The sequence below is a fragment of the Thalassobaculum sp. genome, assembly GCF_040219615.1.
Classification (GTDB): domain Bacteria; phylum Pseudomonadota; class Alphaproteobacteria; order Thalassobaculales; family Thalassobaculaceae; genus Thalassobaculum_A.
The window spans coordinates 1-113,361 of sequence record NZ_JAVJSE010000040.1; the positions used below are offsets into that span (position 1 = coordinate 1).

Here is a 113,361-nt window from a genome sequence, read left to right on the forward strand (position 1 = left end):
GGCCAGGAACTCCTGCGCGACCTGCCGCTTGAAATCGACGCTGTGGGATCGGTGTCTTGCCATGGCTTCCATCCTCCGAAAGCCCGGCACACACGGTCAATTCATTCCGCTCAAACAGTCCGGCCCGAGGGGCCCACTCCACGACGCGGACAAGTTTGCCCCCACTATTCTGTCTTGGCGCGAACTCTGCCAGCCTGTCTCCCGCTACGTTAGCAATGCCACGAAAACCAGTCTTTTGCAACTATTTAATGTTTTAGCGCTTTCTCGGCTATTTTTGGTTGTTAGATCGAGCCCGACATACCATCCGGAGCCTCCAGCTTGAGCGCCAGCGCATGGACGCTGTCGCGCAATTCCTCCGCCAGGACGGCATGCACCATGCGGTGGCGCTCGACCCGGGACTTGCCGGCGAACGCCGCCGAGACCATCTCGACGTTGAAATGGGTCTCGCCGCCGGGCCGAGCGCCGGCATGGCCGGCGTGGCGGTGAGAGTCGTCGACCACCTCCAGTCGAACCGGCGCGAAAGCCGCGGTCAGCTTGGCGGCAAGCGTGTCTTTCATGCTCATGCTCTGGACTTTCTGTGACGTGCGTTTAGGGTCCCTCGGGATGGGGGTCGGCCGACCCGGCACGGCCCCTTCCCCCGTCGTTCGGCGTTTAAATGGTCGCTCCCATGGCTAAGGCCAATCCGGAACGTCTGATGTCAGACCGCTTGGATCCGCGGAACTCGCTTCGAGTCTGCGATCACCCGGGTTGTACCGAATCGGGGGAGCATCGGGCTCCGCGGTCGCGTCACCGGCTGGGCGACTATTTCTGGTTCTGCTTGGAACATGTGCGGGAATATAACAGGTCGTGGAATTACTACGCCGGCATGTCGGATGCCGAGGTCGAGGAGGATCTGCGGCGCTCGACCACGTGGGAACGGCCGACCTGGCGGTTCGGCGCGACCGATGGCAACAAGCGAGGCCAGGCTTTCCGCCGGGTTCGCGACCCGTTCGGGGTCTTTGAGGACGAGGAGGAGGACGAGCGCCGCGCCGGTCCCGCCCGGCCGAGTTCGCAATCTCCCGAGGGCCAGGCCTTCGCGGTGATGGGCCTCGACCCGCCCCTGACCCTCGACCGACTGAAACGCCGGTACAAGGAACTGGTCAAAAAACACCACCCGGACGCCAACGGCGGCGACCGGGGCGCGGAGGAACGGTTGAAAAGTATCAACGAGGCCTATACGACTTTGCGTCGGTTCCTTGGCTGAGCCGTTCCGACGCGCCGGCCTCCTTCCCTACAGGATATTCGTCCATGGCGAACGACACCGTCATCGAGCGTAAGCCCGCCCACCGTCTCGACAAGCCGGACACCACCGTGTCGGCGCGGGAGGCTTTCGGTCTCGACATCGATATGCAGGTTCCGGCGTTCTCGGAGTCGAGCGAGTATGTTCCGAACCGGGACGACGCCTACCTGTTCGACCACGACACCACGCTGGCGATCCTGGCGGGCTTCGCGCGCAACCGGCGGGTCATGATCCAGGGCTATCACGGCACCGGCAAGTCGACCCACATCGAGCAGGTGGCGGCGCGGCTGAACTGGCCGTGCATCCGGGTCAACCTGGACAGCCACATCAGCCGTATCGACCTGATCGGCAAGGACGCCATCGTGATCCGCGACGGCAAGCAGGTGACCGAGTTCCGCGAGGGCATCCTGCCGTGGGCTCTGCAGAACCCGGTGGCGCTGGTGTTCGACGAGTACGACGCCGGCCGCGCCGACGTGATGTTCGTGATCCAGCGGGTGCTCGAGGTCGACGGCAAGCTGACGCTGCTGGACACCAACAAGGTGATCCACCCGCACCCGTCGTTCCGGCTGTTCTCGACCGCGAACACGGTCGGTCTCGGCGACACCACCGGCCTCTATCACGGTACCCAGCAGATCAACCAGGGTCAGATGGACCGCTGGAACGTGGTCACCACGCTGAACTACCTGCCGCACGACGCCGAGGTCGACATCGTGCTGGCCAAGTGCCCGACCTACCAGGGCGCCGAGAAGCGCGAGATGGTGTCCAAGATGGTCACCTGCGCCGACCTGACGCGCGCCGGCTTCATGGCCGGCGACATCTCCACGGTCATGTCGCCGCGGACGGTGATCACCTGGGCCGAGAACGCCGACATCTTCGGCGGCGACCTGAAGCTGGCGTTCCGCCTGACCTTCCTGAACAAGTGCGACGAGGTCGAGCGGTCGATCGTGGCCGAGTACTACCAGCGCTGCTTCGGCGACGAGATCCTCGCCAAGGCCGGGGCACGGGCGGCCGAGTAGCAAGCGACGCGAGACCGCACTGCCATGCGCAGCAACAGCAGCAACAAGGCGCCGGACGACACCGCGTTCGAGGACTTCAAGCGCGCCACCGCCGCCTGCATGCGGGCGATCTCCGGCGAGGCCGAGGTCGAGGTGACCTATGGTGCCGAGCAGTCCGGCATGGCCGGCAACCGCGTCCGTCTGCCGGCCCCGCCGAAGGACATGGACCCGGCGGACCTGGCGCGCCTGCGCGGCGCGTCCGACGCCCTGGCGCTGCGCCTGAAGCACCACGACGAGGCGGTGCATTCGCGCCGGCTGCCGCAAAGCCAGGCGGCGCGCGAGATCTTCGACGCGGTCGAGCAGGCCCGGATCGAGGCGATCGGCGCCCGTGCCATGGCCGGTGTCGCCGGCAACCTCGATGCGGTGACCGACGACACCTATCGGCGCAAGGGCCTGGAGCGTGCCGAGAAGGACGACGTCTCGCTGGTCGACGTCATGCGGCTGATCACCCGCGAGGCGCTGACCGGCACCCCGCCGCCGGAATGCGCCCGCCGGGTCGTCGACCTGTGGCGGCCGTGGATCCAGAGCAAGGTCGGCCACGACCTGCAGGATCTCGAGCGCACCCTGGACGACCAGGACGCCTTCGCCAAGGCCTCGCGCCAGATGATCGCCGACCTCGACCTGGAGATCGGCGAGGAGGGCATGGCCGAGGACGATGCCAGCGACGCCGAGGGCGAGGACGAGGGCGGCGACGTCGACGAGACCAGCGAGGGCGGTACCCGCGGCACCTCCGAGGACGGCGCCGATACCGAGACCATCCCGTCCGACATGCAGGCCGGCGACGAGAGCGCCGACGGCGAGGACGCCGAGGAGATGGACCTGGAGCCGGGCTCCGGCGACGAGGAGCCGGCCAACCCCGGCTCGCCGATGCACCCGAACATGGACGGCCGCAACTGGCAGGACGCCGCCTACCGGGCGTTCACCACCGAGTTCGACGAGGTGGTCGAGGCCGACACCCTGTGCGACCCGGACGAGCTGAACCGGCTGCGCACCCTGCTCGACCAGCAGCTGTCGCACCTGCAGGGGGTGATCGGGCGGCTGGCCAACCGGCTGCAGCGTCGCCTGATGGCCCAGCAGAACCGGTCCTGGGAGTTCGACCTGGAGGAAGGCGTCCTGGATGCCGGCCGGCTGTCGCGGGTGGTGACGGCGCCGCTGTTCCCGCTGTCCTACAAGGTCGAGAAGGACACCGAGTTCCGCGATACAGTGGTGACCCTGCTGATCGACAATTCCGGCTCGATGCGCGGCCGGCCGATCACCATCGCGGCGATCTGCGCCGACATCCTGGCCCGCACCCTCGAGCGCTGCGGCGTGAAGGTCGAGATCCTCGGCTTCACCACCCGCGCCTGGAAGGGCGGCTCGGCGCGCGAGCGCTGGATCTCGTCGGGCAAGCCGGCCAACCCCGGCCGCCTGAACGACCTGCGCCACATCATCTACAAGCCGGCCGACGCGCCGTGGCGGCGGGCCCGCAAGTCGCTCGGCCTGATGCTGCGCGAGGGCATCCTGAAGGAGAACATCGACGGCGAGGCGCTGCACTGGGCGCACCAGCGGTTGCTGGCCCGCACCGAGGAGCGGCGCATCCTGATGGTGATCTCCGACGGCGCCCCGGTCGACGACTCGACCCTGTCGGTCAACCCCGGCAACTACCTCGAGAAGCACCTGCGCGACGTCATCAAGTACATCGAGACCCGTTCCCCCGTGGAACTGGTGGCGGTCGGCATCGGCCACGACGTCACCCGCTACTACCGCCGCGCCGTCACCATCGTCGACGCCGAGCAGCTCGGCGGCACCATGATGGAGCAGCTGGCGGCGCTGTTCGACGAGAAGGACAACGCCGCGGCGGCGCGCGGCGGCCGCGGTGCCGGCGGCCGGAGCATGCGCGCCCGCGCCTGATCCGGTCTCCTGTCGCGCTTCCGACTGTCACGCAGTCCGGCTAGGCTGTCGCTCCCACCCCCAGGGAGCGACCCATGATCCGTGTTCTCAGGACCGCGCTGCTGGCGGTCGCAACCGTCCTGTGGCTGGCCGGCCCGCTGGCCGCCGCACCGGCGACCCTGGTGATCCTGCACGTCAACGACTGGGACCGGATCGAGGGCGTCGACGGCGCCGGCGGGGCCGCCCGCATCGCCGCCGCCATCAAGGCCGAGAAGGCCCGCGCCGCCGCCACCGGCGCCACGGTGATCGTGACCTTCGGCGGCGACATGATCTCGCCCTCGTTGCTGTCCGGCATCGACAAGGGCGCCAACATGATCGACATGGCGAACGCGGTCGGCATCGACTACGCGGTGCTGGGCAACCACGAGTTCGACTTCGGCCCCGCGGTACTGCAGGCCCGCGTCGCGGAGTCCGGCTTCCGATGGTTGGCCGGCAACGTCGCGCTGAAGGGCCAGCCGAACTTCCCGGGCGTCGCCGACGCCACCATCGTCGAGGCCGGCGGCTACAAGATCGGCCTGCTCGGCCTGACCACCCCGGAGACCCCGCTGGTGTCCAGCCCGGGCCCGGACGTGACCTTCGAGGCCTATGCCGAGGCCGGGCCGCGGCTCGCCAAGGCCCTGCGCGAGCAGGGCGCCGACATCGTGATCGCGTTGAGCCACAACGACTATGCCGAGGACCTGGCCCTGATGCGGGCCGCCCCGGGGATCGACGCCGTGCTCGGCGGCCACGACCACTTGGCGTTCACCCACTACGACGGCCGGCACGCCGTGCTGAAGGCCGGCTCGCAGGGCATTTTCGTCGGCCGCCTGGTCCTCACCATCGACCGGGTCGAGGAGCGCGGCGGGCCGAAGGTGGTCTGGACGCCGGACTTCGCGCAGATCCACACCGCCGCCATCGCCCCGGACCCCGAGGTGCAGGCCAAGGTCGACGGCTATCTCGCACGGCTCGACGCCGATCTGGGCCAGCCGGTCGGCACCACCGCGACCGAGCTCGACTCGCGCCGCGCCACGGTGCGCGGCGGCGAAGCCGCGATCGGCAACCTGTTCACCGACGCCATGCGGGCGGCGACCGGTGTCGACGTCGCCATCATCAACGGTGGCGGCATCCGCGGCGACACCACCTACCCGGCCGGCAGCCCCCTGACCGGCAAGACCATCCTGACCGAGCTGCCGTTCGGCAACCGGACCCTGACGCTGCGGGTGACCGGCGCCGACCTGCTGGCGGCGCTCGAGAACGGTGTCGGCAAGGTCGAGGAAACCGCCGGGCGGTTCCCGCAGGTCTCCGGCATCGGCTTCGCCTACGACGCCCGGAAGCCGGCCGGATCCCGGGTCTCGGACGTCTCGGTGAACGGCCGGCCGCTCGACCCGGCCGCCGGATACACGGTGGCGACCAACGACTTCATGGCCCGGGGCGGCGACGGCTACGCCGCGCTGGCCGCCGGCACGGCGCTGGTCGACGGCAACGCGGCGAAGCTGCTTGCCAGCCAGATCATCGACCACATCGCGCGGCTCGGCACCGTGGCGCCGAAGGTCGAGGGTCGCATCCGGCGACTCGACTGATCGGCTGTTCCCGCCGCCGCCTGCTGCGCTAAGCTCCCGGTCCCACCTAGAAGACCACCCGACCAATCCAGGAGGACCCGTCCATGCTGTTCGACGTGCGCAAGTACACCTGCCGGCCAGGCACCATCGTGAAGCACCTCGAGCTGTACGAGCGGCTCGGCAAGGAGGCCCAGGCCCGCAACCTCGGCCAGCCCGTGCTGTACGCCAAGTGCGAGACCGGCGATCCGAACGCCTACATCCACATCTGGGCCTACGACAACGCCGGCGACCGCGAGAAGAAGCGGGCCGCCATGCAGGCCGACCCGGATTGGAAGACCTACATCGCCGAGAGCGCCAAGCTCGGCGCGTTGGAGAAGCAGGAGAACTGGCTCTACAACGACGTCAGCTTCTATCCGTTCAAGCGCTGACGAGGCGCTCCGGCCTGACCGGCCGCCGGCGGGGGCCGCCGCCCTCGCCGGCGCCGCCGGCAGCCGCATACCACGAACTTGGTCTGGCGATACGGCGCGGCAACGGCGCCGAACACCCGCTCCGGGAAGGACACGCGATGGCGACTGCGACGACCAACAGGAAGAGAGTTCTGGTGACCGAGACCTTCGCCGCCAGCGGCATGGTGCTGCTGCAGGGACGGAGCGACATCGAGGTCCTGACCTTCCCGAACGGCATCGGCCAGGCCGACTTCAATACCCTGCTCAGGGCGCACGCACCGGTGCACGCCGTGGCGCTCGGCCCGACCCGGTTCGGCGAGGACGAGCTCGAGTCCTCCGGCGACATGCGCGTGGTCACGCGCATCGGCGTCGGCTTCGACGCCATCGACCTGCCGGCGCTGAGCAGGCGCAACGTTCCGCTGATGACCGTGGGCACGGCCAACTCGCCGTCGGTGGCGGAAGCCGCACTGTTCATGATGATGGCACTCGCCAAGCGCGGCGCCGAGCTCGACGCCCTGGTGAAGGAGGGTCGCTGGGCCGAGCGGCTCGGCGGGATTCCCTTCGACCTGCTCGGCAAGACCCTGGTCGTGATCGGGTTCGGCCGGATCGGGTCGCGGCTGGTCAAGCGCTGCGTGGCGATGGAGATGAACGTCCAGGTCTACGATCCGTACACGGCCGCCGCGGGCATCGCCGAGGCCGGGGCGGAGGCGGTGGACGACCTCGACGCGGCGCTGGCCGGCGCCGACTTCGTCAGCATCCACTGCCCGAAGTCGCCCGAGACGGTTGGGCTGTTCGACGCCGCGCGCCTGGCGCGGCTGAAGCCGACGGCCTATCTGGTCAACACCGCGCGTGGCGGCATCGTCGACGAGCCGGCCCTGCATGCCGCGCTCACCGGCGGCAGGCTCGCCGGGGCGGGCCTCGACGTGTTCGCCCAGGAGCCGCCGCAGCCGGACAACCCGCTGTTCAGGCTGGCGAACGTCATCACCGCGCCGCACCTGGCCGGCGTCACCCGCGAGGCGCTCGACCGCATGGGCCTGCAGACCGCGAAGAACATCCTCAGCGCGTTCGACGGCGCCATCATCTCCGAGAACGTGATCAACAAGGACGTGCTCGGGTAGAGCCGACCGCGACCGCCCTACGCCCGCTCCCCGCCGTACCGCAGGTAGCGGGTCGGCGGGGCGCCGAGGGTACGGCGGAACATGGCGATGAAGGCGCTCGGGCTGTCGTAGCCGAGGTCGAGGGCGACCGCGGTCACCGGCTCGCCGGCCGCCAGCCGCTCGAGCGCGGCCAGCAGGCGCCGGCGCTGGCGCCAGCGCCCGAAGGTCAGGCCGGTCTCGTTGCGGAACAGCCGCGCCAGGGTGCGGTCGCTGGCGCCGACCGACCGGCCCCAGGCCTCCAGGTCGCGATTGTCCGAGGGTGCGCCGATCAGTGCCTCGGCCACCGCGGCCGCCCGTCGGTCGCGCGGCAGCGGCAGGTCGAGCGGCGCCGCCGGCAGGTCGGCGAGCTCGTCGGCCAGCACCGCGACCACCCGCGACTCCGGCCCGGGCTCGGGGTAGTCCTCCGGCAACCGCACCACCCGGGCGATCAGCTCACGGACCAGGGCCGGCACCCGCACGACCCGGCAACGCGGCCCGACCGGGACCCCGGAATCGGCGCGCAGATACAGCGTCCGCATGGCGACGGCCCCGGCCGCCCGGACCTCGTGCACCACCCCCGCCGGCACCCACACGGCATAACCCGGCGGCACCACCCAGGCGCCGTCGTCCGTCCGGACCGTCATTACCCCCTTCTCGCCATGCACCAGCTGGGCACGGTCGTGGGCATGCCGGCCGGTACTGTGGCCGGCGGCATAGTCGACGGCATAGCCGACGATCGCCTTGGGCCAGCGCTGGCGGGCCTCGACGGCCGGATCACGGCTGCGCAGGGTCTGTCCGGTTTTCAACACAGGTTGGCGTTATATCGAAGGACGGAAACTCTCAGTTGGACCATCATCTCTCCGTCGCGAGGGAGGAGTCCATGCGTCTCGACACACGCTTCCTGTTCCTGAACGCCGGCCACGCCGTCGACCACCTGATGATGCTGGTGTTTCCGACCGCCGCCGTGTTCATGGCCGCCGAGATGGGATCGAGCTACGGCGAACTGCTGGTGCTCTCGACCGCCGGCTTCATCGCCTTCGGTGCCTGCTCGCTGCCGGCCGGCTGGCTGGCCGACCGCTGGAGCCGGGAGGGCATGATCGCGCTGTTCTTCGTCGGCATCGGCGCCGCCGGCGTGGTGACCGGCTTCGCCGACGGCCGGATGCAGATCGCCGCCGGCCTGCTGGCGATCGGGGTGTTCGCGGCGATCTACCATCCGGTCGGGATCGCCATGGTCAGCCAGGGCGGCGGCGCGGTCGGCCGCCGGCTCGGCGTCAACGGGGTCTGGGGCAACATGGGCGTGGCCGCCGCCCCGCTGCTGGCCGCCTTCCTGTGCAACGCCTACGGCTGGCGGACCGCCTTCGTGGTGCCGGGCCTGCTCAGCATGGCGATCGGCGGCTTCTGGGTCCTGCACTGCCGCAGCGTCGCCGGGCGCGCCGCCACCGAGGCCGGCACGGCGGCCCGCAAGGCGAAGGCCCTGCCGAGCGACCAGTGGAAGCGGATCCTGGCGATCGTGTTCTTCGCGACCGCGGTCGGCGGCTTCATCTTCAACGCCACCACCATCGCCCTGCCGAAGATCTTCGACGAACGGGTCATGGCGCTGACCGAAGGTGCCTCGCGCGCCGGCGGCCTGATCGCCCTGGTCTTCGCGGCCGCCGCCTTCACCCAGGTGGCGGTCGGCCACCTGATCGACCGCTATTCGATCCGCCTGGTCTTCCTGCTGCTCACCCTGGGCGACGTCCTGGTGTTCCTGGTGGCCGCCGAGGCGACCGGCTCGGTCATGCTCGGCGTGTCGCTGGCCATGATGATGCTGGTGTTCGGCCAGATCCCGATCACCGACACCCTGGTGGCCCGGAACACCCCGGAACACTGGCGGGCGCGCGCCTACTCGGTGAAATACGTGCTGTCCTTCGCGGTCGCCTCGACCGTGGTCCCGGCGATCTCGCGCCTGCACGACGTGTCGGCCGGCGACGGTTTCGCCACCCTGTTCCTGATCTGCGCCGCCTGCGCCGGTGCCATCGCCGTGGCCGTCGCATTCCTGCCGGCGCCGCGCCGGGCGGCCGCAGTCGCTGCCGGCGAGTGACCGTCGGGCCGCCGTTTACGCCGCGTTAACCGACCGGCAATAGCATCGTCATCGGTGAGGGACCTTCCGATGAGGGTGGAGGCGGCATGGTCTTGCCGGATCCGAGGGACGAGGACGCGCGGCTGGCAGCCCTTTGGGCGCTGCAGGTGCTCGACACGCCGCCCGAGCAGGCCTTCGATCAGCTGACCCGCCTCACCGCCCGCACCTGCGGGGTGCCGATGGCGGCGATCGGCCTGGTCGACACCGACCGGGTCTGGTTCAAGTCGACGCTCGGGCTGGACGACATGCGCGAGCTCCCGCGCGAGGGTTCGCTGTGCGCGGTCTCGCTGTCCGGCGACGACATCACCGAGGTCGAGGACGTCTGGACCGACGCGCGGTTCACCGACAATCCGCTGGTCACCGGCCCGCCTCACATCCGGTTCTATGCCGGGGCGCCGCTGCGGCTGCGCAGCGGCCACCGGGTCGGGTCGCTGTGCGTGGTCAGCGACCGGCCGCAGCGCCTCGACGACGACCAGCGCGCCTCGCTGAAGGATCTCGCGCAGATCGCCACCCGTTTCCTGGAGTCGCGGCAGACCATGGTGGACGCGGTCGCCGACCTGGCCCGCGCCAAGATGGAAGCCGAGATGGCCGACCGCGCGAAGAGCGAGTTCCTGGCCCATATGAGCCATGAGCTGCGCACCCCGCTGAACGCGGTCATCGGCTTCGCCGACATGCTCCGCCTGCAGCTGTACGGGCCGATGCCGGACCGCTACCTCGACTCCGTCGACACCATCGCCACCAGCGGCCGGCACCTGCTGGACCTGATCAACGACCTGCTGGACCTCGCCCGGATCGAGGCCGGCGCCGTCGAACTGCAATCCGACTGGGTCGACCTGGCGGCGGTCGCCCACGCGACCGGACGCATGCTGGAGCCGCTGGCCGGCGCCCGCGGGGTGAGCCTGCGCATCGACGGCCGCAACGGACCGCGCGCCCGCGCCGACCGGCGCGCCATCCAGCAGGTGCTGATCAACATCGTCGGCAACGCCATCAAGTTCGGCGCCGAGAACGGCGAGGTGATCGTCGAGTTCCGCGAGGGCGATCCGGTCGAGATCCGCGTCCGGGACACCGGCCCCGGCATGTCCTCCACACAGATCGAGCGCGCCATGCAGCCTTACGGGCGCTGCCAGGTCGAACCCAGCCAGACCGCCCCGTCGATCGGCGGCACCGGGCTCGGCCTGCCGATCGCCCGCCGGCTGGTCGAGCTGCACGGCGGCACCCTGGTCATCGACAGCGCGCCCGGGGCCGGCACCTCGGTGGTCATCACGCTGCCGAAGGTGCGGATCCTGACGAGCGCGGCGTAGCCGCTACAGCACCTTCCCCGGATTCATGACATTGCCCGGGTCGATCGCCGCCTTGACCGCCCGCATCAAGGTCAGCCGCGAGGGTGCCGCGTAGCGCACCAGGTCGTCGCGCTTCTGGGCGCCGATGCCGTGCTCGGCCGAGAAGCTGCCGCCCATCGAGGCGATCAGGTCGTTCAGCCGGTGCACGAGATCGTGGCTGCGCTGCTTCCAGGCGTCCGGGTCCATGGCGAGCGGCCGCAGGATCAGGTAGTGGATGTTGCCGTCGCCCATGTGGCCGAAGGTATTCAGCCGAAGGTCGGGCTCCTCGGCCCGCAGCATCGCCTCGGCCCGCGCCAGGAAGTCGGCGACCGCGCTGACCGGCACCGAGACGTCGCAGGACACGCCGCCGCCCTCGCGCCGGCCGGCCTCGGCCTGCTCCTCGCGGATCCGCCAGAGCGCGGCCCGCTGCGCCTCGCTCTCGGCGACGACGCCGTCGGTCACCCGGCCCTGCTCCATGGCCTCGGCCAGGATCGCCTCCAGCTTCGCCCGCAGGTCGTCGATCGGCGAGGCGGTCGCCAGCTCGACCAGCACGTACCAGGGCGACGCCGCCGCCAGCGGGTCGGCGATGCCCTCGATGTGGCGGATCGCCAGGTCCAGGCACATCCGCGGCATCAGCTCGTAGGCCAGCACGGTGTCGCCCGACAGTTCGCGGGCCCGCCCCAGCAGCGCCTGCGCCGCCGCCGGGTCCGGCACCGCCAGCAGCGCGGTCTCGCGGCCGCGCGGCGCCGGCATCAGCCGCAGCGCCGCCGCGGTGACGATGCCGAGCGTGCCTTCGGCCCCGATGAACAGGTGCTTGAGGTCGTAGCCGGTGTTGTTCTTGCGCAGGGTGTTCAGGCCGTCGAACACGGTGCCGTCCGGCAGCACCACCTCCAGCCCCAGCACCTGCTCGCGGGCGTTGCCGTAGCGGATGGTCTGGTTGCCGCCGGCGTTGGTCGACAGGGTGCCGCCGATCGTCGAGCTGCCCTCGGACGCCAGCGACAGCGGGAACAGCCGGTCGGCGGCGGTCGCTGCCTCCTGCACCGCCTTGACCACGCAGCCGGCCTCGGCGACCAGCGCGAAATTGGCCGGGTCGAGCGAGCGGATCCGTGTCATGCGATCGAGCGACACCACCACCGCCGGCCGCGGCTCGGTCGGGATCGAGCCCAGCACCAGCCCGGTGTTGCCGCCCTGCGGGACGATCGCCAGGCCGGCGCCGGCGCAGATCCGCACCACCACGGCGACCTCCTCGGTGGTGGCCGGGCGGGCGACCAGCAAGGCCTCCCCGACGTCGCGGCCGCGCCAGTCGGTGCGGTACTTGAGGGTGTCGGCCGGGTCCTCCAGCCAGCCCTTGGGTCCGAGCGCCTGCTTGATGCGCGCCACGGCCTCGGCGGCCGCCGCCGGCGGGGTCTGCTGGTTCAAGGGCTTCCTCCGGTGGATGGTCTTGTCGACGTCGGTTGCCGGGAGTGTGGCGCGGCACGCCGGGTTGCGGCAAGTCGGGAACAGGTGGATGACGCGCCGCCCGAACCCTGCTTTGATCGACCGGTCATACCAGATATCACCCCGGAGGCTTCCGTGACCGACCTGAAAAACGCCGCCCTCGACCGGCTGCGGGACGGCCAGCTCGCGCTCGGCATCGGGCTGCGCCAGGCGCGCACCGTCGACATCGCCAAGGCCATGCGCACCGCCGGATTCGACTGGCTGTTCATCGACATGGAGCACAACTCCATGGACCTGGACACCGCCGTGCAGATCAGCGTCGCCGCCCAGGACGCCGGCATCACCCCGGTCGTGCGGGTCCCCGGCTACGAGTCGTTCCACGCCACCCGCGCCCTCGACGGCGGCGCCCAAGGCGTCGTGGTGCCGCATGTCGACGACGCCGCGACCGCCGCCCGCATGGTCAGCCAGTGCCGCTATCCGCCGGTCGGTCATCGCTCGGTCACCGGTGCGCTGCCGCAGCTCGACTTCAGGCCGACGCCGCTGGCCGAGGCGACCGAGACCATCAACCGCGAGACCCTGCTGGTGATCATGCTGGAGTCGCCGCAGGCGATCGCCCGCGCCGACGAGATCGCCGCGGTGCCCGGGGTCGACGCCCTGCTGATCGGTACCAGCGATCTCAGCATGGAGATGGGCATCCCGGGCCAGGTCGGGCACCCGGACATCGCCAAGGCCTACGAGACGGTGGTCGAGGCCTGCCGCAAGCACGGCAAGCACCCGGGCATGGGCGGGGTCTATGACCCGCCGCTGATGCAGCGCTATATCGAGATCGGCGCCCGGCTGATCCTCGGTGGCAACGACCTCCCGCTGTTGATGCAGGCCGCGACCGAGCGCACCAAGACGCTGCGCGCGATGCTTTAGCCGAAACGGGGCGCCCGTCGCATCGTGGATCCCGGAGCCGCCCCGGATCGAATCCGGGGCTCTCCGGGACGACGGAGGGAGGGATGGCCGGCGTACCGGACGAGCGAACTGTTCCTCCCAAACATCGTCATTCCGGAGGGGGCGCGCGAGCGCCCGGCTCCGGAAACCACCCGCCGCTCCGAAACCCATGCACACCAGACGCAAGAAGACATCCCGGAGGAAGCCATGCCCGTTCCCGCCATGCCGAACAGCGGCATCTACCCGATCGCCCCGACGCCGTTCACCGAGGCCGGCGCCCTCGACCTGGACGGCCAGAAGCGGGTGCTCGACTGCATGATCGACCAGGGCGTCGACGGCATCTGTATCCTGGCCAACTACTCCGAGCAGTTCCTGCTGTCGGACGCCGAGCGCGACACCCTGCTTGACCTGTGCCTCAGCCACGTCGCCGGCCGGGTGCCGGTGATCGTCACCACCAGCCACTTCTCGACCCGCCTCGCCGCCGAGCGGTCGCAGCGCGCCGCCACCGCCGGGGCGTCCATGCTGATGCTGATGCCGCCCTATCACGGCACAGCGCTGAAGGCCGACGAGGCCGGGATCCTCGAGCATTTCGCGGCGGTCGCCGAAGCCTCCGGCCTGCCGATCATGGTGCAGGACGCACCGCTGTCCGGCGTCACCCTGTCGGTGCCGTTCCTGGTCCGGCTCGGCGCGGCGGTGCCGCAGGTCACCCATTTCAAGGTCGAGACGGCGGGTGCCGCGGCCAAGCTGCGGTCCCTGATCGCCGCCGGCGGCGCCGCCATCCAGGGGCCGTTCGACGGCGAGGAGTCGATCACCCTGATGGCCGACCTGGACGCCGGCGCCACCGGCACCATGTGCAGCGCGCTGCTGCCCGACCTGATCAAGCCGGTGGTGACCGAGCATCTGGCCGGCCGGCGGGCCGAGGCGGCGCGGCTGTATGCCGGCATCCTGCCGCTGATCAACTACGAGAACCGGCAGTGCGGCCTCAGGGCCTGCAAGACCGCGATGATGGAGGGCGGGGTGATCCGCAGCGACGCCGTGCGCCACCCGCTGGAGCCGCTGCACCCGGCGACCCGGGCCGGCCTGCTGGAACTGGCGCGCGAGGCCGACGTGCTGGCGCTGAAGTGGGGGAAATAGGCATGCGGGCCGGTGCCGCCGCCATCCGCATTGCATCGACGGGCGGCGATGCGATGAGTCCAGTGGCCTGCCGCCAACACCTTGACCGCCATGCCGTCGCTGTTGCACCTGCATCCGATGGACCACGGCACACCGTTCACTGACGAGTCTTCGAATGCGGCGGCATAGCTCGTTGCGACCCCCACCAGGCGTGCGCGCCGAATCGGGCGGCCGGGCATGACGCTGCTGCCTTCAGCTCTTCGCAAGCGGGCGCTGGACAAGGATCTCAAGAAGATCGTCGCGCTCGAGGCGATCGGCCATCAGGGCGGACTGCGTCTCGTGCCGCTCGGCCTCAGCCTGGTGTTCCTGGCCCTGGTGTTCGTGATGACCGCCGGGCAGACCGGGGTCGACCAGGGTGCCTGGCTGATCGTCGCGGCCGCGGTCATCGGCGGCTACATGGCGCTCAACATCGGCGCCAACGACGTCGCCAACAACATGGCCCCGGCGGTCGGCGCGCGGGCGTTGAGCATGGGCGGCGCACTGCTGGTCGCGGCGGTCTGCGAGGCGGCCGGTGCCCTGATCGCGGGCGCCGACGTGGTCTCGACCGTCAGCAAGGGCATCATCGACCCGGCCGCGGTGGGCGATCGCGGCGTGTTCGTCGCGCTGATGATGGCCGCCCTGCTGGGGGCGGCGCTGTGGCTCAACCTCGCGACCTGGCTCGAGGCACCGGTCTCGACGACGCATTCGATCGTCGGCGGGGTGCTGGGTGCCGGACTCGCGGCTGCCGGGTTCGGCGCGGCCAACTGGCCGGTGATGGGGGCGATCGCGGCCAGCTGGGTGGTCTCCCCGATGCTCGGCGGCCTCGCCGCGGCCGCCATGCTGGCCCTGCTGGATCGCCTGATCATCCAGGCCGACGACAGGGTCGCCGCCGCCAGGCGCTGGGTGCCGGTGGTGGTGGCGGTGACCGCCGCCGCGTTCTCGGCCTATCTGGTCCAGAAGGGGCTGTCCAAGGTCTGGCGGCCGCCGCTCTGGATGCTGGCGCTGCTGGCCGCCGGCGTGTTCGCGGTGGCGCTCGTGGCGGTCGGCCGGCTGGTCGCCCGCCAGGCGCCGGCGCTGGACAACAGCAAGAAGGCGATCGGGACCCTGTTCACGGCGCCGCTGATCGTGGCCGCCGCGCTGCTGTCGTTCGCGCATGGCGCCAACGACGTGGCCAACGCCATCGGCCCGCTGGCGGCGATCGCCGCAGCGGTCCAGGGCGCCGCCGGCGCCAAGGTCGTGGTACCCGGCTGGATCATGCTGATCGGTGCGGCCGGCATCTCCCTCGGCCTCGCCCTGTTCGGGCCGCGGCTGATCCGCATGGTCGGCGAGAAGATCACCAAGCTGAACCCGGTCCGGGCATTCTGCGTCGCCCTGTCGGCCGCCGTGACCGTGCTGGCGGCGTCGGCTCTCGGCCTGCCGGTCAGCTCGACGCATATCGCGGTCGGTGCCGTCTTCGGCGTCGGTCTGGCCCGCGAAAGGCACGCCCGGCGCGGCGGTCACATCCGCCGGCAGGCGCGGCTCAACGAGGCGGCGCGCGCCACCGCCATTGAGGACGAGGTGCCGCCGCGGGCGACGGCGGACGGTTGGCTGCCCGGCATGGAACCCGACCCGGCACAGGATCCACTGACGATCCGCAAGGCCGCAAAGCGCCGGCTGGTCCGGCGGCGCCATCTGCTGACCATCGCCGCCGCCTGGCTGGTTACGGTCCCGCTGTCGGCCGTGATCAGCGCCATGCTGTTCCTGGCGATGGTCCGGCTGGTCCCGGGCCTCGAGGGCTGACCCCGGGCGCTACCGGAACGATGGCGCAGAACCGGTGGCGCCGGCGATCAGGTATCGTATCCTGCCGTTCCGCCTCCGAAGGTTCCCGCCATGTCCGAGACCGCCCCGTATCCGCGCGACATGATCGGCTATGGCGGCAAGCCGCCGCATGCAGCCTGGCCGGGCGGTGCCCGGATCGCCGTCAACTTCGTGCTGAACGTCGAGGAGGGCTCGGAGACCTCGGTGCTGCATGGCGACGGCCGCAACGAGAGCGGACTGTCCGAGGTGGTCGGCGGCCGGCATCCGCCGGGCGAGCGAGACCTCGGCCTGGAGTCGCTGTACGAATACGGCTCGCGCGCCGGGGTCTGGCGGGTCCTCGACCTGTTCCGCAGCCGCGGCCTTCCGTTCACGGTCTACGCCTGTGCCCAGGCTCTGGAACGCAACCCGGTGTCTACCCGGGCGCTGGCCGACTACGGCTGCGACTTCGCCGGGCATGGCTGGCGCTGGATCAATCACTACGAGCTGTCGGAGGCCGAGGAACGCGAGCACATCGCCCGGGCGGTCGCCGGCATCGAGCGGCTGACCGGTGCCGCACCCGCCGGCTGGTACTGCCGCTACGCCCCCAGCCCGCACACCCGCCGCCTGCTGATGGAGCATGGCGGCTTCCTGTACGACAGCGACGCCTACAACGACGACCTGCCGTACTGGGTGGACGTCGACGGCCGCCCGCGGCTGGTGGTGCCCTATGCCCTCGACACCAACGACGTGAAGTTCGGCGCGCCCTCGGCCTACGGGTCCGGCGAGGACTTCCTGCGGCACCTGCTCGATAGCTTCGACCAGCTCTACGAGGAAGGTGCGGATACCCCGAAGATGCTGTCGGTAGGCCTGCACCAGCGGCTGGTCGGCCGGCCCGGCAGGGCCCGCGCGCTGGCCCGCTTCCTGGACCACGTGAAGGCGCACGACCGGGCCTGGGTGTGTCGCCGGGTCGAGATCGCGCGCCACTGGCACGCCGCGCACCCGCCCGCCTGACGCCACGCCCCAGCCAGAGAGCCCGATGCCGGAGAGCCCCATGCCACAGAGCCCCATGAAGGACTTCCTGCTCGCCGACATGGACCCCGTCGACGCCTACAAGGTGTTCCGAAGCGTCGTCACCCCGCGCCCGGTCGCGCTGGTCACCACCCTGGCCCCGGACGGCACGGTCAACGCCGCGCCGTTCTCGTTCTTCAACGCCATCGCCTTCGACCCCTGCATGGTGGTGCTCGGCGTCGACGCGCGCCCGGACCGGCGGCCCAAGGACACATCCGCGAACATCCGCGAGTTGCCGGAGTTCGTGGTCAACATCGTCGACTTCGCGCTCGCCGAGCGGATGAACCTGTGCGCCCTGCCGCTGGAACCCGGCGAGTCCGAGATCGACGTCGCCGGCCTCGAGACCGCCCCGTCGGTCACCGTCCGGCCGCCGCGCATCGTGCAGGCCCCGGCGGCGCTGGAGTGCAGGCGGCACACCACCCTGCAGGTCGGGAACCGGCGCGAGATCATCGTCGGCGAGGTGCTGCGGATCGTGGTTCGCCCGGATCTGGTGGACGACGCGCGGCTGCGGATCGACCAGGCCGGCCTCGACACCGTCGGCCGGCTCGGCGGCGACACCTACACCACCACCCGGGACCGTTTCGAGATGCCGGTACCGAAGCCCTAGGCTGGCGGCCGGCCACCCGCGGGGATAGGCTGGCGGTGCCGGATTCCGCTGTCTGCTCCGCCCCACCCTGAGCCAGGTCCCTATGCCCGAACGCGGTCCGCGCCACCCGCCCCCACCAGAGCCCGCGGACCCGTCGACGCCGCCGCCCGAGCCCGACAACGGCAAGACGCGGCGGTTCCGCTCGCTCGGCCGGCGCCCGCCGGGGTTCCAGTGGGCGACCCTGGCCGTGCTGTCGGTCCTGGCGGTGGTCGGCCTTGAACTGCTGCACCTGCCGGCGGCCCTGCTGCTCGGGCCGATGGCGGCGGCGATCCTGCTGGCCTCGGCCGAGGGCTCGGTGCGGGTGCCGGCGATCCCGTTCTACATCGCCCAGGGCATCGTCGGCTGCATGATCGCCCGCGGCATCCCGGTGACGGTCCTGACCGAGATCGCCCGCGACTGGCCGCTGTTCCTGGCCGGCGTCGCCTGGACGGTGGTGGTGGCGGCGGCGCTCGGCTGGCTGCTCACGCGCTGGCGGATACTGCCCGGCACCACCGCGGTCTGGGGCTTCTCGCCGGGTGCCGCGTCCAGCATGACGCTGATCTCGGAAGCCTACGGGGCCGACGTCCGGCTGGTGGCGTTCATGCAGTACCTCCGGGTGGTCTGCGTCGTGGTGGTCGCCTCGCTGGTCGCGCGGATCTGGGTCGGCCCGGTCGGCGACGCCCCGGCGATCGACTGGTTCCCCGACACCGACTGGGCCTGGTTCGCGGCCACCATGGCGGTCGCGGCCGCCGGCATCGCCATCGCGCTGCGCTTCCGGGTGCCGGCCGGACCGCTGCTGCTGCCGCTGACCATCGGCGTGGTGCTGCAGGACCTCGGCTGGCTGACCATCGAGCTGCCGCCCTGGCTGCTGGCGGTCAGCTACGCCCTGGTCGGCTGGGCCATCGGCCTGCGCTTCACCCGGCCGATCCTGGCGCACGCCGCCCGCGCCCTGCCGCGGGTGCTGCTGTCGATCTTCGCCCTGATCGCGTTGTGCGGCGCCTTCGCGGCGGTGCTGGTGGTGTTCGCCGGGGTCGACCCGCTGACCGCCTATCTGGCGACCAGCCCGGGGGGCATGGACTCGGCGGCGATCATCGCCGCGTCGTCGCGCAACGTCGACCTGCCCTTCGTCATGGCCATGCAGACCGCCCGGGTGATCGTGGTGATCCTGACCGGCCCCAGCCTGGCCCGCTTCATCGCAAGCAGGACCGGGGTCGCCGGGGGCACCCCGACTTGACCGCCATCCCGCAGCCCGCCATCCCGCAGCCCGCCCGCCAAGAATCCCCCGACGGGCTGGACCTGCCGCGCCGTCGCTGGGCCTGGGCCACGATCATCGTCGGCATCGCGCTGGCGGTGCTGGACAGCTCCATGACCAACGTGGCGCTGCCGACCATCGCCGGCCACTTCGCCGCCAGCCCGGCGGTCTCGATCTGGATCGTCAACGGCTACCAGCTGGCGATCGTCGCGACCCTGCTGCCGTTCGCCTCGCTCGGCGAGATCTACGGCTACCGCCGGGTCTATCTCGCCGGGGTGTCGCTGTTCGCGGTGGCGGCCCTCGGCTGTGCGCTGGCCGGTTCGCTCGCCGAGCTGACGGCCGCCCGGATCGTCCAGGGCCTCGGTGCCGGCGGCCTGATGAGCGTCAATGCCGCGCTGCTGCGCTATATCGTGCCGAAGGACCGGTTCGGTGCGGCGATCGGCGTGAACGCCCTGGTGGTGGCCGCCGCCGCGACCGTCGGGCCGACGCTCGGCGGCTTCGTCCTGGCGGTCGCCGACTGGCCGTGGCTTTACGCGATGCACCTGCCGGTCGGCGCCGCGGTGGTGGCGATGGGCTGGTTCAGCCTGCCGGACAGCGACCGCGCCGGTCGCCGGTTCGACCTCCGCAGCGCCGTGCTCAGCGCCGCCGCCATCGGGCTGGTGGTGACCACGCTCGACAGCATCGGCCACGGCCTGGGCTGGTCGCTGGTGGCGGTCCAGGCGGTCGGCTGCGGCATATGCTGGGTGCTGCTGGTCCGGCGCGAGCTGCGGGTGCCCGAGCCGCTGCTGCCGCTCGACCTGCTGGCCAAGCCGATCTTCAGCCTGTCGATCGCCACCGCGATGGCGTCGTTCGTGGCCCAGGTCCTGGCCTTCGTGTCGCTGCCCTTCACCTTCCAGCGCATCCACGGCTTCCCGCCGCTGGAGGTCGGGCTGCTGATGATGCCCTGGCCGCTGGCGATCGCGGTGGTGGCGCCGTTCGCCGGGCGGCTGTCGGACCGCTGGTCGCCGGCGATCATCGTCGGTGCCGGCCTGGCGATGCTGGCCGCCGGGCTGGCGGCGCTGGCCCTGCTGCCGGACGACCCGGGACAGTACGACATCGCCTGGCGGATGGCGCTGTGCGGGGCCGGCTTCGGGCTGTTCCAGGCGCCCAACAACCGCACCCTGATCACCGCCGCCCCGCGGGCCCGCAGCGGCGCCGCCAGCGGCATGCTGGGCACCGCCCGGCTCAGCGGCCAGGCGGTCGGCGCCGCCCTGGTCGCGCTGCTGCTGGGGCGCCTCGGCATCGAGGGCGCCACCTGGGCGCTGGTGCTGGGTGCGGGCTTCGCGGCACTGGCGGCGACCGTCAGCCTGATGCGGCTGAAGCATTTCCGGCCGGCCGCCGGGGCGGATACGGGAGCCGGGGCGGACGGGTGACGGCGAGCTCGCCCCCGCCCTGTTCCGACTTCGTACCTGGAGCCGGGTACGGTGACTCCCACCGCCACGGACGGGCGGCCCCGAGGCTCTGCACGCCGCGGCACACAACCGCCCCAACAGTCGCCTGTCGGCCGAACATCCTATTCCAGCTCGGCGAGCTCGCGGGGACTTTCTCCTGACTCATACTTTAGATTGAGATCTTCAGGAATGGCGTCGGAACACCGAACGCCCGCACGACTCTTGTTCATGACGAACTCAATGAATTCATGAACATTATCAACAACATCATTCGATCTTTCAAAATTTTCCGACAAATAACAACCAGTACATTTCAATATTTTACCGTATCATATGGTTAATGTTCATTAAGAATAACAAACCGTGAATCTGAATTAATGTATTTTTACTATATTCATACGGGTACTTACGTAAAGACATTCTAATCTGTGAACTGTATTTGAAAACAAGAAATGAATCTCAGATTCATAATGACAACTATAGATTCGAAAACCGATGGCGCTCCATCCGATCCAGTGGCCCGAGGCCACGGTGACTTTCTCGATCAACCAGAACGTCGACTACGCGGCCGACGACATCCGCCAGGCCATCGGGCTCTGGGAGTCGGTTGCAGACGTGACGTTCAAGGAGCTGGCACCGGGAGCCAGCGCGTCGCTGGTGGTCGTCAGGCTCGACGAGCTGAAGTCCGCATTCGGCTACAGCGCAGACTATGCCGGGCTGAGCGTCGTCATAACCGACACCACGCCCGCCGGATCAGTGGGCCGGATTGCCTATGTCGGGCTGGATAGCAGCACCATTCCCTCTTTCGACGCCGTGCGGGTCGCGGCTCACGAGATCGGGCACGCCTTCGGCTTCGAGGACGATCCGTCCGCTGATCCCCTGGAGACCCTATACTCCTATGTCGGCTCCACGGCGCCGCGACTGGGCAGCCGCGACATCGAGCAGGTGCAGGGTCGCTTCGGTCCCTCGAGCCGCGACGACGAGATCCTGCACGGCGAAGGATCCGGTCGGGTTCTCGGCGGCGGCGGAAACGACACGATCCACGGCGAGGGTGGCGACGATCTGATCTACGGCAACCTGGGCAGCGACCGGCTCACGGCCGGCAGCGGCGACGATATCGCGTATGGCGGCCAGGGCGAGGATAGGCTATGGGGCGGGCTCGGTGACGACCGGCTGTATGGCAACCTCGGCGACGACACCGTTTTCGGTGGGCAGGGAAACGACACGATCTTCGGCGGCCAGGGCGACGACCTATTGGTCGGGGACGACGGCGACGACCAGCTCGTCGGCAATCTGGGAAGCGACACGCTCAGCGGCGGCGGTGGCGCCGACCTGTTCGTGGTCGGCGAGGGCGACCTGGTTCTGGACTTCAACCCGGACGAGGGCGACCGTCTCGCCGGGAGCCCGCACGGCGTGACCCTTCTCGGCGTTCCGCCCGAGGAAGCCGCCAACTGGTTCCTGTGAGGGGGAGGCCCGGCTCCGGTCGCCGGAACGAGCCGCCGGCAAGGCCGGCCGGCATCACCCGCCCGACGGCCCTACGCGAACTTGCCGTGACACTGCTTGAACTTCTTGCCGCTGCCGCACGGGCAGGGCGCGTTGCGCTGGACCTTGCCCCAGGTCGCCGGGTCGTTCGGGTCGACGTCGACGACCGGCCGGCGGGTCGCCACCGCCACCCCGTCGGTTCCGGTGGCGGCCAGCCCGCCCTCGTCCTCGCGCTCGACCGCCCGGTCGGAGGCCAGCGCCGGGTCCATGCGGGTCTCGTGCATCTCGGCCTGGGCACGCTCGGCGGCCATGCGGGCTTCCAGCTCTTCCGGCGCCTGGGTCCGGATCTCCAGGTGCGACAGCACGCTGGTCACCACCTGCCGCAGGTTCGCCAGCATCGCCTCGAACAGCGAGAACGCCTCGCGCTTGTATTCGTTCAGCGGATCCTTCTGGGCGTAGGCCCGCAGGTTGATGCCCTGGCGCAGGTGGTCGAGCGACAGCAGGTGGTCCTTCCACTGCTGGTCGAGCAGCTGCAGCAGCAGGCTGCGCTCGGCCATGCGCATCAGCTCGCGGCCGTAGTTCGCGACCTTCTCGGCCATCTTGCGGTTCGAGGCGTCGCGGATCCGCTCGAGGATCTCGCGGTCGGCGATGCCCTCCTCCTTGGCCCAGTCCCTGACCGGCAGGTCCAGGGCCAGCAGGCGCAGGCACTCCTCGTGCAGGGTGTCGAGGTTCCACTGCTCGGCATAGGCGCCCTGCGGGATGCAGCGCGCCACCATGTCCTCGATGACCTCGTGGCGCATGTCGCCGATCATCTCGTGCACGTCGGGCGCCCGCATGATCTCGCGGCGCTGCTCGTAGACGACCTTGCGCTGGTCGTTCATGACGTCGTCGAACTTCAGCAGCTGCTTGCGGATCTCGAAGTTGCGCGCCTCGACCTTCTGCTGCGCCTTCTCCAGGGCCTTGTTGATCCACGGGTGGACGATCGCCTCGCCCTCCTTGAGGCCGAGCTTCTGCAGCATGCCGTCCATGCGCTCGGACCCGAAGATCCGCATCAGGTCGTCTTCCAGCGACAGGAAGAACTTGGAGGCGCCCGGGTCGCCCTGCCGGCCCGAGCGGCCGCGCAGCTGGTTGTCGATACGCCGGCTCTCGTGCCGCTCGGTCGCGATCACGTAGAGGCCGCCGGCGGCCAGCGCCTTGGCCCGGCCTTCCTCGACCTCGGCCCGGTAGGCCTCGCGGATCTCGGCGACCTTCGCCTCGTCGGCGACGTCGGCCAGCGCCGCCGCGAGCCGCATGTCCAGGTTGCCGCCGAGCTGGATGTCGGTGCCGCGGCCGGCCATGTTTGTGGCGATCGTCACGGCGCCCGGCACGCCGGCCTGGGCGATGATGCCGGCTTCCTGCTCGTGGAAGCGGGCGTTCAGGACCTGGTGCGGGATGCCCTTCTGCTTCAGCAGGGCCGAGACCGTCTCGGACTTCTCGATCGAGACCGTGCCGACCAGCACCGGCTGGCCGCGGCCGCGGCATTCCTCGATGAGCGACGCCAGGGCCTCGTACTTCTCGCCGGCGCTGCGGTAGACCTCGTCGTCCTCGTCCTTGCGGCGGACCTGGACGTTGGTCGGGATCTCGACGACCTCGAGGCCATAGATCTCCGCGAACTCCGAGGCCTCGGTCATCGCCGTGCCGGTCATGCCGGCCAGCTTCGGATACAGGCGGAAGTAGTTCTGGAAGGTGATCGAGGCGAGGGTCTGGTTCTCGTTCTGGACGGTCACGCCTTCCTTGGCCTCGAGCGCCTGGTGCAGGCCCTCGGAATAGCGCCGGCCCTCCATGGCGCGCCCGGTGAACTCGTCGATGATGACGACCTTGTCGTCCTTGACGATGTAGTCGGTGTCGCGGCTGAACAGCTTGTGGGCGCGCAGGGCCTGGTTGGCGTGGTGCACCAGGGTGACGTTCTGGATGTCGTAGAGCCCGCCCTCCTTCAGGATATCGGCCTCGCCGAGCAGCCGCTCGATCTCCACCGCGCCTTCGTCGGTCATGGTGACCGTGCGCTGCTTCTCGTCCTTCTCGAAGTGCTCGGGCTTGAGCAGCGGGATCAGCCGGTCGACCTGCCGGTACAGCGCCGAGCTGTCGTCGGCCGGCCCGGAGATGATCAGCGGCGTGCGCGCCTCGTCGATCAGGATCGAGTCGACCTCGTCGACGATCGCGAAATTGAAGTCGCGCTGGACCATGTCCTCCAGGCGGAACTTCATGTTGTCGCGCAGATAATCGAACCCGAACTCGTTGTTGGTGCCGTATGTGACGTCGCAGGCATAGGCCGCGCGCCGCTCCTCGTCGGTCAGGCCGTGCACGATGCAGCCGACGCTGAGGCCCAGGAAGCGGTAGATCTGCCCCATCCACTCGCTGTCGCGGCTGGCCAGGTAGTCGTTCACGGTGACGACGTGCACGCCCTTGCCGGTCAGCGCGTTCAGGTAGACCGGGAGGGTGGCCACCAGGGTCTTGCCTTCACCGGTCTTCATCTCGGCGATCCGGCCCTGGTGCAGCACGATGCCGCCGACCAGCTGGACGTCGAAATGGCGCTGGCCGAGGGTGCGCTTGGCGGCCTCGCGGATCACCGCGAACGCCTCCGGAAGCAGGTCGTCCAGGGCCTCGCCGGCCTCGATGCGCCGCTTGAACGCCCCGGTCTTGGCCTTCAGATCGTCGTCGGAGAGTGCGGAGATCTCCGGCTCGAACGCATTGACCGCCGCAACCGGCTTCTGCAAGCCCTTGAGAATACGGTCGTTCTGCGACCCGAACAGGGCCTTGGCGATGGCGCCGAGCATGGAGATCCCCGAATTGTACGCGCCGGCCGGCGGCCGTCGAGACCCCGACATTTAGGGGGCGGCCGGGGTCCTGTCAACGCGACCGGCACCCGGCGAAAGCCCGCGGAACGCGTTGGTTTGTTGCGTTTTCACGGCGCAGGCATCATGCTGTCTGCGGGGACGTAACGACCATTCGGCAGAAAGCCTCGTCATGGTCGATGAAATTGTGGGGCCTCCGCCGATCGCCGCAGCAGGCGTGCGGGCGCAGGACCAGACACAGCTGTACATCCGCATGCGCGGCAGTGACCGCGGGCGATGGCGGAGCTATGCCGCCGGCGACGACGACATCGATGCCGACGACCGCCGTCGCGGAGGCGGGACCGGCAACCCGTTTGCCGGGGACGGGGACGCGCGCCCGGACGGCCGGAGCGCAGCGGCCATCCGCGCCGCGCGGGCCTATGGCGGCGTGGCCAAGGCGATCCGCAAGGAAGCCGAGGTGGTGGTTTCGCGGTCGGCGGCGATCCTGACCGGCGACCTGGACAGCGTGCTGCGGCGCGCCGGTCAGGCGATCAGGCAGATGGCCGAGACCCTGCTGGGCATCGATCCGAAACGCACCGCCGGTCTGGTCGAGGGCTTCCACGGGGCGGCGCTGGAATGGGTGCGCGACGCCGTGCCCCGCTACCGGTCCTACGCGCCGAACCACGAGCGCCTGCCGATCGGCCTGTCGTTCGAACAGGTCCGCATGGAGCTGAGCGCCGACAACGGCCGGCTGTCGGTCGACGTCGGCGGCGTCGAGTTCCGCCGCAGCTTCGACTTCCGCGCCTCCGGCGTGGTGTTCGACATCCGGGCGTCGGGCACGGTGCGCGAGCCGTCGCCGGGCTTCTACGTCGACACCGGCGAAACCGGCGCCGCCACCGCCCACGACATCGTCGAGACCGTCCGGACCGAACTTCCGTCCTTCGGAATCACCGAGGACACCGAGGGCGTGTGCGTGCTGATCCGCGCCGAGGCCAGCGACTTCGTCACCGGCAGGGCGTCGACCTGGGTGGTCGACATGGACGTGCACGTGCCGTTCGATCCGAGCTGGTCCGGCGGCGGATCCGGCTGAACGCACGGATCCGTCCCGCCGGTCCCCGCCGTGTCACGCGGCGTTGCCCAGGCTGCTGGCCTCGGCGGCGGCGCGCTGCATGTTGGATGACATGTCGTTGGCCACCGCGCTCTGCTCCTCGACCGCCGAGGCGGTCGAGGTGACGTACTCCATCACCTGCTGCATGGCGGCGCGGATCGAGTCCAGCGAGCCCGCGACCTCGCCGGAGATCGAGCGCATGCCGTCGATCTCCCTCGAGATCTGCTCGGTCGCCGACTTCGCCTGACCGGCCAGGTTCTTCACCTCGTTGGCCACCACCGCGAAGCCCTTGCCGGCCTCGCCGGCCCGCGCGGACTCGATGGTGGCGTTCAATGCCAGCAGGTTGATCTGGCCGGTGATGTTGTTGATGACGTCCAGAATCCCGCCCATCGCCTGCGCCGCCGAGGTCAGCTGCTGGGTCGCCCGGTCCGCCGCCATCACCATCTCGAAGGTGTCCGAGGTGCGGCCCTTCGACATCGCCATGCTGCCGGCGATCTCGCGGACCGAGGCGTTCAGCTGCTCGGAGCCGGCGGCGACCGTCTCCATCAGCTGGCCGATGTGCTCGGCCCGCTTCCGCGCCAGTACCTGGTCGGTCACGTCGGAAGCGAACTTCACGACCTTCGACGGCTTGCCGTCGAGGCCCAGGATCGGGTTGTAGGATGCTTGGATCCACACCTCGCGCCCGCCCTTGCCGAGCCGCTTGAACTCGCCCGACTGGTACTCGCCCCGCCCCAGCTTCGCCCAGAACTCCCTGTACCCGGCACCCTCGCGCTCGGCCGGCTCCACGAACATCCGGTGGTGCTTGCCGCGGATCTCCTCAAGCGCGTAGCCCATCGCGCCCAGGAAGTTGCCGTTCGCGTTCAGGATCGTGCCGTCGAGGGCGAACTCGATCACCGCCTGCGACTTGCCGATCGCCGCGATCTGGCCCTCGTGGTCGGCGTTGCGCAGCTTCTGCTCGGTCACGTCGGTGGCGAACTTCACCACCTTGAACGGCTTGCCGTCGGCCCCCAGGATCGGGTTGTAGGACGCCTGGATCCACACCTAGCGCCCGCCCTTGCCGAGCCGCCTGAACTCGCCCGACCGGTACTCGCCCCGCCCCAGCCTCGCCCAGAACTCCGTATACCCGGCACTCTCGCGCTCGCCCGGCTCCACGAACATCCGGTGGTGCTTGCCGCGGATCTCCTCAAGCGCGTAGCCCATCGCGCCCAGGAAGTTCCCGTTCGCGTTCAGGATCGTGCCGTCGAGGGTGAACTCGATCACCGCCTGCGACTTGCCGATCGCCGCCACCTGGCCGGCATAGTCGGCGTCGCGATACACCTGCTCGGTGATGTCGGTCGCGACCTTCACCACCTTCCGCGTCTTGCCGTTGCGGTCCAGGATCGGGTTGTAGGACGCCTGGATCCAGACCTCGCGGCCACCCTTGGCGAGCCGCCGGAACACCGCGGCCTGGAACTCGCCGCGCCGCAGCCGGTCCCAGAACCCCCGGTACTCGGCGCTGTCGCGCTCCGCCGGGTCCACGAACATCCCGTGGTGCCGCCCCCGCACCTCCGCCAGGCTGTAGCCCATCACCGTCAGGAAGTTCTCGTTCGCGTCGACGATCACACCGTCCGGACCGAACTCAATCATCGCCTGCGAACGGCCGATCGCATCAACCTTGGCCTTCAATTCCAGCGAGTCACGCATGCCATTCAACTTGAACACCTTACCCCTCCTGAGGAATTCGAACAGTTGGGATACGCTGCGACTGCATGAATGGATGCCATTTTCCGAAAACAGGCCCCAGATACACAAACTACATTCAATTTTACTTGTTTCTTAACTTCACATCTTCAGACTCTGTTTACCAACGCAGGCGGCCAGCGGGTGCGCTTGTTCGACTTTCGGCGATCTGGTACGCCTGCGCACCCCGGCCGTTCGTGGCGGCGCGCACCCTGCCGCGACGATCCGGGCCGAACCCGGGTCGTCAGCACGAAAGGACCCCCGATGCCGTCTCTGCGCTCCGCGGCCGTCGCCGCCACCGTCCTGTTGTCGACCGCGGCCGCCGGAAGTCTCGCGGTCGCCCAAACCACCAGCGCCCCGGCCACCAGCGCCCCGGCCGCCGCTGCCGAGAGCGACCCGTCGAAGATCGTGGTCGCGACCGTCGGGAACGGCACGGTGACCCTCGCCGACCTGATCGCCATGCGCGAAGCGCTGCCGGCGCAGTACCGGCAGATGCCGCTGCAGGCGCTCTACCCGCACCTGCTGGAGCGGGCGATCGACGGTTATCTGATCGCCCGGGCGGCTCGGGCCACCGACCTGGCCGAGCGCACCGACGTCAAGCAGCGCATCAAGCGCGCCGAGGACGAGGTTCTCTCGCAGGTCTATCTCTCCGAGACCATCGCCGAGAAGGTCACCGAGGACGCGCTGCGCGAGCGCTACGCGAAGGCCGCCGCCGCCGACAGCGGCCAGGAGGAGGCGCATGCCCGCCACATCCTGGTCGACACCGAGGAACAGGCGAAGCAGGTGATCGCCGACCTCGACAAGGGCGCCGACTTCGCGGCGCTCGCCAAGGAGCGCTCGACCGATCCGGGCGGTTCCGAAGGCGGCGACCTCGGCTGGTTCAGCGCCGAGCAGATGGTGCCCGAGTTCTCGACCGCCGCCTTCGCCATGGAGCCCGGCAGCTACAGCAAGCAGCCGGTCAAGAGCCAGTTCGGCTGGCACGTCATCCTGCTCGAGGAGAAGCGCAAGGCCCCGGCACCGACGTTCGAGGAAATGCAGAGCCAACTCGCCTCGGAGATGACCCGCGAGTTGATCACGGCCCGGCTGGCGGAGCTTCGCAAGGACGCCGTCGTCCAGCGCTTCGGCCCGGACGGCTCGCCGATGCCGGCCCCGCAGTAGCCCGCCCGCCACAACCGGGCCCGCAGGGTCGGGCCCGGTCGGCGGCCGACATTCGTCCCGGCCGGGCGACGGCCCGGGCCCTGCACCATCACCAGGAGGTCCGACCGTGGCCCCGCTTCCCGTCTCGCCGCTCGCTCCCGCCAGTCTCCCTGAGCTACCGCCGGTGGCCGGCTGCCGCTTCGCGGCGGTCGAGGCCGGCGTGCGCTACAAGGGACGCCGCGACGTGCTGCTGGCCGAGTTCGCCCCCGGCACCACTGTCGCCGGCGTGCTGACCCGCAACCAGATGCCGGGCGCGCCGATCGACTGGTGCCGGGCGGTGCTGCCGGCCGGCCGCGCCCGCGGCCTGGTGGTCAACGCCGGCAACGCCAACGTGTTCACCGGCGCCAAGGGCCGGACGGCCTGCTCCGAGACCGCGGCCGCAGCGGCCGGACTGCTCGGCTGCACCCCGGCCGAGATCATGCTGGCGTCGACCGGCGTCATCGGCGAGCCGCTGCCCTACGAGCGCATCGTGGCCGCCCTGCCGGGCGCGCAGAAGGCCCTGTCGCCCGACACCTGGGCGGATGCCGCGCGCGCCATCATGACCACCGACACCTTCCCGAAGGCCGCCAGCCGGACCGCCAACATCCGCGGCGTGCCGGTACGCATCAACGGCATCGCCAAGGGCTCGGGCATGATCGCGCCGGACATGGCCACCATGCTGTCCTTCGTCGCGACCGACGCGCAGATCCCGGCCGATGTCCTGCAGGCGCTGCTGACCCGGACGACGGCACGCACCTTCAACGCCATCACCGTCGACAGCGACACCTCCACCAGCGACACGCTGATGCTGTTCGCCACCGGGCAGGTCCCGCACGCCGCGATCACCGGAGCGGGCGAGCCGGCGCTGCGCGACTTCCGCAGCAAGCTCGAGGATCTGCTGAAGGACCTGGCGCTGCAGGTGGTCCGGGACGGCGAGGGCGCCCAGAAGCTGATCGAGATCAGCGTGACCGGCGCCGCCTCCGAGCGCGCCGCCCGCCGGATCGCCCTCGCCATCGCCGACTCGCCGCTGGTCAAGACCGCGATCGCCGGCGAGGACGCCAACTGGGGCCGCATCGTGATGGCGGTCGGCAAGTCCGGCCAGAAGGCCGACCGCGACCGGCTGGCGATCGACATCGGCGGGGTGGCGGTGGCGCGCGACGGCGCCCGGGTCGAGGGCTACGACGAGGCGCCGGTCGCCGCGCACATGAAGGGCCGCGAGATCGTGGTCGCGGTCGACGTCGGGATCGGCAGCGGCCGGTCGACGGTGTGGACCTGCGACCTGACGCACGGCTACATCGACATCAACGCCGACTACCGAAGCTGATCCGATGACCGGGCTCGACGGCTGCATGGCCGCCGGCGGATCTACCGCCGGCCTGCCGGCGGTCCCGACCGTGCTGGTGGTGGCGGTCGCCCTGATCGACGTCGACGGCCGGGTGCTGATCGCCCGCAGGCCCGAAGGCAAGTCGATGGCCGGGCTGTGGGAATTCCCGGGCGGCAAGGTCGATCCCGGCGAGACCCCGGAGGCGGCGCTGATCCGGGAACTGCAGGAGGAGCTCGGCATCGACACCGCCGAGTCCTGCCTGGCCCCCCTCACCTTCGCGTCGCACCGCTACGACGGCTTCCACCTGCTGATGCCGCTGTATGCCTGCCGGCGATGGAACGGCACGGTCACGGCGAAGGAGCACCAGGAACTCGCCTGGGTGCGGCCGGTCCGGCTGGGCGACTACCCCATGCCGCCGGCCGACGCCCCGCTGGTGGCGATGATCCACGACATCCTGGGATAACCCCGCCGGCCCGCGGGACCGACCGGCTCACCCCGGCAGGCGCCCCAGGGCCCGGAGCCGCGGCGGTTCCTCGACCCGCTCCAGGGCATCGCCGCACCATTCGGCCGCAGTGTCGGCGATCCGCCGGCGGGCCGACCGGCGGGCGGCCGCGGGCGACGGCCCCAGGACCTGCCTGCGCCACAGGTCGTCGTCCAGCCCCAGGCCACCGGCGATGTTGACGATGCGGAACAACGTATCGCTCGACATGACAGTTCTCCTCACATGTCTTTCGGACCGAATGATCCGTTTCATGTGGCGGATGTCGCAGTTGAACGGCTCGTTCTCAAACGATAGATTCTCACCCGATCTGTTAGATGAACTTACATTCATGCGAACCCTGCCGCCCCTGACAGCTTTGCGCGCCTTCGAGGCGACCGCCCGCCTGGGCAGCGTGACCCGGGCCGCCGACGAGCTGTCGGTCACCCATGCCGCGGTCAGCCACCAGCTGCGGGCGCTGGAGGACTGGATCGGCGGCCCGCTGTTCCGCCGCGAGCACCGCCGGATCGTGCCGAACGAGGCCGGCGCCAGCCTGCTGCCGGTGGTCACGGACGCCTTCGACCGGGTGGCGGCGCGGGCCGCCGACATCCGCTCCCAGGGCGGGCGCCGGATCCTGACGATCTCGTCGGCGCCGTCGGTCGCCTATCGCTGGATCGTGCCGCGACTCGCCGCGTTCAGCGCCCGGCATCCGGAGATCGACGTCCGGCTCGAGCATTCGACCCGTCTGGTCGACCTCGCGCGCGAGGGCGTCGACGTGGCGATCCGCTACGGCATCGGCGGCTGGCCGGGGCTGGCCGCGCACCGGCTGATGCCAGGGCACGGCAAGCCGATAGCGTCGCCGGCGCTGCTGGAGCGGCACGGCCTGTCGGCCGCCGACCTGCCGCTGGTGCCGGAACGGATCGCCGCGCTGCCGCTGCAGCACGAGGAGTCGCGCGACATCTGGCGGCGCTGGTTCGCGGAAGCCGGCGTGGTCGGGGCCGACGTGTCGAGCGGCGCCGTGTTCCACGAGGCGGGCGTGCTGATCGACGTGGCGATGGCGGCCCAGGGCGTGGTGCTCGGCCGGGTCGCGCTGGCCCAGGCCCTGATCGAGCAGGGCCTGCTACTGGTCCTCAACGACCGGCCGATCGGCGCCGAGGCCAGCTACTGGCTCTGCTATCCCGAGGCGCGGCGCTCGGATCCCGGAGTCCAGGCATTCCGCAGCTTCGTTTTCATGGAAGCGGGGATTAACGATAACATGTAATCTCGCATGAGTTGCGGTCAACCAAGTCATCGCGTAACTTGCGGTCATACAGCCGTGGCCGGCTCCCGGCCCTCGCGGAGCCACCCGGCACCAGGGAGGAAGCCATGACCCGCCCCGACCGGCTCGACGACCGCCCCGACGACGAGACCCCGCGCTTCGACCGCCGCGGCTTCCTGGCCGCCGCCGCGGCCATCGCCGCCGGCACGGCGATGGCGCCCGAGGCCTTCGCCCGCAATTTCGGCCCGGGCGCCGAGCCTGTGCGCTACCCGGACCCGGACATCATCGCGCTGGACAAGCGATTCACGGCCAAGCTGGGCAACACCCCGATCCAGCGCCTGCACACCGGGACGCTGTGGGCCGAGGGACCGGCCTGGAACGGGGTCGGCCGCTATCTGATCTGGAGCGACATCCCGAGCAACGAGCAGCTACGCTGGATCGAGGAGGACGGCCATGTCAGCCGCGGTTTCCGCGCACCGTCCGGCAACAGCAACGGCAACACCTTCGACTACCGCGGTCGGCAGATCGCCTGCGAGCACCTGAACCGACGGGTGGTGCGCTACGAGTACGACGGCTCGGTCACCGTGCTGGCCGACAAGAACGATACCGACCAGGGCTTCAACGCCCCGAACGACGCGATCGTGCATCCCGACGACGGCTCGATCTGGTTCACCGACCCGGGCTACGGCCAGCTGATGAACTACGAGGGCTTCCGGGCCGGCACCGGCTCGGTGCAGCCGTTCATCAAGGAGGCGGTGTACCGGATCGACGCCAACAGCGGCAAGGTCACCAAGGTGACCGACGAGCCGTTCAAGCCGAACGGCCTGTGCTTCAGCCACGACTACAAGACCCTGTACGTGGCGGATACCGGCGTCTCGCACTACCCGGAGGCGGCCAGCCGGATCTGGGCGTTCGACCTGGACGCCAAGAACGGCACGCTGTCCAAGGGCCGCGAGTTCGCCGGCATGACCTGGGAGGGCAAGACCGGCTTCGCCGACGGCATTCGCTGCGACGAGGACGGCAATGTGTGGTCCTCGGCCGGCTGGGTCGGCGACGGCTATGACGGGGTCCATGTGTTCGCCCCGGACGGCACACGGATCGCCCAGATCCGCCTGCCGGAGATCTGCTCGAACGTCTGCTTCGGCGGCAGCAAGCGCAACCGGCTGTTCATGACCGCCAGCCAGAGCCTGTACGCGGTCTACGTCGAGACCCGCGGCGCGCACATCACCTGAGGCGCCTCACCCGAACCGGCGGCGGGTCGCCACCGCCGCCGGCCGCGCGTAGCAGCGCGCCAGCCAGTCCCGGACCGACGGAAACCGTGCCAGGTCGAGCGTAGCGGCGCGCGAGGGCGACAGCACGCCGGCGACGTTCAGGTCGGCGACCGTAAACCGCTCGCCCACCAGCCACTCCGCTCCGGTCAGGGCGCGATCGAGAACCGACAGGCCCGCCTCCGCCCGCGCCCGCGCGAACGCCCCGAGCGTCGCATGCAGCGGCGCCATCGCCCGGTCGCGTTGTACCCAGGGCTCGATATGCCCCTGTGCCCACAGGCTCCAGCGCCAGGCCTCCGCCTCGGCACGCGGTTCCGCCGGATACAGGGTTCCGGTCGCGTGCTTCCTGGTGAGATACAGAATGATCGCCATCGACTCCGCCAGCACGAAGCCGTCGTCGTCGATGACCGGGATCGCGCCGGCCGGATTGAGCCGGAGGAACTCGGGCGTCTTCAGCGCCGGATCATCCGCGGCCAGCGGCATATGGTCGTGGTCGAGCCCGAGTTCCGCCGCCGCCCAGAGCACCCTCATGGTCCGCGATCGGGGCGATCCATAGATGGTGAGCGTCACGCCCGGCCCTCCGTCGACCGTTCGAGCATCGCCGCCCAGCGCCCGGGCGGCAGGCCGTAGGCCCGGCGGAACTGCCGGGTCATGTGGCTCTGGTCGGCGAAGCCGCTCGCGGCGGCGACGTCGGCCAGCGCGGCCCCGGCCTCGATCAAGGCGCGCGCCCGGTCGAGCCGGCGCAGCACCAGGTAGCGGTGCGGGCTGGTGCCGAGGCAGGCCCGGAACTGCCGGGCGATCTCGTAGCGCGACAGCCCGGTCGCCGCCTCCAGCGCGGCCGAGCCGACGCCGGTCTCGACCCCGGCGTCCAGCAGCTCGCGGGCGCGCTCGACCGCCCGCCGGTCGGCACGCCGGCATATCCGGCCGCCGACGGGGTCTACCGCCGCCAGCGCGTCGGCCAGGCCCTGGACCACCTGGTCGCGCCGCAGTTCGTCGAACGGGCCGTCGAGATCCGCCAGGGCCGGGACGATGGCGGCGGCCAGCCGCGGGTCGTCGGATACCGCCGCGCCGGCGAACGGCAGCGGGCGCCGCGGATCGGCCAGGGCGTCGCGAATCAGCCGCGGCTCGACATACAGGATCCGGTAGCGGAAGCCGTCGTCGGTGCCGGCCCGGCCGTCGTGCAGCTCGTCCGGATGCAGCACGAACACCTGGCCCGGCACGCTGCGGGTCGCCGCTCCGCGGTAGCGGAAGGCCTGCACCCCGCGCATCGTGAAGCCGACCGCATAGGTGTCGTGGCGGTGCGGGTCGAAGCCGTGGCCGCCGAAGAACGCCTCGATGCGCTCCAGCCCGGGCAGCGACGGCGCCGCGCGGATCCAGTCACCCGCCGCATCGACGCACGATCGTTCAAGACCCGACGTGGCATCCCGGTCCATAGAAGAGGCCATGTGCCATTCTAGCGCCAGGGAGGGCGGCGGACATGCAGGAACTGCTCGGCTTCGTGGCCGCCGGCTTCGCGCTGGCCGGCAGCCCCGGCCCGAACACCCTCAGCCTGGCCGCCACCGGCGCCGCCTTCGGGGCGCGCCGCGGGATCGCCTACATGGCCGGGCTGAACATCGGCATGCTGGTGGTCATGGCGATCACCGCCAGCGGCGTGATCGGGATCCTGCTGGCGGTGCCGGGGACGAAGCCGGCGGTCACCGCCGCGGCCGCCGCCTATTTCGTGTATCTCGCCTGGCGGATCGCCACCGCGCCGGCGCTCGGCGAGCAGGCCGGCGACCGCCGCCAGCCGTCGTTCCTGGCCGGCGTAGTGCTGTCGCTGGTCAATCCCAAGGCCTATGCGGCGATGGCGGCACTGTTCTCCGGCTTCGTGCTGGTGTCCGGGCGGATCGAGCTCGACGTCGCGGCCAAGATCGCGGTGCTCGCGGTCGTCATCACGGCCGTCAATCTCGCCTGGCTCGCCACCGGCGCCGCCCTCACCCGGTTGTTCCGCGACCCGTCCGCCAACCGCGCGATCAACCTGGGCTTCGCGGCCCTGCTGCTGGCCTCGGTCGGGTTCGCCCTGGCGTTCTAGCCGCCGCCTCCCGGGGCAGCGGCAAGGCGGCGGGCCAGGCGGTCGGTCAGGGTCGTCGCGATCACCTCAGGCGTCTCCGCCGGCATCGGCGAGACCGAGCAGACATTGATCTCGCACAGGACGAAGGTGTCCCGCCCGTCCGCGTCGGCCGGGCCGAACAGGAAGTCCGCGTCCCACAGCAGCGGCAGGTCGTCCTCACTCAGCCGCAGAAGGCGCAGCAGCTCCGGCGTCCACACGTCCTCGATCTGCCGGCGCAGCCCCTGGAACCGCGGGTCGGCAGCCCCCGAATAGGTACGAGGCGGCGTCGGCTCTGCGTCGGGATCGAGCAGAGCCCGGACCTTCTGCCAGCCGAAGCCCGCCAGGCGCCGACCCGACATGTAGCAGCGGATCATGCCGTCGGAGAGACGGCGCTGGAACGCCTGGTCGACGAACCCGCCGACGCGGTCGATCTCCAGGCACCGCTCGGCCAGGAAGTCGTCCAGCGCGCATTCGCGGGCCCGGCTCCGGTCGGTCGCAGCGACGACACGAACGCACCCGCCGCCCAGCGATTCAACACGCCACACACCGAGGCCGCTCTGGCCCCGGTTCTGCTTCAGGACGCGCGGTCCGCCGGCCAGCCGCGCCGGCAGTTCCCGCCGCAGCGTCTCGGCGGTCGGATAGAACCACGCGTCGCCGCTCCAGCCGATCTCGCGGGTGGCCGCCAGCACGGCCTTGACCCCCATCCGGTCGATCACGTCCGGGTGGGCGCTGACCAGGACGCCCTTTGCCGCGACGCGGCGCAAGAGGGCGTCGAGGCCGGCCCGGAAGCGCCCCTCGTGCTCGGGGTTCACCCAGACCAGCGCGGCGGCGCAGTCCCCGAGCAAACGCTCGGATTCGGCCTCCCGCGCCTCGTCATAGCAGCAGAGCACGGGCTCGAGGCCGCGTGCCGCGAGCGCCTCCGCGACCGCCCGGAACCGGCTGGACCCGAAGTCCGGCGTCGTGTCGCGGGAAACAACGGCAATCCTCGTCATGACCATCCTCCGCCTCGGTGGCGCACGCGGCGGGCAACGACGCGCACGACCCGTCCCGGCGAACCGGAACCAGGGCAGCGCTTGGACGACGATCGTCTGGATGACCGGGCGTCTGGATGACCGGGCGTCTGCCGAAGGCCCGGAACTACGACGCTAGGGTACGGCCTCGGCGGCCGCAAGCCATTGAGCGCTCTGGGCACGGGTTCCGGCGCACGGTCCGGCGCGGCGCTGCCGATGCAACGGAACTCAGCGGGCGACCGCCGGTTGTCCGCGCGAGCCCGGGACCGGGCGCCACCACGAATCGAGGCTGCCGATGGACATCCTGCGCATCATCCTCGCGATTCTCCTGCCGCCGCTCGGCGTGCTGCTGCAGGTCGGGCTCGGCCTGCATTTCTGGCTGAACATCCTGCTGACGCTGCTCGGCTACATCCCCGGCATCGTGCACGCCGTCTGGATCATCGCCCGGCGGTAGCCGTGACGGCGCCCGACACCCGCCTGCGCGACATCGAGGCGCTGGCCCGCCTGCTGGACGACCGGTTCCGGGTCCCGGGCACCTCGATCCGCTTCGGCCTCGACGGCCTGATCGGCCTGGTGCCGGGCCTCGGCGACGTCGCGACCACCCTGGTGTCGCTCTACGTCGTCGCTCGCGCCCGTGACCTGGGCGCGCCGGGCGGAGTGCTCGCGATGATGCTGGGCAACGTCCTGCTGGACACCGCGGTCGGGGCGATCCCGGTCCTGGGCGATGCGTTCGACATCGCCTTCAAGGCCAATCGCCGGAATCTCGGCCTGCTGAAGCGGACGCTGGAGCGACGGGCCACCGGGCCGCACACCACCGGTGCGGCCCGGGGCCGCGGTTGATCCGAAGCCCCGAACGCAGACTTCCACAAGGAGGACACTCATGGACCGACGCACCAAGGAGCAGAAGGGCGAACGCCAGGCCCAGCTCGAGGACAAGCCGTTCTTCGGAGCCGACGAGAAGCCGGCGCCGCCGGGAAGCAGCGGCGGCAACCTGGCGCGCGACGTCGGGTCGCGCGACACCCTCAAGCGCAGCCGGGAACGCCCGGGCGGCACCACCCGGGTCCGCAAGAGCGACGAGCCCCGCTCCCGCTGATCGGGCGAACCGACCAGCTGCGAGCCGGCGCCCGCGTCAGCCCGGGGTCTCGCCGGTCCCGACCTCGTGGCCGCCCAGCGCGCCGGCGAGGCTGTTCCGGGCCGAGCCCGGCCGCAGCGGCTTCGGCTGGTCGGCGGACGGCGCCCAGGCCGTCAGGAACAGCACCTGGAAGCGCGCCGGCACGCGGCCGTCCGGGCCGGCGAAGCGGGCGGCGTAGATCTCGGCGGCGCGGGCGAACAGGGCGCGCGGAGCCGGCCGCCGGCTGCGCTCCAGGACCGCGTTGCTCTCGCCCATGCCGCGCAGGTCGCGCATCAGGTGGAAGGCGGTGGCATAGGTGACCGGGATGGTGTCGGCGTCGGCGACCGGCAGGGCGAAGCCGGCGCGCTGCAGCAGGCCGGCGGCGTCGCGCAGGTCGGCGAACGGCGAGACCCGCGGGCTGACGCCGCCGGTCACCTCGTTCTCCGCCTCGAACAGGGCATCGCGCAGCTCCACCAGGGTCTCGCCGCCCAGCATCGCCAGCAGCAGCAGCCCGTCCGGCTTCAGGGCGCGGCGGATCTGCGACAGCGTGCCCGGCAGGTCGTTGACCCAGTGGAGCGACAGCGCACCGAACACCGCGTCCAGCGAGCCCTCGGCGAACGGCAGCGCCTCCTCGTCGACCGCCGCCGCCGGGCCGTCGGCCGCCCGGGCGGCGGCCCAGGCCGGCGACAGGTCGGTCTGGACCAGGGTGTCGACCTTGCCGCCGGACCGCAGCAGCCGGCCGAGCGCACCGGACCGGGCGCCGAGCTCGAGCGCCAGCGGGAAGCGCCTGCGCATGTCCTCCAGCCGCTCGGCGACCCGCTCGGCCACCGCCTCCTCGAGGAACGCGAACTCGTCGTAGCCTGGCTGGGCGCGCTCGCGGCGGCGGCGCACCAGGGATCGGTCGAACACCATCATCGGATCGGTCATGGCCGGCTATATGGCGCAGCCGCCGGCCCGGCGCACCCCCGAAATCCGCCTGGCCGTCGCATAGCGGCGGCATGGACCGAGGATCCGGGCTGTCCCGACTGGCCCGCGGCGTGGCGACCGTCGTGCTCGACGCCCTGCTGCCGCCGCGCTGCGTTACCTGCGACGAGCCGGTCGACCGGCCGGGTTCCCTCTGCCTGCAATGCTGGTCGGGACTGACCTTCGTCACCCGGCCGCTGTGCGCGGTGTGCGGCGACCCGTTCGAGACCGCGCCGCCGGGCGAGCCGGTGTGCGGCGACTGCCTGGCCACCCCGCCGCCCTGGGGTCGCGGACGATCGGCGCTGCGCTACGACGATGCCAGCCGGCCGCTGGTGCTGGGGTTCAAGCATGGCGACCGCCTGCATCTGGCGTCGCTGCTGGCCGGCTGGATGCGCGCGGCCGGGGCCGAACTGATGGCCGACGCCGATGTGATCGTGCCGGTGCCGCTGCACCGCTGGCGGCTGCTCGCGAGGCGCTACAACCAGGCCGCCGTGCTGGCCCATGCGCTCGGCCGGGCGACCGGGATCCCGGTATCCGACCGGGCGCTGCAGCGGGTGAAGCGGACCCCGAGCCAGGGCCGGCTGACCCGCAGCCAGCGCGCCCGCAACGTCCAGGGCGCGTTCCGGGTGGCGGCGTCGAGGCGGACCGAGGTCGCCGGCCGCCGGGTACTGCTGGTCGACGACGTGCTGACCTCGGGCGCCACCGCCGGCGCCTGCGCCCGGGTGCTGCTGCGCGCCGGCGCCGAGGCCGTCGACCTGCTGACCCTGGCGCGGGTGGTGTGAGGGGTAGACGGCGGAGCGGCTGGTGGGTCCCGGAGCCGCCCGCTGACGCGGGCCCTCCGGGATGACGAACGTATAGATGCCCCCCATCCGTCATCCCGGAGGGGCTGCGCGAGCAGCCGGCTCCGGGACCCACCCGGTGCTCCGGATTGCCTGCATCTCCGCAAGCCACCCGCCTCACGTCTCGTCGGCGCGCGAACGTGACGGCTGCACTGCAACGCCGCGGCTGGCGAAACGGCCGGGACGGCCCTATCTTCTGGCGGTACCCACGGAGACCCGAATGGCCAAGAAGATCGAGATCTACACCACCATGTTCTGTCCGTTCTGCTACCGGGCGAAGGCGCTGCTGAAGAACAAGGGCGTGGAGTTCACCGAATACGACGTCGGCGGCTCGTCCGACGCCCGCGCCAGGATGCGCGAGCGCGCCGACGGCCGGCACACCGTGCCGCAGGTCTTCATCGACGACGTCGGGATCGGCGGTTCCGACGACCTTGCGGCGCTCGACCGGCAGGGTAAGCTCGACGAGATGCTCGGCCTGACGGCCTGAGCGGGTTTCCGCCTCGCAGCCCGGAGCTTCGCGATGACCAAGCTGACAGTCGCCTGCGTTCAGACCAACACCACGCGCGACCCGCAGGAGAACATCGAGCGGGTGTCGCCGATGATCCGGCAGGCGGCGGCGGGCGGCGCCCAGCTGATCACCACGCCCGAGATCGTCGGCATGCTGGAGCCGAAGCGCGACCAGGCGCTGGCCAAGGCCCGGCCGGAGGAGACCCACGAGGTGCTCGCCGCCTTCCGCGGCCTCGCGGCCGAGCTCGGCGTGTGGCTGCTGGTCGGCTCGATCTCGATCAAGGTCTCCGACGACAAGCTGGCGAACCGCAGCTTCCTGCTGGACGACCGCGGCAACGTGGTGGCGCGATACTCGAAGATCCACATGTTCGACGTGCAGGTCGGCGACGGCCAGACCTACCGCGAGAGCAACACCTACCGGGCCGGAGACGAGGCGGTGATCGCCGAGACCCCGTGGGGCCGGATGGGCATGACCATCTGCTACGACATCCGCTTCCCGTACCTGTACCGCAAGCTCGCCCAGGCCGGCGCCCAGGTGCTGTTCGCGCCGGCCGCCTTCACCAAGGTCACCGGCGAGGCGCACTGGCACGTGCTGCAGCGCGCCCGCGCCATCGAGACCGGCTGCTTCGTGGTCTCGGCGGCGCAGACCGGCGAGCATGCCGAGGGCCGGCGCACCTACGGCCACTCGGTGATCGTCGATCCCTGGGGCCGGGTACTGGCCGACGCCGGCGAGGATGTCGGCGTGATCACCGCCGAGATCGACCTGGACGAGGTCGCCGCGGCCCGCGGCAAGGTGCCGTCGCTGACCCATGACCGCGTCATCGGCGATCCCTCGGTCTACGGCACCGCCTTCCGGCAGGCCGGCGAGTAGCGCCCCGTCCTATTCCGCCGCCGCGAACAGCGCCGCTTCCGGCCTCCCCGAGGGCGGCTCACCGGCAGCGTCCGCAAATCCGCCGCCGTCGTCGAACAGCCTGACCAGGCCGTCGCCGCCCGTCGCGTCGCGCGCCGTCGGGCCGTAGCCGTCGCGGCGCATCGCCTGCACCAGGGCCGCAGCCCCGACCAATCGCTGGACCGTCACGCCTCACCTCTCCCGCGGGGTCGCTGCCCCGTCTCGTCGGTGGTCGCGGCATCGAGCCGCCCTCACTGTCTATTATTAATGCGAATGATTTGCAATATCTTTTGAGTCGATACGTCACTTCCACTAATTTTGATGCTTGACGCATCATTACCATGGTTTCAAACTTCATATCTCGATCATGACACCTGCATAGAACCACCTGAATGATCACCGCCGCCCAGCTGCGGGCCTCGCGTGCCCTGCTTGGGATCGACCAGCGCCGGCTGGCCGAGCTGTCGGGCCTGTCTGTTCCAACCATCCAGCGCATGGAGGCGAGCCAGGGCGTGATCCGCGGCAACGTGGATTCGCTGGTGAAGCTGACCGCCGCCCTGGACGCCGCCGGTGTCGAGCTGATCGCCGAGGGCACCGTCAGTTCCGACGGCGGCCGCGGCGTCAGGCTGCGGCCGCCGGCCGCGCCCGACACCACCGCGCCCGACGCCCCGGCGGCGGCCAGGTAAGGCGCGGGCGATGGCGGTCCTCGCATCGGTCCCCGTGGCGCTGGCAAGCGTTGCCGTCCTGCTCGCGACCGCGATCGTCGGGGTGGCGGTCGCCCGGCGCCCGGTCGGACGGCCCCTGATCTACGGGATCTGCCTGGCGGCGACGGCGGTGGCCTGCGCGGCAGCGGTCCTCCAGCTGACCGCAGGCGGACCGGCCGACACGGTCGTCCTGCCGTTCGGCCTGCCGTGGCTGGGCGCGCATTTCCGGCTCGACGCGCTGTCGGCGTTCTTCCTGGCGGTGGTGAACCTCGGCGCCGCCGCCGCCAGCCTGTACGGCCTCGGCTACGGCCGGCACGAGCCGGCGCCGCACCGCGTCCTGCCGTTCTTCCCGGCCTTCCTGGCCGGCATGAACCTGGTCGTGCTGGCGGCCGACGCGTTCAGCTTCCTGCTGTCCTGGGAGTTCATGTCGCTGGCGTCCTGGGCGCTGGTGATGGCCCATCACCGCGAGGCCGGCAACGCCCGCGCCGGATACGTCTACCTCGTCATGGCCAGCTTCGGCACCCTGGCCCTGCTGCTGACCCTCGGCCTGCTGGCCGGGCCGGAGGGCGGCTACGCCTTCGCCCAGATGCGCGACGCGGCGCACGCCCCGACGGTGGTCGCCCTGGTGCTGGTGCTGGCGCTGGTCGGCGCCGGCTCCAAGGCCGGCGTGGTGCCGCTGCATGTCTGGCTGCCGCTGGCCCACCCGGCGGCGCCCAGCCACGTCTCGGCACTGATGAGCGGGGTGATGACCAAGGTCGCGGTCTACGGCTTCGTGCGCATCGTGTTCGACCTGCTGGGCACCGCCCCCTGGTGGTCGGCGCTGCTCGTGCTGGCGGTCGGCGGCGCCAGTGCCGTGCTCGGAGTGCTGTACGCCCTGATGCAGACCGACCTGAAGCGGCTGCTGGCCTACAGCACGATCGAGAACATCGGGATCGTGTTCGTGGCCCTGGGCCTGGCGCTGGCGTTCCGGGCCAACGGCATGGAACTGGCGGCCGCGCTGGCGTTCACCGCCGCCCTGCTGCACGTCCTGAACCACGCGCTGTTCAAGAGCCTGCTGTTCTTCGGCGCCGGCGCGGTGCTGTCGGCCACCGGCGAGCGCGACCTGGAGCGGCTCGGCGGGCTGATCCACCGCATGCCGGCGACCAGCGCCCTGTTCCTGGTCGGCTGCGTGGCGATCTCGGCGCTGCCGCCGCTGAACGGTTTCGTGTCGGAATGGCTGGCCTTCCAGGCGGTGCTGCAGAGCCCCGAGCTGCCGCAATGGGGGCTGCGGATCATGGTGCCGGCGATCGGCGGCCTGCTGGCTCTGGCGGCGGCGCTGGCCGGCGCCTGCTTCGTGCGGGCCTTCGGGATCGCGTTCCTCGGCAGGGCACGCTCGCAGGCGGCCGAACGGGCGACGGAGGTCGACCGGGTCTCGCTGGCGGCGATGGCGGCGCTGGCCGGGCTCTGCCTGCTGGCCGGGATCCTGCCGGGCACCCTGATCGACGCGGTGGCGCCGGTCGCCGAGCTGGCGGTCGGCGGCCGCATGCCGGCGCAGCAGGCGGTCGACTGGCTGACCATCGTGCCGATCGCCGAGAGCCGCAGTTCCTACAACGGGTTGCTGGTATTCGCCTTCATCGCGGCCTCGGCCGTGCTGACCATGCTGGCGATCCACCGCTTCGCCTCGCGGGCCCTGCGCCGCGCCCCGGCCTGGGATTGCGGGTTCCCGGACCCGAGCCCGGTCACCCAGTACACCGCCGGCAGCTTCGCGCAGCCGATCCGCCGGGTGTTCGGTCCCATCGCCTTCCGCGCCGGCGAGCGGGTCGAAATGCCGGCGCCGGGCGACCCGCGGCCGGCGCGGCTGACCGTCGAGCTGCGCGACCTGGTCTGGGACTGGCTGTACGGGCCGGTCGCAGCCGCCGTCGGCTTCGTCGCCGACCGGATGGACCCGCTGCAGTTCCTGACGATCCGGCGCTACCTCGGCATGGTGTTCCTGTCGCTGGTGGGCCTGCTGCTGGTGATCGCGATATGGGGCTGATCCTCGACCTGCTGGTCCAGGGCGCGCAAATGGCGCTGGTGCTGCTGCTGGCCCCGCTGCTGACCGGCGTGGTGCGCAAGCTGAAGGCCCGGCTGCTGCGACGGCGCGGGGCGTCGGTGCTGCAGCCCTACCGCGACTTCGCCCGCCTGCTGCGCAAGGAGGCGGTGCTGGCCGAGAACGCCTCCTGGCTGTTCCGTGCCGCACCCTACCTGATCTTCGCCGCCACCTGGGTAGCCGCCGCCCTGGTGCCGACCTTCGCCACCGGCCTGATCTTCAGCTGGTCGGCCGACCTGATCGCCATCATCGCCCTGCTCGGCAGCGCCCGGTTCTTCCTGGCGTTGGCCGGCATGGACGTCGGCACCAGCTTCGGCGGCATCGGGTCGAGCCGCGAGATGATGATCGCCTCGCTGGCCGAGCCGGCGATGCTGCTGATCGTGTTCACCCTGGCGCTGGTCGCCGGCTCGACCCAGCTCGCCACGATCACCGGGGTATTCGCCGATCCGACGGTCGGCCTGCGGGTCTCTCTCGGCCTGGCCCTGGTCGCCCTGGTCATGGTGGCGATCGCCGAGAACGGCCGGGTGCCGATCGACAACCCGGCGACCCATCTCGAGCTGACCATGGTGCACGAGGCCATGGTGCTGGAGTATTCCGGCCGCCACCTGGCGATGATCGAGCTGGCAAGCGCCCTCAAGCTGCTGCTGTACGTGTCGCTGATCGCGGCGCTGTTCGTGCCCTGGGGCCTGGCGCCGCCGGGCGCCGGCGCCCTCGCCTATGCCGCCGGCCTCGCGGCCTGGCTGGCGAAGCTGGCGGTCGCCGGGTTCCTGCTGGCGCTGTTCGAGACCGCGATCGCCAAGATGCGGGTGTTCCGGGTGCCGGGCTTCCTGGGCGCGGCACTGATGCTCGGCCTGCTCGGCACCCTGCTGCTGTTCGTGTCGCGGAGCCTGTGATGGACGGTCTGCTGTTCGACATCGCCCACATGCTGGCCGGCGGCCTGGTCCTGCTCAGCTTCGTGATGCTGTACCAGGACCGGCTGTCCGCGCTGCTCAACGCGTTCGCGCTGCACGCGGTCGTCCTGGCGGCCTCGGTGGCCTGGCAGGCGTTCGCGCAGGATGCCCCGCATCTCTACGTCACCGCGGCGATCGCGCTGGCCTTCAAGGCGGTGGTGATCCCGACCGCGCTGCACCGGATCATCCGACGGCTCGGCATCCACCGCGAGATCGAGGCGGTGGTCGGCGCCGGGCCGACCATGCTGGCCGGCATGGGCCTGGTGGCGCTGTCGCTGGTGGTGATGCTGCGGGTCACCGCCGACGCCGACCCGCTGGCCCGCGAGGACCTGGCCTTCGCGCTGTCGGTGGTGCTGCTGGGCCTGCTGATGATGGTGACCCGCCGCAACGCGGTCAGCCAGGTGGTCGGATTCATGTCGCTGGAGAACGGCCTGGTGCTGGCCGCGGCCGGCGCCAAGGGCATGCCGCTGGTGGTCGAGATCAGCGTGGCGTTCTCGATCCTGATCGCCTTCATCGTGATCGGGATCTTCCTGTTCCGCATCCGCGAGCGCTTCGACACCGTCGACGTCCACGCGCTCGACCGGTTCCGGGGGGAGCGCGGATGAACCTGCCCGCCCTCGACGCCGTGGCCGCGGTGCTGCTGGTTCCGCTGGCCGGAGCCGCCCTGCTGGCGGTCCTGCCGGGCTACCGGTCGACCGCCCGGCTGAACGTGCTGTTCTCGCTGCTGACCCTGCTGGCCGCCCTGGCTCTGGTGTTGGGCGAACGCCCGGCGCCCGGCCCCTACCTGCTGGTCGACGACCTGAACATCGTGTTCATCGTCCTCAACACCTTCGTCGGATTCACCACCAGCGCCTTCAGCGCCAGCTATATCGGCCACGAGCTGGAGACCGGGCGGCTGACCCCGACCTACCTGCGTTTCTACCACGCCATGTACCAGGTCATGATGTTCGGGATGAACCTGGCGCTGGTCGCCAACAACATCGGGCTGATGTGGGTGGCGGTCGAGCTGGCGACGCTGTCCACCGTGCTGATGGTCGGCATCTACCGCACCCACGAGGCGCTGGAGGCGGCCTGGAAATACTTCATCCTGGGCAGCGTCGGCATCGCGCTGGCGCTGTTCGGAACCATCCTGGTCTACATGGCCGCACAGCCGGTGGTCGGCGAGGGCATGGACGCCATGGTCTGGACGGTGCTGCTGGAGCGCGCCGCCGGCTTCGACCCGGCGCTGGTCAACATCGCCTTCGTGTTCCTGCTGCTCGGCTACGGCACCAAGGTGGGTCTCGCCCCCCTGCACGCCTGGCTGCCGGACGCCCACGCCGAGGGCCCGACGCCGATCTCGGCGGTGCTGTCCGGCCTGCTGCTGAACGTGGCGCTGTATGCGGTGCTGCGTTTCAAGCTGCTGCTGGCCGCCAATCCCGGGGCGCTGGCCACCGGCCCGCTGATGGTGACCATGGGGCTGGCGTCGGTGCTGCTGGCGGCGGTGATGCTGTACCGCCGGCGCGACATCAAGCGGCTGTTCGCCTACTCGTCGATAGAGCACATGGGCATCATCGTGTTCGCCTTCGGCATGGGCGGCCCGCTCGCCAATTTCGCCGGGCTGCTGCACATGGTGATGCACAGCCTGACCAAGTCGGCGATCTTCTTCGCGGTCGGCCACATCGCCCAGGTCAAGGGCACCCAGCGGCTGTCGGAGATCGGCGGCCTGACCGTGACCCACCCCTGGCTGGGCTGGAGCCTGGTGGTCGGCGTGGTGGCGATCGCCGGGCTGCCGCCGATGGGCATCTTCATGAGCGAGTTCCTGCTGGTCAGCTCGACCTTCGCCCGTGCGCCGGTGCTGACCGTGGTGCTGGTCGGCGGTCTGCTGCTGGCGTTCGGCGCCCTGCTGCTGCGGCTGAACGGGCTGGCCTTCGGCGAGCCGAAGGGCCCGACTGCTCCGGTGCAGGCCTCCTATGTGCCGATGCTGGCGCATCTGGCGCTGGTGCTGGCGGCCGGGCTGTACCTGCCGGGCCCGGTGGTGGCCTGGTTCCAGAACGTCGCGGCCCTGCTCGGCTAGGAGGAGAGGCGAGCCATGACGGCACTGACCGATCTCATCCAGGAAGGCCGTCGGGTCGGCGACCACCGGCCATGGCCGCGCGCCGCGGTCGACGCCGCCGCCTGGCGGGCGGCGATCGCGCATCTGGCGCGCGGCGACTGGACCCTGCTCGACCTGTGGGGCGAGCCCGACCGGGTCCACATGGCCGTGCTGGACGAGCCGGGCTCCGCGATCGCGACGATCAGCCTGGACTGCCCCGGCCACCGCTTCCCCTCGGTCGCCCGCCACCACCCGCCGGCGCTGCGGCTCGAACGGGCGGCGCGCGACCTGTACGGGCTGGAGCCGGACGGCCTGCCCGATACCCGGCCCTGGCTGGACCACGACCGCTGGGGGCTGCGGCAGCCGCTCGGCGACACCCGGCCGGTCACGGCGCCGGCCCCGCCCTACCGGTTCCTGCCGTCCGAAGGCGAGGGCCTGCACCAGATCCCGGTCGGCCCGGTGCATGCCGGCATCATCGAGCCCGGGCATTTCCGCTTCACCGCCAACGGCGAGACGGTGGTGCGGCTGGAGCAGCGTCTCGGCTACGTCCACAAGGGCATCGAGGGCCTGATCGCCGGATCCGGGATCGACCGGGCCGCGCAGCTGGCCGGCCGGGTCTCCGGCGACAGCACGGTCGCCTACGGCCTGGCCTTCGCGCTGGCGGTCGAGGCAGCCGTGGGGATGCAGGTACCGCCGCGCGCCCGGCTGCTGCGCGCCCTGATGGCGGAGCTGGAGCGGCTGGCCAACCACTTCGGCGACATCGGCGCGATCTGCAACGACGCCGCCTTCGCGATCATGCACGCCCATTGCGGCGTGCTGCGCGAGCGCGTGCTGCGGGCGGCGGAGGCCGCCTTCGGCCACCGGCTGATGCGCGACCGGGTCGTCCCGGGCGGCGTCGCCGGCGACCTGGGCGCCGAGGGCGCCACCGCGATCCGGGCGCTGCTGGCCGAGGCGCATCGCAGCTTCCCGCCGCTGGTCGCGCTGTACGACGAGACCGCCTCGCTGCAGGAACGCACGGTCTCGACCGGGTTCCTCGGGGAGCCGCTGGCCCGGCAGTACGGCGCCGGCGGCTTCGTCGGCCGGGCCTCGGGCCGGACCTTCGACGCCCGCCGCCTGCCCGGCTACACGCCCTATGACGAGTTCGACTTCGAAGTGCCGGTGCGCACCGACGGCGACGTCAACGCCCGGGTCTGGATCCGCATCCAGGAGGTCGGGCAGAGCCTGGCGCTGGTCGAACGGATCCTGGAGCGGCTGGCGGAAGGCGCCGACAGCGGCAGCCCGGTGCTGGCGACCCTGCAGGGCGGCACCGGCGAAGGGTCCGCCCTGGTCGAGGGGTTCCGCGGTGACGTGCTCGCCTGGGTCCGGATCGGCAGCGACGGCATCGTCGAGCGCTGCCGCCTGCGCGACCCGTCCTGGTTCCAGTGGCCGCTGCTGGAGGCCGCGATCGAGGGCAACATCGTCGCGGACTTCCCGCTCTGCAACAAGTCGTTCAACTGCTCCTATTCGGGCCACGACCTCTAGGAGAATGGCCATGCGCAAGTTGCTCCTCGACGGCCTGCTGAGGCGCCCGCTGACCGAACCGGCGCCGGCGGCGGAAGACGGCGCGCTGGCCGAACTGGCCGGCGCGATCCGGCGCCGGCTCGGCCGCAGCCTGTCGATCCGGCAGGTCGACGCCGGCTCCTGCAACGGCTGCGAGCTGGAGATCCACGCGCTGAACAACGCGTTCTACGACCTCGAGCGCTTCGGCATCCGCTTCGTGGCGTCGCCGCGCCACGCCGACGTGCTGCTGGTCACCGGCCCGGTGACGAGGAACATGCGCGAGGCGCTGGAGCGCACCCACGCCGCCACCCCCGACCCGAAATGGGTGGTGGCGGTCGGCGACTGCGCGGTCGACGGCGGGCTGTTCGTCGGCAGCTACGCGGTCGCGGGCGGGGTCTCGTCGGTGGTGCCGGTCGACCTGCACATCCGCGGCTGCCCTCCGTCCCCGACCGCCCTGCTGCGCGGCCTGCTGGCGTTGCTGGAGAAGGCCGAGCGGGGGTGATCGTCACCCACTGGGGCAAGCGTGCCATCGCCCAGAGATTTGAATTTTATACTATTGAAATATTTATAATTATCCTTCATATGATAAGAATCTCAGTATTGCCGGATAAATGATGATCGAGGCAGTGCATCCGTTCTCCGACGAACAGCTGCGGGTGGCTGCCAACCTGCAGCAGCACTACGAGACATGGATCGAGACCGAGCGCGCGCTGGCGGCGCTGCCTTACGGGATGCAGTGGAAGACCGTCTCCGGCAGAAGCTATCTGTATGCGATGGCGGACCGCCGCGGAAACGGCACCAGCCTCGGCCCGCGCTCGCCGGAAACCGAGGCGAGATACCAGGCCTACCAGTCCGAGAAGGCGAGGCTGCAGGACCGCCGTCGGTCCGGCGGAGACAGGCTCGCCGAGACCTGCCGGCTCTACCGGGCACTGCGTCTGCCGATGATCGCCAGCGAGGCCGCGAAGATCCTGCGGGAGGCCGACCGCCGGCAGCTGCTCGGGTCACATCTGCTGGTGATCGGCACCAATGCGATGGCGGCATACGCGCTCGAAGCCGGCGGCCGCATCGGCGATGCCCCCGATGAAACCGACGACTTCGATCTCGCCTGGGCGGGCCGTGAGGAGGCGACGGACGACATCGATGACCGGACGACGCTCTGGGGCCTTCTGAAGGCAGTGGACGGCACCTACACCGTCAACACCGAACGGACCTTTCAGGCACGCAACTCGAAGGCCTACGAGGTCGAGGTCCTGGCGGCGCCATCCCGCATCGAAGGCCTGCGCAGACGCCGGGACCGCCCCGTGCCCGTGCCGCTGCCGGAGCAGGAATGGTTGCTGCTGGGTAAGCCGCTCGGTCGGGTCGTGGTGGCGCGAGACGCGTCGCCGGCCCGTATCGTCGCACCCGATCCGAGATGGTTCGCCCTGCAGAAGCTCTGGCTCGCCGACCAGGCCAAGCGTGACAGCCTCAAGCGCCGGAAGGACAGCATTCAGGGCGCTGCCCTGTTGAGCGCACTGCGCGAAGCGATGCCGCGGTTCGGCCTCGGCCAGGCGTTCGAGTCCGGCATCCCCGACGAACTGCTTCCCTACTACGAGGCTTGGAAGACCGGGACCGCCGGACGGATCGAACGGGACTGGTAGCTATGCGACGCAGGTTGCCGCCACGGCTCCGCGTCACCGCGTTGCCCGGCCCGACCGGCTGACATGCGCGAACGCACACTCGCCAGGGCTGCCGGCGGTGTCATGATGCCCCGGTCCGGAGAGGCACCGAGGATCCCATGCTCGAGCGACTGAGCGGCGACACCCGCCTGTATTTCACCGTCGGCTATCCGATCGCCCAGGTGAAGTCCCCCGGCGGCATCACCCGCGGCTTCGAGGCGCGTGGCGCCAACGCCGTGCTGGTGCCGATCGAGGTACCGGCCGACCGCATCGAGGGCTTCTTCGACCTGGCCGCCGGGGCCGGCAACCTGGACGGCATGGTGGTCACCGTGCCCTACAAGTTCCGGGCCCGTGCCGCCTGCGCCACGGTCTCGCCGCGGGCCGAACTGCTGGGCGCCGCCAACGTCCTGCGCCGCAACCCCGACGGCGGCTGGCACGGCGACATGACCGACGGCATCGGCTTCTGCAACGCGGTGCGGGCCAAGGGTGTCGAGCTGACGGGACGCCGCGCCCTGCTGGTCGGCGCCGGCGGCGCCGGGTCGGCGATCGGCCTGTCGCTGCTGGACGGCGGCGTCGAGCAACTGGCGGTGTTCGACCTGGACGCCGCCCGCCGCGACGCCCTGGTCGGGAAGCTGGCCGGTCGCCACCGCAACGTCTCCGCCGCAACGAGCGCCGACCCGACCGGCTACGGCCTGGTCGCCAACGCCTCGCCGGCCGGCATGCGCCCCGGCGATCCGCTGCCGGTCGACCCCGCCCGGCTGTCGCCGGGCACCCATGTCGGCGACGTGGTCACCGCGCCTTCCGTGCCGCCGCTGATCGTCGCCGCCCGGGCCGCCGGCTGCTCGACCAACACCGGCACCGAGATGTACGAGGCCCAGATCGACGTCATCGCCGACTTCCTGCTCGGCCGCGATTGAAACACGAACCAACGAACCGGAGGACCCCATGCAGCGCCGAACCCAGGCGTTCCTCGCCATCTGGCACGACATCGACCCGGCGATGGAGGCCGACTGGCACCGCTGGCACACCTACGAGCACATGCCCGAGCGGGTCGGCATCCCGGGCTTCCTGGCCGGTCGCCGCTACATGAGCGCCGACGCCCCGGAGCACCGCTGCTTCACCCTGTACGAGGGCGCCGACCTGTCGGTGTTCAACAGCCCGGCCTATCTCGAGCGCCTGAACGCGCCGACCGACTGGACCCGCAAGGTGGCGCCGGCGTTCCGCAACTTCATGCGCGGCGCCTGCCGCCGCCTGGCCACCGCCGGGGCCGCGAACGGCTATGCCGGCAGCGTGCTGACCATCCGGCTTGAGCCGGACGGCGAGGTCGACGAGGCGGCAACCGGGGCGCTGGTCGAGCGGATCGCCGGGATCGACGGCATCGTCGGCGCCCATGTCGGCGCCTGCGACCGCGGCGTCACCCGGACCGAGACCAACGAACGCGCCCTGCGCAGCGCCACCGGCGAGCAGTCGCTGGACGGGGTCGTGGTGGTCGAGGCCTACGACCACGCCACCCTCGAGGCGGCTGCCGCCGAGATCTCGGACATGGTCGGCGAAGCCGCCTGCGGGTTCCGCCCGGGCGCGCGCCAGACCTACACCCTGGCGTATCTGCTGCAGGAGTGACGCGATCGCGCTGTGGTAGGCTGGGCTCCACCATCGAGAAGGGAGGGAGCCATGCGAACGATCCGTGCGGCGGTACTGGGCCTGGGGCTGATCCTGGCGCCGGTTGCCGCGTCGGCCCAGACAGGCGCCCAGACAGGCGCCCAGACCCCCGCCCCGGCGGCGGCCGGCGGCTGGAGCACCGCCGCCACCCTCGCGGTCGGGACCGGCGCGGTGCTGGGGGTGGTCGCGATCAACGCGGCGACCGGCGGCGCCCTGCTGGTGCCGCTTGCCGGCCCGGCGGTGTCCAACGCGCTGGGCGGCAACCTGCTCGGCGCCGCGGCGCTGTCGCCGGCGGCGCGCCAGGCCCTGTGCCGGACCGTCACGCTGCTGGCCACCGCCACGGCGGGCGCAGCGCTCGGCTACTGGATCGTCAGCGAGTAGCGAACCGAGACCGGCTTCAGTGCGGGTGCTTGGCCGGCGCGCCGCTTGGCGCGATCAGGTAGTCGTAGGCCCACATCGACGCGACACCGCTCGCCACCGCCGCGGTCACCGCCGCGGTGGTCACCGGCATCACCGCGAACATGTAGCCGGCCATGGCTCCCATCGAGACATACATGGTCCGCATCACGTCGTCCGCCTCGGCGGTCGACGCGCCGGCCGATCCGCCGAGCCAGCCCTCGGTCGGGGCCGGCGCAGCGACCGTGCCGGGGGCCGCGGACGTCTGTGCCGCCTGCGCCGACACCGTCGCCGGGGCCAGGGCGACCGCCGCCAGCAGCAGCAGCGCCGTCATCAAGCCACGCATTGCCGTCGCTCCGTTCTGGATTCCCCAACACAATCGGATGGCAGCATCGCCGAAATGGCGCCCGGCGGCCAGTCAGAACGCATCCCGGCCGCTGCCACATCGGTCATCCCAGGGAGTCAGCCCAGGGGGGTCAGCCCAGGGGGTCAGCCGCGGGCCTCGCGGATCGCCCGCCAGACCCGCTCCGGGGTGGCCGGCATGTCGATATGGGTGATCCCGAACGCCGCCAGCGCGTCGACCAGGGCGTTCATCACCGCCGGCAGCGACCCGGCGCAGCCCGCCTCGCCGCAGCCCTTGACGCCGAGCGGGTTGCTGGTCGCCGGCACCGAGCGGGTGCCGAAGGCGAACATCGGCGCATCGGTCGCCCGCGGGACCGCGTAGTCCATGTAGCTGCCGGTCAGCACCTGGCCGTCGCCGTCGAACACGCAACGCTCCATCAGCGCCTGGCCGATGCCCTGGACGATGCCGCCATGGGCCTGGCCCTCGACCAGCATCGGGTTCACCACGGTGCCGAAGTCGTTGACCATGTGGTAGCGCACCACCTCGACCACGCCGGTGTCCGGGTCGACCTCGACCTCGGCGACGTGGCAGCCGTTCGGGAACGCCGACGGCGCGCCCGCGTGCACATGCCGGACGTCCAGGCTGCGCGGCAGGTCGGCGGGCAGGTCGATCCCGGCGCGCAGCTTCTCGGCGATCTCCATGATACCGATCGAGCGGTCGGTGCCGGCGATCGAGAATCTGCCCGCCTTGAACTCGATATCGGGAACCGCCGCCTCCAGCAGGTGGCCGGCGATCCGCCTGCCGGCCTCGATCACCTTGTCGCTAGCCTCCGCGATGGCGGCGCCGCTGGCCATGATCGACTTCGACCCGCCGGTGCCGCCGCCGGCGATCAGTTCGTCGCTGTCGCCCTGCAGCAGCAGGATCTTCCCGAACGGCACGCCGAGCCGGCTGTGCAGCACCTGGGCGAAGGCCGACCAGTGGCCCTGGCCGTAGTCCAGCGTGCCGGTGACGATGGTGACGGTGCCGTCGTCCTCGAACCGGATGCCGCCCATTTCGTTCAGCGGCGGGGCGGTCACCTCCAGGTAGTCGCCGATGCCCAGGCCGCGCAGCCGGCCGCGCGCGCTGCTCTCGGCCTTGCGCTTCTCGAAGCCGTCCCAGTCGGCGAACGCGACCGCCTGCTCCATCAGGGCGGTGAACTCGCCGCTGTCGTAGGTCAGGCCCGAGCAGGTGTCGTAGGGCATGGCCTCGGGCGGGATATGGTTGCGGCGGCGCAGCTCGACCCGGTCGATCCCCAGTTCGCGGGCCGCAGTGTCGACCAGCCGCTCCATGTAGTAGTTGCTCTCGGGCCGCCCGGCGCCGCGGTAGGCGCTGACCGGCGAGGTGTTGGTAAACACACAACGGGATATCACCTCCAGCGCCGGCACCCGGTACACGCTGGTGACGTTCTTGACGACGTTCAGGGTCGCCGCGACCGGGCTGACCTGGCCGACATAGGCGCCCATGTTGCCGAACCCGTCGATCCGCACCGCCAGGAACCGGCCGTCGGCGTCGAGCGCCAGTTCCGCGGTCATGTCGTGGTCGCGGCCGGCCTGGTCGGCCAGGAAGCTCTCGGACCGGTCGGAAGTCCACTTCACCGGCCGGCCGAGCGCCCGGGCGGCGTGAAACAGCGCCAGATATTCCGGATACACGAAGGCCTTCATGCCGAACGAGCCGCCGACGTTGCCGGTCAGCACCCGGACCCTGGCCCGGTCGACCTTCAGGATGTCGTCGGCCAGCAGGTTGCGCAGCCCGAACGCGCCCTGGGAGCCGAGCCGGATCGTCCACTTGTCCTCGCCCGGATCGTACTCGGCGATCGCGGCGCGCGGCTCCAGCGCCGAGACGATCACCCGGTTGTTGCGGATATCAAGGCGGGTGACATGGGCGGCCGCGGAGAACGCCTTCGCGACCGCGTCGGCGTCGCCGTATCGGTAGTCGAGCACGACGTTGTTCGGGGTCTCGTCGTACAGCCGCGGCGCACCGTCGGCGGCGGCCTCCCGGGCCTCGGTCACCGCCGGCAGCGGGTCGATGTCGAGCGCTACGGCCTCGGCGGCGTCGCGCGCCTGCGCCGGGGTCTCGGCGACCACGATCGCCACCGGGTCGCCGACGAACCGCACCCGGTCGGTCGGAAACGCCGGGCGCATCGGGTTGCGCATGTCCGAGCCGTCGGCGTTCTTCAGCGGCGCCGCGCAGCGGATCCGGCCGTAGCCGGCGGCCTCCAGGTCGGCGCCGGTGTAGATGCCGAGCACGCCCGGCATCGCCAGCGCGTCGTCCAGGTCGATGCCATTGAGCACGCCGTGGGCGACCGACGAGCGCACGAACACGCCGTAGGCCTGGCCGTCGCGGTTCAGGTCGTCGGTGTAGCGGCCCTGCCCGGTCAGCAGGGTCGGGTCCTCGTTGCGCGGCACCGGCTGGCCGATCCCGAACTTCATGGTGGCCAGTTCGGTCTCGTCGAGGATCGCGTTCACGGCATGCCTCCTGGGTCGCGGGCCGGGTGCCCGCGCCGCAGGCTAGACGATCGCCGCGGGCACCGCCCACCCCTCCGGATACAAAAGACTCATGCCGTGTCGGAGACGGTCTCCAGCCGCTCCAGCCGGCCGTGCACCAGGTCGGGGATCGCCGCCGCCACCCGCTCGGGCGGCCAGTCCCACCAGGCCAGATCCAGCAGCCGGGCGACCGTGGCGTCGTCGTAGCGCCGGTGCACGATGCGGGCCGGGTTGCCGGCCACCACCGCGTATGCCGGCACGTCGCGGGTCACCACCGCGCGGGTGCCGATCACCGCGCCGCTGCCGATCGTCACCCCCGGCATCACCAGGCTCTCGTAGCCGAACCACACGTCGTGGCCGACCACGGTGTCGCCGCGGACGGGAACAGGCAGCTCGTGGACCGGCAGCCGCTCGGCCCAGTCGCCGCCGAAGATCGGGAACGGGTAGGTGGTGGCGCCTTCCATGGCGTGGTTGGCGTCCGGCATGACGAAGGTGGTGCCGGACGCCAGCGCGCAGTAACGGCCGATCGTCAGCCGGGCGCCGCTGAATCCGTGATTGTAGCGGATGTTGCGCTCGAAGAACGGCAGCGGGTCCTCGACGTCGTCGTAGTAGCTGTAGGCGCCGACCGCGACGTTGTCCGGCCGGCCGGATTCGGCCAGACGACGGTCCAGCAGCGGCTTCAGGAACACCGTGCGGTCGTGGCCGGCCAGTGGGTACAGGGCATCGGGATCGGGGCCGGACAACGGCTACTCCCTGAACGGGCCGTTGCGGTTGGCGAGCGGCGGCTGCGGCAGGCCGCGCACCACTTCCATCAGGCCCTCGCCATAGGCCCGGCGCAGCTCCGACATGAACGGATCGTCCTCGGTGTACTGCGACAGGTTGGCGGTGCTGAAGCTGTCGGCCTCGTAGCACAGCATGTCGATCGGCGGGCCGACCGACAGGTTGCTGCGCATGGTGGCGTCGAACGACAGCAGCGCCAGCTTGGCGGCCTCGGCCAGCGACAGGTCGTCGTGCAAGGCCCGGTCCAGGATCGGCTTGCCGTACTTGGTCTCGCCGATCTGCAGGAACGGGCTGCGCGGCGTCGCCTCGACGAAGTTGCCGGCGGTATAGACCTGGAACAGCCGCGGCGGCTCCCCCTTGATCTGGCCGCCGACCAGGAAGGTGCCGCCCGGATCCCCGAACGGGCGCACGAAGTCGGCGTCGCGGGCCAGCACCTCGCGCAGCACCGCGCCGACGATCTGCGCCACCTCGAACATCGAGCCCTGGACGAACAGGTCGCGCGCCGGGTCGCCGGTGTCGAGGTTCTGCTGCAGGATCGTGGTCACCGCCTGGGTGGTCGCCAGGTTGCCGGCCGACAGCACGGCGATCACGATCGAGTCCGGCCGATGGAACAGCGACAGCTTGCGGACCGTGGCGATCTGGTCGATGCCGGCGTTGGTCCGCGAATCGGACGCCAGCACCAGGCCGGCCGGCAGCGACACACCGAGGCAATAGGTCATTCGTGTTCTCCCTCGACGCCGTCCGGGTTCGGCTTCCGCGGCCGGATCGGTTCGACGGCCAGCATGCCCCCGCGGTTGCCCGGCATGGAACCGGAAAGCTTTACTGTCGCTTGAATCGCCCTGCAGGGACCGCTAGCGTCGACGCACGTGACCGACGCATCCCGGGCCTCGACCCGGCGGCGATTGGGATCGTCCGCCGGGTTCGTCCAGATGCTGCCGCGGCCCAATTCCGGGTCGACGGGTTCGGTCGTCCGAACGGAGGTCACCATGCCGGTCCTCGCCCCTTCCTCGCCTCCGTCCGGGCCGGCCGCCCCGGAGCCGGTCACCGACCCGGACGAACCGCGTCCGCTCGACCTGGACGAGCAGCGCCGACGGGCCCGCGAACTGCAGCGGGCGGTGGCCTTCGGCGAACCGGCGGCCCTGGCGCGCCTGCGGACCGGTCACCCGCGCGCCGTCGGCGTCACGGGCGACGCCCTGGCTGACATCCTCGGGCATGTCGACGACGCCCAGTTGGTGATCGCCCGCGAACTCGGACTGCCGAGCTGGCCGGCCCTGGTGGCGCATGCCGGCCGCCTGGCGGAAGCCCGGCGGGCCCTGACGAACGGCGACGCCGCGCCGGACGGCGACCGGTCGACCCTGCACCTGCGCTGCGGCTCCGACATCCGCGACGCCCTGCAACTGGCCGGGTTCGCCGGCGACTTCCTGGAGTTCTCCGACCCGCTGTGCCAGGGACCGGTACCCGGGACCGGCGACCTGCGCGCGGCGCGGGCCCGTTTCGTGTCCGAGACCTACGGCCTGCCGGCCGACGACGTAAAGCGCCGACAGGACGCCGAGGCCGAGGGGCTGACCGAGGCCGCCGGACGCTACGAGCGGGTGGTGCTGTGGTTCGAGCACGACTCCTACGACCAGTTGATCCTGGCCCGGGTGCTGGCCCATTTCGCCGAGCACGGCCGGCCGGTGGCGCTGGAGCTCATCTGCCTCGACCGGTTCCCGCAGATCGACCGCTTCATCGGACTCGGGCAGCTCAGCCCGGTCGAGCTGCGCAGTCTGTGGTCGACCCGGGTGCCGGTGCCCGACACCCAGCTGGCGCTCGGCACCGAGGTCTGGGCGGCACTGCGGGCGCCGGATCCGGAAACCCTGCACGCCATCGCCAGCGCCGGCACGCCGGAACTGCCGGCCATGGCGCCGGCCCTGCGTCGGCACCTGCAGGAGTTGCCCTGGACGACCGACGGGCTGTCCCAGACCGAGCGGCTGGTGCTGGCGGCGCTGCGGCCGGAACCGGCGACGGGCGGCCGGGTGTTCCGCACCCTGCACGACGAGACCGAACCGCTGCCGTTCCTGGGCGACCTGATGCTGTGGGCCGTGCTCGCAGCGATGAACCGGGCCGAGCGACCGCCCTTCGCGGTCGACCCGGCGACCGCACTGGAACCGTGGCCGCACCGGCGGCTGGTGCTGACCTATGACGGCCACGACGTGCTCGACCGCCGGGTCGACTGGCTCGCCTGCCGGCCGCCGGAGCGCTGGGTCGGCGGCGTGGCGATCAGGCCCGATGCGGACCCGTGGCGCTGGTGCCCGGATCGAGAGGCCCCGGTGCAGCCTTGAGGAAACACGCCGCCGGATATCGCGCATGGACCTGACCCCGACCCTCGAGCGCATCGCCGAGCGGGTCCGGCCGCATCTCGCCGAGGGCAAGGTCGCCGGCTACATACCGGCGCTCGCCCGGGTCGATCCGCAGCGTTTCGGGATCGCGGTGGTGTCGGTCGACGGCCGGGTCTCGACCGCCGGCGACGCCCGGGTGCCGTTCTCGGTCCAGAGCATCTCCAAGGTCTTCACCCTCACCCTGGCACTCGACAAGGTCGGCTCGGAGCTGTGGACGCGGATCGGCCGCGAGCCGTCCGGATCGGCGTTCAACTCGATCGTTCAGCTCGAGCGCGAGGGCGGGATTCCGCGCAACCCGTTCATCAACGCCGGCGCCATCGCCGTCACCGACGTGCTGCTGGAGGGCCGGCCGCCGCAGGCGGTGATCGACGAGATCCTGGCCTTCCTGCGCCGCCGCGCCGACGACCCGGCCGTGGCGATCGACGAGGAGGTCGCCCGCTCGGAGGCCGATACCGGGCACCGCAACTACAGCCTGGCGCACTTCCTCGCCAGTTTCGGCCGGTTACGCAACCCGGTGGACTCCGCACTGTCGGTCTACTTCCACCAGTGCGCCCTCGCCATGACCTGCGTGCAACTGGCCCGTGCCGGCCTCTTCTTGGCGGCGGCCGGGCACGACCCGCTGAGCGGCGAGCGGGTGGTGGCGCCGGAGCGGGCCCGGCGGATCAACGCGCTGATGCTGACCTGCGGCCACTACGACGCGTCGGGCGACGTCGCGTTCCGGATCGGCCTGCCCGGCAAGAGCGGGGTCGGCGGCGGCATCCTGGCGGTGGTGCCGAAGCGCGCCGCCATCGCGGTGTGGTCGCCGGGCCTCAACGCCAACGGCAATTCGCATGCCGGCACCATCGCGCTGGAGATGCTCGCGGCCGAGATGGGATGGAGCGTGTTCTGAACACGCCGCTCAGCGGATCGCCGAGCGGGCGGTTGGCGCCAGCCGCAGGGTTTCGACCGGACGCGACAGCGCGGCATCCATCTCCGCCGACGCCAGCCGCCAGGCCGGCGACCGCGCCAGCGCCGCCAGATGGCGGTCGTAGGCCGCCCGGTCGAGAAATGCCGCCAGCCGGACCAGCACCCGCGCGCCCTCGCGGACCGGCAGCCGCGGATAGCCGTTGGCGGCCGGCTCGGTGACCAGGGTCGCCAGCGCCGGCGCCCCGGCGGCGCGCAGGGCGGGGTCGACCAGCCGCTGGTGGAACGCCAGGAAGCCGTCCTCGGCGGAAGCGTCGAGATGGCAGATGGTGGCGGTCACCAGGGTCGGCGGCAGCGCCGCCGCCCCCACCGGCGGCCGCGTGCCGGGCCGTCGCAGCCCCATGCCCGGGCCGGCCGGGCGTAGCAGCAGCACGTCGTCGGTGTCCACCATCGTCGCACGGGCGGCATCGCGGTGCGCAGCCCATACCGGGCCGTCGTAGAACGCGGTCAGCGACCGGGCCCGCGCCGTCATGTCCGGAAACCCGCGCAGCCACACGAACCGCTCCGGGTCGTCCAGGTCGCGGAACTGACCGAGCACGCTCATGCCCTCGGCCTCCTGGGTCTCGACGAACTCGCGTTCGAACAGGTCGATCAGCGTGTCCCGGCTGCCCGGCTTCAGGGTGTACTGGCGTAGTTCGACCACCGCGTCGGCGGCGGTCTGCGGTCGCGCCGGCACTGTCTCCAGAACGTCCATCGTCGTCTCCCTCGCCCGCCGGGCCGCCCCGGCACTCGGATGTCGCTACACGCACCTCGTGTCAGGGTCTGTCAGCAGCAACGCCGGGGCGCCGCCCTCGTTTCGCCCCGCCCTGTACCGAATTCGCCCCTGGGTTGTCCGACACCGGCCGCATTGCCGCGACACCGTCGACCCATTGCGTTCCATCCAATGGGGGAGGACCCGGATGAAAGTGACCACCATGCGCGCCGGACTGGCAGCGGCGCTCCTGACCACCGCCCTGCTCGCCGCCTGCGAGTCGGGTCCGGACGGATCCGTCGCAGACGGGATATCGACAAGTTCGGGCGCTTCCGCCCCGGTCGGCGCCAGTTCCGTCGCCCGCGCCGCGTCCGGGCCGACCGTGCTCGGATTCCAGCCACAGGGCCTCTACGCCCCCGCAGCGCCGCCGGCCGCGATCGGCGGCGAACGCTACCAGCCGTTCGACGCCAACCCGGTCCGGCTCGCCGCCGAGCACCCGGTCTCGACCTTCTCGGTCGACGTCGACACCGGCTCCTACAGCAATGTCCGGCGCCTGCTGAACGCCGGCGAAATGCCGCCGGCCGACGCGGTCCGGGTCGAGGAGATGATCAACTATTTCGACTACGGCTACGTCCGACCGACCGACCGCGAGGCGCCGTTCGCCGTCACCACGGAGGTGGGCAGGACGCCGTGGAACCCGGACAGCTACCTGCTGCAGATCGGCATCAAGGGATACGACATCGATCGCGCGTCGCGGCCGCCGGTCAACTTGGTGTTCCTGGTCGACGTCTCCGGGTCGATGCACAGCGCCGACAAGCTGCCGCTGCTGGTGCAGAGCCTGAAGATGCTAACCGACCAGCTGACGGCCGCCGACCGGATCGCAATCGTCACCTATTCGGGCCGGGCGGGTGTCGCGCTCGAAACCACGCCCGGCGACCGCAAGGCCGAGATCCGTACCGTGCTCGACGGCCTTCAAGCCGGCGGCGCTACCGCCGGTGGCGACGGCCTGCAGCGCGCCTACGCGCTCGCCGAGCAGGCGCGGATCGACGGTGGCGTGAACCGGGTGCTGCTGGCGACCGACGGCGACTTCAATGTCGGGATCTCCGACGTCGACCGGCTCAAGGAGCTGATCTCGGCGAAGCGCGACGGCGGCATCACCCTGACCACCTTGGGCTTCGGGACCGGCAACTACAACGAAGCCCTGATGGAGCAGATCGCCGACGTCGGCAACGGCAACTATGCCTACATCGACGGCCTCGCCGAGGCCCGCAAGGTGCTGGTCAACGAGATGAGCTCGACGCTGTTCACGATCGCCCGCGACGTGAAGATCCAGGTCGAGTTCAACCCGGCCGTGATCGCCGAGTACCGGCTGGTCGGCTTCGAGAACCGCCTGCTGAAACGCGCGGACTTCAACAACGACAAGGTCGACGCCGGCGAGATCGGGGCCGGGCACACGGTCACCGCGCTGTACGAGATCGTGCCGGCCGGCGGCCGCACCGCCGTCGATCCGCTGCGTTACGGCGGAGCGGCGGCCGGACCGGCGACGCCGGACACCGCCGAGTTCGCCTTCCTGAAGCTGCGCTACAAGCTGCCGGGACAGGCCGCCAGCATCCTGATGCAGCAACCGCTGGCGGCCAGCCGTCTCGCGTCGGCCGGCAGCGGCACGCCGAGCGCCGACCTGCGGTTCGCGGCGGCGGTCGCCGCGTTCGGCCAGATCCTGCGCGGCGGCCGGCACACCGGCAGCTTCGACTACGACGACGTGCTGACCCTGGCCCGCGACGCCCGCGGCGACGATCCGCTCGGCTACCGCGCCGGCTTCCTGACCCTGGTCGACCTGGCCAAGGGGCTGGACGGCTCCTGACCGACGCGGCGGCGGCGTCGCCCGGCGGGCGGCGCCGTCAGCTGACCTTGAACAGCTTGTGCTGGCGGTTGCGGGTGTAGGGCCGGACCTCGCTCGGCCAGCGCCCGCGCTCGACCGCGGCCGCCCATTCCGGGCTCAGCACCACGTCCGGGCTCTCGATCTCGTAGATCGCGGTGTAGCGCGGGCCCTCGAACGGCATCTCGCGGCGCTCGCCGCCCAGCATCATGGCCAGCGGCTCGGCGGTGGCGCGGGTAACCGACAGCACGCCGGGCACCTCGAGCAGGAACGGCACATGCTCCTGGTCGTAGACCTCGTTGAAGATCGCGTCGTGGTCGGGATCGACGTCCATGCTGGCCATCAGGACGTAGCGGGCGGTGATCGGCATTGCGGGTTCTCCTATCGGGTCAGGCAGGGTTCGGGACGGGCGCGCCGGAGTCCCGCCGCCGCCCGAATTGCAGCAGCAGGAACAGGGCGATCGCCGAATTGACGAGGTTCCAGGCGAGGCCGTTCAGGAACGCCGCCTGGTAGGACAGGGTCAGGTCGTACAGCGCGCCGGACATCCAGCCGCCGAGCGCCATGCCGAGCAGGGTCGCCGACAGCACCAGGCCGACCCTCGTGCCGGCCTGCGCCGGCGGGAAGAACTGCCGGATGATCAGCGCATAGGTCGGCACGATGCCGCCCTGGGACAGCCCGAACAGCGCCGACACGATATACAGCGCCCCGACCCCGTCGAACGGCAGGAACAGCAGCAGCGACAGCGCCTGCAGCGCCGAGGCGAGCAGCAGGGTCGGCAGCGGGCCGATCCGGTCGGCGATCCAGCCGAAGGCCAGCCGGCTGACGATGCCGGTCCCGAGCATCAGCGACAGCATCTCGGCGCCGCGGGCGGTGCCGTAGCCGAGGTCGGCGCAGTAGGCGACGATATGGACCTGCGGCATCGCCATGGCGACGCAGCAGGCGATGCCGGCCAGCATCAGCAGGGTCTGCAGGGTCTGCGGCGACATCGGCGGACGCGCGGTGCCTCGCTGCGGCGTCGCCGTCGGCGGCACCGAGGCCAGGGTCGCCGGCGCCCGCCGGCGCAGGGTCGCCGACAGCGGCAGCAGGGTCACGAAGCAGAACACCGCGATCGCCAGGTGGGCGTCGCGCCAGCCCCAGTTGTCGATCATCGCCTGCACGATCGGCGGCCAGACCGTGCCGGCGAGATAGCTGCCACTGGCCCCGATCGCGACCGCGATGCCGCGGCGGCGCACGAACCACAACGAGACGTCGGAGATGATCGGGCCGAAGGTCGCGGAGCTGCCGAGCAGGCCGATCAGAAGGCCCTGGGCGGCCATGAACTGCCAGAGGCTGGTCGCCTGGCTGGACAGGGCATAGCCGAGCGCCAGCGCGACCGTGCCGCCGCGCAGCGGCACCAGGATGCCGAACCGGTCGGCGAGCCGCCCCATGGCGATGCCGCCGACCGCGAAGCCGATCATGGTCAGGGTGTAGGGCAGCGACGCATCGGCGCGGGCCACCTGGAACTCGGCCTCGACGGCCGGCAGCGTCACCACCACCGACCACAGGCCGACACCGCCGATCATGCTGACCAGCAGCGACATGGCGAGCCGGTACCAGGCGTAGGCGCTATCGGCCCCGCCGGCCGGCGCCTCCCCTTCGGGGGCACGACTGGCCGTCGTCACGATCCGTCCTCTCAGGAACGGGCATCCGGAGCGGGAAATGCCGCCCGGACGGCCCGATTGCAGTGGCCGACACGTTATCGGGGCCGGCGGAGTCGCACAACCGCCCCGGACGCGATGGACTCATGCCGGTTTAACCATTTGGTAAGCACCCCGGCATATCGTGAAAAGGGAAATTCAAGTGTACGTAATACTTATAAAAAGCCGCTGATCTCGAAGATCCCGTAAGGACTCGACCGGCCGGGCACTGTGGCCCTAGAACGGCTGGCAGACATGACTTTTCGCTGAGGCAAGGAGCAGATCGTGACCACCGTCCCGACCCGGATTTCCATGGCCGTCACCTTCAAGGCCAAGTTGTATATCCTGATGCTCATCGTCTGTGTCGCGCTGGCCGCGGTGTCGGGCGCCGCGGTCTACGGATCCGGTCGGATGGCGCAGGCCGGCGACAGCCTCGGCGGCGCGGTGCGGAACTTCCAGTTCGGCTCGCGGGTGTCGCTGCTGGTCGAGAAGCAGCGCGGCTTCGTCACCGGCGCCGCCGCCGAGCTCGATCTAGACCGGCAGGCCTCGCTGCGCGAGCAGTTCGTGGCGACCATGGCGACGTTCCAGGAGACCCTGGCGACGGCGCGCGAGACGGCGGACGCGGAGACCGCCGCGTCGATCGACGACATCGCCGCCAAGCTCGAGCCGGTCAACTCGACCGGCACCCAGGTCTTCGACTTCGCCAACAGCTTCGCCCAGGTCCAGGCCAACGAGCTGATCAACGGCGACTACGGCGCCAGCGTGAACGCGATCTCCGAGGCGGTCGGCGCCATGCTGGACGCCAACCGCGCGAAGGCCGAGGCGGCGGGAACCGAGCTCACCACGTCGCGCAACCTGCTGCAGGCCGTGGTCCTGGCGGTCGCCGGCGGTGCCGCCGCGGTCGTGCTGGCACTCGGCCTGTGGCTGGTGCGCGCGATGACCGGCCGGATCGCGGCGCTGACCTCCGTCATGCAGCGGCTGGCCGACCAGGATCTCACGGTCGAGGTGCCGTCCAGCGAGGACCGCGACGAGATCGGCGTCATGGCCGGCACCGTGCAGGTGTTCAAGGACAGCATGCTCGAGGCCGGGCGGATCCGCAGCGAGCAGGACCAGGTGAAGGCTCGCAACGAGGCCGAGAAGCGCGCCGCCATGCAGCGCCTCGCCGACGAGTTCGAGGCCAGCGTCACCGGCGTCGTGGAGATCGTGTCGTCGGCCTCGACCGAGCTGCAGTCGACCGCCCAGTCGATGTCGGCGACCGCCGAGGAGACCAGCCGGCAGTCGCAGGCGGTGGCCAGCGCCTCCGAGCAGGCCTCGACCAACGTTCAGTCGGCGGCCAGCGCCGCCGAGGAGCTGTCCTCGTCGATCTCCGAGATCAGCCGCCAGGTCACCGAGTCGACCCGGATCGCCGGCGACGCCACCGAGCAGGCGTCGCGCACCAACACCCAGATCCACGGCCTCGCCGAGGCGGCCCAGCGGATCGGCGACGTGGTCAAGCTGATCAACGACATCGCCGGCCAGACCAACCTGCTGGCCCTGAACGCGACCATCGAGGCGGCGCGCGCCGGCGATGCCGGCAAGGGCTTCGCGGTGGTCGCCTCGGAGGTCAAGAGCCTGGCCAACCAGACGGCGACGGCGACCGAGGAGATCAGCTCGAAGATCGCCGAGATGCAGGCCGCCACCGACCAGTCGGTGCAGGCGGTACGGCTGATCGGGCAGACCATCGAGCAGATCAACGAGATCGCCACCGCCATCGCCTCGGCAGTCGAGCAGCAGGGGGCCGCGACCCGCGAGATCGCCCGCAACGTGCAGGAGGCCTCGACCGGCACCCACGACGTGTCGTTCACCATCGCCGAGGTCACCCGCTCGGCGACCGACACCGGCTCGGCGTCGCACCAGGTGCTGGAGGCGGCCGGCGAGCTGTCGCGCAACGCCGAGACCCTGCGCGGCCAGGTCGACGGCTTCCTCGCGCGCATCCGGGCGACGTAGGATCATCGGCACGGGAGGGGCCGCACCGGCCCCTCCCCCCGCTCTCGCCGCGAGGGGCCGATGAACACGGACCACGATACCCGCCGGGACACCGCCGCCCCGCCCTTCCCCAATCTCCTGGCCCCGATCGACGTCGGCGGGCGGACGCTGCGCAACCGCACCGCCCTGGTCGCGACCGTGACCAACTACGCCCGGGCCAATCGGATCACCGACCGCTGGATCGACTTCCTGGTCGAGCGCGCCCGGGGCGGGACCGGCATGGTGATCACCGAGGTCATCGCCGTCGATCCCGACGCCAAGGCGCAGGGCTCCACCGTCACCGGCTACGATGACGACAACGTCGAGGGCTTCCGCCGCGCCGCGCGCGAGACCGAGGCCGCCGGCGCCTGCCTCGTCGGGCAGCTCTGGCACCCCGGCCGCCAGCAGCTGTGGCTGCCGGGGGTATCGCCGAAGGGCGTGTCCGACCAGCCGGACGCCTACAGCTGGACCGTCCCGCACGTGATGACCGAGGCCGAGCTGAGCCATGTGGCGGACGCCTATGTCGCGGTGGCCGAGCGGCTCCGGAACTGCGGCTTCGGCGGAGTCGAGCTGCACGGCGCGCACGGCTACCTGATCACCCAGATCCTGTCCCCCTGGTCGAATACCCGGACCGACCGCTACGGCGGCTCGACGGAACGGCGTGCGAGCTTCGTGCGGCAGGTGGCCGAGGGCATCCGCAGGCGCTGCGGGGCGGGCTTCGTGCTCGGCCTGAAGATGCCCGGCGACGAGGGGGTGGCCGGCGGCATCGACCCCGAGGAGGCGTCGCGGATCACGGCGCACCTCGCCGAGACCGGGCTGCTCGACTACTTCGCCTACAGCCAGGGCAATTTCAGCCTCAGCCTCGAGCAGCACGTTCCCGACCTGTACTTCCGCGCCGGCCATTTCATCGACATCCACAAGCAGATCAGGCCGCACGCCAAGGGCGTGCCGGTGATGGCGGTCGGCCGTATCAACACGCCCGAACTCGCCGAGCGGATCGTCGCCGAAGGCTATGCCGATCTCGTCGGCATGTGCCGCGCCCTGCTGGCCGATGCCGCCTTCGTCGCCAAGGCGGCGGCCGGCCGGCCGGAGGAGATCCGCCCGTCGGTCTACGACAACCAGGCCTGGGGCGAGATCCACGCCGGCAAGCCGCTGGAGGAGCCCCAGAACCCGCGCCTCGGGCTGAAGGGCGAGGCCGGCTGGCGGCCGGAACCGGCGCCGCGCAGCCGCCACGTGGTGGTGGTCGGCGCCGGCCCCGCCGGGCTCGAGGCCGCCTGGGTCGCCGCCGCCCGCGGCCATCGGGTGACGCTGTTGAGCGCCGGCGACGCGATCGGCGGGCACTACCGTCACGAGGCGGGACTGCCGGACCGCCGCGAGCTCGGCCTGCTGCTGGATCACTACCGCCGGCTCCTGGAGCGCCACGGCGTCGAGGTTCGGCTGTCGGCCCGGGCCACCAGGGACGCCGTCCTGGCGCTCGCGCCCGACCACGTCGTGCTGGCGACCGGCGCCGTGCAGCGCCGGCCGCCGGGCGTCGGCGACACCGAAGCAGCCGTGTCGGGGCAGCGGGCGATGGCCCTGCTGGCGTGCGGCACCGGGCCGGTCGGCCGGGACGGCACCGTCGCGGTGTACGACCACGACCACGGACCGAGCACCTATGCGCTCGTCGACGAACTGGCGAAGACGGCGCGGCGGCTGGTGCTCCTGACCCCTCGTCCGTCCCTCGCGCGGGCGGTGAACCATTGCAGCGCGATCGGCGTGCATCGCCGGCTCTATGCGGCCGGGGTCGAGATCGTCCACGCCGCCGAGATCGAAGGCTACGTCGACGGCACGCTCACCTGGCGCAATCCCTACACCGGCGCGCCGGGCCGCATCGACGGCGTCGACCTGCTGGTCTACTCGACGCCGCGGCAGGCGCAGGACGCGCTCGCGGCACCGCTGCGCGACGCCGGCATCGGGGTCTCGCTGGTCGGCGACGCGATGTCGCCGCGCAACCTGATCACCGCCATCCACGAGGGACACGCGGTCGGCAACACCCTCTGAGAAAAACGGGCGGAATCCTCTCGGATCCCGCCCAGTGGGCTCCTCCCCGGGAAGGGAACCTACTTCACGCGGCCCTCGCGCCAGGCCGTCGGCGAGCTTTCGCTAAACCCAGCGGAACACCACGCCGGCGTAGACCAGCGCGATGACCAGCGGCGCCCACAGCGGCGTGCCCACCAGGCCCAACCACGCCAGGAAGATGAAGGCGCTGCCCAGCAGCGAAATGAACAGGCGGTCGCCGCGCGTCGTGTCGAGCCCGAGGATGCCGTGCCGCGGGCCGCCGCCGGGCGACCGGTACTCCCACGCCGTCATGCCGGCCAGGCACAGAAAGATGAAGGCGAAGAACGCGAAGGTCGGCCAGGTCCAGGCCATCCAGGCGAAGAGCGATGTCCCCTGCATAGCGTCCCCCGTCACACCCGGCCCAGGGCGAAGCCCTTGGCGATGTAGTTGCGCACGAAGTAGATGACCACCGCCCCCGGGATCAGCGTCAGCGATCCGGCGGCGGCGAGGAGGCCGAGCTGGTATCCCGACGTACTCGCCGTCTTGGTCATCAGGGCGGCGATCGGCTTGGCTGCGACCGAGGTCAGGGTCTTTGCCAGCAGCAGTTCCACCCACGAGAACATGAAGCAGAAGAAGCACGCGACACCGATCCCGGCCGCGATCGTCGGGATGAAGATCACGATGAAGAACCGCCAGAACGGGTAGCCGTCGACATAGGCGGTCTCGTCCAGTTCCTTCGGCACGCCGGACATGAAGCCCTCGAGGATCCACACCGCCAGCGGGATGTTGAACAGCATGTGGGCGAGTGCCACGGCGAACGGGGTGTCGAACAGCCCGACCGCCGAGTACAGCTGGTAGAACGGCAGCGCGAACACCGCCGGGGGTGCCATGCGGTTGGTCAGCAGCCAGAAGAACAGGTGCTTGTCGCCCAGGAACCGGTAGCGCGAGAACGCGTAGGCAGCCGGCAGCGCCACCGCCACCGACAGCACGGTGTTCAGGAAGACGTACTCGATCGAGGCGATGTAGCCGTTGTACCAGGTCGGATCGCTGAAGATGACCCGGTAGTTCTCCAGCGTGAAGCTGTGCGGCCACAGGGTGAATCCACCGAGGATCTCGTTCGTGGTCTTGAACGACATGTTCAGGAGCCAGTAGATCGGCAGCAGCAGGAAGACGATGTAGAGGGTAGGCACCCAAGATCGCGCGCGCATGGCTACCTCGCCTCATTGCGCATCATGAGCGTATAGAACAGCCAGCTCATGAGCAGGATGATCAGGAAGTAGACCAGCGACATCGCCGCCGCCGGCCCGAGGTCGAACTGGCCGAGCGCCGTCTTCACCAGGTCGATCGAGAGGAAGGTGGTCGCGGTGCCGGGACCGCCGCCGGTGAGCACCACGACCTCCGTGTAGATCATGAAGGAATCCATGAACCGCAGCAGGATGGCGATGGTCAGCACGTAGCGGAGTTTCGGCAGCTGGATGTAGCGGAACACCGCCCAAGGCCGCGCGCCGTCGATCTTGGCGGCCTGGTAGTAGGCGTCGGGGATCGAGACCAGCCCCGCGTAGCACAGCAGCACCACCAGCGACGTCCAGTGCCAGACGTCCATCAGGACCACCGTGAACCAGGCCGCCGTGGGATCGCGGGTGTAGTTGTAGTCGAAGCCGAGACCATGCACGATCTCGCTCAGCAGGCCGATGGTCGGCAGCGCCATGATGTTCCACATCGCGCCGACGACGTTCCACGGGATCAGCAGCGGCAGCGCCATCAGCACCAGGCAGACCGACACCCACGGTCCGCGCCGCGGCATCGCCAGCGCGATCGCCAGTCCCAGCGGAACCTCGATCGCCAGGATCAGAAACGTGAAGCCGAGTTGCCGCAGCAGCGCCGAGTGGAAGCGCTCCGACCGCAGCACTTCCTCGAACCAGCGCACCCCGGACCAGAAGAACATGTTGGAGCCGAACGACTCCTGGACCGAGTAGTTGACCACCGTCATGAGCGGGATGACGGCATTGAACGCCACCAGCAGAACGACCGGCAGAACGAACCACCACGCGCGCTGATTGACCGTCTTGTTCATGGTGCTGCCTCCTCCCCGGTGATCAGCCAGCCGTCGCGGTAGACCCAGCTACGCTCCGGCGCGAAGCGCACATGCGCCGTGTCGCTCGGAATCGGCTGGCCCTCGGGGACCAGCATCTTGATCTTGTGACCGTCGTGCTCGGTCTCGACGATGCGGTGCCGGCCCGCATCGAGCGCCTTCACCACCCGGACCGGAATGCCCCCTGCCGCGCCCTGCGGGACAAAGCTGACGAATTCCGGCCTGACACCGAGTTCCAGCCTGCCGCCGTCGCCGCGGTAGTCGCCGGCGTTCACGCTGTCGACCGCCTGGCCGGCGAACACGACCCGACCCCCCGCGATCTCGCACGGCAACACGTTCATCCCGGGCGAGCCGATGAAGTGCCCGACGAACGTATGGTTGGGCCGCTCGAACAGTTCCACCGGGGTGCCGGTCTGAACGATCTGCCCGTCGTTCATCACCACGACCTGGTCGGCGAAGGTCAGCGCCTCGGTCTGATCGTGGGTGACGTAGATCATCGTGACGCGGATGCGCTGGTGCAGCTCCTTGAGCTTGGAGCGCAGCACCCATTTCAGATGCGGGTCGATGACGGTCAACGGCTCGTCGAACATGATGACGTTCACGTCCGAGCGGGCCAGCCCGCGGCCGAGGGAGATCTTCTGCTTGCCGTCCGCGGTCAGGCCGGCCGCGCGATGCCGGAGCATGTCCTCCAGCTCGAGCATCTCGGCGACCTCGCGCACCCGGCGGTCGACCTCGCCGGGCTCGACACCCCGGTTGCGCAGGGGGAAGGCCAGATTGTCGTAGACCGTCATGGTGTCGTAGATCACCGGGAACTGGAACACCTGGGCGATGTTCCGCTCCTCCGGGGAGGCCCCGGTGACGTCCCGACCGTCGAACAGGATCTGTCCCTCCGTCGGTCGCAGCAGGCCCGAGATCACGTTCAGCAGCGTGGTCTTCCCGCAGCCTGACGGACCGAGCAGGGCGTAGGCCCCGCCGTCCGACCAGTCGATCGTCAGGCGCTTCAGCGCCCAGTCGCTTTCGCCGTCCGGCCGCGCGGCATAGCTGTGCCGCAGATCGCGAAGCTGGATCTTGGCCATCATTCGCCTCCTTCGACGCGGCGGTGATCGAGGTCGAAGAACATGGTGTGGCTCATGTCGACGAAGAGCCGGGCCACCGACCCGACCTCGAACGGATGGATGCCGGGCGACTGCGAGACCCAGGTCTGACCGCCGAGATCGAAGTGAACCGCGCTTTCCGACCCGCTGAGCTCGGCGATCAACACCGTGCCTTCGATCGCCGCCGCATCGGGGGTGGCGGGCGACGGCGTGATGTGATGCGGACGGATGCCGATCGTGTAGGCGCCGTCGGGCAGGCCGCGCGCTGCCTGCCCGACCGGCAGCCGGAAGTCGCCGAGCTGGATCTCCGAACCCTGCTTGAGGACCTGGGCCGTGTTGATCGGCGGATCGGAGAACACCCGGGCGGTGATCAGGTCTGCGGGGCGGCGGTAGAGCCCGGCGGTCTCGCCGAACTGGGTCACGGCACCGGCGTGGAGCGTCGCGGTGTTGCCGCCGAACAGCAGGGCCTCACCGGGCTCGGTGGTGGCGTAGACGACGATGCAGTTGCGGTCCGCGAAGAACCGGGGCAGTTCGTCCCTGAGTTCCTCGCGCAGCTTGTAGTCGAGATTGGCGAGCGGCTCGTCGAGCAGGACCAGGTCGGCATCCTTGACCAGCGCGCGAGCGATCGCGGTGCGCTGCTGCTGGCCGCCCGACAGCTCGGCCGGCCGGCGCTTCAGCATCGGGGTGAGGCGCAGGAGCTCGGCGGCGAGCATGACCCGCCGGTCGATCTCAGGGGCTGCCATGCGGGCGACCCGCAGCGGCGACGCGATGTTGTCGTAGACGGTGAAGTTCGGATAGTTGATGAACTGCTGGTAGACCATCGCCACGTTGCGCTTCTGGACCGGAACGCCGGTGACGTTGCGGCCGCGGAACCAGACCTCGCCCGATGTCGGGCGGTCGAGCCCGGCCATCAGCTGCATGAAGGTGGTCTTGCCGGCCAGGGTGGGCCCGAGCAGCGTGTTGAACGACCCTTCCTCGAAAACCAGGCTGGTCTCGTGGATGTAGGTCTCGGCGCCGACGCGCTTGGTGATCCGCTTCAATTCCAGAGACATTGCCCGACCGCCAGCTCCGTGATCGCCTAGTGAACCTGAAGAAGCCCCCCGGGACAGGCGATGACCACGCCTGCCCCGGAGGTATGAGGTCCGTACCGTCGCCTACTGGTTCTCGGTCCAGCGCTTGATCAGCTCGTCATAGGCGATCGTCTCGCCCTTCGGCTTCTCGCTATCGAGCTTTGCCCACGGAGCGTGGTCCTTGCTCAGCCACTTCGACGGGTCGCTCTTCTCGTTCAGGCGAGGTCCACAGCCGTGGTAGACGTTGTTCGACTCGTCCACCGCCTGCATGCGGGCCATGACCTGGTCCATCTGCTCGGCCAGGCGGTCCATCGCCTGCTGCGGGGTGAACGCGCCCGAGTTGACATCGCCGATGTTCTGCCAGAACAGCTGGGCGAGCTTCGGATAGTCGGGCACGTTGACGCCGGTCGGGGTCCAGGCCACGCGGTCCGGCGAGCGGTAGAACTCGATCAGACCGCCGAGGTTCGGCGCCCGCTCGGTGAACGACTTGTGGCGAACCGTGCTGTCGCGCACGAAGGTCAGGCCGACCTGGCTCTTCTTGACGTCGACCGTCTTCGACACCACGAACTGGGCGTACAGCCATGCCGCCTTACGGCGTTCCACCGGCGTGGAGTTGAACAGCGTCCACGAGCCGGCGTCCTGGTAGCCGCGCTGGGAGCCTTCCTTCCAGTACGGGCCATGCGGCGACGGCGCCATCCGCCACAACGGCTTGCCGCTGTCGTCGACGGTGTTGTTGCCCGCGCTCTTGGGCTGGACCATGTTCGCGGTGAACGCCGAGTACCAGAAGATCTGCTGGGCGACGTTGCCCTGCGACAGGGCCGGCAGCGACTGGTAGAAGTCCAGGTCCGCGGCGCCCGGCGGCGCGTACTGCCGCAGCCACTCGTCCCACTTCCTCACGGCATAGACCGCCGCCGGGCTGTTGGCGCCGCCGCCCCGCGCCACCGAGGCGCCGACCGGGTTGCACGAACCCTTCTCCATGCGGATGCCCCACTCGTCGACCGGACGGCCGTTCGGGATCCCGACATCGGCCGCGCCCGCCATCGACAGCCAGGCGTCGGTCATCCGCCAGCCCAGGTCGGGCGCCCGCTTGCCGTAGTCCATGTGGCCATAGACCCGGACGCCGTCGATCTCCTTCACGTCGTTGGTGAAGAAGTCGGCGATGTCCTCGTAGGCCGACCAGTTCACCGGCACACCGAGCTCGTAGCCGTACTTGGCCTTGAACTTGGCCTTGATGTCCGGCCGATCGAACCAGTCCTTGCGGAACCAGTACAGGTTCGCGAACTGCTGGTCCGGCAGCTGCCAGAGCTTGCCGTCCGGACCGGTGGTGAACGACTTGCCCATGAAGTCGTCGAGGTCGAGCATCGGGTTGGTGACGTCCTTGCCCTCGCCGGCCATCCAGTCGGTGAGGTTGATCGCGCTCTGCAGGCGCGAATGCGTTCCGATCAGGTCGGAGTCGTTGACGTAGCCGTCGTAGAGGTTGCGGTTCGTCTGCATCTGCGTCTGAACCGCCTGAACCACCTCGCCCTCGCCGAGGATCTGATGGTTCACCTTGATGCCGGTGATCTCCTCGAAGGCCTTTGTCAGCACCTCCGCTTCGTAGGTGTGCGTCGGGATGCCCTCCGACAGCACGTTGATTTCCATGCCCTTGAATGGTTCCGCCGCCTTGGCGAACCACTGCATCTCCTTCATCTGCTCTTCCTTGGAGAGCGTCGAAGGCTGGAACTCGGAGTCGATCCACTTCTTCGCGGCCACCTCGTCCGCGAAAGCAGTGGGCGCTCCGAACATGGTTAACAGCAGCGCTGCTGCCGGCAATGTCGTTCGAATCGACATGTTCGCTTCCTCCCTGTGTGCGCACTGCTATTGCCGTTACCGGAACGGGGCGCACGTTCTGCGTCCCGGCACCTTGCGCTCCTGGCTGCCGCCTTACGGCCGCAGCGCAGGTAACCGGTTCTGCAGTTCGAGGTCATCGGCGGGGCCCGCCGGAGTCGACGCGGCCAGTCGCGGGGCGGTCCTAGCCGCCGGTCGCCCTCTCCGATGCATCTCGTCCTCCCAGAGTTGCGCCCGCCGTGCGCGCGACCATCCAGTCGTCGAGCCGGCGGATCTCTTCTTGTGTCATTCGCAGTCCGAGCTTGGTCCGGCGCCAGGCCACGTCCTCGGCCCGGCCCGCCCACTCGGTGTCCATCAGGTAGCCGACCTCGGCCTCGGTCGGCCCGGCGCCGAACGAGGCGCCGAGATCGGCGGCGCAGGCGGCATTGCCGACCACGTTCCACACCCGGGTCCCGTAGGCCCGCACCAGCCGGCGCGCCTCGGCGTGGCCGAGACCCGGCAGCCGGGTGCGCAGCGCGCCGACCAGGGCGTCGACGCCGCGCGGGGCGAAGTCGCCGCCCGGCAGCGGGGCGGATGCGGTCCACGACCGGCCGAGCTCGGGGAAGCTGCGGCGCAGATGGTCCATCGCCGCCTCGGCCAGCCGCCGGAAGGTGGTGATCTTGCCGCCGAACACGCTGAGCGCCGGGGCGCCGCCGGCCTCCGACCACTCCAGGACGTAGTCGCGGGTGGCCTCCTGGGCCTTGCTGGCGCCGTCGTCATACAGCGGCCGCACCCCGGAATAGGTCCAAACCACGTCGGCCGGGGTGACCGGCGCCTGGAAATACTCGGAGGTCAGCCGGCAGAGATAGGCGATCTCGTCCTCGCTGATCGCCGCCGCCCCCGGATCGCCCTTGTAGTCCTCGTCGGTGGTGCCGATCAGGGTGAAGGCGCCCTCATAGGGGATCGTGAAGATGATCCGGCCGTCGGAGTTCTGGAAGATGTAGCAACGGTCGTGCTCGTACAGCTTCGGCACCACCACGTGACTGCCCTTGACCAGGCGCACGGCGCTGCCGGAGTTCACCCCGAGGCGGCCGCCCAGCACGTCGGCCACCCACGGCCCGGCGGCATTCACCACCGCCCGCGCCCGCACCGTCCGCTCGCCGTCCGGCCCGCGCAGCCGGGCCACCCAGCCGCCGGCCTCGGTCCGGGCGTCGACCAGGGCGGTCCGGGTCAGGATCGTGGCGCCGCGCTCGTGGGCGTCCAGGGCGTTCAGCACCACCAGCCGGGTGTCCTCGACCCAGCAGTCGGAATACTCGAAGCCTAGGTGGTAGTCCGGCTTCAACGGCGCCCCGACCGGCGACCGGTCGAGGTCGATGACCCGGGTGCCCGGCAGCAGGTCGCGGCCGCCCAGATGGTCGTACAGGAACAGCCCGAGCCGCAGCAGCCAGGCCGGGCGCAGGCCCTGGTGGTGCGGCAGCACGAAACGCAGGGGCCAGATGATGTGCGGGGCGGCGCGCAGCAGCACCTCGCGCTCCTTCAGGGCCTCGCGGACCAGCCGGAACTCGTAGTGCTCGAGATAGCGCAGGCCGCCATGCACCAGCTTGGTGCTCGCCGACGAGGTGGCGGAAGCCAGGTCGCCCTTCTCGGCCAGCACGACCGACAGACCGCGCCCGGCCGCGTCCCGGGCGATGCCGGCACCATTGATGCCGCCCCCGACCACCAGAACGTCAACACTCGCCAATGGCGTGTCCACCTGTCCTCCCGACGCCGGAACCGCGGCCCGCGAAGGTCGGGTTCTCTTTTCGAAACTTCAGCTTCGAAGTCGTACAGGAGCGTCAGAATTTTCGCAAACGAAATTCCCGGGACTCAAACGTCGACGGACACCAGCCGGACATTGTGGTGGCGGAACACCTCAGCGAACGTCTCGGGAACCGGGGAATTGGTGAAAAGCGTATGCATCTGCGAGATATGGCCGAGCCGGACCATCGCCTTGCGGCCGAACTTGGAATTGTCGGCACACAGGAAGACCTTTTCGGAATTGCGCACAATGGACTGGGCGACCCGGACCTCGCGATAGTCGAAATCCAGCAGCGAGCCGTCGTCGGCGATGCCGCTGATTCCAATGACCCCGACGTCGACCCGGAACTGCTGGATCAGGTCGGTCGCCGACTCGCCGACGATGCCGCCGTCGCGGTTGCGCACCACCCCGCCGGCGATGATCACCTCGAACGTCGGGTTGCCGGTCAGGATCTGGGCGACGTTCAGGTTGTTGGTGATCACCCGCAGCCCGGTGTGATCGAGCAGCGCCCGTGCCACCGACTCTGTGGTGGTCCCGATGTTGATGAACAGTGACGAATGATCCGGGATCTCGGTCGCCACCTGAATCCCGATCGCCCGCTTCTCCGCGTCGAACGCCAGGCGCCGGCGGTCGTAGGGCGCGTTCTCGACGCTCGACGACAAACCGGCGCCGCCGTGGTAGCGCTTCAGCTCGCCACGCTCCGCCAGGAAATTGATGTCGCGTCGGATGGTCTGCGGCGTGACCTCGAACATCTGGACCAGTTCGTCGATGGAGGCATAGCCCCGTTCGCCGACGATCTCCCTGATGCGGCCGCGCCGCCGGGTGGCCTTGTCCATGACCTGACCTCGTTTTCTTTTTTCTGGAAAAGGGTAGGCGTTTTCGATTTTCTTTCTCAATCGAAAATCAACGAACGAAACCCGCGCGACGCCGTAATGACGGCCCGGCGGGACGGGACTTTCCAGGGAGGATGGCATGGCGGACACCCAGGCGGTGGTCGCGATCGACCAGGGAACCACCAGCAGCCGGGCCATCGCCTTCCGCCCCGACGGCTCGATCGTGGCCGTCGCCCAGCGCGAGTTCCGGCAGATCTATCCGGCCAGCGGCTGGGTCGAGCACGACCCGGAGGACATCTGGTCGACCACGCTCGCAGTGACCCGCGAGGCGATCGACGGGGCCGCCGCGGCCGGCCTGCGGGTCGCCGCCCTCGGCATCACCAACCAGCGCGAGACCACCATCGTGTGGGATCGCGCAACCGGCCGGGCGATCCACAACGCGATCGTCTGGCAGGACCGGCGGACCGCCGGCGCCTGCGCCCGGCTGCGCGACGACGGCCTCGAGGACCTGGTGACCGACCGCACCGGGCTGCTGCTCGACCCGTACTTCTCCGCCACCAAGGTGGCCTGGATCCTCGACCATGTGGACGGCGCGCGCGACCGGGCGGCCCGCGGCGAGCTGGCCTTCGGAACCGTCGACAGCTTCCTGATGTGGCGGCTGACCGGCGGCCGAGTGCACGTCACCGACGCCACCAACGCGTCGCGCACCAACCTTTGCGGCCTGACGTCGGGCGAGTGGGACGACGAGATGCTGTCGGTGTTCCAGGTGCCGCGCTCGGTGCTGCCGGAGATCCGCGACTGCGCGGCCGACTTCGGCGAGACCGACCCGTCGGTGCTCGGACACCGGCTGCCGGTGCTCGGCATCGCCGGCGACCAGCAGGCCGCCGCCGTCGGCCAGGCCTGCTTCCGGCCGGGCGACATCAAGTCGACCTACGGCACCGGCTGCTTCGTGATCCTGAACACCGGCGACGCGCCGGTACGCTCGAACAACCGCCTGCTCGGCACCCTGTGCTACCGGATCGCCGGCAGGAGCACCTATGCCCTGGAGGGCGCGATCTTCGTGTCGGGCGCGGTCGTCCAGTGGCTGCGCGACGGCCTCGGCATCATCGAGAAGGCGGCCGAGACCGAGGCCCTGGCACGCTCGGTCGAGGACACCGGCGGGGTCTACCTGGTGCCGGCCTTCACCGGGCTCGGCGCGCCGTTCTGGGACCCCGAGGCGCGCGGCGCCATGTTCGGCCTGAGCCGCGACACCGGCCGCGCGCATCTGGCGCGCGCCGCGCTGGAGGCGGTCGCCTACCAGACCCGCGACCTGTTCCGGGCGATGGCCGAGGACGGGATGAAGCCGGGCACGCTTCGGGTCGACGGCGGCATGGCGGCGAACGACTGGCTGATGCAGTTCCTGGCCGACGTCCTGGCGATCCCGGTCGAGCGCCCGACGGTGACCGAGACCACCGCGCTCGGGGCGGCCGCCCTGGCGGCGCTGCAGGCCGGCATCTACGGCTCGCTCGACGATGTCGCCGCGTCCTGGGCGCTCGACCGCCGATTCGAGCCGGCGATGCCGCCGGCCACCCGCCGACGGCTGCTGTCCGGCTGGGACGCGGCGGTCGCCCGGACCCGCATCCGGATCGGCTGACGGCCGCACCAGGCTACACCACCGGGCAGGCCCCGCCGTCGACGTTGATCGCGGTGCCGGTGACGTAGCCGCCGAGATCGGAGGCCAGCAGGCAGGCGACCGCGGAGAACTCCTCGGCCTCGCCGACCCGGCGCATCGGGATCGCCTTGCCCATCTCGGCGTAGTAGTCGTCCAGGGTGGCGTTGGACCCCTCGGCCGCCGCGGCCGCATGGCGGCGGACCCACTGGTCGCTCTTGATGCGGCCGACCAGCAGCGCGTTGACCAGCACGTTGTGCGGCGCCAGCTCGCCGGCCAGCACCTTGGTCAGCGCCATGCCGGCGGCGCGGCTGACGGCGGTCGGCGCGCCCTCGGCCGGCGGCGCCTTGGCGCCGGTGTTCAGCACGTTGATGATCCGGCCCCAGCGCCGCTCGATCATCCCCGGCGCCAGCAGGCGCGCCAGGCGGATCGCCCCGAACAGCTTGAGATCCAGGTCGGCCTGCCAGGTGGCGTCGTCGATGTCGAGGAAGCGCGAGCGCTTCGAGGTGCCGGCGTTGTTGACCAGGATGTCGATCGGGCCGGCCGCTGCCTCGGCCTCGCGCACCAGGCGCACGCAGCCGGCCGCATCGGCAACGTCGGCCGCCACCGCGAACGGCGCCGTGCCGGCGACCGCCGCGATCTCGGCGCGGGCCCCCTCCAGCACCTCGGCCCGGCGCGCGGCGATCACCACCCGCGCCCCGGCCTCCACGAAGCGTGTCGCGATCGCCCGCCCGACCCCGAGGCTGCCGCCGGTGATCAGCGCCGTGCGCCCGTCCAGACGAACCTGCATGCCATCCTCCCCTTGCGCTCTCCGATGACGCGCTGCCGCGAGAACCGCGGCGCACGGGAAGGGTCATATCACTCTTTCGGGGGATTTTCTCCGGGCTGCCCGGCCGTGTCGTCGCGGCCGTCGCGTTCGCGGCGAGCCCGGTCGAGCATGACGCGAATCCGAGGCGGAACCGGCCGGGCCTCGATTTCCGCCGCCCATTGCTTCAGCGCCGCCTTCTGGCGGCGCAGGTCTTCCAGGGCGTTGCTCAGTTCGGGATCGTACCTCACCGCCCGCTCGACCATGGCGGAGGCGATGTCGTCGAGGGCGCCGTCGAGGTAGGCGGACAGCAGTTCCCAACTGTGGAAGTCCAGTTCGTCACCCATGGCGCCTCCCCACGCGAACCGCCCGACAGTACAGGGAAGTGTCGATCTTGGGGAGAACGCCTTGGGGCGCCGCCCGGTTCCCGGACCAGGGGGGGGGAACGACGGGGATGGACCGGTCTCGAAAACCGGGCGGCTACCGGTTCAGGAGGTGCCGAGGCCGAAGACGATCGGCCGGGTCGGCGTGACGGGGAGTCGGACGCGCGCCAGCGCGACATCGCCCTCGCCTTCCTGAATTCGACGCAGCTTGGCGCGAACGCGGGAGACCCTGGACTTCACGGTCCCGACCTCGACTTCCAAGATCTGCGCAATGGTGTCGTACGGCAGTTCCTCGACCGTCGCCATGACGAGCAGCGTCCGCTCGTCGGCGCTCAGGGAGGCGAACGCGCGGGCGAACTCCCGGGTCTCGACCCGGGCGACCTGCCCGCCGGGCATACCCTCGCCGGTGTCGGCGGCGTCCAGGCGGCGTTCCTCGGCATGGTCCCGCACGCGCTGCCGGCGACGGCATTCGGTGTAGAACCGGTTCCGCATGATGGTGAACAGCCAAGCCTTCAGGTTGGTCCCGGCCTCGAACTGGTGGGACCGGGTCAGCGCCCGCTCCATGGTGTCCTGCAGCAGGTCGTCGGCGTCCGCAGGATTGCGGGCCAGTGAATGGGCAAACCGCCGAAGCGTCGGTATCAACTGTTCGACCGCGTCCACGAACTCGCCTTGCATGATCTGCCTCCGCGTCGATGACCAGTGAAGAATTAATGATCCGCGGCAGACGATCAATCCCTACTTCATCACCCCTTCAACTTGTCACAGACAAAGGCAGGAGGCACAAAAATGACACAAGAATATCTCTTCTAGAACACAAGGCATCACTGAACGAGTATTTCCAGGAACCCAAGAGCGGCGATTGTGACAGGAACGGGACGCGCCGGTCAGGCCGGGCCGGCGAGCGGCAGGACGATTTCGACGCCGAGCCCCCCGGTCGCGCGGTTCTCGACCCTGATGGTACCGTTCATCGCCTCGACATTGCGCCGGACGATCCACAGGCCCATGCCGAAATTCTCCTCGACCGCGGGCTCCGTGCCGGCCACCGGGCTCGGGCGGCTGGTGTAGCCCTTCTCGAAGATCCGGTCGACGCGGTCGGGCGCGACCCCCGGCCCCTGATCGAGCACCGACAGGACCGCACCCCGGCGTTCCGCCCGGACCATGACCCGGACCGTTCCGCCGGGCGGCGAGAAGCCGATGGCGTTGTCGATCAGGTTCTCGACGATGGTTTCGATCGCCTCGTCGCCCCCGAGCACCGTGACCCCGGGATCGACATGCGCCTCGAGATGGACGTCGGCGGCCTCCGACGGCCCCCGCATCTCCTCCACCAGCCCGGAGACCACCCGCCCCAGGTCGAGAACCTGGTTCGGCGGATCGGCCATCAGCGCCGCAGTCTCGATCGCCCGCCGGGCCTCGACCACGAGCTGCCCGAGACGGGCACAGCACTGGTCGATGATCTCGATCGCCCGCCGCCCGCGCCGGTCGTCCGCCGGAATCACCGCGCGCAGCGGCTCCAGCGACTGGCGGATCGCGCCGATCGGGGTCTTCAGGGCGTGGGCGCTTTCCTCGGCGGTCTCGCGGATCGACGCCGCACTGAGCCGCAACCGGTCGACCATGGCATCGAACTGCTGGGCGACGCCGGTCAGTTCGGGAACCTCGTTCAGCTTCGCGAACCGGCGGTCGCCCTCGCGCCCCATGCTGATCGAGCGGGCCAGGCGCTCGAAGCGCGCGAGGTTGCGCGACACCGAGAACAGGATCAGCAGGATGACCACCGCCAGCGCCAGGTAGAGGCCGAGCGCGAGGACGATCTCCGGGCGCTGCCAGTACGGCGTCGAGACCGTCCGGGCCAGCGCCTCGGAGGCCGTCAGCCTGGTCACCAGGGCCCAGCAGCCGGCCGCGGACTGGACCGGGGTCACCGCGACCACCCCGCGGGTGTCGTAGCTGTCGCCGTCGACCGAGCGCCCGATCGCCTCGGTGGCGTCGCAGGACCGCCACGCCGTCTCCAGCAGCCGCGACTGGATCAGGAACGCGCGCTCGGCCTGCATGGAGTCCGCCTGCACCGGCGGCACCGCGGCGACCAGCAGAAAGGAATCGATGGCGGCCTCCTGCGGTCGGAACAGCAGGCGCAACTCGACCTGGGCGCCGGCCAGCGCCGCCATCCGATCGCCGACCTTGGTCACCGCCGTCGGATCGCCGGTCTCGAGGATCGGGCGCAACGCCTCGGCGATCGCCCGGCCCTGATTGGCGACCCCGTCCAGCAGGAGCGCGGTCCGCTCCTCGTCGGCGACCCGGAACTGCTGGTAGACTACGGCCGGGACCGCCGCGAACAGGACCGCGACAAGGGCCAGCTTGGCCGCTATCGGCCGCAACGGGCTCGGCCTGCTCACGGGATCCCGAATGCCGGGAGGAACCTCATGCGCTGCTGCCCTCCCCGTTTCTCAACGCCCGCCAGCGATAGCCGAAGCCCGGATAGTTCTCGATCTCGGAGAACGCCGGGTCCATGTCCTCGAACTTGCGCCGGATCCGCTTGATGAAGCCCCGGACATTGGCGCGGTAGCCGTCGCCGGCAGCGCCGGCGTGGAACCCGTCGCCATGCACCAGGTCGTAGATGTCGCGGTACCGCATGTCGCGGCCGGCCGAGGCCGCCAGGGCGTGCACGATCTGGAACTCGGTCAGGGTCAGCGGGACCAGGCGGTCGCACCAGTAGGCACGGCCGACATCCGGGTCCAGCGTGAGCTGGCCGATCCGCGCCGTGCCCGCCGGGCCGTTCTCCGTCGCCATGTCGCCCGCCGGCTCTGCCTCCTTCGGCGTGCGCCTTCCGGCCAGCACGGTGCGGACCCGGTGCAGCAGGATCGAGAAGCTCCGCGACTTGTCGACGAAGTCGAGCGCCCCGGTCGCGAGCGCCGCCTCCTCGTAGATCTGGTCGGTCAGGCTGGTCAGGAAGATCACCGGGATGTCGCCGCCCATCCGGCGCATCTCGCGCAGCGTGTCGAGCCCGCTGAACTGTCCCATCTTCCAGTCGAGCAGGATCAGGTCTGCGGTCGCGCCGCCGCGCAGGTGCTCCAGCAGCGCCTCGCCGCTCGGCAGTCCCTCGACCTCGAAATCCTGGTCCTCAAGGTTGAGCGACAGGGTTTCCCGGATGATCGGATCGTCGTCGACGACCATGATGCGGACATTGTCGGTCATGCGGCGGTGCTCACTGCGGCTTCGACATGCGGCGCGCGAGATCGCGGCGACAGCGGTCGCGTTCTGGTTCGGCCAAGGTATCGGGCATCAGGGCGGTGCCCAGGACAGCCATGTTTCCGACATCGACGCTGGGGTACAGGAATACCTCGACCTGGCAGCCGCCGTGCCGGTAGACCCACACCTTGCCCGGCTGCTGCTCGCGGACATTGTCCGGCATCCCGAGCGTCGAGACGACGGTCGACTCGGTCGCGCCCCCGAGTTGGCCGAGGTCGAACGGCGGCGACGGCCGCTCCGGGCGCGGAACCGGCACCGGCGCCGCCGGACGGGCCTTGTTCTCGCCCGGCCTCGGGGTCGGCACGGGCAGGGCCGAAGTCGGCGGCACGGACGGGTCCGCGGACCGATCCGACGGCCCGGCCGTCGAGCAGGCGGCCACGGTCAGCAGCAGGGTCAGGACAAGCAGTACGCGCATCGCCATCTCTTCCCCCGGCCGCGAACCTGAGTCAACGACCGGGCAGAGCGCGCGCGACCCCTCGCCCCTTGCAAATGGCCGATCCGACCGGTTTCATGGCGCCCTCGGAAGCGCCGGAGATCCCCCATGTCGTCCACCCGTCCCCTGTTGTTCGAGCCCCTGACGATCGCCGGGCTGACTCTGCCCAATCGGATCGCGATCTCTCCGATGGACCAGTACTCGGCGATCGACGGCATACCCACGACCTATCATCTGGTGCACTACGGCAAATTCGCCATGGGCGGCGCCGGTTCGGTGTTCGTCGAGGCCACCGGCATCTCCGAGGTAGGTCGGATCACCAACGGCTGCCCCGGATTGTATAACGCCGATCAAGTGGCGGCGTTCCGACCGATTACCGATTTCATCAAGCAGCAGCGTTCGGTGCCGGCCGTGCAGATCGGCCATGGCGGGCGCAAGGCCAGCACCCAGCGCCCGTGGGAAGGCGGCGGCCCGGTCTCCGAGGCCGAGATCGCCCGCGGCGACCGGCTGTGGAAGCCGCTCGGCCCGTCGGAGAACGCCCTGGCCGAAGGCTGGCTGCTGCCGAAGATGATGGACGACGCCGATCTGAGGAAGACCCGGCAGGATTTTGCCGATGCCGCCGGCCGGGCCCTGGAGGCCGGCTTCGAGATCGTCGAGATCCACATGGCGCACGGCTACCTGCTGCAGTCGTTCCTGTCGCCGCTGTCCAACAGGCGCAACGACGGCTACGGCGGCGACCGGGCCGGCCGCATGCGGTTCCCGCTGGAGGTCGCCGAGGCGGTGCGCGCGGCATGGCCGAAGGACAAGCCGCTGTTCGTGCGGATCTCCTCGGTCGACGGCATCGACGGCGGCTGGGAACTGGACGACAGCGTGGCGCTGGCGCACGAGTTGAAGGCCCGCGGCGTCGACGTGATCGACTGCTCGTCCGGCGGCAACAGCCCGAAGGGCGCGACCAACGCCAACCTGACCCGCGGCCCCGGCTTCCAGGTGCCGTTCGCCGAGCGCATCAAGCGCGAGGTCGGGATCAGGACCATGGCGGTAGGCCTGATCCGCGAGCCCGACCTGGCGGAGCAGATCCTGCAGGACGGCCGGGCCGACCTGATCGCGGTCGGCCGGCAGGCCCTGGTCGACCCGTTCTGGGCGCTGCACGCCGCCCAGCATTTCGACATCGACCCGGACTTCGAGAAGTGGCCGCACCAGTACGCCTGGTGGCTGGAGAAGTGGGACAAGGGCCTGCGCCGCTCGCGCGAGCAGGCAGCCGAGTAGCGGGGACGGACGCCCGTCGCTCCGTGGGTTCCGGATGCGTTCCGCCTGCGGCGGCCCGCTCCGGACTAACGGAGAAGAATGATGCCGTCATTCCGGGCAAGCGCAGGGCGACCCGGAACCTACGGTGCGACGGGCGTTCCCCTCACCCCGCGGCGATCGCGTCCAGGAAGCGCCGGCCGAACTTCTCCAGCTTGGCGGCGCCGACGCCATGGACGCTGGACAGCTTGTCCAGGCTGTCGGGCCGGCGCTCGGCCAACTCGATCAGGGTGCGGTCGTGGAACACCGTGTAGGCCGGCACGCCGAGTTCCTGGGCGATCGCCAGGCGCAGCGACTTCAGCCGCGACAGCAGAGGGGCGTTCTCCGGCGATGCTGTCGCCGCGGCCGAGTCGCCGCCGCCGCGCCTGCGCTTCAGCTTTCCGGCCGACGGGCGGCGCAGGCCCACCGTCTCCTCGCCCTTCAGCACCGCCCGGCCGCGCGGGCCGAGCCTGAGCGCGCCGTAGCCGGCGGTGTCGATGTCGACGACGCCGGTCGCCACCAGCTGGCGGACCACCGAGCGCCAGCCGTTCTTGTCGAACTCGGTCCCGACCCCGAAGGTCGGCAGCGCGTCGTGCCCGTACTGGGTGATCGCGTCATTGAGGTGGCCGGTCAGCACGTCGATCACGTGGCCGGCCCCGTAGCGCGAGCCGGTGCGCAGGATCGCCGACAGCACCTTCTGGGCCGGCACCGTGCCGTCCAGCACCTCCGGCGGCTCCAGGCAGACGTCGCAGTTGCCGCAGGGCTTGTCGAGCTCCTCGCCGAAGGTCCTGAGCAGCGCCCGGCGCCGGCACTCGGTGGTCTCGCACACGCCGAGCAGGGCGTTCAGGCGCTGGTGCTCGACCCGGCGCTGCTCCTCCGGCGCCTCGGACTGGTCGATGAAGCGGCGGCGCTGGCTGATGTCGGCGAGGCCGTAAAGCATGGTCACCGTCGACGGCAGGCCGTCGCGGCCGGCGCGGCCGATCTCCTGGTAGTAGGCCTCGACCGAGCTCGGCAGGTCGACATGGACGACGAACCGCACGTCCGGCTTGTCGATGCCCATGCCGAAAGCGATGGTCGCCACCATCACGATGCCGTCCTCGCTGACGAAGCGGTCCTGGTTGGCGGCGCGGACCTCGGCCGGCATGCCGGCGTGGTAGGGCAGCGCGTTGTAGCCGTGCCGGACAAGGTCGGCGGCGGTCTCCTCGACCGACTTGCGCGACAGCCGGTAGACGATGCCGCTCTGCCCGCGGTTGTCGTCCAGGATCGCCAGGACCTGGCGCAACGGATCGCGCTTCTCGGCGATCCGGATGGTCAGGTTCGGCCGGTCGAAGCCGAACACGAACTCGGCGGCGTCGCCGCCGCACAGGATCTCGACGATGTCGCGCCGGGTCGGGGCGTCGGCGGTCGCCGTGAACGCCGCCACCGGCACGCCGGGGAACCGCGCCCGCAGCTTCGGCAGCGCCAAGTACTCCGGCCGGAAGGCGTGGCCCCAGCGGCTGATGCAGTGCGCCTCGTCGACCACGATGCGCGACAGCCGGACCCGGGACAGGCCCTCCATCACGCCATCCAGCATCAGGCGCTCGGGCGCGGCGTACAGCAGCCGCAGCTGGCCGGTGGTGGCGTCGCGCCAGGTGGCGGCGTTGTCCTCGCGGCTGTGTCCGGAATGCAGGGAGCCCGCCGCCACGCCCTGCAGGCGCAGGGCCCGCACCTGGTCGTCCATCAGGGCGATCAGCGGCGAGACCACCACCGTCAGGCCGTCCTCGATCACCGCCGGCAGCTGGAAGCACAGCGACTTGCCGGCGCCGGTCGGCATCACCGCCAGGGTGTCGCGCCCGGACAGCACGCTGGCGACCACATCCTCCTGGCCGGGCCGGAAGTCGTGGAACCCGAACACGTCGGCGAGCGCCGCGCGGGCGACGGCGAGCGGGTCGGGCAACGGGCCGGTGGGGGGCGGGTCGACGGGATCCGGGAGAGACATGCCCCGTGGATAGCACCGCCGCCGGGCCGGGTCACCCGGTCAGCGACGCCGCCTGCTAGAGCGCGCGCAGCATCAGCAGGATGCGGTCATCGTGGGGATGGCTGGGATGCGGCTCGATCCGGCGCGAATCGAGGACCCGGAAGCCGTTCCGCTCGTACAGCCGGACCGCGCCGATGTTCCGGCTGAAGGTCTGGGCCGACAGCTGGGTGCATCCCAGTGCGGTGGCGCGGCTGGCGGCGGCCTGCAGCAGCCGCGTGCCGATGCCGTAGTCGCGGTAGCCGTCGAACACCGCGAGCACGTTGATGTAGAAGCTGCCCGTCACCTGCCGCTCGAGCTCGGCAATCGGGCGCAGCAGGGCCGGCAGGTCGCCCAGGTTCGCGACCGCCCCCGGCGACGACCGGTCCAGCCAGTAGCCCAGCATCATGCCGGCGACCTGGCCTGCCTGCTCGGCCAGCACGGCGTTGCGGTAGGAGAAGGTGGTGTCCGGCCGGGCCACCCGCGCGGCCCCGACCGCCAGCGGATCCTCGCCGTCCTGCGCCATCCGGCTCCACAGCCAGGTCGGGATCCCGCCGCCGGCGATGGCGATCAGCCGGGCGATCTCGGGAGCGTCCGCGGCCGTGGCGCAGCGCATGCGGACCTGGTTCGCGAGCGCCATCGGGGACTCTGGGGAGGACGGGTGATCAGGCGCCGTCGGCAAGCGCTGCGCGGTCGACATAACCACGGCATTCACCTCGACATACTTGGACTGGGCGGTCCGTATATGTTCACAAACGAACATCGTCAACCAAATTTAAACCATCCGGTCGGTATAAAAACGTTGTCCCGGCTCACATGCTGCGGCAGGATTCCAGCTAACATGTTGACAGGAGTGGATTTGTGGCGCGCAACGGTGACAAGACCCGCAAGGCGATCATGGACGCCGCCGAGACCCTGATCATGGAACGGGGCTACTCGGCGACGTCGGTCGACCAGATCTTTCCGCGCGCCGGCATCACCAAAGGAACTTTCTTCTATCATTTTCCGACCAAGACCGACCTGGCGCATGCCCTGGCAGAGCGCTACGCCCGCCGCGACATCCGGCAGCTGACCGACAAGATGGCGGCGGCGGAAGCGCTGAGCGACGACCCGGCTCGCCAGCTCCTGCTGTTCCTCGAGCAGTTCGCCGAGATCGCCGAGGAGTGGACCGTGCCCTATCCGGGCTGCCTGTTCGCGTCGTTCTGCTACGAGGCCGGGCTGTTCGAGGAGCGCACCATGGCGGTGATGCGCGAATCGATCCTGACCTGGCGCGGCCAGATCGCCGCCAAGCTGCGCGAAGCCGCCGGCCGGACCCCGCCACGTCTGGCGTTCGACGCCGACAGCCTGGCCGACGCGGTCACCGTGGTGTTCGAGGGCGCCTTCATCCTGTCGCGTACCCTGGACGACGCCAGGATCGTCTCCCAGCAGCTGCGCCATCTGCAGACCTACCTGCGCCTGCAGTTCGGCCTGGAGCAGGCCGAGGTGCGGACGGCGGCGTGAGCGGTGGCGGGTGGCTTCCGGAGTCGGGCGCGAGGGCGCCCGGCTCCGGGCCCCACGACGCGACAGGCACTCTCGTCACCCTCCCGCGAACCGCCGCACCACGTTCTCCAGGATCCGCGACACCGGGTTGGCGTAGCCGTTGTGCGCCAGGCTGCCGCAGAAGGTGATCGAGCCGACGCTGAACAGCGCGCCGCCGGACGGCAGGTCGGCGTAGATCATGTCGGCCCGCACCAGCCGGTCGCGGGTGCCGCCGTGCAGGGTGTTGACGTGGCTCAGCAGGTCCTCGAACACCGGGATGAAGCTCGGGCCGTGGCCCTCCGACGACGCCAGCACCACGGTCCCCGGCGGGGTGCCGAGCGCCGCTTCCGCGCGGTCGAGCTCGAAGCCGGCCGCACCGCCGCCCGACAGGCCGAAGTCGCCGATGATCTCCTCCGGCACGCCCGCGAAGATCCACGAGACCTGCGGGTCGTCGGCGGCCGGCAGGCGGCGGTACCAGCTGCCCTCGAACAGGCCCTGGGACGAGAAGCCCACGCCGGCCAGGCGCTGGGGCGGCCGGCCGTTGCGCCGCCACAGTCCGCCGAGGCCGCCGTCGAGCTGCTGGTAGTACTCGCCGGTCTCGGCCGCCCAGGCGCGGATGCCGGTCTCGGCGCGGCGCACCTCGATGACCCCCGGCAGGTCGGGATTGCGGGCGATCCGCCAGTAGAAGCCGTTGCCGCCGAGATAGCACAGCCGGCCACCGGCGGCAGTGTAGCCCTCCAGCGCGTCGAGCGTGCCGGGCGTGTGGTACTCCGGGTGCGAGCCGGTCAGCACCGCCGCGTAGGGTTTCAGCACCTCGGCGCCGCCCTCGTCGATGTCCTCGTCGGTCAGCACGTCGTAGGCGATGCCCTTGGCCTCCAGCCAGTCGGTCACGTGGCTGTCGGCCGGGAAGTGCCGGAGGCCGGAGCCGCGCGGGTCGTTGAAGGTCAGGTATCCCGGCCGCATGGTCAGGATCGGCCGCAGCCGCGACGACAGCGCGACCCCGGAATCGTCCGGATGCCGGTTGTAGGTCGAGTGCGCGTAGTCGGAATGGTCGTCGGTGTTGTGCGGATAGGCACCCCAGTCGGCGATCCGCTTCCGGAACGCCTCGTCCAGATTGCCGCGCCGATGGTTGGCGTAGGCCTGGAAAGTGTAGGTCGATCCGATGAACAGCACTTTGGCGGTCGGCCTGCCGGGCGCCGGGATCACGTAGAACGGGATGATGTCCTCGTGGCCCGCACAGCGCAGCCGGGCGCCGTAGATGCCGCTCTTCATGCCGTCCGGGACCGTGAAGCTGAAGCCGGTCTCCCAGCCGCAGTCGTACAGGTCGTCGCTGTGGAAATGCACGGCTGCGTACTCGTCCGGCGCATGCCGCCAGCACATCTCGTTGCCGGTCCAGCGCGAGCCGGTGACGGCGCGGGTCGGCAGGTTCACCAGCACGCCGTGATGGCCACCCGGGCCGAGATCCTCGACCCGGACCCCGTCGATGCCGCGGCCCAGGTCCCAGGCCGCCAGCACCGTGCCGCCGGGGGCACCGGCGGCGTCGAGGGTGCCGGCCACCAGCATCGGCGCCTCCAGCTTGCCGTCGTAGTGGCGCGCAACGGGCCCGTCCGCGCCCGGGGCCGCCGCCAGCATCACGCCGCCGCCCGGCGGCTCGGGCAGCCGCAACGTCGCGGTCGCCTCGGCCGGCTTCAGGCCCAGGCGCGCGGCGTCGAGCGGAGTCTGCGATACCCGGACCGTGCCGGCCCGGCGATCGACGGTCGCCGCGATCCGATACCAGCTGCGGGCCGCCAGGGGCACCCCGGTCGCCAGGGCGCCGGTGCCGTTGCCCGCGACCCGCAGCGTCGCCCCCATCGGCCCGACCTCCAGCCCGACGCCGGCCGCGCCGTCGGGATCGCCGACCGTCAGCACCGCCTGCGGACCGCGGCCCGGCAGGGTCGGCCATATGATCGCCGAGAGCGTCAGCACCGGCACGTCGGTCAACGCCGCCGGGGTGTCGATCCGGCCGTAGGAGCCGAGATGCACCGGCTGGAACCGCGAAGGGAAGCGGCCGCCGAACGGGATGTCCACCGGCAGGATCTTCATGCCCGGCCCGGCCGGGTTCGGGTCGGCGCAGCGGATCCGCACCAGGTCGGCGGTATAGTCCTCGCCGAGCGTGCTGCTGACCTTGAAGGCCAGCGTGCCGCTCGGCGCAGCGGAGAACCGGTCGACATATCCCGTAAGCGCCAGCATGCCTGCCCCCGTTGCCAATCCACGGCGGCATGGTGGGCGGCTTCGCGGCGCCTGGGAAGGCCCTTGCCCGCTACTCCGCCGGCGCCGCCGCTTTCGGCCTGCGCCAACCGGTCAGCCAGCGACAGACGACGTAGAACACCGGGGTGAACAGCAGCCCGAACAGGGTGACCCCGACCATGCCGGAGAACACCGCGGTGCCCAGCGACTGCCGCATCTCGGCGCCGGCGCCCTCGGCCAGCACCAGCGGTAGCACGCCCAGAATGAAGGCGAAGGAGGTCATCAGGATCGGCCGCAGCCGGGTGATCGCCGCCTGTACCGCCGCCTCGGCCCGGCTCAGCCCGCCGTCCTCGCCCTGCTTGGCGAACTCCACGATCAGGATAGCGTTCTTGGCGGCCAGCCCGACCAGCACCACGAAGCCGATCTGCACCAGCACGTTGTTGTCGAGGCCACGGAACACCACGCCGGTGACCGCCGCCAGCAGGCACATCGGCACGATCAGGATCACCGCCAGCGGCAGGGTCAGGCTCTCGTACTGCGCCGCCAGCAGCAGGAACACGAACACCACCGCGAGCGTGAACGCGATCGCCGCGGTGTTGCCGGCCAGCTTCTCCTGCAGGGCCAGTTCGGTCCACTCGTAGGAGAAGCCGTAGGGCAGCTGCCGTGCGGCCAGCTCCTCCATCGCCGCGATCGCCGCGCCGGTCGACACGCCCGGTATCGGCGCCCCCTGCAGCTCGGCCGCCGGGTACAGGTTGTAGCGCGCCACCCGGGTCGGGCCGGTGATGTCGCGAAACGTCGCGACGCTGCCGATCGGCACCATCTCGCCGCTGGTCGACTTGGCCCGCAGCAGGGCGACGTCGCGCGGGTCGTCGCGGAACTCGCCGTCGGCCTGGGCGGTCACCCGGAAGGTGCGGCCGAGGAAGTTGAAGTCGTTGACGAAGGCCGAGCCGAGATAGACCTCGAGGGTGTCGAACACCGCCTCCGGCGGCAGGCCGAGCATCTCTGCCTTCACCCGGTCGATGTCGGCGTACAGCTTCGGCGTCGAGGTGTTGAACAGCGTGAAGGCGTAGGCGATGCCGGGGGTCTGGAACGCCCCTCCGACCAGTTCCCTGGTGGCGCCTTCGAGCGCATGCAGGCCGCGGTTGCGGCGGTCCTGGACATACATCTTGAAGCCGCCGCCGGTGCCGATGCCGCGCACCGGGGGCGGGGCGACCACGAAGATGTAGGCGTCCTTGATCTGGCCGAGCGCCTGCTGGACGTTGCGCTGGATGGTCGCCGCGTCGAGCCCGAGCGCCTGGCGCTCGGCGAACGGCTTCATGGTGAAGAAGATGGCGCCGGCGTTCGGGGCGTTGGTGAAGGTGGCGCCGTCGAAGCCGGCGAAGCCGGCGGTGTGCAGGGTGCCCGGCGTGTCCAGGATGATCCGGGTGGCCTGCCGCACGACCGCGTCGGTGCGGGCCAGCGAGGCGCCGGCCGGCAGCTGGACCACGGTGATCATGTAGCCCTGGTCCTGCTCGGGAATGAAGCCGGTCGGCGTGCGCTCGAACTGCCAGCCGGTGACGAACAGCAGGCCGGCATAGGCCGCCAGCACCAGGACCGAGACCCGGATCAGCCGCCGGGACAGCCCGCCATAGCCGCGCGCCAGCCCGTCGAAGCCGGTGTTGAACAGCCGCGCGAAGGTCCGGAACGGCCAGCCGATCGCGCCCATCACCCCACTTGGCGCGTGGTCGGGCCGGTGCGGCTTCAGCAGAAGTGCGGCCATCGCCGGCGACAGGGTCAGCGAGACGATGAGCGAGATCACCGTCGCCGAGGCGATGGTCAGCGCGAACTGCTGGTAGAACTGGCCGGAGATGCCGGTGATGAAGGCGGTCGGGATGAACACCGCCGACAGCACCAGGGCGATCGCGATCAGCGCGCCGCCGACCTCGTCCATGGTCCTGTGCGCGGCCTCCTTCGGCTCCATGCCCTCGGCCAGGTAGCGCTCGACGTTCTCGACCACCACGATGGCGTCGTCGACCACGATGCCGATGGCCAGCACCAGCCCGAACAGCGACAGGTTGTTCAGCGAGAAGCCGAAGGCGGCCATCACCGCGAAGGTGCCGATCAGCGACACCGGGATCGCCAGGATCGGGATCACCGCGGCCCGCCAGGTCTGCAGGAACACGATGACCACCAGCACGACCAGGGCGACCGCCTCGAAGATGGTCTTGTAGACCTCGTCGATCGACTTCGCGATGTAGTCGGTCGGGTTGTAGGCGACCTCGTAGGCGACGCCGTCCGGGAAGTCGGCGGCCAGGGTCCGCATCTCGCCTAGCACCGCGTCGGCGGTGGCCAGCGCGTTCGACCCCGGGCGCTGGAAGATCAGGATCGGCAGCGCGGTGTTCTCGTCGAGATAGCCGATGGTCGAGTAGTCTCGGGCGCCGAGCTCGACCCGGGCGATGTCGCGCACCCGGGTGACCCGGCCGTCGGCGTCGGTCTTCACGACGATGTTCTCGAACTGCTCGGGCTCGACCAGCCGGCCGAGGGTCTCGACGTTGAGCTGGAAGGCGCCGGGGTCCGGCACCGGCAGCTGGTTCAGCGAGCCCGAGGCGACCTGCAGGTTGTTGGCCCTGAGCGCCGCGACCACTTCCGAGGCCGACAGCGCGCGGGCCGCCATCAGCTCCGGGTTCAGCCAGATCCGCATCGAGAACTCGCGCTCCGCGAACACCCGGGCCTCGCCGACTCCGTCGAGCCGGGCCAGCCGGTCGATGATCTGCGTCTTGGCGTAGTTCGACAGGTACAGGCTGTCGCGCGCGTCGCCCGGCGAATAGACGTGGATGACCATCATCAGGTCGGGCGAGTTCTTGCGGGTGACCACGCCGAGGCGCTGGACCTCCTCGGGCAGCCGCGGCTCGGCGATCGCCACCCGGTTCTGGACCAGCACCTGCGCCTCGTCCAGGTCGGTGCCGAGCCGGAAGGTGACGGTGATCGTGGTGCGGCCGTCGGCGGTCGACTGCGAGGACATGTAGAGCATGTTCTCGACGCCGTTGATCTCCTGCTCCAGCGGCGTCGCCACGGTGTCGGCGACCACCTCGGTCGAGGCGCCGGGATAGGTGGCGGTGACCTGGATGGTCGGCGGCGCGATCTCCGGGTACTGGGCGACCGGCAGGCCGATGTAGCTGATCGCCCCGACCAGGGTGATCAGGACCGCCACCACCGATGCGAAGATCGGCCGGTCGATGAAGAAATGCGACAGGCGCACGGGATGTTCCTCGTCTGGAGCGCGGGGCGCGGCGGGCAGCGGCGGCGGGTCAGCCGCCGGCCGTCCTCGTCGCGGCCTTGGCCTGGATGGTGGTGCTCTCGACCGTCACCTTGCCGCCGGGTCGGGCGCGCTGCAGGCCCTTGACGACGATCCGGTCGGCCGCCGGGTCAAGCCCGGAGCGCACGACCCGCAGGCCGTCGACCACCGGTCCCAGGGTGACCTGCCGGGGCACCACCGTGCCCTCGGCGTCGACCGTCATGACGATCTTGTTGGCCTGGTCGGAGACGATCGCCGCATCCGGCACCATGGTCGCGTCGTAGCGTCCGGAGCCGGCCATGCGGATCCGCGCGAAGGTGCCCGGCGTCAGCTGCAGGTCGGGATTGGCGAACACGGCGCGGGCCCGGATCGTGCCGGACGCCGGGTCGAGGGTGTTGTCCAGGAAGTCCATCACGCCCTGATGGGGCCAGCCGGCCTCGTCCATCAGGCGGGCATAGATGGTGTGCGCGCCGTCGCGTGCCGATGCCCGGACGCCGTCGCTGTGCAGGCGGCCGTATTTCAGGAAGTCGGCCTCCGACATCGTGAACTCGAGATGAATCGGGTCGAGCGCCACGATGGTGGCCAGCAGGGTGGCGCCGTCGCCGCCGGTGACCAGGTTGCCGACATCGACCTTGCGGTCGGAGATCCGGCCGGAGACCGGCGAGCGGATCTCGGTGAACTCCAGGTTCAGCTCGGCGATGGCGGCGCCGGCGCGTGCCGCCTGCAGGTCGGCCGCCGCCTGGGCGCGGGTGGAACGGCGGTTGTCCGCGGTCTCCTCGCTGATCGCCTTGCTGGCGACCAGGCGCTCGGCCCGCGACAGCTCGCGCTCCGACAGCGACAGCCGCGACTGCGCGCTGGCGACCTCGGCGCGGGCGCGCGCCAGCTCGGCCTGGAACGGCCGCTGATCGATGGTGAACAGCAGGTCGCCCTTCTGGACGATCTGGCCATCCTGGAAGTGCGCCTCCTGCAGATATCCGGACACCCGGGCCCGCATGTCCACGCGCTCGGCCGCCGCGAACCGGCCGGTGAACTCGTCCCATTCGACGATCGAGCGGACCAGCGGTGCCGCCACCTCGACCGGCGGTGGTGCGGGCGCGGCCGCCGCGGCCTGGGCTGGCGGCGCCTGGTCGCACCCGGCCAGCACCGCGCCGAGCGCGAGAACCGCAACCGCCGCCGACGTCCGAATGCCCATCGACCAACTCATGTCACACCTTCAAATGCGCCAGTGCTGAAACTCCAAGACCTCCTAGCTCGTGCTTTGTTGCGCCGCACAAAATATGCCGGTCAGGCACGAATGTGAACGCGATATGGCACGAATGTGTCGCCGATGCCCGCGAATCGGCGCTACCGCAGGATGAATCGTCGGGTTCGGATCGCCGGTCGCGCGTACTTGTGTACAATGCCGGGCTTCGGCACGACCCCCGGGAAGTGCGCGCGTGGCAGGGAGCGGGACACTGGAACGGCAGGGCCGGAATGATCGACCATCGTTTCGCGGCCGCATCGCCGACGGGCGCCTGCAAGCTCTCTACGACTTCTGGCTGGATCGCCGCGGGGACCGGCCGGCCCTGCTGCGGGACGATCTCGACCCGACCCTGATTCCGCGGCTGCTGCGAAATCTCGTGCTCGCCGACGTTGACGACGGCGGCCGTTCGATCCGCTACCGGCTGGTCGGCACCGAGGTGGTCGCCGCCCATGGCATCGACTACACCGGACTGACCGTCGAGGAACTGACGAGCGGCGATACGCTGGCCTACACCCGTCAGCTCTACGGCATCGTCGTCGGGCAGGCCGTCCCGATCTACTCCGAGGGCCGCTTCCGCTGGGAGAAGCGCGAGTACCGGCTGACCCGACGCCTGCACCTGCCGTTGTCAAAGACCGGCGAGGCGGTCGACATGGTGCTGCTGGGCCAGGTGTTCGACGTCGAGCATGCCGGCGTGGAAGAGCGGCTGCAGCCGGCCCGGCCCGACGAGCTGGCCGCCGACCTGGCGGCGCTGCGCGCCGGCGGCGGCTGAAACCCAGGTCAGCCGGCCAGGTCGGGGAACCGCACCACCGTCTCGGTCTGGCCACCCGCCCCGACCGTCATGATGGCCCGGCTTTCGTAGTTGCGGCCCTGACCGTCATGCGCGGTCGCGTTCACCGTGTAGCGGCCCTTCGGCAGGTCCAGCAGCAGCCAGGGGCCGCAGTCCTGCACCTCGAACACCGTCCGGCCCTGGCCGTCGGCGATCCGCGTCGCGACCTGCGACAGGTATCCGCCGTCGTTGGCGGCGAACACCAGCTTGGCCGGGAACCCGCTCCAGCGCGGGTCGGTCCGGCTCTCGGCTCCGATCCCGGTGCAGGCGTAGCGGGTGCCGTCCCGGGTCATGACCTGGTCGACGCCGGTGGCGACCTGCCCGCTCATTGAAGACTGGGCCACCGCGCTGCCCGCGATGGCGGCGGTCAGGATCGACGCAATGATCAGCGGCTTCATGGCTGGTACTCCGTTCCGGGCGGTTCGGTAGCTGAACGGTCCGGCCGGGCGGCAGTTCCGTACGGATCGCATCCGGCACTGGTAGCGCCCCCGGTATCCTGCGCTAACATGCGCGCCGTCCTGCCTTTCGGCCCGCCACCAGCTCACGGAGATGCCCCATGCGGTCGACCACGCCGCGCGAGAACTTCCGCGCCGTCCTGTCCGGCGAACGCTGCGTGTATCCGGGATCGGTGTTCGATCCGATCTCGGCACGCATCGCCGAGGACCTGGGCTTCGAGATCGGCATGTTCGCCGGCTCGGTCGCCTCGCTGACCGTACTCGGCGCGCCCGACCTCATCGTGTTGACCCTGACCGAGTTCGCCGAGCAGGCCCGCCGGATCTGCCGGGCCGCGTCGCTGCCGCTGATGGTCGACGCCGACCACGGTTACGGCAACGCCCTGAACGTCAAGCGCACCGTCGAGGAGCTTGAGGTCGCCGGGATTTCCGGGCTCAGCATCGAGGATACCGTGCTGCCGCGCTCCTTCGGGTCCGGCGGCAGGACCGAGCTGCTGTCGATCGATGAGGGGGTCGGCAAGATGAAGGCCGCCGTGGCCGGCCGCTCCGACCCGGGCCTCAGCATCTTCGGCCGGACCAGCGCCGCCGGCGTGACCGGCACCGAGGACTGCATCGCCCGGGTCAGGGCGTACCAGTCGACCGGGGTCGACGCGATCTTCCTGGTCGGCGTGAAAGACCGCGCCCAGCTCGAGGCGATCGCCGCCGAGGTCACCCTGCCGCTTATGCTGGGCGGCGCCTCGAAGGCGATGATGGACCGGGACTACCTGGCCGGCCAGGGCGTGCGGATCTGCCTGCAGGGCCACCAGCCCTTCGCCGCCGGGGTGCAGGCGGTCTACGCCACCCTGAAGGCGCTGCGCGACGGCGTCGACCCGGCCGACCTGCCGGGGGTCGCATCCGGCGAGCTGATGAAGCAGCTGACGCGCGGCGCCGACTACGACCGCTGGACCGCCGGCTTCCTCGACTGACCGCCATGCCCGACCGATCCGAGGCCGTCCCGGTCGCCGCCGTCCCGCCCGCGGCGGGTGCCGCCCGCTGGGTGCTGCTGTTCGGCATCTGGCTGGTCTATCTCAGCTTCGGGATGATCACGGTGTCGCTGGCGCCGGTGGTGGCGCCGATCACCCGCGACCTCGGGCTCAGCCACGGCGCCATGGGCAGCGTGCTGGGGATCTGGCAGCTGGTGTACATCGCCGCCGCGATTCCGTGCGGCGCCCTGCTGGACCGGCTCGGTGCCCGCCGGGCGCTGTTCATCGGCGCGCTGATCGTTGCCGCCTCCGGCCTGGCGCGCAGCTTCGCCACCGACTACGCGACCCTGCTGCTCGCGGTCGGGCTGTTCGGGATCGGCGGGCCGATCGTCTCGTCCGGCGCGCCCAAGGCGGTCAGCCAGCTGTTCACCGGCAGCCAGCGCGGCCTGGCCATGGGGATCTACATCACCGGCCCGGCCATGGGCTCGGTGATCGTGCTGTCGCTGACCAACGCGGTCGCCATGCCGGCGCTCGGCCATGACTGGCACCGCGTCCTGCAGCTGTGGTCGCTGTGCGCGTTCGCCGGTGCGGTGGTCTGGCTGCTGCTGTCGCTGCACCCGGTGGCGCGCCGCCTGGACAACCCACCCGAAAGCGGCCCGCGGCCGAGGCAGACCGAGGTGATCGGCAGCCTGCTGAAGCTGCCGGCGGTCCGCATGCTGCTGCTGATGGCGGTCGGCATCTTCAGCTTCAACCATGGCCTCAACAACTGGCTGCCCGAGCTGCTCCGCCATGACGGCATGACCGCCGCGGCCGCCGGCTACTGGGCGACCATCCCCACGGTCGTCGCGATCGTCGGCTCGCTGCTGATCCCGCGGCTGGCGACCCCGGAGCGGCGCTTCGTCCTGCTTGCCGGGCTCGGCCTCGCGGCCATGTTCGCCAGCCTGATGCTCGAGGCCGGCGGCGGCCCGGTGCTGCTGGTCGGACTGATGTTGCAGGGCATCGCGCGCAGCTCGCTGATGACGGTGGCGATCCTGACCCTGGTGGAGATCCGTGGGGTCGGCGAGAAATACGCCGGGACGGCAACCGGCCTGTTCTTCTCGGCGGCCGAGATCGGCGGCGCCGGCGGGCCGATCATGCTCGGCGTGCTGTACGACGCCACCGGCGGATTCGATGCCGGGCTGTTCATGCTGGCCGGGATCGGCGCGCTGCTCGCGGTCGCCGCCCTGCGGCTGCGGAAGGTCAGCGCCTGACCCGCCCGGCTGCCGGCTCGGCTACCGGTCTGGACGCGCGAAGGGGATGCGGCCCAGCTGGCGATGCTGCACCACTGAGCAGACCGCGCGGCGACTCCCGCCGCGTAACGCCCTTCCCGACATTATTGCGATCCCCTCGCAATAATACGGTTGAAACTGCGAAGCGTTCGCAATACGAATGCCGGGTCAGTGGCGCCCGGCCCCCGGTGCGGCACGCCCCATTGCAGTCCAGCACCCGGGAGGGACCGGATGACATCGATGACCCGCGCCGCCGTTCTGGCGGCCACGCTCGCCGCATCGCTCGGCGGGCTGCCGTCGGGAGGCCGCGCCGCATCCCCCGACGCCAAGGCGGTGATCGCCACCTACGAGGCGATCGCCGAGGCCATGTACCAGGACGCCCATGCCGGCGCGGTGGCGCTGCAGCAGGCGGTCGACGCCCTGGTGAAGGGGCCGACCGAGTCGACGCTTAAGGCGGCGCGCAAGGCCTGGATCGACGCCCGGCCGGCCTACCAGCAGACCGAGGGCCTGCGGTTCGGCAACGCCATCGTCGACGACTGGGAAGGCCGGGTGAACGCCTGGCCGCTCGACGAGGGCCTGATCGACTACGTCGACGCCGGCTACGGCAGCGAGGCCGAGCACAACCCGCTCTATACGGCGAACGTGATCGCCAACCGGAAGATCCGGGTCGGCGCGACCATGGTCGACGCCTCGACCATCGACAAGAAGCTGATCGCGTCGCTGCACGAGGCCCAGGAGGTCGAGGCCAACGTCTCGATCGGCTACCACGCGGTCGAGTTCCTGCTGTGGGGCCAGGACCTGAACGGCACCGGCCCGGGCGCCGGCAACCGGCCGCACACCGATTTCGACCCGAAGAACTGCACGAACGGCGACTGCGAGCGGCGCGCCGCCTACCTGGTCGCCGCCACCGACCTGCTGGTCGACGACCTGGCCGAGATGGTCGCCAACTGGGCGCCCGGCGGCGCCGCCCGCAAGGACCTCGAGGGCAAGGGATCGCAGGGCGCGCTGGCCACCATCCTCACCGGCCTCGGCAGCCTGTCCTACGGCGAGTTGGGCGGCGAGCGCATGAAGCTCGGCCTGATCCTGCACGATCCCGAGGAGGAGCATGACTGCTTCTCCGACAATACCCACAACTCGCACTACTACGACCAGGTCGGCATGCAGGCGCTGGCCACCGGACGCTATGTCCGCACCAGCGGCAAGGCGGTCGAAGGCCCCGGGATCCTCGATCTCGCCGCCGCCAAGGACAAGGCGGTCGCCGGCGAGCTGCGCAAGGCCCTGGAGACCACCACCGCCAGGATGCAGGTCATGAAGGACGCCGCCGACAGCGGCAGGATGGCGTACGACCAGATGATCGGCGAGGGCAACGACGCCGGGAACCGGATCGTCCAGGACGCCATCGACGCCCTGGTGGCGCAGACCCGGGCGATCGAACGGGTGGTCGCGGCCCTCGACCTGACGATCCAGATCGAAGGCTCCGACAGCCTCGACAACCCGGCCGCGGTCGGGAAGAACTGAGCGGCCCGAACCCCATGACGATCACCGGCCGCCTGACGGATTTCGACCCGGCGCGGGGCGCGCGCGCCGCCCTGCCCGTGGCCGATCCGCAGGACTCCGCCCCCAGCGAAGCGGTTTCGTCGGGCGGCCGGTTCAAGCTCTGGGAGATCGGCGGCGGCTTCCACTGCTCGATCCTCGGGACCTGCCTGGCCACCCCCGACCTGATGGCGCTGGCCCGCAAGCTGCGGCTGACCCCGCCGGCGCACTCCACCGACTACGAGATCCACGGCTACTTCGTCCAACAGTCGACCCAGGAGGGGCCGGTCGCGCGGGCCCTGCAGCGCCTGCTGGACCATCGCTACGAGGGCGCCCTGCGCCGGGTTGCGCGCCTCGCAGAACCGCCGGCGCTCGACGGGCTCTGGCAGGAGTTCAAGGCGTCCGGCCGGATCGCCGGCGGCTACTGGGCCCTGCTCTCGCACCGCCACGTGCCGCAGGACCTGCGCGCCCGGGTGTTCGGCGAGGTCCACATGATGTCGCACCTGCAGGGCTCGGCGGTGCGCGACCACGCGGCCCGCCTCGACCAGCTCGAGCGCGACAACGCCGAACTCCGCGACCGCCTGACCCGCGCCACCCGCTCGGCCCAGGAAGCCCAGGCCGGCGTCGAGGAACGCGACCGCCGGATCGCCCGGCTGTCCGAGCTGCTGAGTGCTGCCGAGGCCGCGGCCACCCGACCGGAGGCCAGCCGCACCCCGGCCACCGGACTGGAGCGCAAGCTGGCGAAGCGCGAGCGCAGCCTCGCCGGCGCCCGCACCCGGGCCCGCGGGCTCGAGGTCGAGGTCGAGCAGTTGAACCGGCAGCTGGCCCTGCTGCATCGCCAGCGGCGCCCCGAGAGCGACCGGGCGCCGGCGGCCGAGCCGGCCACACCGACCCTGCCGCCACGCATACCCGGCGGGGCCTGCCGGCTGCTCTATGTCGGCGGCCGGCCCGGGCTGCTGCCACATCTGCGCGACGTCGCCGAGCGCCGTCAGGCCAGCCTGCTGCATCACGACGGCGGCAAGGAGGAGACGCTGCAGCGGATCGACGATCTGGTCGAGGGGGTCGACGCGGTGCTATGCCCGGTCGACTGCGTCAGCCATTCCGCCTGCCTGCGGGTCAAGCACCTGTGCCAGCGCCTCGACAAGCCGTTCCTGCCGCTGAAGTCGGCGAGCCGGAGTTGCTTCGCCCGGGCGCTGCTCGAACTGGGACTGAAGCCGGCGCCGGCAGCCGACGGAGGCGGCCGGGTGCTGGCCGTATGAGGTCGCGATGACCGGAATGCACGGAAACCCCGCCTTCACCCGCCGGCGCGTGCTGGTCGGCGGCGCCGCCACCGTGGCGGTGCTGTCGGTCGGCGGGTTCGCCACCGGGGGCCGCCCGCCGAAGCCGCTGCCCGAACCGCCCGCACCGGCGGCGCCGACGACCCATCGCCACAGCCTGACCGCGGCCGAGCGGCCGGTCCACCTGCTCGGCCCCGACCGCCCGGTCTCGCCGCTGTGGACCTATGGCGACGCGCCGCTGACGGTGATCCGGGCGCGGCGGGGCGACGTGCTGGAGGCCCGCCTGGAGAACCGGCTGGCCGAGCACACTTCGGTGCACTGGCACGGGATCCGGCTGCCGAACTCCATGGACGGGGTGCCGTACATGACCCAGCCGCCGGTGCTGCCCGGCGAGGCCTTCGACTACCGGTTCACGCTACCCGACACCGGCACCTTCTTCTTCCACCCGCACTGCAACACGGTCGAGCAGGTCGGGCGCGGCCTGGCCGGCGTTCTGGTGGTCGACGGCGACGCGCCGCAGCCCTACGCCGCCGACCTGCTGTGCCTGCTGAAGGACTGGCGGCTGGACCAGGCGACCGGTCGGTTCCTCGACTTCCAGACCGACGCCGGTGCCGCCAAGGCCGGCACCTTCGGCACCTTGCGCTCCACCAACTTCGCCGACGCCCCGACCGTCCGGGTACCTGCCGGCCACGACGTCCGGGTGCGGATCCTGAACCTGGACGTCACCCGGATCAGCCAGGTCGGGGTCATGGACGCCGAGGCGGCGGTCATCGCGGTCGACGGCAACGCCGTGTCGCCGTTCCCGCTGGTCGCCTGGCGGATGGGCCCGGCGATGCGGCTCGACGTGGTGGTGCGCGCGCCGGCGCCGGGCGCGTCCGCGCGCGTGGTCGACTACTTCGCCAGGGAGCCGGTCACCCTGATGACCCTGGTCGGCGACGCCCCGGCGCCGGACGCGGCGCCCGCCTTCGATCCCACCCCGCTGTTCGCCCCGACATTGCCGGAACCGGACCTGCGCAACGCCGAGACCCTGCCCTTCGTGTTCAGCTCGACCGCGATCAACCAGACGATCGAGACCCCGACCGGCGGGACCATCGACCTCGGGCGGTCGCTGTGCCTGAACACCGCCACCTACTGGGCGATCAACCGGCAGACCTGGCCGGAGCGCGGCCACGAGTACCCGCCGCCGCCGCTGGCCGAACTGAAGCTCGGGAAGACCTATGTCTTCGAGCTCGCCAACGTCACCCCGCACATGCACCCGATCCACCTGCACGGCCACAGCTTCAAGGTACTGGATTCCAACAAGGTCGACCGCCCGGTGCACTGGGCCGACACCGTGCTGCTGACCCCGAAGGAGCGCGCCCGCATCGCCTTCGTCGCCGACAATCCCGGCCGCTGGATGTTCCACTGCCACATCATCGAGCACCAGGACACCGGCATGATGGGCTACGTGACGGTGGCATGATGCGCGCGCTCCCGATCGCCGCGATGGCGCTGCTCTGCCTCGCGCCCCGGCCAACGGCGGCCGATCCGCTGGACGTGGCGGTCGGCAAGGCGCTGTTCGACCGGATGTGGGTGCCGTCGCCGGCCTCGACCCGCGGCAGCGACGGCCTCGGCCCGCTGTACACCGCCCGCTCCTGCGCCGGCTGCCATGCCGGCGGCGGCGGGTCGCGCACCGCGGCGCGTCCCGACGGCACCATCGACCCGAAGGCGCTGGTGGTTCGCCTGGGCAGTGATGCCGGGCCCGGCGACCCGGTCTACGGACTGCAGGTCCAGACCCTCGGCACCGCCGTGGTCGCTCCCGAGGCCGCCGTGGCATTCGACCTGGTCCCTTCGCCCGACCCGGCGCTCGGCCCGCTGGTAACCGGGATCCGCCTGGACGCCCTGGCCTATGGCGCGCTTCCACCGGCGACCCGGACCGAAGCGCGGCGGGCCCCGGCGCTGCACGGCATCGGGCTGCTGGCCGGGGTGCCCGACGACGCACTGAACGCGCTGGCCGATCCCGCCGACCACGACGGCGACGGCATCTCCGGGCGCCTCGGCAGCGGCCGGTTCGGCTGGAAGGCGCTAGAGCCGACGGTCGAAAGCCAGACCACGGCGGCCCTGCTGACGGATCTCGGGCTGTCGACCGTCGACCGGCCGGACCATGCCGGCGACTGCACCGCCGCCGAGGCGGCCTGCCTGCGTGCACCGCATGGCGACGGCGGCCATGCCGACGGAGTCGAGGTTCCGGCCGACGCCCTGCGCACCCTGGTCGCCTATGTCTCGGCCCTGCCGGCACCGGTGGCGGCACCGGACCCGCGGGGCGACGCGCTGTTCCGGTCGGCCGGCTGCGCCGCCTGCCATGTTCCCGAGCTCGCCGGCGCCGGCGGCCGGCCGGTCCGGGCGTTCACCGATCTGCTGCTACACGACATGGGCCCCGGCCTCGAGGGTGGCTTCCCGGAGGGCGACGCATCGCGAGCCGAGTGGCGCACCGCCGCGCTCTGGGGCCTCGGACGGGCGGTGCGCCATGGTGACCGGTTGCTGCATGACGGACGGGCGGCCACCGTCGACGAGGCGATCCGCTGGCACGGCGGCGAAGCGGCCCGGGCGCGCGACCGCTACCGCGACCTGCCGCCGGCCGAGGCCGCCCGCCTGCTCGCCTACCTGGAAGGACTGTGACATGCGCCGGCTGACCGCGGGTCTGGTCCTGCTCCTCGCCTTCGCGACCCCGGCCGCCGCCGACCGGCCGGCCCGCGACACGGCCATCGTGCAGCGTGCGATCGAGGACTACATCCGCCCGGCGACCGGCCGCTTCGCACGGGAGACCGGGGCGTTGCACCGCGCGGTCGCCGGGTTCTGCAAGACCCCCGACACGGCTTCCCGCGCGGCGCTCGACGATGCGTTCCGGACCGCGGTCGAGGGCTGGAGCGGGGTGCAGTTCCTGCGCTTCGGCCCGCTGGTCGACGACCACCGGATGGAGCGCATCGCGTTCTGGCCGGACCCCAAGGGCATCGGCCAGCGCCAGCTCCGTCGGGCACTCGCCGACCGCGACGCCTCCGTCACCGACCCGGAGCAACTGGCCGGCAAGAGCGTCGCCCTGCAGGGTCTGACGGCGATCGAATACCTGCTGTACGGCGACGGCGGCGACGCGCCCGACGACTTCCGCTGCGCCTACGCCGTGGCTGCGTCCAAGACTCTGGCCGGGGTCGCGGCCGCGGTCGCCGACGACTGGGCCGCCGCCGACGGCATCGCCCGGCGGCTGGTGCGACCGGACGCGGACGACCCGCTCTATCGCACGCCGGCGGAAGCCCTGGCCGAGTTGCACCGCGCCCTCGCCACCGGCCTGCAGGTCGTCCAGGACCAGAAGCTGAAGCCGGTGCTCGGCGACGACATGGCGGGCGCCAAGCCGTTCGTCGCGCCGTTCCGGCGCTCGGGGCTGACCATCGAGGTGCTGGCCGCCGACGCCTTCGCGCTGATGGCCTTCGTCGACCTCGGCGGCTTCACGCGCGGGCTGCCCGAGGACTACGGCTGGCTCGCGAACTCCATCGCCTTCGAGTTCGAGAACGCCGTGAAGGCGGCCGAGAGCGTGACGCTGCCGATCGACGAGGCGGTCTACGACGAGGCCGCCCGCGGCCGGCTCGACTACCTGTCCGTGGTGCTGGGCAACCTGCGGACGATGATCCGGCAGGACCTGGCCGCCGCCCTCGGCCTGAAGGTGGGATTCAATGCGCTCGACGGCGACTGACGCGACCGCGATCGGTCGGCGCGCCCTGCTCTGGGGCGCCGCCGTCGGCTTCGGCCTGACGCTGGCTCCCGGCCTGACGCGGGCCCGGACCCGCCTGCTGGTGTCGACCGCACGGCTGCCGGACGGCCGGTTCGGGGTGGTCGCGCTGGAGCCGGACGGCACGCTGCGGTTCGCCACACCGCTGCCGGGCCGCGGCCACGAGCCGGTGGTGGCGCGCGGCCGCGGCGAGATCGTGGTGATGGCCCGCCGACCGGGGCGATTCCTGGCCGTGGTCGGGCTGGCGGACGGTGCGCTGCGCCGCAGCCTGTCGGCGCCGCGGGGTCGGCACTTCTATGGCCACGCGGTGTTCGACGCCGCCGGGCGCCTGCTCTACACCACGGAGAACGACTACGACGGCGGCCGCGGCGTGATCGGCGTCTGGGACGTCGCCGCCGGCTACGTCCGGGTCGGCGAACTGGACGCCCACGGCATCGGGCCGCACGACCTGGCGCTCGGCCGCGACGGTCGCACCCTGGCGATCGCCAACGGCGGCCTGCTGACCCATCCCGGTTCCGGACGCGCCAAGCTGAACCTCGCCAGCATGGAGCCCTGCCTGACGGTGCTCGACCCGACGACCGGTGAGGCGCTGCGTCGGCTGGTACTGCCGAAGGAGTTGCACCAGCTCAGCATCCGTCACCTGGCGATAGCGCCGGACGGCGGCATCGGCTTCGGCATGCAGTACGAGGGTCCGCTCGACCAAGGGGTGCCGCTGGCCGGCATCTGGGCGCCAGACGGCACGGTCACCCTGATGCCGCAGGACTCCGCACCGCCCGCCGTCACCCGCAACTACGTCGGCGACCTGGCGATCGACGCGACCGGCCGCTACCTGGCCGCCAGCTACCCGCGCGGCGACGGGGTCGGGGTGTGGGACCTGCGGCGCAGCCGGACGGTCGGGCTGGTGCGGGCCACCGACGCCTGCGGCCTGGCGGTCGAGGACGGCACCGACCGCCTCTGGATCAGCGACGGCACCGGGGCGATCGGACCCCTGGACGCCGGCCGCTCGCTGATGCGCGACACCCTGGTGCCGGTCCCGGGGCTGGCCTTCGACAATCACTTCGCGCGGATCTGAACACAGCGACCGCCGGATTTCCCCGAATCCGTCGCCGCTTCGCCGCGATTCATGCGCGATTCCGAAAATATTGGACCCGAAGTGATTTTGATGATTGTAGAATTGCCGGAACACGGTTCGGATCGACGGTCCACGTCGGCGTTGAAGCCGTGATCACACAACACCCGAGGGAGGGATGGACATGATACGTCGTGCGTTGCTGAAGGCGTCCGGTGCGGTCGCGGTGCTCGCCACCGTCCTGGCGTGGTCGACCCCGGGCCTGGCCCTCGACTCGCGTTTCAAGGACGAGAACGGCGACCTGACCGCCGACACGCCGAGCGACCCGAGCCAGCAGATCGACCCGAGCACCCTTATCTTCGCCTACACGCCGGTCGAGGATCCGGCGGTCTACGCCAAGGTGTGGGACGGCTTCCTGCGGCACATGGAGAAGGTCACCGGCAAGAAGGTCCAGTTCTTCCCGGTGCAGTCCAACGCCGCGCAGATCGAGGCGATGCGGGCCGGGCGCCTGCACGTCGCCGGCTTCAACACCGGCTCGAACCCGCTGGCGGTCAACTGCGCCGGGTTCGTTTCGTTCACGATCATGGCCAGCAAGGACGGCCACTTCGGCTACGAGATGGAGATCATCACCTATCCGGGCAGCGGCATCACCAAGGTCGAGGACATCAAGGGCAAGAAGATGGCCTTCACCTCGCAGACCTCCAACTCCGGCTTCAAGGCGCCGTCGGCGATCCTGAAGGCGGACTTCGGCATGGAGGCCGGCAAGGATTTCGAGCCGGTGTTCTCGGGCAAGCACGACAACTCGATCCTAGGGGTCGCGAACAAGGACTATCCGGCCGCCTCGATCGCCAACTCGGTCATGCACCGGATGATCGCGCGCGACGTGATCAAGGCCGATCAGGTGGTGTCGATCTACAAGTCGCAGACCTTCCCGACCACCGGCTTCGGCTACGTCTACAACCTGAAGCCGGCCCTGCAGGAGAAGATCAAGGAGGCGTTCTTCACCTTCGACTGGGAAGGCTCGGCCCTGAAGGAGGAGTTCGCCCGCTCCGGCGAGGAGCAGTTCATCCCGATCACCTACAAGACTCACTGGGACGTCATCCGAAAGATCGATACGGCGAACGGCGTCTCGTACGCCTGCAAGTAAACGGCGACGGCGTCGGAGGGCCGCATCGATGCTGCGTCTGGAGAACCTGACGAAGACCTACCGTACCGGCGATCGGGCGCTGACCGGCGTGTCGCTCACCGTCGAGCCGGGGCAGGTGGTCGGGTTGATCGGTCCCTCGGGCGCCGGCAAGTCGACGCTGATCCGCTGCATCAACCGTCTGGTCGAGCCGAGCTCGGGCCAGGTGACGCTCGGGGACACCCGGCTCACCGGGCTCGGGCACGGCGCGCTACGGCGGGCCCGGCGGCGGATCGGGATGATTTTCCAGGAATATGCCCTGGTGGAGCGGCTGACCGTGATGGAGAACGTGCTCTCCGGGCGGCTCGGCTATGTCGGCTTCTGGCGCAGCTTCTTCCGGCGGTTTCCGCCGGATGCCGTCTCCAAGGCCTACGGGCTGCTCGACCGGGTCGGGCTCGGCGCCCATGTCGACAAGCGCGCCGACGCCCTGTCCGGCGGCCAGCGCCAGCGGGTCGGCATCGCCCGCGCCCTGGCGCAGGATCCCGACCTGCTGCTGGTCGACGAGCCGACCGCCTCGCTCGACCCCAAGACGTCCCGGCAGATCATGCGCCTGATCGTCGAGATCTGCGACGAGCGCGGCCTGCCGGCGATCATCAACATCCACGACGTCGCGCTCGCCCAGAGCTTCGTGCGGCGGATCATCGGGCTGAAGGCCGGCGAGGTCGTGTTCGACGGCGCCCCGAACGAGCTCGACGATGAAGTGCTCACCCGGATCTACGGCGAGGAGGACTGGTCGGCGACGATCCGATCGGTCGAGGACGACGCCGAGGAACCGCTCGATGCCCCGGCCCCGCACGACGAGGCGCACGGCCCGGCCGAGGTCCTGGACCGCGAGCGGCTGGCCGGACTGTCATGAGCGCACCCGCCGAGACCACCCCGCTTCCGACGACCTGGCGGCGACCGCCGCCGATCCGCGACCCGCGGCTGCGCTGGGCGATCTACGGCGGCTCCCTGGTCTACCTGGTCCTGGCCTTCGCCTCGATCGACATCAACTGGACCCGGGTCTACGACGGACTCGACCGCGGCCTGCGCTTCGTGAAGGGCTTCCTGGTCCCGGACTTCCTCAGCCGCTGGGGCGACATCGCCCAGGGGATGGAGGAGAGCCTGACCATGACCGTGACGGCGACCGTGGTCGGCATCCTGATCTCGGTGCCGATCGGCATCGGCGGGGCCCGCAACATCGCCCCGATGCCGGTCTATCTGACCTGTCGCGCGATCATCGCGCTGTCGCGCAGCTTCCAGGAGATCATCATCGCCATCCTGTTCGTGGCGATGTTCGGGTTCGGGCCGTTCGCCGGCTTCCTGACCCTGTCCTTCGCCACCATCGGCTTCCTGGCCAAGCTGCTGGCCGAGGACATCGAGGACATCGACGAGGCCCAGGCCGAGGCGATCCGGGCGACCGGCGCCGGCTGGTGGCAGGTGGTGAACTTCGGCATCCAGCCGCAGGTCATGCCGCGGCTGATCGGCCTCAGCCTGTACCGGCTCGACATCAACTTCCGGGAATCCTCGGTGATCGGCATCGTCGGCGCCGGCGGCATCGGCGCCACCCTGAACACCGCCATGGACCGCTACGAGTACGACTCGGCCGCCGCCATCCTGATCCTGATCATCGTCATCGTGATGCTCGCCGAGTACGGCTCCAGCGTCATCCGCCAGCGGATCCAGTGATGACCGACACCTCCCGCAGCTTCCCCCAGGTCTGGCGCAAGCGAACCCCGCGCGCCGATCTGCTGATCTGGCTCGGCTGGTTCGCGCTGGTGGCGCTGTTCGTGTTCTGCTGGCAGGTCATGACGAAGGACACGATCTGGGCCTTCGTCGCGGACGCGCCGAGCCAGGCCGCCGACATCGGCTCGCGGATGGTGCCGCCGCGCTGGGGCTATCTGCCGGAACTGATGGGACCGCTCTGGGACACCATCAACATCGCCACCCTCGGCACCCTGCTGGCGGTCATCATGGCGGTTCCGGTGGCGTTCCTGGCGGCCCGCAACACGACGCCGAGCGTGCGCATCGTGCGGCCGCTGGCGATGCTGGCGATCGTGTCCAGCCGGTCGATCAACGCGCTGATCTGGGCGCTGCTGCTGGTCGCCATCATCGGCCCGGGCGTGCCGGCCGGAATCGTCGCGATCGCGCTGCGCTCGGTCGGGTTCGTCGCCAAGCTGCTGTACGAGGCGATCGAGGAGATCGACGAGAAGCAGGTCGAGGCGGTGACCGCGACCGGGGCCTCGACCGCGCAGGTCATCGACTTCGCGATCGTGCCGCAGATCCTGCCGGCCTTCGCCGGGATCTGCGTGTTCCGCTGGGACATCAACATTCGCGAGTCGGCGGTTCTGGGACTGGTCGGGGCCGGCGGCCTGGGCCTGAAGCTGCAGGACTCGTTGAACATTCTCGCCTGGCCCCAAGTTACAGTGATCTTCGTGCTTATTCTGATGACGGTTCTGATCAGCGAATGGGTTTCGGCCCGGGTGCGGCACGCGATCATCTGACGGCCGGCCCAGCCACCACGCAGTCGAGGACATCGGGTTGGAAATCCTGATCAATATCGCCGGCGGCATCGCGCTGCTGCTCTGGGGAGTCCGGATGGTCCGCACCGGCGTGACCCGGGCCTTCGGCTCGGCGATCCGGCGCGGAATCGCGGTGGCGACCCGGCGCCGCCTGACCGCCTTCGCCACCGGCATGGCGGTCACTGGCGTCCTGCAGAGCAGCACGGCGACCGCGCTGATCGTGTCGTCGTTCGGCGGCCGCGGCATGATCGCGCTGCCGGCGGCTCTCGCCGTCATGCTCGGCGCCGACGTCGGCAGCACATTGGTGGTCCAGGTGCTGTCGCTCGACATCTCCTGGCTGTCGCCGCTGTTCCTGCTGGTCGGCGTGATCGGCTTCCTGACCACCGAGGACAGCAGGCGGCGCAACCTGTCACGCATCCTGATCGGCCTCGGGATGATGCTGCTGGCGATCCGGCTGATCATGCTGGCCTCGCACCCGCTGCGCGACGCCGAGACCCTGTCGGTGCTGCTGCACCCGCTGACCAGCGAACCGCTGCTGGCGATCCTGGTGGCGGCCGTGCTGACCTGGCTGGCGCATTCCAGCCTGACGGTCGTGGTGCTGGTGATGTCGCTGGCGTCGCTGCAGGTCATCAGCATGCAGCTGGCGCTGGTGCTGGTGCTCGGTGCCAATGTCGGCGGCGCGATCACGCCGCTGGTCATGACGCTGGGGCAGCTGCCCAGTGCCCGCCGCGTTCCGCTCGGCAACCTGCTGATGCGGGCCGCCGGGGCCGCCGCCTGCGTGTGGGCGGTTCCCTACGTGATCCCGTATCTGGCGATGATCTCGTTCGACGACGCCCACCGGGTCGCGAACTTCCACACGATCTTCAACCTGGCGCTGGCGGCCGTGTTCCTGCCGCTCGTCAGCCTGGTCGCGGCCCTGGTCATGCGCCTGCTGCCCGAGCGCGAGATCGTCGACGACGACAAGCAGCCGCGCTACCTGGAGCAGTCGGCGCTCGATTCCCCGGCGGTCGCCCTGACCTGCGCCAGCCGCGAGACGTTGCGCATGGGCGACGAGGTCTCGGAGATGCTGACCCGCACCATGGAGGTGTTCCGGCGCGACGACGCCGGCATGGTGAAGGAGGTCGAGCGGTCGGACGACGTGGTCGACGGGCTGCACGAGGCGATCAAGATCTACCTGACCCGGCTGGCCCGCAACGAACTCGACCCGGCGGAGAGCCGCCGGACCGTCGAGATCCTAAGCTTCACCACCAACCTCGAACATGTCGGCGACATCATCGACAAGAACCTGATGGAGCTGGCGGCCAAGAAGATCAAGGCGCGGCTGTCGTTCTCCAAGGAGGGCCTCGGCGAGATCGAGAGCATGCATGCGCAGGTCGTCAGCAACCTGCAGCTGGCGCTGAACGTCTTCATGTCCGGCGACCTGCAGCTGGCGCGCAAGCTGCTCGAGCAGAAGGTGCGGATCCGCGAGATGGAGCAGCGCTACTCCGAGGCACACTACGCCCGCATCGGCGCCGGCCGGCCTGAATCGATGGAGAGCAGCTCGCTGCACCTGGACGTGCTGCGGGATCTCAAACGGATCAACAGTCACGTCACCTCTGTGGCCTACCCGATCCTCGAGGATGCCGGGCAGATCGCATCCAGCCGGCTGCGCACGCCGGACGCCGAGGCCGGCCGCAAGCAGCGTACGGCCCCCGCCAGCGAGGCCGACGCCCAATGAGCCACCCGATCGACCGGCTGTATCACGGCGTCCACCTCGCCCGGGCGGAATCGCCGCCCGAGAGCCGGACCGCCCAGTTGCTGAAGGACGGCAACCCGAAGGTCGCCAAGAAGGTCGCCGAGGAAGCCACCGAGGTGGCGCTCGACGCGGTCGTCGCGGACCGCGACGGCGTGATCCGGGAATCCGCCGACCTGCTCTACAACCTCATGGTGCTGTGGGTCCACATGGGCATTACGCCCTCGGAGATCTGGGCCGAGATGGACCATCGCGAGAGCACGCTCGGCCTGGCCGGCAAGATGCCCAAGTCCTGACGGAGCGACGGTCCATGGATGACGACCGGCTGGAAGCGCGGCTGCAGGTCGCGCAGGCGGCCGCCAGGGCGGGCGGCACGCTGGCCCGCGACTACTTCGAACGGCGAGCCGAGCTGGCGGTCGAGACCAAGGGTCCGCACGACCTGGTCAGTATCGCCGACCGGGCCGTGGAGACCGCGATCCGCGAGGCTATCGCCGCCGAGTTTCCGGACGATCCGCTGGTCGGCGAGGAGCATGGCGGCGACGCCGCCGAGACCGGCTGGGTGATCGACCCGATCGACGGCACCCAGAACTTCCTGCGCGGCATCCCGCAGTTCGTGGTGTCGATCGCCTACCGGCATGGCGGCCGGACCGAGATCGGCGTGATCCACGACCCGAACACCGGCGAGACCCATTCCGCCCGGCGCGGCCACGGCGCCCGGCGCGACGGCGTCGCGATCCGGGTCAGCGGAATCGGCAGCTTCGAGCATGCCGTGCTCGGCGTCGGCCACTCGCCGCGACACGCCGCCGAGCTGTACAACGCCACGGTTTCAGCGGTGGTGTCGGCCGGGGCCCAGACCCGCAACTACTGCTGCGCGGCCCTGCAGCTCGCCTATGTCGCCGACGGTCGGCTGGACGCGACCTGGGACCCGTATCTGCTGGACTGGGACGTCGCCGCCGGGATCCTGCTGGTCGAGGAGGCCGGTGGCACCTCCGTGTCGTTCGAGCCGGGCCGCCTCGGCCCCTCGGCCGACCGGCTGATCGCCGGAAACGCGGCATTGGTCGAGGCCCTGAGGGTGCTGCTGCCCTGAGTCCCCGGGATCCCGACCTAGGCCGGGACCGCGATGCTCGCCTCGCCGACCTTGTCCGATTCAACGGCAACCAGCTTCGAGGCACTGCCGGTCGTGCCGTCGGCCTTCGTCCACTCGTAGTGCATCATGTGACCGCCCGGATCCAATGCCTGACTGGTAGCGGTCCCGTCGGGGCCGAGCGGCAGCGGGCGCGACCCGATCCGCACCTTGATGCTGCTCCGGACCGGATCGGCCAGCTTCTCCCAGCCCTCGACCCTGACGTGCACCCGGCCGGGGACGGCGTCGTAGCGGTCGAACTCCTGCTTGCGGTCGAACGACAGCAGGCGGCCCCGTTGCCGAGTGGCCCATTGCGTGGTCTCGGCCTCGACGGCCGCCTCGACGCTGTCCATGAAGCGCCGTTGCAGATCGAGCAGCGCGTACAGCTCGGTACCGTCTGCGCCGGGCTGGTGCGCGGCCAGTCGCGAGGCCCACTCGTAGCGGAAGGCCGCCAGCCGCCGGACCAGCTCCGCCTGGGTCAGGCGGTACCGCATCCAGCTCTCGGAATACCCGAAGAAATTGTCGAGTCCGACAAGGATGCCGGCGATCGTGATCACGATGTAGCCGAGGTGCGAAGTCTCGATATCGCCGATCTTCGGAAGCATCGGCGCCGACAGCGGCACCAGCGCCCCCAGGCCGACCAGAACCAGGGACCAGCGGCGCAGCCGGCGCGCCACCGTGCCCTGCAGTCCGGCCTTGTCGTCATACCAGTCGATCCGGCCCTGAACCGCGGTCACGGTCGCCTGATGGATCGCATCGAGCGACTCCTGCAGCTTGTCCGGAGCCCAGGCGCCCAACGATGCCGGAAACGGCTGGAGATTGGCCGGATAGCCGGGCGGCCGCCCGCTCGCGCCCGCCTCGCCGCCCTTCCGGGAGCCGGAGTCGCTCATGCCATCCTCCCCGCGCAATCGAGCCCACAGGGAATCCGACAGAGAGTCGGCAGTCGAGTCAATCCCGCGTTGTGCAACCCCGGGCGCTGTGCGATCCAGGCGTCCGGCCGGTGGGCGCGGCGCCTACGTCCGCGCCAGCTGGGTCTCGACCAGCTTCGCCCAGAAGCTGGCGCCGACCGGCAGGACCTCGTCGTTGAAGTCGTACATCGGGTGGTGCAGGCCGTAGTCCTTGCCGGGCGCGCCGCCGCCGAGCCACAGGAAGGCACCGGGCCGCTCGCTCAGGAAGAACGCGAAGTCCTCGCTCGCCATGATCGGGGCGGTATCGCGCTCGACCATCTTCGGCCCGACCACCTGGTCGGCGACGTCGGCCACGATCCCGGCGGTCTCGGCCGGGTTGATCACCGCGTTGTAGCCGCGCCGGTACTCGACCTCGACCTCGCAGCCGAAGGCCCGGCCGACACCGTCGCACAGCGCCCGGATGCGCTGCTCGATCAGGTCGCGCACACCGTTGTCGAAGGTGCGGATCGACAGCTTCAGCTCGGCGGTCGCCGGGATCACGTTGTTGGCGGTGCCGGCGTGGAACTGCGCGACGGTAACCACCGCCGACAGCAGCGGGTCGACGTTGCGGCTGACCACGGTCTGGATGCCCTGGTACAGCTGGACGCCGACCGCAATCGGGTCGATCCCGTCATGCGGGCGGGCGGCATGCGCGCCCTTGCCGCGGACCGTGAGGAACGCCTGGTCGGCCGCCGCCATCAGCGGGCCGGGGCGGACGCCGATGGTGCCGGCCGGCATGTGCGGGGCGTTGTGGATGCCCCAGACCGTGTCGCTCGGGAAGCGCTCGAACAGGCCTTCCTCGATCATGACCCGGGCGCCCGCCCCGCCTTCCTCGGCCGGCTGGAAGACGAAGTTGACGGTGCCGTCGAAGTTGCGGGTCTCGGCCAGGTAGCGGGCCGCCCCCAGGAGCATGGTGGTGTGGCCGTCATGGCCGCAGGCATGCATGCGGCCCGGGTTCAGCGAGCGGTAGGGCGGGTTGCCCTCCTCGTCCATCGGCAGCGCGTCCATGTCGGCGCGCAGCGCGATCGAACGGCCGCTGTCGCCCTGGCCGCGCAGCACTCCGACGACACCGGTCCCGGCGATGCCGGTGTGAACCTCGATGCCCCAGGACTTCAGCTTCTCGGCCACCGCCGCCGCCGTGCGGTGCTCCTCGA

General features: G+C 70.6%; 106 protein-coding genes (1 of these 106 only partly in view). 64 read left to right on the forward strand and 42 right to left on the reverse strand.

What is annotated here, in order from left to right:
- Positions 1–281: 281 nt before the first annotated feature.
- Positions 282–557 (reverse strand): BolA family protein, encoded by a 276-nt coding sequence (locus RIC31_RS21640; RefSeq protein WP_502990140.1) that lies wholly within the window; start codon positions 555–557, stop codon positions 282–284.
- A 308-nt stretch (positions 558–865) separates the two neighbouring features.
- Between RIC31_RS21640 and RIC31_RS21645 the strand changes: the two genes are divergently transcribed.
- From RIC31_RS21645 to RIC31_RS21670, 6 genes are all read left to right on the forward strand, one after another.
- Positions 866–1,243: a J domain-containing protein gene (locus RIC31_RS21645; protein WP_350112760.1), complete on the forward strand. Its 378-nt coding sequence runs from the start codon at positions 866–868 to the stop codon at positions 1,241–1,243.
- 44 nt (positions 1,244–1,287) lie between these two features.
- Positions 1,288–2,295, forward strand: a complete 1,008-nt coding sequence (cobS, locus tag RIC31_RS21650) for a cobaltochelatase subunit CobS (RefSeq protein ID WP_350112763.1) — start codon at positions 1,288–1,290, stop codon at positions 2,293–2,295.
- 24 nt (positions 2,296–2,319) lie between these two features.
- Entirely contained in the window at positions 2,320–4,224 is a 1,905-nt protein-coding gene (gene cobT / locus RIC31_RS21655; RefSeq protein WP_350112766.1) for a cobaltochelatase subunit CobT, read from the forward strand.
- A 74-nt stretch (positions 4,225–4,298) separates the two neighbouring features.
- Positions 4,299–5,822, forward strand: a complete 1,524-nt coding sequence (locus RIC31_RS21660; protein ID WP_350112769.1) for a bifunctional metallophosphatase/5'-nucleotidase — start codon at positions 4,299–4,301, stop codon at positions 5,820–5,822.
- Positions 5,823–5,905: 83 nt separating this feature from the next.
- Positions 5,906–6,229, forward strand: a complete 324-nt coding sequence (locus tag RIC31_RS21665; RefSeq protein WP_350112772.1) for an NIPSNAP family protein — start codon at positions 5,906–5,908, stop codon at positions 6,227–6,229.
- Between the two features lie 137 nt (positions 6,230–6,366).
- Positions 6,367–7,365: a hydroxyacid dehydrogenase gene (locus tag RIC31_RS21670; protein ID WP_350112775.1), complete on the forward strand. Its 999-nt coding sequence runs from the start codon at positions 6,367–6,369 to the stop codon at positions 7,363–7,365.
- A 17-nt stretch (positions 7,366–7,382) separates the two neighbouring features.
- On the opposite strand, the gene RIC31_RS21675 is transcribed toward RIC31_RS21670, so the two are convergent.
- Entirely contained in the window at positions 7,383–8,189 is an 807-nt protein-coding gene (locus RIC31_RS21675) for an AraC family transcriptional regulator (protein ID WP_350112778.1), read from the reverse strand.
- Between the two features lie 74 nt (positions 8,190–8,263).
- Between RIC31_RS21675 and RIC31_RS21680 the strand changes: the two genes are divergently transcribed.
- Together RIC31_RS21680 and RIC31_RS21685 are read left to right on the forward strand one after the other, a co-directional pair.
- Positions 8,264–9,463 carry an MFS transporter gene (locus RIC31_RS21680; protein WP_350112781.1) on the forward strand — a complete coding sequence of 400 codons (1,200 nt, stop codon included), beginning with the start codon at positions 8,264–8,266 and terminating at the stop codon, positions 9,461–9,463.
- Positions 9,464–9,549: 86 nt separating this feature from the next.
- Entirely contained in the window at positions 9,550–10,803 is a 1,254-nt protein-coding gene (locus RIC31_RS21685; RefSeq protein ID WP_350112784.1) for a GAF domain-containing sensor histidine kinase, read from the forward strand.
- Positions 10,804–10,806: 3 nt separating this feature from the next.
- Here RIC31_RS21685 and RIC31_RS21690 read toward each other — a convergent pair whose 3' ends face one another.
- Entirely contained in the window at positions 10,807–12,240 is a 1,434-nt protein-coding gene (locus tag RIC31_RS21690) for an FAD-binding oxidoreductase (RefSeq protein ID WP_350112787.1), read from the reverse strand.
- Positions 12,241–12,393: 153 nt separating this feature from the next.
- On the opposite strand from RIC31_RS21690, the gene RIC31_RS21695 reads away from it, so the two are divergent.
- The 8 genes from RIC31_RS21695 to RIC31_RS21730 all read left to right on the forward strand — a co-directional run bounded on the left by RIC31_RS21695 (position 12,394) and on the right by RIC31_RS21730 (position 21,961).
- Positions 12,394–13,176, forward strand: coding sequence for an HpcH/HpaI aldolase family protein (locus RIC31_RS21695; protein WP_350112790.1), 783 nt, complete (start codon positions 12,394–12,396; stop codon positions 13,174–13,176).
- Between the two features lie 225 nt (positions 13,177–13,401).
- Positions 13,402–14,328 (forward strand): dihydrodipicolinate synthase family protein, encoded by a 927-nt coding sequence (locus RIC31_RS21700; RefSeq protein WP_350112793.1) that lies wholly within the window; start codon positions 13,402–13,404, stop codon positions 14,326–14,328.
- A 216-nt stretch (positions 14,329–14,544) separates the two neighbouring features.
- Complete coding sequence (locus RIC31_RS21705; RefSeq protein WP_350112796.1) at positions 14,545–16,125, forward strand: inorganic phosphate transporter; 1,581 nt, start codon at positions 14,545–14,547, stop codon at positions 16,123–16,125.
- Between the two features lie 90 nt (positions 16,126–16,215).
- Positions 16,216–17,133: a polysaccharide deacetylase family protein gene (locus tag RIC31_RS21710; RefSeq protein WP_350112799.1), complete on the forward strand. Its 918-nt coding sequence runs from the start codon at positions 16,216–16,218 to the stop codon at positions 17,131–17,133.
- Positions 17,134–17,173: 40 nt separating this feature from the next.
- Positions 17,174–17,797 (forward strand): flavin reductase family protein, encoded by a 624-nt coding sequence (locus tag RIC31_RS21715; RefSeq protein ID WP_350112802.1) that lies wholly within the window; start codon positions 17,174–17,176, stop codon positions 17,795–17,797.
- Between the two features lie 82 nt (positions 17,798–17,879).
- Positions 17,880–19,049 carry an AbrB family transcriptional regulator gene (locus RIC31_RS21720; RefSeq protein ID WP_350112805.1) on the forward strand — a complete coding sequence of 390 codons (1,170 nt, stop codon included), beginning with the start codon at positions 17,880–17,882 and terminating at the stop codon, positions 19,047–19,049.
- A complete protein-coding gene (locus tag RIC31_RS21725) occupies positions 19,046–20,479 on the forward strand; it encodes an MFS transporter (protein WP_350112808.1) in 1,434 nt (477 codons plus the stop codon). Before RIC31_RS21720 ends, RIC31_RS21725 begins: the two co-directional genes overlap by 4 nt.
- A gap of 513 nt (positions 20,480–20,992) precedes the next feature.
- Positions 20,993–21,961 carry a calcium-binding protein gene (locus RIC31_RS21730; RefSeq protein WP_350112811.1) on the forward strand — a complete coding sequence of 323 codons (969 nt, stop codon included), beginning with the start codon at positions 20,993–20,995 and terminating at the stop codon, positions 21,959–21,961.
- A gap of 71 nt (positions 21,962–22,032) precedes the next feature.
- Here the strand turns inward: RIC31_RS21730 and secA are convergent, their stop codons facing one another.
- Positions 22,033–24,792, reverse strand: coding sequence for a preprotein translocase subunit SecA (gene secA, locus RIC31_RS21735; protein ID WP_350112813.1), 2,760 nt, complete (start codon positions 24,790–24,792; stop codon positions 22,033–22,035).
- Between the two features lie 190 nt (positions 24,793–24,982).
- On the opposite strand from secA, the gene RIC31_RS21740 reads away from it, so the two are divergent.
- On the forward strand, positions 24,983–25,879 hold the full coding sequence (locus RIC31_RS21740) for a hypothetical protein (RefSeq protein WP_350112816.1): 897 nt from the start codon (positions 24,983–24,985) through the stop codon (positions 25,877–25,879).
- Positions 25,880–25,912: 33 nt separating this feature from the next.
- Here RIC31_RS21740 and RIC31_RS21745 read toward each other — a convergent pair whose 3' ends face one another.
- Entirely contained in the window at positions 25,913–26,938 is a 1,026-nt protein-coding gene (locus RIC31_RS21745; protein WP_350112820.1) for a methyl-accepting chemotaxis protein, read from the reverse strand.
- Complete coding sequence (locus RIC31_RS21750; RefSeq protein ID WP_350112823.1) at positions 26,939–27,598, reverse strand: PAS domain-containing protein; 660 nt, start codon at positions 27,596–27,598, stop codon at positions 26,939–26,941. It abuts the gene before it with no gap.
- 282 nt (positions 27,599–27,880) lie between these two features.
- Here RIC31_RS21750 and RIC31_RS21755 point away from each other — a divergent pair, with 282 nt between their 5' ends.
- The 3 genes from RIC31_RS21755 to mutT all read left to right on the forward strand — a co-directional run bounded on the left by RIC31_RS21755 (position 27,881) and on the right by mutT (position 30,579).
- A complete protein-coding gene (locus RIC31_RS21755) occupies positions 27,881–28,774 on the forward strand; it encodes a peptidylprolyl isomerase (protein WP_350112826.1) in 894 nt (297 codons plus the stop codon).
- A gap of 106 nt (positions 28,775–28,880) precedes the next feature.
- Positions 28,881–30,116, forward strand: coding sequence for a bifunctional glutamate N-acetyltransferase/amino-acid acetyltransferase ArgJ (argJ, locus tag RIC31_RS21760; protein ID WP_350112829.1), 1,236 nt, complete (start codon positions 28,881–28,883; stop codon positions 30,114–30,116).
- A gap of 25 nt (positions 30,117–30,141) precedes the next feature.
- Positions 30,142–30,579: an 8-oxo-dGTP diphosphatase MutT gene (mutT, locus tag RIC31_RS21765; RefSeq protein WP_350113462.1), complete on the forward strand. Its 438-nt coding sequence runs from the start codon at positions 30,142–30,144 to the stop codon at positions 30,577–30,579.
- 27 nt (positions 30,580–30,606) lie between these two features.
- Here the strand turns inward: mutT and RIC31_RS21770 are convergent, their stop codons facing one another.
- A complete protein-coding gene (locus tag RIC31_RS21770; protein WP_350112832.1) occupies positions 30,607–30,825 on the reverse strand; it encodes a hypothetical protein in 219 nt (72 codons plus the stop codon).
- A gap of 121 nt (positions 30,826–30,946) precedes the next feature.
- Here RIC31_RS21770 and RIC31_RS21775 point away from each other — a divergent pair, with 121 nt between their 5' ends.
- Positions 30,947–31,855: a LysR substrate-binding domain-containing protein gene (locus RIC31_RS21775; RefSeq protein WP_350112835.1), complete on the forward strand. Its 909-nt coding sequence runs from the start codon at positions 30,947–30,949 to the stop codon at positions 31,853–31,855.
- 104 nt (positions 31,856–31,959) lie between these two features.
- Positions 31,960–33,084 carry an SMP-30/gluconolactonase/LRE family protein gene (locus tag RIC31_RS21780; RefSeq protein WP_350112838.1) on the forward strand — a complete coding sequence of 375 codons (1,125 nt, stop codon included), beginning with the start codon at positions 31,960–31,962 and terminating at the stop codon, positions 33,082–33,084.
- Positions 33,085–33,090: 6 nt separating this feature from the next.
- Here the strand turns inward: RIC31_RS21780 and RIC31_RS21785 are convergent, their stop codons facing one another.
- Both RIC31_RS21785 and RIC31_RS21790 read right to left on the reverse strand, forming a co-directional pair.
- A complete protein-coding gene (locus tag RIC31_RS21785) occupies positions 33,091–33,690 on the reverse strand; it encodes a glutathione S-transferase family protein (protein WP_350112841.1) in 600 nt (199 codons plus the stop codon).
- A complete protein-coding gene (locus RIC31_RS21790) occupies positions 33,687–34,565 on the reverse strand; it encodes an AraC family transcriptional regulator (RefSeq protein ID WP_350112844.1) in 879 nt (292 codons plus the stop codon). The genes RIC31_RS21785 and RIC31_RS21790 overlap by 4 nt, the downstream gene beginning before the upstream one ends.
- Before the next feature lie 32 nt (positions 34,566–34,597).
- Here RIC31_RS21790 and RIC31_RS21795 point away from each other — a divergent pair, with 32 nt between their 5' ends.
- Positions 34,598–35,191, forward strand: a complete 594-nt coding sequence (locus RIC31_RS21795) for a LysE family translocator (RefSeq protein ID WP_350112848.1) — start codon at positions 34,598–34,600, stop codon at positions 35,189–35,191.
- Here the strand turns inward: RIC31_RS21795 and RIC31_RS21800 are convergent.
- Positions 35,188–36,201 (reverse strand): Cj0069 family protein, encoded by a 1,014-nt coding sequence (locus RIC31_RS21800; RefSeq protein ID WP_350112851.1) that lies wholly within the window; start codon positions 36,199–36,201, stop codon positions 35,188–35,190. The genes RIC31_RS21795 and RIC31_RS21800 overlap by 4 nt on opposite strands.
- A gap of 313 nt (positions 36,202–36,514) precedes the next feature.
- Between RIC31_RS21800 and RIC31_RS21805 the strand changes: the two genes are divergently transcribed.
- Genes RIC31_RS21805 through RIC31_RS21815 form a run of 3 tightly spaced genes read left to right on the forward strand, consistent with a single transcriptional unit; the run spans position 36,515 to position 37,312 of the window.
- Entirely contained in the window at positions 36,515–36,673 is a 159-nt protein-coding gene (locus RIC31_RS21805) for a YqaE/Pmp3 family membrane protein (RefSeq protein ID WP_350112854.1), read from the forward strand.
- A 2-nt stretch (positions 36,674–36,675) separates the two neighbouring features.
- Entirely contained in the window at positions 36,676–37,059 is a 384-nt protein-coding gene (locus RIC31_RS21810) for a DUF4112 domain-containing protein (protein ID WP_350112857.1), read from the forward strand.
- Between the two features lie 40 nt (positions 37,060–37,099).
- Positions 37,100–37,312 (forward strand): hypothetical protein, encoded by a 213-nt coding sequence (locus tag RIC31_RS21815; protein ID WP_350112860.1) that lies wholly within the window; start codon positions 37,100–37,102, stop codon positions 37,310–37,312.
- A gap of 36 nt (positions 37,313–37,348) precedes the next feature.
- Here RIC31_RS21815 and RIC31_RS21820 read toward each other — a convergent pair whose 3' ends face one another.
- The gene (locus RIC31_RS21820; RefSeq protein ID WP_350112863.1) at positions 37,349–38,257 is read right to left on the reverse strand and encodes a methyltransferase domain-containing protein; all 909 of its coding nucleotides are present in this window, start codon (positions 38,255–38,257) and stop codon (positions 37,349–37,351) included.
- A gap of 71 nt (positions 38,258–38,328) precedes the next feature.
- On the opposite strand from RIC31_RS21820, the gene RIC31_RS21825 reads away from it, so the two are divergent.
- The 3 genes from RIC31_RS21825 to RIC31_RS21835 all read left to right on the forward strand — a co-directional run bounded on the left by RIC31_RS21825 (position 38,329) and on the right by RIC31_RS21835 (position 40,510).
- Positions 38,329–39,075, forward strand: coding sequence for a ComFC family protein (locus tag RIC31_RS21825; RefSeq protein ID WP_350112866.1), 747 nt, complete (start codon positions 38,329–38,331; stop codon positions 39,073–39,075).
- Positions 39,076–39,352: 277 nt separating this feature from the next.
- Complete coding sequence (gene grxC / locus RIC31_RS21830; RefSeq protein ID WP_350112870.1) at positions 39,353–39,619, forward strand: glutaredoxin 3; 267 nt, start codon at positions 39,353–39,355, stop codon at positions 39,617–39,619.
- A gap of 33 nt (positions 39,620–39,652) precedes the next feature.
- Positions 39,653–40,510, forward strand: coding sequence for a carbon-nitrogen hydrolase family protein (locus RIC31_RS21835; protein ID WP_350112873.1), 858 nt, complete (start codon positions 39,653–39,655; stop codon positions 40,508–40,510).
- Positions 40,511–40,519: 9 nt separating this feature from the next.
- On the opposite strand, the gene RIC31_RS21840 is transcribed toward RIC31_RS21835, so the two are convergent.
- Complete coding sequence (locus RIC31_RS21840) at positions 40,520–40,717, reverse strand: hypothetical protein (protein ID WP_350112876.1); 198 nt, start codon at positions 40,715–40,717, stop codon at positions 40,520–40,522.
- Positions 40,718–40,920: 203 nt separating this feature from the next.
- On the opposite strand from RIC31_RS21840, the gene RIC31_RS21845 reads away from it, so the two are divergent.
- The 11 genes from RIC31_RS21845 to RIC31_RS21895 all read left to right on the forward strand — a co-directional run bounded on the left by RIC31_RS21845 (position 40,921) and on the right by RIC31_RS21895 (position 51,555).
- A complete protein-coding gene (locus tag RIC31_RS21845; protein ID WP_350112879.1) occupies positions 40,921–41,214 on the forward strand; it encodes a helix-turn-helix domain-containing protein in 294 nt (97 codons plus the stop codon).
- 10 nt (positions 41,215–41,224) lie between these two features.
- Complete coding sequence (gene hyfB / locus RIC31_RS21850; RefSeq protein WP_350112882.1) at positions 41,225–43,246, forward strand: hydrogenase 4 subunit B; 2,022 nt, start codon at positions 41,225–41,227, stop codon at positions 43,244–43,246.
- Entirely contained in the window at positions 43,237–44,193 is a 957-nt protein-coding gene (locus RIC31_RS21855) for a respiratory chain complex I subunit 1 family protein (protein WP_350112885.1), read from the forward strand. The genes hyfB and RIC31_RS21855 overlap by 10 nt, the downstream gene beginning before the upstream one ends.
- Entirely contained in the window at positions 44,193–44,855 is a 663-nt protein-coding gene (locus RIC31_RS21860) for a hydrogenase-4 component E (RefSeq protein WP_350112888.1), read from the forward strand. Before RIC31_RS21855 ends, RIC31_RS21860 begins: the two co-directional genes overlap by 1 nt.
- On the forward strand, positions 44,852–46,303 hold the full coding sequence (locus tag RIC31_RS21865) for a hydrogenase 4 subunit F (RefSeq protein ID WP_350112890.1): 1,452 nt from the start codon (positions 44,852–44,854) through the stop codon (positions 46,301–46,303). Before RIC31_RS21860 ends, RIC31_RS21865 begins: the two co-directional genes overlap by 4 nt.
- Positions 46,304–46,318: 15 nt before the next feature.
- On the forward strand, positions 46,319–47,842 hold the full coding sequence (locus tag RIC31_RS21870; RefSeq protein WP_350112893.1) for a hydrogenase large subunit: 1,524 nt from the start codon (positions 46,319–46,321) through the stop codon (positions 47,840–47,842).
- Between the two features lie 10 nt (positions 47,843–47,852).
- Positions 47,853–48,362, forward strand: a complete 510-nt coding sequence (locus RIC31_RS21875) for an NADH-quinone oxidoreductase subunit B family protein (RefSeq protein ID WP_350112896.1) — start codon at positions 47,853–47,855, stop codon at positions 48,360–48,362.
- Between the two features lie 112 nt (positions 48,363–48,474).
- Entirely contained in the window at positions 48,475–49,497 is a 1,023-nt protein-coding gene (locus RIC31_RS21880) for a GSU2403 family nucleotidyltransferase fold protein (RefSeq protein WP_350112899.1), read from the forward strand.
- A 137-nt stretch (positions 49,498–49,634) separates the two neighbouring features.
- Complete coding sequence (locus tag RIC31_RS21885; protein ID WP_350112902.1) at positions 49,635–50,432, forward strand: shikimate dehydrogenase family protein; 798 nt, start codon at positions 49,635–49,637, stop codon at positions 50,430–50,432.
- Positions 50,433–50,460: 28 nt separating this feature from the next.
- Positions 50,461–51,135: a hypothetical protein gene (locus tag RIC31_RS21890; RefSeq protein WP_350112905.1), complete on the forward strand. Its 675-nt coding sequence runs from the start codon at positions 50,461–50,463 to the stop codon at positions 51,133–51,135.
- A 51-nt stretch (positions 51,136–51,186) separates the two neighbouring features.
- Positions 51,187–51,555: a hypothetical protein gene (locus RIC31_RS21895; protein WP_350112908.1), complete on the forward strand. Its 369-nt coding sequence runs from the start codon at positions 51,187–51,189 to the stop codon at positions 51,553–51,555.
- Between the two features lie 16 nt (positions 51,556–51,571).
- Here RIC31_RS21895 and RIC31_RS21900 read toward each other — a convergent pair whose 3' ends face one another.
- The 5 genes from RIC31_RS21900 to RIC31_RS21920 form a co-directional block, all read right to left on the reverse strand.
- A complete protein-coding gene (locus RIC31_RS21900; protein WP_350112911.1) occupies positions 51,572–51,916 on the reverse strand; it encodes a hypothetical protein in 345 nt (114 codons plus the stop codon).
- Between the two features lie 143 nt (positions 51,917–52,059).
- Positions 52,060–54,417 (reverse strand): xanthine dehydrogenase family protein molybdopterin-binding subunit, encoded by a 2,358-nt coding sequence (locus RIC31_RS21905; RefSeq protein WP_502990141.1) that lies wholly within the window; start codon positions 54,415–54,417, stop codon positions 52,060–52,062.
- An 89-nt stretch (positions 54,418–54,506) separates the two neighbouring features.
- On the reverse strand, positions 54,507–55,178 hold the full coding sequence (locus tag RIC31_RS21910; protein WP_350112914.1) for a CatB-related O-acetyltransferase: 672 nt from the start codon (positions 55,176–55,178) through the stop codon (positions 54,507–54,509).
- A 3-nt stretch (positions 55,179–55,181) separates the two neighbouring features.
- Positions 55,182–55,934 carry a proteasome-type protease gene (locus RIC31_RS21915; RefSeq protein WP_350112917.1) on the reverse strand — a complete coding sequence of 251 codons (753 nt, stop codon included), beginning with the start codon at positions 55,932–55,934 and terminating at the stop codon, positions 55,182–55,184.
- The gene (locus RIC31_RS21920) at positions 55,931–56,203 is read right to left on the reverse strand and encodes a hypothetical protein (RefSeq protein WP_350112920.1); all 273 of its coding nucleotides are present in this window, start codon (positions 56,201–56,203) and stop codon (positions 55,931–55,933) included. Before RIC31_RS21920 ends, RIC31_RS21915 begins: the two co-directional genes overlap by 4 nt.
- Between RIC31_RS21920 and RIC31_RS21925 the strand changes: the two genes are divergently transcribed.
- Positions 56,202–57,536, forward strand: a complete 1,335-nt coding sequence (locus RIC31_RS21925) for a DUF1835 domain-containing protein (RefSeq protein ID WP_350112923.1) — start codon at positions 56,202–56,204, stop codon at positions 57,534–57,536. The two genes, RIC31_RS21920 and RIC31_RS21925, sit on opposite strands and share 2 nt — an antisense overlap.
- A gap of 25 nt (positions 57,537–57,561) precedes the next feature.
- The gene (locus RIC31_RS21930; RefSeq protein WP_350112926.1) at positions 57,562–58,482 is read left to right on the forward strand and encodes a glutaminase; all 921 of its coding nucleotides are present in this window, start codon (positions 57,562–57,564) and stop codon (positions 58,480–58,482) included.
- Between the two features lie 9 nt (positions 58,483–58,491).
- On the opposite strand, the gene RIC31_RS21935 is transcribed toward RIC31_RS21930, so the two are convergent.
- The gene (locus RIC31_RS21935) at positions 58,492–59,250 is read right to left on the reverse strand and encodes an NIPSNAP family protein (protein WP_350112929.1); all 759 of its coding nucleotides are present in this window, start codon (positions 59,248–59,250) and stop codon (positions 58,492–58,494) included.
- Positions 59,251–59,455: 205 nt separating this feature from the next.
- Between RIC31_RS21935 and RIC31_RS21940 the strand changes: the two genes are divergently transcribed.
- Positions 59,456–61,108: a vWA domain-containing protein gene (locus RIC31_RS21940; RefSeq protein WP_350112932.1), complete on the forward strand. Its 1,653-nt coding sequence runs from the start codon at positions 59,456–59,458 to the stop codon at positions 61,106–61,108.
- A 37-nt stretch (positions 61,109–61,145) separates the two neighbouring features.
- On the opposite strand, the gene RIC31_RS21945 is transcribed toward RIC31_RS21940, so the two are convergent.
- Together RIC31_RS21945 and RIC31_RS21950 are read right to left on the reverse strand one after the other, a co-directional pair.
- Positions 61,146–61,493, reverse strand: coding sequence for a hypothetical protein (locus RIC31_RS21945; RefSeq protein ID WP_350112935.1), 348 nt, complete (start codon positions 61,491–61,493; stop codon positions 61,146–61,148).
- Between the two features lie 19 nt (positions 61,494–61,512).
- Complete coding sequence (locus RIC31_RS21950) at positions 61,513–62,784, reverse strand: MFS transporter (RefSeq protein ID WP_350112938.1); 1,272 nt, start codon at positions 62,782–62,784, stop codon at positions 61,513–61,515.
- Between the two features lie 300 nt (positions 62,785–63,084).
- Here RIC31_RS21950 and RIC31_RS21955 point away from each other — a divergent pair, with 300 nt between their 5' ends.
- Both RIC31_RS21955 and RIC31_RS21960 read left to right on the forward strand, forming a co-directional pair.
- Positions 63,085–64,785 (forward strand): methyl-accepting chemotaxis protein, encoded by a 1,701-nt coding sequence (locus RIC31_RS21955; RefSeq protein WP_350112941.1) that lies wholly within the window; start codon positions 63,085–63,087, stop codon positions 64,783–64,785.
- Positions 64,786–64,845: 60 nt separating this feature from the next.
- Entirely contained in the window at positions 64,846–66,843 is a 1,998-nt protein-coding gene (locus RIC31_RS21960; protein ID WP_350112944.1) for an oxidoreductase, read from the forward strand.
- Between the two features lie 102 nt (positions 66,844–66,945).
- On the opposite strand, the gene RIC31_RS21965 is transcribed toward RIC31_RS21960, so the two are convergent.
- The 8 genes from RIC31_RS21965 to RIC31_RS22000 form a co-directional block, all read right to left on the reverse strand.
- Entirely contained in the window at positions 66,946–67,239 is a 294-nt protein-coding gene (locus tag RIC31_RS21965) for a DUF2160 domain-containing protein (RefSeq protein WP_350112947.1), read from the reverse strand.
- A gap of 11 nt (positions 67,240–67,250) precedes the next feature.
- Positions 67,251–68,048 (reverse strand): carbohydrate ABC transporter permease, encoded by a 798-nt coding sequence (locus RIC31_RS21970; protein WP_350112950.1) that lies wholly within the window; start codon positions 68,046–68,048, stop codon positions 67,251–67,253.
- A gap of 2 nt (positions 68,049–68,050) precedes the next feature.
- Positions 68,051–68,914 (reverse strand): carbohydrate ABC transporter permease, encoded by an 864-nt coding sequence (locus RIC31_RS21975; protein WP_350112953.1) that lies wholly within the window; start codon positions 68,912–68,914, stop codon positions 68,051–68,053.
- A complete protein-coding gene (locus RIC31_RS21980; protein WP_350112956.1) occupies positions 68,911–70,008 on the reverse strand; it encodes an ABC transporter ATP-binding protein in 1,098 nt (365 codons plus the stop codon). Before RIC31_RS21980 ends, RIC31_RS21975 begins: the two co-directional genes overlap by 4 nt.
- A complete protein-coding gene (locus RIC31_RS21985) occupies positions 70,008–71,078 on the reverse strand; it encodes an ABC transporter ATP-binding protein (protein WP_350112958.1) in 1,071 nt (356 codons plus the stop codon). Before RIC31_RS21985 ends, RIC31_RS21980 begins: the two co-directional genes overlap by 1 nt.
- Positions 71,079–71,180: 102 nt before the next feature.
- A complete protein-coding gene (locus RIC31_RS21990; protein WP_350112961.1) occupies positions 71,181–72,926 on the reverse strand; it encodes an ABC transporter substrate-binding protein in 1,746 nt (581 codons plus the stop codon).
- Positions 72,927–73,107: 181 nt separating this feature from the next.
- On the reverse strand, positions 73,108–74,643 hold the full coding sequence (gene glpD, locus RIC31_RS21995) for a glycerol-3-phosphate dehydrogenase (RefSeq protein WP_350112964.1): 1,536 nt from the start codon (positions 74,641–74,643) through the stop codon (positions 73,108–73,110).
- Positions 74,644–74,768: 125 nt separating this feature from the next.
- The gene (locus tag RIC31_RS22000) at positions 74,769–75,731 is read right to left on the reverse strand and encodes a DeoR/GlpR family DNA-binding transcription regulator (protein WP_502990142.1); all 963 of its coding nucleotides are present in this window, start codon (positions 75,729–75,731) and stop codon (positions 74,769–74,771) included.
- Here RIC31_RS22000 and glpK point away from each other — a divergent pair.
- A complete protein-coding gene (gene glpK, locus RIC31_RS22005; protein WP_350112967.1) occupies positions 75,673–77,166 on the forward strand; it encodes a glycerol kinase GlpK in 1,494 nt (497 codons plus the stop codon). The two genes, RIC31_RS22000 and glpK, sit on opposite strands and share 59 nt — an antisense overlap.
- Positions 77,167–77,179: 13 nt before the next feature.
- Here glpK and RIC31_RS22010 read toward each other — a convergent pair whose 3' ends face one another.
- The 6 genes from RIC31_RS22010 to RIC31_RS22035 form a co-directional block, all read right to left on the reverse strand.
- Positions 77,180–77,971 carry an SDR family oxidoreductase gene (locus RIC31_RS22010; RefSeq protein ID WP_350112970.1) on the reverse strand — a complete coding sequence of 264 codons (792 nt, stop codon included), beginning with the start codon at positions 77,969–77,971 and terminating at the stop codon, positions 77,180–77,182.
- Between the two features lie 68 nt (positions 77,972–78,039).
- Positions 78,040–78,333: an anti-sigma factor family protein gene (locus RIC31_RS22015; RefSeq protein ID WP_350112973.1), complete on the reverse strand. Its 294-nt coding sequence runs from the start codon at positions 78,331–78,333 to the stop codon at positions 78,040–78,042.
- Between the two features lie 141 nt (positions 78,334–78,474).
- On the reverse strand, positions 78,475–79,029 hold the full coding sequence (locus RIC31_RS22020; protein ID WP_350112976.1) for an RNA polymerase sigma factor: 555 nt from the start codon (positions 79,027–79,029) through the stop codon (positions 78,475–78,477).
- A 224-nt stretch (positions 79,030–79,253) separates the two neighbouring features.
- Positions 79,254–80,753 (reverse strand): sensor histidine kinase, encoded by a 1,500-nt coding sequence (locus tag RIC31_RS22025; protein WP_350112979.1) that lies wholly within the window; start codon positions 80,751–80,753, stop codon positions 79,254–79,256.
- Positions 80,754–80,778: 25 nt separating this feature from the next.
- Entirely contained in the window at positions 80,779–81,552 is a 774-nt protein-coding gene (locus tag RIC31_RS22030) for a response regulator transcription factor (protein WP_350112982.1), read from the reverse strand.
- A gap of 10 nt (positions 81,553–81,562) precedes the next feature.
- The gene (locus tag RIC31_RS22035; RefSeq protein ID WP_350112985.1) at positions 81,563–82,021 is read right to left on the reverse strand and encodes a hypothetical protein; all 459 of its coding nucleotides are present in this window, start codon (positions 82,019–82,021) and stop codon (positions 81,563–81,565) included.
- A gap of 126 nt (positions 82,022–82,147) precedes the next feature.
- On the opposite strand from RIC31_RS22035, the gene RIC31_RS22040 reads away from it, so the two are divergent.
- The gene (locus RIC31_RS22040) at positions 82,148–83,305 is read left to right on the forward strand and encodes an NADH:flavin oxidoreductase/NADH oxidase (RefSeq protein ID WP_350112988.1); all 1,158 of its coding nucleotides are present in this window, start codon (positions 82,148–82,150) and stop codon (positions 83,303–83,305) included.
- Positions 83,306–83,447: 142 nt separating this feature from the next.
- Here RIC31_RS22040 and recQ read toward each other — a convergent pair whose 3' ends face one another.
- Positions 83,448–85,256 carry a DNA helicase RecQ gene (gene recQ / locus RIC31_RS22045; RefSeq protein WP_350112991.1) on the reverse strand — a complete coding sequence of 603 codons (1,809 nt, stop codon included), beginning with the start codon at positions 85,254–85,256 and terminating at the stop codon, positions 83,448–83,450.
- 97 nt (positions 85,257–85,353) lie between these two features.
- Positions 85,354–85,953, reverse strand: coding sequence for a GNAT family N-acetyltransferase (locus RIC31_RS22050; protein WP_350112994.1), 600 nt, complete (start codon positions 85,951–85,953; stop codon positions 85,354–85,356).
- Between the two features lie 221 nt (positions 85,954–86,174).
- On the opposite strand from RIC31_RS22050, the gene RIC31_RS22055 reads away from it, so the two are divergent.
- Positions 86,175–86,813, forward strand: a complete 639-nt coding sequence (locus tag RIC31_RS22055; protein ID WP_350112997.1) for a TetR/AcrR family transcriptional regulator — start codon at positions 86,175–86,177, stop codon at positions 86,811–86,813.
- 75 nt (positions 86,814–86,888) lie between these two features.
- Here RIC31_RS22055 and RIC31_RS22060 read toward each other — a convergent pair whose 3' ends face one another.
- The 3 genes from RIC31_RS22060 to RIC31_RS22070 all read right to left on the reverse strand — a co-directional run bounded on the left by RIC31_RS22060 (position 86,889) and on the right by RIC31_RS22070 (position 93,523).
- Positions 86,889–89,060, reverse strand: a complete 2,172-nt coding sequence (locus RIC31_RS22060) for a N,N-dimethylformamidase beta subunit family domain-containing protein (RefSeq protein ID WP_350113000.1) — start codon at positions 89,058–89,060, stop codon at positions 86,889–86,891.
- A 70-nt stretch (positions 89,061–89,130) separates the two neighbouring features.
- The gene (locus RIC31_RS22065) at positions 89,131–92,295 is read right to left on the reverse strand and encodes an efflux RND transporter permease subunit (RefSeq protein WP_350113002.1); all 3,165 of its coding nucleotides are present in this window, start codon (positions 92,293–92,295) and stop codon (positions 89,131–89,133) included.
- 49 nt (positions 92,296–92,344) lie between these two features.
- Complete coding sequence (locus RIC31_RS22070) at positions 92,345–93,523, reverse strand: efflux RND transporter periplasmic adaptor subunit (protein WP_350113005.1); 1,179 nt, start codon at positions 93,521–93,523, stop codon at positions 92,345–92,347.
- 244 nt (positions 93,524–93,767) lie between these two features.
- On the opposite strand from RIC31_RS22070, the gene RIC31_RS22075 reads away from it, so the two are divergent.
- Positions 93,768–94,343: a PAS domain-containing protein gene (locus RIC31_RS22075; protein WP_350113008.1), complete on the forward strand. Its 576-nt coding sequence runs from the start codon at positions 93,768–93,770 to the stop codon at positions 94,341–94,343.
- 8 nt (positions 94,344–94,351) lie between these two features.
- Here the strand turns inward: RIC31_RS22075 and RIC31_RS22080 are convergent, their stop codons facing one another.
- The gene (locus tag RIC31_RS22080) at positions 94,352–94,798 is read right to left on the reverse strand and encodes a hypothetical protein (RefSeq protein WP_350113011.1); all 447 of its coding nucleotides are present in this window, start codon (positions 94,796–94,798) and stop codon (positions 94,352–94,354) included.
- Between the two features lie 158 nt (positions 94,799–94,956).
- Between RIC31_RS22080 and RIC31_RS22085 the strand changes: the two genes are divergently transcribed.
- From RIC31_RS22085 to RIC31_RS22155, 15 genes are all read left to right on the forward strand, one after another.
- The gene (locus RIC31_RS22085) at positions 94,957–95,817 is read left to right on the forward strand and encodes an isocitrate lyase/PEP mutase family protein (RefSeq protein ID WP_350113014.1); all 861 of its coding nucleotides are present in this window, start codon (positions 94,957–94,959) and stop codon (positions 95,815–95,817) included.
- A 5-nt stretch (positions 95,818–95,822) separates the two neighbouring features.
- Complete coding sequence (locus tag RIC31_RS22090) at positions 95,823–97,064, forward strand: MFS transporter (RefSeq protein ID WP_350113017.1); 1,242 nt, start codon at positions 95,823–95,825, stop codon at positions 97,062–97,064.
- A 249-nt stretch (positions 97,065–97,313) separates the two neighbouring features.
- Positions 97,314–98,600 carry an imelysin family protein gene (locus tag RIC31_RS22095; RefSeq protein ID WP_350113020.1) on the forward strand — a complete coding sequence of 429 codons (1,287 nt, stop codon included), beginning with the start codon at positions 97,314–97,316 and terminating at the stop codon, positions 98,598–98,600.
- 14 nt (positions 98,601–98,614) lie between these two features.
- Positions 98,615–99,874 (forward strand): DUF2325 domain-containing protein, encoded by a 1,260-nt coding sequence (locus tag RIC31_RS22100; RefSeq protein WP_350113023.1) that lies wholly within the window; start codon positions 98,615–98,617, stop codon positions 99,872–99,874.
- Between the two features lie 16 nt (positions 99,875–99,890).
- Positions 99,891–101,354 carry a multicopper oxidase family protein gene (locus tag RIC31_RS22105; protein ID WP_350113026.1) on the forward strand — a complete coding sequence of 488 codons (1,464 nt, stop codon included), beginning with the start codon at positions 99,891–99,893 and terminating at the stop codon, positions 101,352–101,354.
- On the forward strand, positions 101,351–102,550 hold the full coding sequence (locus RIC31_RS22110) for a di-heme oxidoredictase family protein (RefSeq protein WP_350113029.1): 1,200 nt from the start codon (positions 101,351–101,353) through the stop codon (positions 102,548–102,550). The genes RIC31_RS22105 and RIC31_RS22110 overlap by 4 nt, the downstream gene beginning before the upstream one ends.
- A gap of 1 nt (position 102,551) precedes the next feature.
- Positions 102,552–103,616 carry an imelysin family protein gene (locus tag RIC31_RS22115; RefSeq protein ID WP_350113031.1) on the forward strand — a complete coding sequence of 355 codons (1,065 nt, stop codon included), beginning with the start codon at positions 102,552–102,554 and terminating at the stop codon, positions 103,614–103,616.
- On the forward strand, positions 103,597–104,724 hold the full coding sequence (locus tag RIC31_RS22120; protein WP_350113034.1) for a DUF1513 domain-containing protein: 1,128 nt from the start codon (positions 103,597–103,599) through the stop codon (positions 104,722–104,724). Before RIC31_RS22115 ends, RIC31_RS22120 begins: the two co-directional genes overlap by 20 nt.
- 181 nt (positions 104,725–104,905) lie before the next feature.
- Positions 104,906–105,868 (forward strand): phosphate/phosphite/phosphonate ABC transporter substrate-binding protein, encoded by a 963-nt coding sequence (phnD, locus tag RIC31_RS22125; RefSeq protein ID WP_350113037.1) that lies wholly within the window; start codon positions 104,906–104,908, stop codon positions 105,866–105,868.
- Between the two features lie 28 nt (positions 105,869–105,896).
- Entirely contained in the window at positions 105,897–106,760 is an 864-nt protein-coding gene (gene phnC, locus RIC31_RS22130; protein WP_350113041.1) for a phosphonate ABC transporter ATP-binding protein, read from the forward strand.
- A complete protein-coding gene (gene phnE / locus RIC31_RS22135) occupies positions 106,757–107,572 on the forward strand; it encodes a phosphonate ABC transporter, permease protein PhnE (RefSeq protein WP_350113044.1) in 816 nt (271 codons plus the stop codon). The genes phnC and phnE (RIC31_RS22135) overlap by 4 nt, the downstream gene beginning before the upstream one ends.
- The gene (gene phnE, locus RIC31_RS22140; RefSeq protein ID WP_350113047.1) at positions 107,572–108,387 is read left to right on the forward strand and encodes a phosphonate ABC transporter, permease protein PhnE; all 816 of its coding nucleotides are present in this window, start codon (positions 107,572–107,574) and stop codon (positions 108,385–108,387) included. The genes phnE (RIC31_RS22135) and phnE (RIC31_RS22140) overlap by 1 nt, the downstream gene beginning before the upstream one ends.
- A 37-nt stretch (positions 108,388–108,424) precedes the next feature.
- A complete protein-coding gene (locus RIC31_RS22145; RefSeq protein WP_350113050.1) occupies positions 108,425–110,122 on the forward strand; it encodes a Na/Pi cotransporter family protein in 1,698 nt (565 codons plus the stop codon).
- Entirely contained in the window at positions 110,119–110,433 is a 315-nt protein-coding gene (gene hisE, locus RIC31_RS22150; protein WP_350113053.1) for a phosphoribosyl-ATP diphosphatase, read from the forward strand. The genes RIC31_RS22145 and hisE overlap by 4 nt, the downstream gene beginning before the upstream one ends.
- A gap of 14 nt (positions 110,434–110,447) precedes the next feature.
- A complete protein-coding gene (locus RIC31_RS22155; protein ID WP_350113056.1) occupies positions 110,448–111,224 on the forward strand; it encodes an inositol monophosphatase family protein in 777 nt (258 codons plus the stop codon).
- 17 nt (positions 111,225–111,241) lie between these two features.
- Here the strand turns inward: RIC31_RS22155 and RIC31_RS22160 are convergent, their stop codons facing one another.
- Complete coding sequence (locus tag RIC31_RS22160) at positions 111,242–112,150, reverse strand: SLATT domain-containing protein (protein WP_350113059.1); 909 nt, start codon at positions 112,148–112,150, stop codon at positions 111,242–111,244.
- 123 nt (positions 112,151–112,273) lie between these two features.
- Positions 112,274–113,361, reverse strand: partial view of a M20 aminoacylase family protein gene (locus RIC31_RS22165; protein ID WP_350113062.1) — the 3' portion only. Its footprint extends 85 nt past the window's final position; only the last 1,088 of its 1,173 coding nucleotides appear in the window; its start codon lies off the right edge, out of view; it ends in the stop codon at positions 112,274–112,276.

What these genes read in the sequence shown, in the direction of transcription:
- RIC31_RS21640 (WP_502990140.1), bottom strand. Translation starts at nt 557, where the DNA reads ATGAAAGACACGCTTGCCGCCAAGCTGACCGCGGCTTTCGCGCCGGTT.
- RIC31_RS21645 (WP_350112760.1), top strand. Translation starts at nt 866, where the DNA reads ATGTCGGATGCCGAGGTCGAGGAGGATCTGCGGCGCTCGACCACGTGG.
- cobS (WP_350112763.1), top strand. Translation starts at nt 1,288, where the DNA reads ATGGCGAACGACACCGTCATCGAGCGTAAGCCCGCCCACCGTCTCGAC.
- cobT (WP_350112766.1), top strand. Translation starts at nt 2,320, where the DNA reads ATGCGCAGCAACAGCAGCAACAAGGCGCCGGACGACACCGCGTTCGAG.
- RIC31_RS21660 (WP_350112769.1), top strand. Translation starts at nt 4,299, where the DNA reads ATGATCCGTGTTCTCAGGACCGCGCTGCTGGCGGTCGCAACCGTCCTG.
- RIC31_RS21665 (WP_350112772.1), top strand. Translation starts at nt 5,906, where the DNA reads ATGCTGTTCGACGTGCGCAAGTACACCTGCCGGCCAGGCACCATCGTG.
- RIC31_RS21670 (WP_350112775.1), top strand. Translation starts at nt 6,367, where the DNA reads ATGGCGACTGCGACGACCAACAGGAAGAGAGTTCTGGTGACCGAGACC.
- RIC31_RS21680 (WP_350112781.1), top strand. Translation starts at nt 8,264, where the DNA reads ATGCGTCTCGACACACGCTTCCTGTTCCTGAACGCCGGCCACGCCGTC.
- RIC31_RS21685 (WP_350112784.1), top strand. Translation starts at nt 9,550, where the DNA reads ATGGTCTTGCCGGATCCGAGGGACGAGGACGCGCGGCTGGCAGCCCTT.
- RIC31_RS21700 (WP_350112793.1), top strand. Translation starts at nt 13,402, where the DNA reads ATGCCCGTTCCCGCCATGCCGAACAGCGGCATCTACCCGATCGCCCCG.
- RIC31_RS21705 (WP_350112796.1), top strand. Translation starts at nt 14,545, where the DNA reads ATGACGCTGCTGCCTTCAGCTCTTCGCAAGCGGGCGCTGGACAAGGAT.
- RIC31_RS21710 (WP_350112799.1), top strand. Translation starts at nt 16,216, where the DNA reads ATGTCCGAGACCGCCCCGTATCCGCGCGACATGATCGGCTATGGCGGC.
- RIC31_RS21715 (WP_350112802.1), top strand. Translation starts at nt 17,174, where the DNA reads ATGCCACAGAGCCCCATGAAGGACTTCCTGCTCGCCGACATGGACCCC.
- RIC31_RS21720 (WP_350112805.1), top strand. Translation starts at nt 17,880, where the DNA reads ATGCCCGAACGCGGTCCGCGCCACCCGCCCCCACCAGAGCCCGCGGAC.
- RIC31_RS21730 (WP_350112811.1), top strand. Translation starts at nt 20,993, where the DNA reads ATGGCGCTCCATCCGATCCAGTGGCCCGAGGCCACGGTGACTTTCTCG.
- secA (WP_350112813.1), bottom strand. Translation starts at nt 24,792, where the DNA reads ATGCTCGGCGCCATCGCCAAGGCCCTGTTCGGGTCGCAGAACGACCGT.
- RIC31_RS21740 (WP_350112816.1), top strand. Translation starts at nt 24,983, where the DNA reads ATGGTCGATGAAATTGTGGGGCCTCCGCCGATCGCCGCAGCAGGCGTG.
- RIC31_RS21755 (WP_350112826.1), top strand. Translation starts at nt 27,881, where the DNA reads ATGCCGTCTCTGCGCTCCGCGGCCGTCGCCGCCACCGTCCTGTTGTCG.
- mutT (WP_350113462.1), top strand. Translation starts at nt 30,142, where the DNA reads ATGGCCGCCGGCGGATCTACCGCCGGCCTGCCGGCGGTCCCGACCGTG.
- RIC31_RS21770 (WP_350112832.1), bottom strand. Translation starts at nt 30,825, where the DNA reads ATGTCGAGCGATACGTTGTTCCGCATCGTCAACATCGCCGGTGGCCTG.
- RIC31_RS21775 (WP_350112835.1), top strand. Translation starts at nt 30,947, where the DNA reads ATGCGAACCCTGCCGCCCCTGACAGCTTTGCGCGCCTTCGAGGCGACC.
- RIC31_RS21780 (WP_350112838.1), top strand. Translation starts at nt 31,960, where the DNA reads ATGACCCGCCCCGACCGGCTCGACGACCGCCCCGACGACGAGACCCCG.
- RIC31_RS21790 (WP_350112844.1), bottom strand. Translation starts at nt 34,565, where the DNA reads ATGGCCTCTTCTATGGACCGGGATGCCACGTCGGGTCTTGAACGATCG.
- RIC31_RS21795 (WP_350112848.1), top strand. Translation starts at nt 34,598, where the DNA reads ATGCAGGAACTGCTCGGCTTCGTGGCCGCCGGCTTCGCGCTGGCCGGC.
- RIC31_RS21800 (WP_350112851.1), bottom strand. Translation starts at nt 36,201, where the DNA reads ATGACGAGGATTGCCGTTGTTTCCCGCGACACGACGCCGGACTTCGGG.
- RIC31_RS21805 (WP_350112854.1), top strand. Translation starts at nt 36,515, where the DNA reads ATGGACATCCTGCGCATCATCCTCGCGATTCTCCTGCCGCCGCTCGGC.
- RIC31_RS21815 (WP_350112860.1), top strand. Translation starts at nt 37,100, where the DNA reads ATGGACCGACGCACCAAGGAGCAGAAGGGCGAACGCCAGGCCCAGCTC.
- RIC31_RS21820 (WP_350112863.1), bottom strand. Translation starts at nt 38,257, where the DNA reads ATGACCGATCCGATGATGGTGTTCGACCGATCCCTGGTGCGCCGCCGC.
- RIC31_RS21825 (WP_350112866.1), top strand. Translation starts at nt 38,329, where the DNA reads ATGGACCGAGGATCCGGGCTGTCCCGACTGGCCCGCGGCGTGGCGACC.
- grxC (WP_350112870.1), top strand. Translation starts at nt 39,353, where the DNA reads ATGGCCAAGAAGATCGAGATCTACACCACCATGTTCTGTCCGTTCTGC.
- RIC31_RS21835 (WP_350112873.1), top strand. Translation starts at nt 39,653, where the DNA reads ATGACCAAGCTGACAGTCGCCTGCGTTCAGACCAACACCACGCGCGAC.
- RIC31_RS21845 (WP_350112879.1), top strand. Translation starts at nt 40,921, where the DNA reads ATGATCACCGCCGCCCAGCTGCGGGCCTCGCGTGCCCTGCTTGGGATC.
- hyfB (WP_350112882.1), top strand. Translation starts at nt 41,225, where the DNA reads ATGGCGGTCCTCGCATCGGTCCCCGTGGCGCTGGCAAGCGTTGCCGTC.
- RIC31_RS21855 (WP_350112885.1), top strand. Translation starts at nt 43,237, where the DNA reads ATGGGGCTGATCCTCGACCTGCTGGTCCAGGGCGCGCAAATGGCGCTG.
- RIC31_RS21860 (WP_350112888.1), top strand. Translation starts at nt 44,193, where the DNA reads ATGGACGGTCTGCTGTTCGACATCGCCCACATGCTGGCCGGCGGCCTG.
- RIC31_RS21865 (WP_350112890.1), top strand. Translation starts at nt 44,852, where the DNA reads ATGAACCTGCCCGCCCTCGACGCCGTGGCCGCGGTGCTGCTGGTTCCG.
- RIC31_RS21870 (WP_350112893.1), top strand. Translation starts at nt 46,319, where the DNA reads ATGACGGCACTGACCGATCTCATCCAGGAAGGCCGTCGGGTCGGCGAC.
- RIC31_RS21875 (WP_350112896.1), top strand. Translation starts at nt 47,853, where the DNA reads ATGCGCAAGTTGCTCCTCGACGGCCTGCTGAGGCGCCCGCTGACCGAA.
- RIC31_RS21880 (WP_350112899.1), top strand. Translation starts at nt 48,475, where the DNA reads ATGATCGAGGCAGTGCATCCGTTCTCCGACGAACAGCTGCGGGTGGCT.
- RIC31_RS21885 (WP_350112902.1), top strand. Translation starts at nt 49,635, where the DNA reads ATGCTCGAGCGACTGAGCGGCGACACCCGCCTGTATTTCACCGTCGGC.
- RIC31_RS21890 (WP_350112905.1), top strand. Translation starts at nt 50,461, where the DNA reads ATGCAGCGCCGAACCCAGGCGTTCCTCGCCATCTGGCACGACATCGAC.
- RIC31_RS21895 (WP_350112908.1), top strand. Translation starts at nt 51,187, where the DNA reads ATGCGAACGATCCGTGCGGCGGTACTGGGCCTGGGGCTGATCCTGGCG.
- RIC31_RS21900 (WP_350112911.1), bottom strand. Translation starts at nt 51,916, where the DNA reads ATGCGTGGCTTGATGACGGCGCTGCTGCTGCTGGCGGCGGTCGCCCTG.
- RIC31_RS21915 (WP_350112917.1), bottom strand. Translation starts at nt 55,934, where the DNA reads ATGACCTATTGCCTCGGTGTGTCGCTGCCGGCCGGCCTGGTGCTGGCG.
- RIC31_RS21925 (WP_350112923.1), top strand. Translation starts at nt 56,202, where the DNA reads ATGCCGGTCCTCGCCCCTTCCTCGCCTCCGTCCGGGCCGGCCGCCCCG.
- RIC31_RS21920 (WP_350112920.1), bottom strand. Translation starts at nt 56,203, where the DNA reads ATGGTGACCTCCGTTCGGACGACCGAACCCGTCGACCCGGAATTGGGC.
- RIC31_RS21930 (WP_350112926.1), top strand. Translation starts at nt 57,562, where the DNA reads ATGGACCTGACCCCGACCCTCGAGCGCATCGCCGAGCGGGTCCGGCCG.
- RIC31_RS21935 (WP_350112929.1), bottom strand. Translation starts at nt 59,250, where the DNA reads ATGGACGTTCTGGAGACAGTGCCGGCGCGACCGCAGACCGCCGCCGAC.
- RIC31_RS21940 (WP_350112932.1), top strand. Translation starts at nt 59,456, where the DNA reads ATGAAAGTGACCACCATGCGCGCCGGACTGGCAGCGGCGCTCCTGACC.
- RIC31_RS21945 (WP_350112935.1), bottom strand. Translation starts at nt 61,493, where the DNA reads ATGCCGATCACCGCCCGCTACGTCCTGATGGCCAGCATGGACGTCGAT.
- RIC31_RS21960 (WP_350112944.1), top strand. Translation starts at nt 64,846, where the DNA reads ATGAACACGGACCACGATACCCGCCGGGACACCGCCGCCCCGCCCTTC.
- RIC31_RS21965 (WP_350112947.1), bottom strand. Translation starts at nt 67,239, where the DNA reads ATGCAGGGGACATCGCTCTTCGCCTGGATGGCCTGGACCTGGCCGACC.
- RIC31_RS21970 (WP_350112950.1), bottom strand. Translation starts at nt 68,048, where the DNA reads ATGCGCGCGCGATCTTGGGTGCCTACCCTCTACATCGTCTTCCTGCTG.
- RIC31_RS21975 (WP_350112953.1), bottom strand. Translation starts at nt 68,914, where the DNA reads ATGAACAAGACGGTCAATCAGCGCGCGTGGTGGTTCGTTCTGCCGGTC.
- RIC31_RS21980 (WP_350112956.1), bottom strand. Translation starts at nt 70,008, where the DNA reads ATGGCCAAGATCCAGCTTCGCGATCTGCGGCACAGCTATGCCGCGCGG.
- RIC31_RS21985 (WP_350112958.1), bottom strand. Translation starts at nt 71,078, where the DNA reads ATGTCTCTGGAATTGAAGCGGATCACCAAGCGCGTCGGCGCCGAGACC.
- RIC31_RS21990 (WP_350112961.1), bottom strand. Translation starts at nt 72,926, where the DNA reads ATGTCGATTCGAACGACATTGCCGGCAGCAGCGCTGCTGTTAACCATG.
- glpK (WP_350112967.1), top strand. Translation starts at nt 75,673, where the DNA reads ATGGCGGACACCCAGGCGGTGGTCGCGATCGACCAGGGAACCACCAGC.
- RIC31_RS22000 (WP_502990142.1), bottom strand. Translation starts at nt 75,731, where the DNA reads ATGGCCCGGCTGCTGGTGGTTCCCTGGTCGATCGCGACCACCGCCTGG.
- RIC31_RS22010 (WP_350112970.1), bottom strand. Translation starts at nt 77,971, where the DNA reads ATGCAGGTTCGTCTGGACGGGCGCACGGCGCTGATCACCGGCGGCAGC.
- RIC31_RS22015 (WP_350112973.1), bottom strand. Translation starts at nt 78,333, where the DNA reads ATGGGTGACGAACTGGACTTCCACAGTTGGGAACTGCTGTCCGCCTAC.
- RIC31_RS22030 (WP_350112982.1), bottom strand. Translation starts at nt 81,552, where the DNA reads ATGACCGACAATGTCCGCATCATGGTCGTCGACGACGATCCGATCATC.
- RIC31_RS22035 (WP_350112985.1), bottom strand. Translation starts at nt 82,021, where the DNA reads ATGCGCGTACTGCTTGTCCTGACCCTGCTGCTGACCGTGGCCGCCTGC.
- RIC31_RS22040 (WP_350112988.1), top strand. Translation starts at nt 82,148, where the DNA reads ATGTCGTCCACCCGTCCCCTGTTGTTCGAGCCCCTGACGATCGCCGGG.
- RIC31_RS22050 (WP_350112994.1), bottom strand. Translation starts at nt 85,953, where the DNA reads ATGGCGCTCGCGAACCAGGTCCGCATGCGCTGCGCCACGGCCGCGGAC.
- RIC31_RS22060 (WP_350113000.1), bottom strand. Translation starts at nt 89,060, where the DNA reads ATGCTGGCGCTTACGGGATATGTCGACCGGTTCTCCGCTGCGCCGAGC.
- RIC31_RS22070 (WP_350113005.1), bottom strand. Translation starts at nt 93,523, where the DNA reads ATGGGCATTCGGACGTCGGCGGCGGTTGCGGTTCTCGCGCTCGGCGCG.
- RIC31_RS22080 (WP_350113011.1), bottom strand. Translation starts at nt 94,798, where the DNA reads ATGAAGCCGCTGATCATTGCGTCGATCCTGACCGCCGCCATCGCGGGC.
- RIC31_RS22085 (WP_350113014.1), top strand. Translation starts at nt 94,957, where the DNA reads ATGCGGTCGACCACGCCGCGCGAGAACTTCCGCGCCGTCCTGTCCGGC.
- RIC31_RS22090 (WP_350113017.1), top strand. Translation starts at nt 95,823, where the DNA reads ATGCCCGACCGATCCGAGGCCGTCCCGGTCGCCGCCGTCCCGCCCGCG.
- RIC31_RS22095 (WP_350113020.1), top strand. Translation starts at nt 97,314, where the DNA reads ATGACATCGATGACCCGCGCCGCCGTTCTGGCGGCCACGCTCGCCGCA.
- RIC31_RS22100 (WP_350113023.1), top strand. Translation starts at nt 98,615, where the DNA reads ATGACGATCACCGGCCGCCTGACGGATTTCGACCCGGCGCGGGGCGCG.
- RIC31_RS22105 (WP_350113026.1), top strand. Translation starts at nt 99,891, where the DNA reads ATGCACGGAAACCCCGCCTTCACCCGCCGGCGCGTGCTGGTCGGCGGC.
- RIC31_RS22110 (WP_350113029.1), top strand. Translation starts at nt 101,351, where the DNA reads ATGATGCGCGCGCTCCCGATCGCCGCGATGGCGCTGCTCTGCCTCGCG.
- RIC31_RS22115 (WP_350113031.1), top strand. Translation starts at nt 102,552, where the DNA reads ATGCGCCGGCTGACCGCGGGTCTGGTCCTGCTCCTCGCCTTCGCGACC.
- RIC31_RS22120 (WP_350113034.1), top strand. Translation starts at nt 103,597, where the DNA reads ATGCGCTCGACGGCGACTGACGCGACCGCGATCGGTCGGCGCGCCCTG.
- phnD (WP_350113037.1), top strand. Translation starts at nt 104,906, where the DNA reads ATGATACGTCGTGCGTTGCTGAAGGCGTCCGGTGCGGTCGCGGTGCTC.
- phnC (WP_350113041.1), top strand. Translation starts at nt 105,897, where the DNA reads ATGCTGCGTCTGGAGAACCTGACGAAGACCTACCGTACCGGCGATCGG.
- phnE (WP_350113044.1), top strand. Translation starts at nt 106,757, where the DNA reads ATGAGCGCACCCGCCGAGACCACCCCGCTTCCGACGACCTGGCGGCGA.
- phnE (WP_350113047.1), top strand. Translation starts at nt 107,572, where the DNA reads ATGACCGACACCTCCCGCAGCTTCCCCCAGGTCTGGCGCAAGCGAACC.
- hisE (WP_350113053.1), top strand. Translation starts at nt 110,119, where the DNA reads ATGAGCCACCCGATCGACCGGCTGTATCACGGCGTCCACCTCGCCCGG.
- RIC31_RS22155 (WP_350113056.1), top strand. Translation starts at nt 110,448, where the DNA reads ATGGATGACGACCGGCTGGAAGCGCGGCTGCAGGTCGCGCAGGCGGCC.
- RIC31_RS22160 (WP_350113059.1), bottom strand. Translation starts at nt 112,150, where the DNA reads ATGAGCGACTCCGGCTCCCGGAAGGGCGGCGAGGCGGGCGCGAGCGGG.